86 protein-coding genes and 1 riboswitch (1 of these 87 only partly in view) are annotated in these 91,516 nt (G+C 73.8%); of the genes, 50 read left to right on the forward strand and 36 right to left on the reverse strand.

Annotated elements, in window-relative coordinates:
• Positions 1 to 134 carry the start of an ABC transporter permease gene (locus ACFVHI_RS05885; RefSeq protein ID WP_380336154.1) on the reverse strand. Its footprint begins 952 nt before the window's first position, so 134 of the gene's 1,086 nt are visible here — the first part of the coding sequence; the start codon lies at positions 132 to 134; its stop codon lies beyond the left edge, outside the window.
• Between the two features lie 7 nt (positions 135 to 141).
• A complete protein-coding gene (locus ACFVHI_RS05890) occupies positions 142 to 1,308 on the reverse strand; it encodes an ABC transporter substrate-binding protein (protein ID WP_063349561.1) in 1,167 nt (388 codons plus the stop codon).
• A gap of 369 nt (positions 1,309 to 1,677) precedes the next feature.
• Here ACFVHI_RS05890 and ACFVHI_RS05895 point away from each other — a divergent pair, with 369 nt between their 5' ends.
• A complete protein-coding gene (locus ACFVHI_RS05895; protein ID WP_063349562.1) occupies positions 1,678 to 2,457 on the forward strand; it encodes a GntR family transcriptional regulator in 780 nt (259 codons plus the stop codon).
• A gap of 48 nt (positions 2,458 to 2,505) precedes the next feature.
• On the opposite strand, the gene ACFVHI_RS05900 is transcribed toward ACFVHI_RS05895, so the two are convergent.
• Both ACFVHI_RS05900 and ACFVHI_RS05905 read right to left on the reverse strand, forming a co-directional pair.
• Positions 2,506 to 4,086 (reverse strand): phosphonate degradation HD-domain oxygenase, encoded by a 1,581-nt coding sequence (locus tag ACFVHI_RS05900; protein WP_380336158.1) that lies wholly within the window; start codon positions 4,084 to 4,086, stop codon positions 2,506 to 2,508.
• Positions 4,087 to 4,339: 253 nt separating this feature from the next.
• A complete protein-coding gene (locus tag ACFVHI_RS05905) occupies positions 4,340 to 5,425 on the reverse strand; it encodes a pyridoxal-phosphate-dependent aminotransferase family protein (protein WP_380336161.1) in 1,086 nt (361 codons plus the stop codon).
• 97 nt (positions 5,426 to 5,522) lie between these two features.
• Here ACFVHI_RS05905 and ACFVHI_RS05910 point away from each other — a divergent pair, with 97 nt between their 5' ends.
• The 7 genes from ACFVHI_RS05910 (at position 5,523) to ACFVHI_RS05940 (ending at position 12,670) form a co-directional block, all read left to right on the forward strand.
• Positions 5,523 to 6,614: an amidohydrolase family protein gene (locus ACFVHI_RS05910; RefSeq protein WP_063349565.1), complete on the forward strand. Its 1,092-nt coding sequence runs from the start codon at positions 5,523 to 5,525 to the stop codon at positions 6,612 to 6,614.
• A gap of 117 nt (positions 6,615 to 6,731) precedes the next feature.
• Complete coding sequence (locus ACFVHI_RS05915) at positions 6,732 to 7,409, forward strand: uracil-DNA glycosylase (protein ID WP_063349566.1); 678 nt, start codon at positions 6,732 to 6,734, stop codon at positions 7,407 to 7,409.
• A 184-nt stretch (positions 7,410 to 7,593) separates the two neighbouring features.
• On the forward strand, positions 7,594 to 8,703 hold the full coding sequence (locus ACFVHI_RS05920; RefSeq protein ID WP_380336165.1) for an SCO1860 family LAETG-anchored protein: 1,110 nt from the start codon (positions 7,594 to 7,596) through the stop codon (positions 8,701 to 8,703).
• Positions 8,704 to 8,964: 261 nt separating this feature from the next.
• Complete coding sequence (glnII, locus tag ACFVHI_RS05925; protein ID WP_063349568.1) at positions 8,965 to 9,987, forward strand: glutamine synthetase; 1,023 nt, start codon at positions 8,965 to 8,967, stop codon at positions 9,985 to 9,987.
• Between the two features lie 217 nt (positions 9,988 to 10,204).
• Entirely contained in the window at positions 10,205 to 11,302 is a 1,098-nt protein-coding gene (locus ACFVHI_RS05930; RefSeq protein ID WP_380336168.1) for an LLM class flavin-dependent oxidoreductase, read from the forward strand.
• Between the two features lie 49 nt (positions 11,303 to 11,351).
• Positions 11,352 to 11,882, forward strand: a complete 531-nt coding sequence (locus tag ACFVHI_RS05935; protein WP_380336171.1) for a hypothetical protein — start codon at positions 11,352 to 11,354, stop codon at positions 11,880 to 11,882.
• Positions 11,879 to 12,670, forward strand: a complete 792-nt coding sequence (locus ACFVHI_RS05940) for an MOSC domain-containing protein (RefSeq protein WP_063349571.1) — start codon at positions 11,879 to 11,881, stop codon at positions 12,668 to 12,670. Before ACFVHI_RS05935 ends, ACFVHI_RS05940 begins: the two co-directional genes overlap by 4 nt.
• On the opposite strand, the gene cobC is transcribed toward ACFVHI_RS05940, so the two are convergent.
• Together cobC and ACFVHI_RS05950 are read right to left on the reverse strand one after the other, a co-directional pair.
• Positions 12,657 to 13,733 (reverse strand): Rv2231c family pyridoxal phosphate-dependent protein CobC, encoded by a 1,077-nt coding sequence (cobC, locus tag ACFVHI_RS05945; protein WP_380336174.1) that lies wholly within the window; start codon positions 13,731 to 13,733, stop codon positions 12,657 to 12,659. The two genes, ACFVHI_RS05940 and cobC, sit on opposite strands and share 14 nt — an antisense overlap.
• Positions 13,730 to 15,118, reverse strand: a complete 1,389-nt coding sequence (locus ACFVHI_RS05950) for a cobalamin biosynthesis protein (protein WP_380336177.1) — start codon at positions 15,116 to 15,118, stop codon at positions 13,730 to 13,732. The genes cobC and ACFVHI_RS05950 overlap by 4 nt, the downstream gene beginning before the upstream one ends.
• Positions 15,119 to 15,379: 261 nt before the next feature.
• On the opposite strand from ACFVHI_RS05950, the gene ACFVHI_RS05955 reads away from it, so the two are divergent.
• From ACFVHI_RS05955 to ACFVHI_RS05970, 4 genes are all read left to right on the forward strand, one after another.
• Positions 15,380 to 16,315 carry an alkaline phosphatase family protein gene (locus tag ACFVHI_RS05955; RefSeq protein WP_063349574.1) on the forward strand — a complete coding sequence of 312 codons (936 nt, stop codon included), beginning with the start codon at positions 15,380 to 15,382 and terminating at the stop codon, positions 16,313 to 16,315.
• A gap of 5 nt (positions 16,316 to 16,320) precedes the next feature.
• Entirely contained in the window at positions 16,321 to 17,649 is a 1,329-nt protein-coding gene (locus ACFVHI_RS05960) for an MFS transporter (protein WP_380336180.1), read from the forward strand.
• A complete protein-coding gene (locus tag ACFVHI_RS05965) occupies positions 17,646 to 18,680 on the forward strand; it encodes a hypothetical protein (RefSeq protein WP_063349576.1) in 1,035 nt (344 codons plus the stop codon). Before ACFVHI_RS05960 ends, ACFVHI_RS05965 begins: the two co-directional genes overlap by 4 nt.
• Before the next feature lie 66 nt (positions 18,681 to 18,746).
• The gene (locus ACFVHI_RS05970; RefSeq protein ID WP_380336183.1) at positions 18,747 to 19,535 is read left to right on the forward strand and encodes a hypothetical protein; all 789 of its coding nucleotides are present in this window, start codon (positions 18,747 to 18,749) and stop codon (positions 19,533 to 19,535) included.
• A 22-nt stretch (positions 19,536 to 19,557) separates the two neighbouring features.
• Here ACFVHI_RS05970 and ACFVHI_RS05975 read toward each other — a convergent pair whose 3' ends face one another.
• The 4 genes from ACFVHI_RS05975 to ACFVHI_RS05990 all read right to left on the reverse strand — a co-directional run bounded on the left by ACFVHI_RS05975 (position 19,558) and on the right by ACFVHI_RS05990 (position 22,841).
• Positions 19,558 to 20,517, reverse strand: coding sequence for a hypothetical protein (locus tag ACFVHI_RS05975; RefSeq protein WP_380336186.1), 960 nt, complete (start codon positions 20,515 to 20,517; stop codon positions 19,558 to 19,560).
• A gap of 21 nt (positions 20,518 to 20,538) precedes the next feature.
• Positions 20,539 to 21,342 carry a serine hydrolase gene (locus tag ACFVHI_RS05980; protein WP_380336189.1) on the reverse strand — a complete coding sequence of 268 codons (804 nt, stop codon included), beginning with the start codon at positions 21,340 to 21,342 and terminating at the stop codon, positions 20,539 to 20,541.
• A 213-nt stretch (positions 21,343 to 21,555) separates the two neighbouring features.
• A complete protein-coding gene (locus ACFVHI_RS05985) occupies positions 21,556 to 21,852 on the reverse strand; it encodes a DUF1330 domain-containing protein (RefSeq protein WP_380336192.1) in 297 nt (98 codons plus the stop codon).
• 29 nt (positions 21,853 to 21,881) lie between these two features.
• Positions 21,882 to 22,841 (reverse strand): EamA family transporter, encoded by a 960-nt coding sequence (locus ACFVHI_RS05990; RefSeq protein ID WP_380336195.1) that lies wholly within the window; start codon positions 22,839 to 22,841, stop codon positions 21,882 to 21,884.
• Positions 22,842 to 22,988: 147 nt separating this feature from the next.
• Between ACFVHI_RS05990 and ACFVHI_RS05995 the strand changes: the two genes are divergently transcribed.
• From ACFVHI_RS05995 to ACFVHI_RS06010, 4 genes are all read left to right on the forward strand, one after another.
• The gene (locus ACFVHI_RS05995) at positions 22,989 to 23,501 is read left to right on the forward strand and encodes a MarR family winged helix-turn-helix transcriptional regulator (protein ID WP_380336198.1); all 513 of its coding nucleotides are present in this window, start codon (positions 22,989 to 22,991) and stop codon (positions 23,499 to 23,501) included.
• 208 nt (positions 23,502 to 23,709) lie between these two features.
• Positions 23,710 to 24,174 (forward strand): hypothetical protein, encoded by a 465-nt coding sequence (locus ACFVHI_RS06000; RefSeq protein ID WP_380336201.1) that lies wholly within the window; start codon positions 23,710 to 23,712, stop codon positions 24,172 to 24,174.
• A gap of 69 nt (positions 24,175 to 24,243) precedes the next feature.
• Positions 24,244 to 24,705: a hypothetical protein gene (locus tag ACFVHI_RS06005; protein ID WP_063349582.1), complete on the forward strand. Its 462-nt coding sequence runs from the start codon at positions 24,244 to 24,246 to the stop codon at positions 24,703 to 24,705.
• A 146-nt stretch (positions 24,706 to 24,851) separates the two neighbouring features.
• On the forward strand, positions 24,852 to 25,058 hold the full coding sequence (locus ACFVHI_RS06010; RefSeq protein ID WP_380336204.1) for a hypothetical protein: 207 nt from the start codon (positions 24,852 to 24,854) through the stop codon (positions 25,056 to 25,058).
• Positions 25,059 to 25,119: 61 nt separating this feature from the next.
• Here ACFVHI_RS06010 and ACFVHI_RS06015 read toward each other — a convergent pair whose 3' ends face one another.
• Genes ACFVHI_RS06015 through ACFVHI_RS06035 form a run of 5 tightly spaced genes read right to left on the reverse strand, consistent with a single transcriptional unit; the run spans position 25,120 to position 31,820 of the window.
• Positions 25,120 to 26,508 carry a cobyrinate a,c-diamide synthase gene (locus ACFVHI_RS06015; RefSeq protein ID WP_380336304.1) on the reverse strand — a complete coding sequence of 463 codons (1,389 nt, stop codon included), beginning with the start codon at positions 26,506 to 26,508 and terminating at the stop codon, positions 25,120 to 25,122.
• A gap of 25 nt (positions 26,509 to 26,533) precedes the next feature.
• Positions 26,534 to 27,139: a cob(I)yrinic acid a,c-diamide adenosyltransferase gene (gene cobO, locus ACFVHI_RS06020; protein ID WP_380336207.1), complete on the reverse strand. Its 606-nt coding sequence runs from the start codon at positions 27,137 to 27,139 to the stop codon at positions 26,534 to 26,536.
• 6 nt (positions 27,140 to 27,145) lie between these two features.
• Positions 27,146 to 29,320 carry a putative cobaltochelatase gene (locus ACFVHI_RS06025; RefSeq protein ID WP_380336210.1) on the reverse strand — a complete coding sequence of 725 codons (2,175 nt, stop codon included), beginning with the start codon at positions 29,318 to 29,320 and terminating at the stop codon, positions 27,146 to 27,148.
• A complete protein-coding gene (locus tag ACFVHI_RS06030; protein WP_380336213.1) occupies positions 29,317 to 30,855 on the reverse strand; it encodes a cobyric acid synthase in 1,539 nt (512 codons plus the stop codon). Before ACFVHI_RS06030 ends, ACFVHI_RS06025 begins: the two co-directional genes overlap by 4 nt.
• Complete coding sequence (locus ACFVHI_RS06035) at positions 30,852 to 31,820, reverse strand: cobalamin biosynthesis protein (protein ID WP_380336216.1); 969 nt, start codon at positions 31,818 to 31,820, stop codon at positions 30,852 to 30,854. Before ACFVHI_RS06035 ends, ACFVHI_RS06030 begins: the two co-directional genes overlap by 4 nt.
• Positions 31,821 to 31,927: 107 nt before the next feature.
• Positions 31,928 to 32,060, reverse strand: a riboswitch (cobalamin riboswitch).
• A 350-nt stretch (positions 32,061 to 32,410) separates the two neighbouring features.
• Here ACFVHI_RS06035 and ACFVHI_RS06040 point away from each other — a divergent pair.
• Entirely contained in the window at positions 32,411 to 33,523 is a 1,113-nt protein-coding gene (locus tag ACFVHI_RS06040) for an alpha/beta hydrolase family protein (RefSeq protein ID WP_380336219.1), read from the forward strand.
• A 346-nt stretch (positions 33,524 to 33,869) separates the two neighbouring features.
• Positions 33,870 to 35,303 (forward strand): hypothetical protein, encoded by a 1,434-nt coding sequence (locus tag ACFVHI_RS06045; RefSeq protein ID WP_244293475.1) that lies wholly within the window; start codon positions 33,870 to 33,872, stop codon positions 35,301 to 35,303.
• Positions 35,304 to 35,403: 100 nt separating this feature from the next.
• Here the strand turns inward: ACFVHI_RS06045 and ACFVHI_RS06050 are convergent, their stop codons facing one another.
• The 9 genes from ACFVHI_RS06050 to ACFVHI_RS06090 form a co-directional block, all read right to left on the reverse strand.
• The gene (locus tag ACFVHI_RS06050; RefSeq protein ID WP_030059975.1) at positions 35,404 to 36,282 is read right to left on the reverse strand and encodes a CDP-alcohol phosphatidyltransferase family protein; all 879 of its coding nucleotides are present in this window, start codon (positions 36,280 to 36,282) and stop codon (positions 35,404 to 35,406) included.
• A complete protein-coding gene (locus tag ACFVHI_RS06055) occupies positions 36,269 to 36,961 on the reverse strand; it encodes a phosphatidylserine decarboxylase (protein WP_063349590.1) in 693 nt (230 codons plus the stop codon). Before ACFVHI_RS06055 ends, ACFVHI_RS06050 begins: the two co-directional genes overlap by 14 nt.
• 535 nt (positions 36,962 to 37,496) lie before the next feature.
• Positions 37,497 to 38,699 carry an acyl-CoA dehydrogenase family protein gene (locus tag ACFVHI_RS06060; protein WP_063349591.1) on the reverse strand — a complete coding sequence of 401 codons (1,203 nt, stop codon included), beginning with the start codon at positions 38,697 to 38,699 and terminating at the stop codon, positions 37,497 to 37,499.
• 163 nt (positions 38,700 to 38,862) lie between these two features.
• Positions 38,863 to 39,366: a MaoC family dehydratase gene (locus ACFVHI_RS06065; RefSeq protein ID WP_063349592.1), complete on the reverse strand. Its 504-nt coding sequence runs from the start codon at positions 39,364 to 39,366 to the stop codon at positions 38,863 to 38,865.
• Between the two features lie 11 nt (positions 39,367 to 39,377).
• Positions 39,378 to 40,340: a CoA ester lyase gene (locus tag ACFVHI_RS06070; protein ID WP_063349593.1), complete on the reverse strand. Its 963-nt coding sequence runs from the start codon at positions 40,338 to 40,340 to the stop codon at positions 39,378 to 39,380.
• 27 nt (positions 40,341 to 40,367) lie between these two features.
• Entirely contained in the window at positions 40,368 to 42,395 is a 2,028-nt protein-coding gene (locus ACFVHI_RS06075) for a protein meaA (RefSeq protein ID WP_063349594.1), read from the reverse strand.
• A gap of 10 nt (positions 42,396 to 42,405) precedes the next feature.
• Positions 42,406 to 43,743: a crotonyl-CoA carboxylase/reductase gene (gene ccrA, locus ACFVHI_RS06080; protein WP_063349595.1), complete on the reverse strand. Its 1,338-nt coding sequence runs from the start codon at positions 43,741 to 43,743 to the stop codon at positions 42,406 to 42,408.
• Between the two features lie 367 nt (positions 43,744 to 44,110).
• A complete protein-coding gene (locus ACFVHI_RS06085; protein WP_063349596.1) occupies positions 44,111 to 45,031 on the reverse strand; it encodes a TetR family transcriptional regulator in 921 nt (306 codons plus the stop codon).
• 209 nt (positions 45,032 to 45,240) lie between these two features.
• Positions 45,241 to 47,016, reverse strand: a complete 1,776-nt coding sequence (locus ACFVHI_RS06090) for a 3-hydroxyacyl-CoA dehydrogenase family protein (RefSeq protein WP_063349597.1) — start codon at positions 47,014 to 47,016, stop codon at positions 45,241 to 45,243.
• Between the two features lie 530 nt (positions 47,017 to 47,546).
• Here ACFVHI_RS06090 and ACFVHI_RS06095 point away from each other — a divergent pair.
• From ACFVHI_RS06095 to ACFVHI_RS06105, 3 genes are all read left to right on the forward strand, one after another.
• Positions 47,547 to 49,001: a glutamine synthetase gene (locus ACFVHI_RS06095; RefSeq protein ID WP_380336228.1), complete on the forward strand. Its 1,455-nt coding sequence runs from the start codon at positions 47,547 to 47,549 to the stop codon at positions 48,999 to 49,001.
• A gap of 3 nt (positions 49,002 to 49,004) precedes the next feature.
• Complete coding sequence (locus ACFVHI_RS06100) at positions 49,005 to 50,141, forward strand: amidohydrolase family protein (RefSeq protein WP_380336231.1); 1,137 nt, start codon at positions 49,005 to 49,007, stop codon at positions 50,139 to 50,141.
• Positions 50,142 to 50,349: 208 nt separating this feature from the next.
• Positions 50,350 to 51,837, forward strand: a complete 1,488-nt coding sequence (locus ACFVHI_RS06105) for a S8 family serine peptidase (RefSeq protein WP_063349599.1) — start codon at positions 50,350 to 50,352, stop codon at positions 51,835 to 51,837.
• A gap of 130 nt (positions 51,838 to 51,967) precedes the next feature.
• Here ACFVHI_RS06105 and ACFVHI_RS06110 read toward each other — a convergent pair whose 3' ends face one another.
• Positions 51,968 to 52,861 carry a HipA family kinase gene (locus ACFVHI_RS06110; RefSeq protein WP_380336235.1) on the reverse strand — a complete coding sequence of 298 codons (894 nt, stop codon included), beginning with the start codon at positions 52,859 to 52,861 and terminating at the stop codon, positions 51,968 to 51,970.
• A 123-nt stretch (positions 52,862 to 52,984) separates the two neighbouring features.
• Between ACFVHI_RS06110 and ACFVHI_RS06115 the strand changes: the two genes are divergently transcribed.
• The 9 genes from ACFVHI_RS06115 (at position 52,985) to ACFVHI_RS06155 (ending at position 63,822) form a co-directional block, all read left to right on the forward strand.
• Positions 52,985 to 53,425: an SRPBCC family protein gene (locus ACFVHI_RS06115; RefSeq protein ID WP_063349600.1), complete on the forward strand. Its 441-nt coding sequence runs from the start codon at positions 52,985 to 52,987 to the stop codon at positions 53,423 to 53,425.
• 193 nt (positions 53,426 to 53,618) lie between these two features.
• Positions 53,619 to 54,773, forward strand: coding sequence for a glycosyltransferase (locus ACFVHI_RS06120; protein WP_063349601.1), 1,155 nt, complete (start codon positions 53,619 to 53,621; stop codon positions 54,771 to 54,773).
• A gap of 378 nt (positions 54,774 to 55,151) precedes the next feature.
• Complete coding sequence (locus tag ACFVHI_RS06125; protein WP_063349602.1) at positions 55,152 to 56,675, forward strand: sugar transferase; 1,524 nt, start codon at positions 55,152 to 55,154, stop codon at positions 56,673 to 56,675.
• Positions 56,676 to 56,680: 5 nt separating this feature from the next.
• On the forward strand, positions 56,681 to 57,994 hold the full coding sequence (locus ACFVHI_RS06130; protein ID WP_363369069.1) for an O-antigen ligase family protein: 1,314 nt from the start codon (positions 56,681 to 56,683) through the stop codon (positions 57,992 to 57,994).
• Entirely contained in the window at positions 57,991 to 59,730 is a 1,740-nt protein-coding gene (locus ACFVHI_RS06135) for a lipid II flippase MurJ (protein ID WP_063349604.1), read from the forward strand. The genes ACFVHI_RS06130 and ACFVHI_RS06135 overlap by 4 nt, the downstream gene beginning before the upstream one ends.
• Entirely contained in the window at positions 59,720 to 60,634 is a 915-nt protein-coding gene (locus ACFVHI_RS06140) for a polysaccharide deacetylase family protein (protein WP_380336242.1), read from the forward strand. The genes ACFVHI_RS06135 and ACFVHI_RS06140 overlap by 11 nt, the downstream gene beginning before the upstream one ends.
• The gene (locus tag ACFVHI_RS06145) at positions 60,631 to 61,746 is read left to right on the forward strand and encodes a glycosyltransferase (protein WP_063349605.1); all 1,116 of its coding nucleotides are present in this window, start codon (positions 60,631 to 60,633) and stop codon (positions 61,744 to 61,746) included. The genes ACFVHI_RS06140 and ACFVHI_RS06145 overlap by 4 nt, the downstream gene beginning before the upstream one ends.
• A 49-nt stretch (positions 61,747 to 61,795) precedes the next feature.
• Positions 61,796 to 62,665, forward strand: coding sequence for a Wzz/FepE/Etk N-terminal domain-containing protein (locus ACFVHI_RS06150; protein WP_380336246.1), 870 nt, complete (start codon positions 61,796 to 61,798; stop codon positions 62,663 to 62,665).
• On the forward strand, positions 62,662 to 63,822 hold the full coding sequence (locus tag ACFVHI_RS06155) for a GNAT family N-acetyltransferase (RefSeq protein WP_063349607.1): 1,161 nt from the start codon (positions 62,662 to 62,664) through the stop codon (positions 63,820 to 63,822). The genes ACFVHI_RS06150 and ACFVHI_RS06155 overlap by 4 nt, the downstream gene beginning before the upstream one ends.
• 28 nt (positions 63,823 to 63,850) lie before the next feature.
• Here the strand turns inward: ACFVHI_RS06155 and ACFVHI_RS06160 are convergent, their stop codons facing one another.
• Positions 63,851 to 65,131 carry a glycoside hydrolase family 26 protein gene (locus ACFVHI_RS06160; protein WP_380336249.1) on the reverse strand — a complete coding sequence of 427 codons (1,281 nt, stop codon included), beginning with the start codon at positions 65,129 to 65,131 and terminating at the stop codon, positions 63,851 to 63,853.
• 360 nt (positions 65,132 to 65,491) lie between these two features.
• On the opposite strand from ACFVHI_RS06160, the gene ACFVHI_RS06165 reads away from it, so the two are divergent.
• From ACFVHI_RS06165 to ACFVHI_RS06205, 9 genes are all read left to right on the forward strand, one after another.
• Positions 65,492 to 66,517: a hypothetical protein gene (locus ACFVHI_RS06165; protein WP_380336252.1), complete on the forward strand. Its 1,026-nt coding sequence runs from the start codon at positions 65,492 to 65,494 to the stop codon at positions 66,515 to 66,517.
• A gap of 206 nt (positions 66,518 to 66,723) precedes the next feature.
• Positions 66,724 to 68,322: a ribosomal protection-like ABC-F family protein gene (abc-f, locus tag ACFVHI_RS06170; RefSeq protein WP_063349609.1), complete on the forward strand. Its 1,599-nt coding sequence runs from the start codon at positions 66,724 to 66,726 to the stop codon at positions 68,320 to 68,322.
• A gap of 327 nt (positions 68,323 to 68,649) precedes the next feature.
• Positions 68,650 to 68,883 (forward strand): helix-turn-helix domain-containing protein, encoded by a 234-nt coding sequence (locus ACFVHI_RS06175; protein WP_030059940.1) that lies wholly within the window; start codon positions 68,650 to 68,652, stop codon positions 68,881 to 68,883.
• Between the two features lie 232 nt (positions 68,884 to 69,115).
• Positions 69,116 to 69,922: an enoyl-CoA hydratase/isomerase family protein gene (locus tag ACFVHI_RS06180; protein WP_063349610.1), complete on the forward strand. Its 807-nt coding sequence runs from the start codon at positions 69,116 to 69,118 to the stop codon at positions 69,920 to 69,922.
• 189 nt (positions 69,923 to 70,111) lie between these two features.
• The gene (locus ACFVHI_RS06185) at positions 70,112 to 70,654 is read left to right on the forward strand and encodes an Asp23/Gls24 family envelope stress response protein (RefSeq protein WP_244293477.1); all 543 of its coding nucleotides are present in this window, start codon (positions 70,112 to 70,114) and stop codon (positions 70,652 to 70,654) included.
• A 52-nt stretch (positions 70,655 to 70,706) separates the two neighbouring features.
• Positions 70,707 to 70,898, forward strand: coding sequence for a hypothetical protein (locus ACFVHI_RS06190; protein ID WP_063349611.1), 192 nt, complete (start codon positions 70,707 to 70,709; stop codon positions 70,896 to 70,898).
• Entirely contained in the window at positions 70,898 to 71,245 is a 348-nt protein-coding gene (locus ACFVHI_RS06195) for an Asp23/Gls24 family envelope stress response protein (RefSeq protein WP_363369085.1), read from the forward strand. The genes ACFVHI_RS06190 and ACFVHI_RS06195 overlap by 1 nt, the downstream gene beginning before the upstream one ends.
• Complete coding sequence (locus ACFVHI_RS06200; protein WP_380336258.1) at positions 71,242 to 71,850, forward strand: DUF6286 domain-containing protein; 609 nt, start codon at positions 71,242 to 71,244, stop codon at positions 71,848 to 71,850. Before ACFVHI_RS06195 ends, ACFVHI_RS06200 begins: the two co-directional genes overlap by 4 nt.
• Complete coding sequence (locus ACFVHI_RS06205; RefSeq protein ID WP_380336261.1) at positions 71,847 to 72,488, forward strand: alkaline shock response membrane anchor protein AmaP; 642 nt, start codon at positions 71,847 to 71,849, stop codon at positions 72,486 to 72,488. Before ACFVHI_RS06200 ends, ACFVHI_RS06205 begins: the two co-directional genes overlap by 4 nt.
• A gap of 42 nt (positions 72,489 to 72,530) precedes the next feature.
• Here the strand turns inward: ACFVHI_RS06205 and ACFVHI_RS06210 are convergent, their stop codons facing one another.
• The gene (locus ACFVHI_RS06210; RefSeq protein ID WP_063349615.1) at positions 72,531 to 73,301 is read right to left on the reverse strand and encodes an SDR family oxidoreductase; all 771 of its coding nucleotides are present in this window, start codon (positions 73,299 to 73,301) and stop codon (positions 72,531 to 72,533) included.
• A 146-nt stretch (positions 73,302 to 73,447) separates the two neighbouring features.
• Between ACFVHI_RS06210 and ACFVHI_RS06215 the strand changes: the two genes are divergently transcribed.
• Entirely contained in the window at positions 73,448 to 73,873 is a 426-nt protein-coding gene (locus ACFVHI_RS06215; protein ID WP_063349616.1) for a MerR family transcriptional regulator, read from the forward strand.
• Positions 73,874 to 73,876: 3 nt separating this feature from the next.
• On the forward strand, positions 73,877 to 74,209 hold the full coding sequence (trxA, locus tag ACFVHI_RS06220) for a thioredoxin (RefSeq protein ID WP_063349617.1): 333 nt from the start codon (positions 73,877 to 73,879) through the stop codon (positions 74,207 to 74,209).
• A gap of 47 nt (positions 74,210 to 74,256) precedes the next feature.
• On the opposite strand, the gene ACFVHI_RS06225 is transcribed toward trxA, so the two are convergent.
• Entirely contained in the window at positions 74,257 to 75,063 is an 807-nt protein-coding gene (locus tag ACFVHI_RS06225; RefSeq protein WP_063349618.1) for an SURF1 family protein, read from the reverse strand.
• Between the two features lie 31 nt (positions 75,064 to 75,094).
• Entirely contained in the window at positions 75,095 to 76,090 is a 996-nt protein-coding gene (locus ACFVHI_RS06230; protein ID WP_380336267.1) for a DEDDh family exonuclease, read from the reverse strand.
• Between the two features lie 158 nt (positions 76,091 to 76,248).
• Between ACFVHI_RS06230 and ACFVHI_RS06235 the strand changes: the two genes are divergently transcribed.
• From ACFVHI_RS06235 to moaA, 4 genes are all read left to right on the forward strand, one after another.
• Positions 76,249 to 77,292: a zinc-dependent alcohol dehydrogenase family protein gene (locus ACFVHI_RS06235; RefSeq protein WP_063349619.1), complete on the forward strand. Its 1,044-nt coding sequence runs from the start codon at positions 76,249 to 76,251 to the stop codon at positions 77,290 to 77,292.
• 261 nt (positions 77,293 to 77,553) lie between these two features.
• Complete coding sequence (locus tag ACFVHI_RS06240) at positions 77,554 to 77,910, forward strand: DUF485 domain-containing protein (protein WP_063349620.1); 357 nt, start codon at positions 77,554 to 77,556, stop codon at positions 77,908 to 77,910.
• Positions 77,907 to 79,517 (forward strand): cation acetate symporter, encoded by a 1,611-nt coding sequence (locus tag ACFVHI_RS06245; protein ID WP_380336270.1) that lies wholly within the window; start codon positions 77,907 to 77,909, stop codon positions 79,515 to 79,517. The genes ACFVHI_RS06240 and ACFVHI_RS06245 overlap by 4 nt, the downstream gene beginning before the upstream one ends.
• 92 nt (positions 79,518 to 79,609) lie before the next feature.
• Complete coding sequence (moaA, locus tag ACFVHI_RS06250) at positions 79,610 to 80,599, forward strand: GTP 3',8-cyclase MoaA (RefSeq protein WP_063349622.1); 990 nt, start codon at positions 79,610 to 79,612, stop codon at positions 80,597 to 80,599.
• Between the two features lie 42 nt (positions 80,600 to 80,641).
• On the opposite strand, the gene ACFVHI_RS06255 is transcribed toward moaA, so the two are convergent.
• From ACFVHI_RS06255 to ACFVHI_RS06280, 6 genes are all read right to left on the reverse strand, one after another.
• Positions 80,642 to 80,869 carry a hypothetical protein gene (locus ACFVHI_RS06255; protein ID WP_380336273.1) on the reverse strand — a complete coding sequence of 76 codons (228 nt, stop codon included), beginning with the start codon at positions 80,867 to 80,869 and terminating at the stop codon, positions 80,642 to 80,644.
• Between the two features lie 277 nt (positions 80,870 to 81,146).
• Positions 81,147 to 81,542, reverse strand: a complete 396-nt coding sequence (locus ACFVHI_RS06260; protein ID WP_063349624.1) for a DUF3099 domain-containing protein — start codon at positions 81,540 to 81,542, stop codon at positions 81,147 to 81,149.
• A gap of 177 nt (positions 81,543 to 81,719) precedes the next feature.
• Positions 81,720 to 82,268 (reverse strand): RNA 2'-phosphotransferase, encoded by a 549-nt coding sequence (locus ACFVHI_RS06265; RefSeq protein ID WP_063351459.1) that lies wholly within the window; start codon positions 82,266 to 82,268, stop codon positions 81,720 to 81,722.
• Between the two features lie 32 nt (positions 82,269 to 82,300).
• Positions 82,301 to 83,698: a metallopeptidase TldD-related protein gene (locus tag ACFVHI_RS06270; RefSeq protein ID WP_380336277.1), complete on the reverse strand. Its 1,398-nt coding sequence runs from the start codon at positions 83,696 to 83,698 to the stop codon at positions 82,301 to 82,303.
• The gene (locus ACFVHI_RS06275; protein WP_244293478.1) at positions 83,698 to 85,299 is read right to left on the reverse strand and encodes a TldD/PmbA family protein; all 1,602 of its coding nucleotides are present in this window, start codon (positions 85,297 to 85,299) and stop codon (positions 83,698 to 83,700) included. Before ACFVHI_RS06275 ends, ACFVHI_RS06270 begins: the two co-directional genes overlap by 1 nt.
• A 127-nt stretch (positions 85,300 to 85,426) precedes the next feature.
• Positions 85,427 to 86,572: an MBL fold metallo-hydrolase gene (locus ACFVHI_RS06280; protein ID WP_063349626.1), complete on the reverse strand. Its 1,146-nt coding sequence runs from the start codon at positions 86,570 to 86,572 to the stop codon at positions 85,427 to 85,429.
• A gap of 315 nt (positions 86,573 to 86,887) precedes the next feature.
• Between ACFVHI_RS06280 and fabG the strand changes: the two genes are divergently transcribed.
• Together fabG and fabI are read left to right on the forward strand one after the other, a co-directional pair.
• On the forward strand, positions 86,888 to 87,607 hold the full coding sequence (fabG, locus tag ACFVHI_RS06285) for a 3-oxoacyl-[acyl-carrier-protein] reductase (RefSeq protein WP_063349627.1): 720 nt from the start codon (positions 86,888 to 86,890) through the stop codon (positions 87,605 to 87,607).
• A gap of 2 nt (positions 87,608 to 87,609) precedes the next feature.
• Positions 87,610 to 88,377, forward strand: coding sequence for an enoyl-ACP reductase FabI (gene fabI / locus ACFVHI_RS06290; protein WP_063349628.1), 768 nt, complete (start codon positions 87,610 to 87,612; stop codon positions 88,375 to 88,377).
• A 77-nt stretch (positions 88,378 to 88,454) separates the two neighbouring features.
• Here fabI and ACFVHI_RS06295 read toward each other — a convergent pair whose 3' ends face one another.
• Complete coding sequence (locus ACFVHI_RS06295; RefSeq protein ID WP_063349629.1) at positions 88,455 to 89,129, reverse strand: FadR/GntR family transcriptional regulator; 675 nt, start codon at positions 89,127 to 89,129, stop codon at positions 88,455 to 88,457.
• A 135-nt stretch (positions 89,130 to 89,264) separates the two neighbouring features.
• Here ACFVHI_RS06295 and ACFVHI_RS06300 point away from each other — a divergent pair, with 135 nt between their 5' ends.
• From ACFVHI_RS06300 to ACFVHI_RS06310, 3 genes are all read left to right on the forward strand, one after another.
• Positions 89,265 to 90,551 (forward strand): MFS transporter, encoded by a 1,287-nt coding sequence (locus ACFVHI_RS06300; protein WP_079135934.1) that lies wholly within the window; start codon positions 89,265 to 89,267, stop codon positions 90,549 to 90,551.
• Between the two features lie 67 nt (positions 90,552 to 90,618).
• Entirely contained in the window at positions 90,619 to 90,741 is a 123-nt protein-coding gene (locus ACFVHI_RS06305) for an SGM_5486 family transporter-associated protein (protein ID WP_279634939.1), read from the forward strand.
• A gap of 161 nt (positions 90,742 to 90,902) precedes the next feature.
• Positions 90,903 to 91,430, forward strand: coding sequence for a histidine phosphatase family protein (locus ACFVHI_RS06310; RefSeq protein ID WP_063349631.1), 528 nt, complete (start codon positions 90,903 to 90,905; stop codon positions 91,428 to 91,430).
• Positions 91,431 to 91,516 lie beyond the last annotated feature (86 nt).

Here is a 91,516-nt window from a genome sequence, read left to right on the forward strand (position 1 = left end):
GTGTCGGTGGTGTCGGTGGCCTTGGCCGTTGTGGCGTCGGCGGTGGCGGGGGTGGTTGCTGCGGGGCCGGGGGCGCCCCCGCCGCTCTGGGCGGCGGAGGCGGGGGCCGGCACCGGGGTGGGAGCCGTGGTCATCGTCAGGTCAGCCCGCGATCGCCTTGGCCCAGTTCTCGGTCACGGTCTTCTTGGCCGTGTCCGTCTGCTCCTGGGTCGGGAAGGTGGTGAAGGGCTTCTCGACCGGCGGGAGCTTGGCGGCGCCCGCGGCGTCCAGGGTGCCGGCCGTCTTCATGGCGTCGAACAGGGCCGGGGTGGCGTAGCCGCCCAGGAAGCCGTTCTGGCCCTCGGCGCTGTACAGGTACTCCTCCCACAGGCGGGCGGCGGCCGGGTGCGGCGCGTCCTTGTTGATCGCCTGGTTGTAGTACTGCGCGTAGGAGCCGTCCGAGGGGATGGTCACCTGCCAGTCGATGCCCTTGCTCCTGAACTTGTCGGCGTAGCCGGCGTTCAGGTACGACCAGTCGATGCTGATCGGGGTCTCGCCCTTCTCGATGGTCGCCGGGGTGACCTCGACCGGGTTGAAGTTGCCGGCCTGCTTGACCTTGGCGAAGAAGTCGATGCCGGGCTGGATGTTGTCCAGCGAGCCGCCGTTGGCGAGCGCGGCCGCGTAGACGGCGCCGAACGCGGCACCGGCCTTGGTCGGGTTGCCGTTCAGGGCGACCATGCCCTTGTACTCGGGCTTCAGCAGGTCGGCGAAGGTCTTCGGGCAGGCGGACACCTTCTTGGCGTCGCACGCGATCGACATGTAGCCGCCGTAGTCGTTGTAGTGCAGGCCGTCGGCGTTCTTCATGGTGGCCGGGATCTTGTCGAAGTCGGTGACCTTGTACGGGGCCAGCAGGCCCTGCTTGGCGGCGCTGAGCGCGAAGGCCGAGCCGAGGTCGACGACGTCGGGGGCGCGGTCCTGGCCCTTGCGGGAGGTGATCGCGTTGATCTCGTCCTGGCTGGCGCCGTCGGGGTTCTCGTCCTCGATCTCGATGCCGTACTTCGCCTTGAAGTCGTCCATCAGCTTGCCGTAGTTCGCCCAGTCGCGCGGCAGCGTGATGGCGTGCAGCTTCCCCTCCTTCTTGGCGGCGGCGATCAGGCCGTCCATCCCGCCGAAGTCGGCGACCGAGGTGGCGGTCTTGGCGCTCTTGCCGCCCGCGGCGTCGCCGGACTTCGCGGTGGAGGAGCCGGCGGAGCCGCAGGCGGTGAGGGACAGCGCGGCGGCGGTCAGGACCGCTGCGAAGGCGGCGGAACGGGCGCGGTGCACGGACACGGGTCAGTCTCCTGATCGGGTGTACTGCAAGGGGGTGAGCTGCGGTGGGGTTGTCTGATCGGGGGATCGTGCGAGTGGCCGTTCGGAGCCGTTCTGAGGTGCCCGGTGCCGTTCGGAGCCGCCCGGAGCCGTTCGAGGCCGTCCGAGTTGACTAGCCAACTTCGCTGACGGACGTAAGTACGCCGGAGTCCGATGACGGGAAGGTGAACGGACGGCCCAGAACCGGGGTCGGCTGCGGGAACGGTCGAATCCGGCCATCGGAGCGTGATCCGTTCGGTGCGATGCTTCAAAGGCGCAGCGGGATAAGGTCGGGCTGTCCGTGCCGGTACGGCTGCGCAGGACACCGCCCCAGGAGGGACATTGACTGACGTGGCACTTGAGCCCGGGCGCCCCGCCGAGCGCGCTCCCGGCGCCCTGTACCGGAAGGTCGCCGCCGACCTGCGCGAGGCCATCACCACCGGCGCGTACGGCGAGGCCGGCCGGCTTCCCGCCGAGGGCGCGCTCGCCGAGCAGTACGGCGTCTCCCGCGGCACCGTCCGCCAGGCGCTCGCCGTCCTGCGCTCCGACGGGCTGGTCACCTCCCGCCGCGGCACCCGGCGCGTCGTGCTCGGGGGCGCCCGGGTGCAGAGCTTCTCCGAACTGCTCAGCTTCACGCACTGGGCGTACTCGATGGGCGAGGAGCCCGGCGGCATCCTGGACTCGCTGGTCCGCCGCCCCGCCGACACCGCCGAACGCGAGCAACTGCGCCTGGAGCCGGGCGCCGAGGTGTATGTGACCGTCCGGCTGCGCACCCTCTCCGGCACGCCCGTGATGGTCGAGCGGACGATCTACCCGCCGCGGGTCGGCGAGATCGTCGCCGAGCTGCCGGCGGACGTCGTCTCGCACACCGAAGTCCTGCGCGAGCACGGCATCCTGTTCACCGACGCCGACCACACCATCGACATCGTGGCCGCCAACGCCGAGGACGCCCGGCTCCTCGGCTGCCGCCGCGGCGGCCCGCTGCTGCGCGAACGGCGGCGCACGACGGACCCGACCGGCACTCCGGTGGAATGGTCCCAGGACCGCTACCTGCCCGGGACGGTGGCGTTCAGCATCCACAACTCGCTGGCCGCGTCGGCGCTTTCGCGGCACGCCCGGGAGGGTGACTGAGCCCGGGGCGGAGCCCGGTCCGCCTCCCGGGCGTGCCGGCCGGCGCCATCAGCGCATGAGCGCGGCGAGCAGCGGGCGGTAGTGCTCGAAGCCGGGTGTCGGCGCCCCGGCCGTCTTCGCCTGCTCGTCCCAGCGGCGGACGGCCACCGCGTCGGCGGCGCCCGGGAGTTCGGCGAACGCGGCGGCCTGCCGTTCGTCCATCGGGCCGCCCTGGACGGTGAGGGTGTACTCGGAGGCCTCGGACAGCCGCTGCCGGTAGTCCGGTTCCACTGCGCACAGGTAGCGCTTGGCGGCCACGTGCAGCCGGACCGGCTCGGTCACCTCCGGGCCGAACCACCGCGCCAGCCAGTCGGCGCCGGTGTCGCTGTGCCGGTTGTCCTGACCCTCCATCAAGTCGCGTCCGTGCAACGCGCCATGGAAGTGTCCGATGTCGTGCAGCAGCGCGGCGGCGACGAGGTGGTCCGGCGCCCCGGCCGCCTCGGCGGCAGCGGCGGCCTGGAGCATGTGCTCGGCCATGGTGACCTCCTCGCCCAGGTACTCCCCGGCGCCCTCGCCCGCGAACAGCCCGGCGATCGCGTCCAGCGCGGCGGCGCGCCGGTGCAGCACGGCGAGGGTGCTGCCCAGCGTGTCCAGGTCGGCGTAGCAGCCCTGGAGGTGGCGGTGGCCGTCCTGCTGGAAGGCCGTCCGGGCGTGCAGCAGCCGGGTGTTGTCGAAGACCAGGCAGTCGCCGCGGTCGAGGCGGAAGGCGAGCTGGAGCTCGGGGCGCAGGGTGATCGCGGCGAAGCGGCGGTACGCGGCGTAGAAGGCCGTCAGTTCGCCGGAGCTCCCGCGTAGGGTGCCGATCGAGCGGTTGTTGAACCGCACCTCGCGGATCCGGCCGAGGGCGTCCACCTCGATCAGCGGGCGGTCGGCGCGCAGTTCGGTGCGGCGGTCGCGGAAGACGAACGGGACGGGCGTGCGGGTGAGCGTCTCGAAGTCCGCCGGCGCCTCCTCCCGGAGGAGCGCCGCCGCCCGGAACCCGTCCACCAGGCCGGAGTCGCCGCCGGTCGCGGAGTTCTCCAGGCAGTGCAGGAGCTGGAGCGTCGGCACCGGGTCCCGGTACGGGTTGTCGGTGTGCGGTGCGATCGCGACGCTGGTGAACGCCAGGTTGTTCGGATCCGGCTCGACCCGGACGTCGAACAGCTCCCCGTAGTTGGTGACGCGGACGTAGCCGAAGCTCTCGGCCACCGCGAGGACCTGCCGCTCCACCGCCGGCACCCCGCGCAGCACCGCGAAGCCGCTGCGGCGCACGGCGGTGAGGACGGCGGCCTGCTCGGCGGGGTCGGCCAGGTATGCCTCCCACCGCGCCTCGGGGATCCCGTGTGCGAAGTCCGCCGCCACCCAGAGCCGCTTGTCCTCCTCCGTCCGCCCGTCGCCGTCCCGCTCGGCGCCGAGCCACTCCAGCGGGTACCGCGAGCGGTGCCCGTCCGACCAGAGCACCTCCAGGCCCCCGTCGGTCTCCGTGCTCGCGGCGACCGCCAGGTCCTGCGGCAGGTCGTCGATCTGGAACAGCTTCTGCCCGTTCCTGGGGTCCCGGCACTCGGCGCACGGGCAGTTGTCGCGCAGCCAGTACGGCGGCAGCTCGGTCACGGTGGTCTCCTCCTCGGCGGCGTCCCGGGTGAAGTTGTATAGCCAACTTCACCCCTGGCCGGAGCCTTCCTGCCCCCGGTGAGATCGGCGTGCCGCGCAGATGAACGCTGCGGGAACTGTGCCGGGAGCCGATGGCCGAAACCCGCCGCGCCGCGTGGGACCAGGTCCTGTCCGAGGGTGAGACGGAGCGGCCCCCGGGACCGGGTGTCCCGGGGGCCGCTCCGCGTGATCGGGCCTCGACGGCGCCGTGGTGTCAGCCCTGGACGGCTGCCGTCCAGGCCGCCTCCGCGGCGGCCAGGGCCGGGGCCGGGTCCGCGTCCGTCGCGGTGGCGAGGGCGGTGAGGCAGGCGTGGACGGTGGGCAGGGCGGCGGCGGGGCCGTAGTGGTTGACGCGGAGCATCGACGCGGCGAGGGGGCCGCCGCCGGGCTGGACGGGGAGGGCGGGGTCGAGGCGGGCGGCGAGCTCGGCCGCGTGCACGCCGGCCGGGGTGCGCAGGGTGGTGGCGACGGGGGCCGCGTGGGCGTCCTCGGTGACGAACGGGGCGAGGGTGCCGAGCGCGCGGGCGCCCGCGCGGGTGGCGGCGGAGGCGGCGCGGTGGCGGGCGATGACGGCGGGCAGGCCGTCGGCGGCGATCCGGTCGAGGCAGGCGCCGAGGGCCAGCATCTCCAACTGGGCGGGGGCGTGCGGGAGCACGGTGCGCCCGGCGTCCGTCCAGCGCTCCTTCCAGTCGAGCAGGGACAGGTAGGAGCGGCGCGGGGCGGCCGGGTTGGCGGCGATCCGCTCCCAGGCACGCTGGGAGACGGAGACGGCGGAGACCCCGGCGGGGCCGCCCATGGCCTTCTGGCCGCCGATGACGCACAGGTCGACGCCCCACTCGTCGGTGAGCAGCGGCTCGGCGGCGACGGAGGCGACCGCGTCGAGCATCAGCAGGGCGCCGTGCTCGCGGACGGCGGCGGCGATCCCGGCGACGGGGTTGGTGTTGCCGGTGGCGGCCTCGGCGTGGACGAGGGAGACGAAGTCGACGGCCGGGTGGGCGGCGAGGGCGTCGGCGACCTGCTGTGCGCTGACCGCGCTGTCGAAGGGGACGGCCAGGTCCACGACCTCGACCCCGCAGGAGCGCAGCCAGTTGCCGAAGGTCTGCCCGTACGGGCCGGTGACGATGTTGAGCGCGGTGGAGCCGGGGTGCGCGGCGCCGCGGATCGCGGCCTCCAGCGGCAGCAGCGCCTCACCCTGGGTGACGATGACGTCCGCGGTGGTGTGCAGCAGTGCGGCCACCTGGTCCTCGATCGCCGCGAACTCGGCGGCGCTGAGCGGGGGGAGGTCGAGGAAGGGGCTCACGGTGGCGGCCTTTCGGGCATGAGGTGATGGGTGTCGGCACGAGTCTGCCGCATTCTTGCTGCTTACAGGGAACACGCCCGTCGGTAGAGTGCGGGCCATGAGCGATGGCGCGGTGCTGCACGTCCGGGGTCGGGTGCTGGTCGGTCCGGAGGACGTCCGGGACGAACTCTGGGTCGTGGACGGCCGGGTGAGCTTCACCCGCCCGCCCGGCGCCGAGGACGTCCGGACGGTGACCGGCTGGGTGCTGCCCGGTCTGGTGGACGCGCACTGCCACGTCGGCCTGGACGCGCACGGCGCCGTCGACGCGGAGACCAGCGAGAAGCAGGCGCTCACCGACCGTGACGCCGGCACCCTGCTGATCCGCGACGCCGGCTCGGCCGCCGACACCCGGTGGATCGACGAGCGCGAGGACCTGCCCCGGATCATCCGCGCCGGGCGGCACATCGCCCGCACCCGCCGCTACATCCGCAACTACGCGCACGAGATCGAGCCCGGCGACCTCGCCGCGTACGTCCGTGCGGAGGCCCGGCGCGGCGACGGCTGGGTGAAGCTGGTCGGCGACTGGATCGACCGCGAGCGCGGCGACCTCGCCGCCTGCTGGCCCGGCGACGCACTGGCCGAGGCGATCGCGGCGGCGCACGAGGAAGGCGCGCGGGTCACCGCGCACTGCTTCGCCGCCGAGTCGCTGCCGGACCTGCTGGCGGCCGGCATCGACTGCATCGAGCACGCCACCGGGCTGACCGAGGAGCTGATCCCGGCCTTCGCCGAGCGCGGCGTGGCGATCGTCCCGACGCTGGTCAACATCGCCACCTTCCCGGGCCTGGCGGCCGGCGGCGAGGGCAGGTTCCCGGCCTGGGCGGCCCACATGCGGCGGCTGCACGAGCGCCGCTACGCCACCGTCGGCGCCGCGCACGACGCCGGCATCCCGGTGTTCGTCGGCACGGACGCGGGCGGCTCGCTGGCGCACGGGCTGGTCGCGGAGGAGGTGGCGGAGCTGGTGAAGGCGGGGCTGAGCCCGGCGCAGGCGCTGTCGGCGGCCAGTTGGGGTGCGCGGGAGTGGCTGGGGCGGCCGGGGCTGGAGGAGGGGGAGTCGGCCGACTTCGTGGTGTACGGGGAGGACCCGCGGGCGGACGTCCGGGTGCTCGCCGACCCGCGGCTGGTGGTGCTGCGCGGCCGGCCGGTGGGGTGAGCGGGTGGCCGGTGGCGGGCGACCCGTCGTGGGCGGCCGTGGGCCGGGCGGTCCCGGGTTCGTTTGCATGATCATCCGCTGAACGCGCTGTCGGCGTAGGCCGATAGGGTGGCCACCATGGCACCGCGTCCACTGAACGAGATCGTCGAGCCCGGTTGGGCCACCGCCCTGGAGCCCGTCGGCGGGCAGGTCGCCGCCATGGGCGACTTCCTACGCGCCGAACTGGCCGCCGGCCGCACCTACCTGCCGTCCGGGCCGAACGTGCTGCGGGCCTTCCAGCAGCCCTTCGCCGACGTGCGGGTGCTGATCGTCGGACAGGACCCGTACCCGACCCCGGGCCACGCCGTCGGGCTCAGCTTCTCGGTGGCGCCGGAGACCCGGCCGATCCCGGCCAGCCTGATCAACATCTTCCAGGAGTACGGCAGCGACCTCGGCCTGCCCCAGCCGTCCAACGGCGACCTCACCCCGTGGACGCAGCAGGGCGTCCTGCTGCTCAACCGCGCGCTGACCACCGCGCCGCGCAAGCCCGCCGCGCACCGGGGCAAGGGCTGGGAGGAGGTCACCGAGCAGGCGATCCGGGCGCTGGTGGCGCGCGGCGGCCCGCTGGTGGCGATCCTGTGGGGGCGCGACGCCCGCAACCTGCGGCCGCTGCTCGGGGAGATCCCGGCGATCGAGTCGGCGCACCCGAGCCCGTACTCGGCGAGCGGCGGCTTCTTCGGCTCGCGGCCGTTCAGCCGGGCGAACGAGCTGCTGGCGCGGCAGGGGGCGCAGCCGGTGGACTGGCGACTGCCGTAGCAGACCGGAGTCAGCGGCAGGCGTCAATCTCACTCCAACGAGTGAAATGACGTTCTGTGTGGCTCCTGTGACGGACTGTTCGAGAAGACTGGCGGCTCACCGTTCGGAACGCCGGCCCCTCCCCGCCTGTCGCGGGTGACGTCTGGGCGCGCTCCGGATCAACAGCACCTGTGGGGGTACCGCCATGTCTTCTCGTTCCACCAGCTCCGCCCGTTCCGCCGGTTCCACCCGTTCGGCTCGTTCCGTCCGCCGAGCCGCTTCCGCCGCCGCCGTGGTCGCGGCCTGCACGCTGCTCACCGTCCCGCCCGCGTACGCGGCCCCGGCCGCGCCGGCGGCCACCCCGGCGGGCACTGCGTCGTCCTCGCAGCCGTCCTCGCAGCCGTCCGCTGCCTCGCCCGGCAAGGCGCGCGCCGTCACCGCCGAACTCGCCCTGGACGTCAGTCTGTTGAACAAGACGGTCGATGTCCCGGTGGACCTCGCGCTCAACAAGGTGGAGACGCCGGCCCAGCGCGAGGGCTCGCTCCTCACCGCCAAGGTCGACGGCGTCGACCAGCAGGGCCCGGTCACCCTGGTCAAGGCCGACATCGGTACGGCCGTGACCCGCATCGACGCCAAGGGCACCGCCGCCTCCGTCAAGCTGGTCAACGCCGACGTGCACGCTCCCGGCCTGCCCGCCACCACGCTGATCGGCCTGGAGGCGATGAGCGCCGAGGCGACCTGCCCCGTCGACGGGCAGCCGACCGCCGACGTCGTCGCGCCCGCCAAGCTGACGGTGCTCGGCAAGCCCGTCACCATCGGCCTGTACGGGCCGACCAAGGTGGACGTGCCGCTGATCGGCAGCGTGTCGGTGGAGCTCTCCAAGAAGAGCACCACCTCGACCACCGCCGCCGCCTCGGCCCTGGAGGTCCAGGTGGAGGTGAACCCGCTGAACCTGAACGTCGCCAAGGTCACCGGCAAGATCACCGTGGCCTCGGTGAGCTGCGAGAAGCCCTCCGCGCCGGCTGCCGGCGCGACCCCGACCCAGGCCCCGACGTCGCCCGCGCCGACCGGCACCGCCGCCGCCACCACCGCCCAGCCGGTCGCGGACACCAGCACCACCGCCCGCGCCGTCGTCCCGCAGGCCGCCACCGAGAAGCCCGGGCCGTCGGAGAAGCCGGCCGCCGGCCTCGCCGCGACCGGCGGCAGCAGCGCCACCGGCCCGCTGGCCGCCGGGGCCGCCGCCCTCGTCGCCGGCGGGGCCTGCGCCCTGTGGGCCACCCGGCGCCGCCGGGCCGCGCACGCCCGCCGGAGCTGAGCCCCGGTCCCTCGCGGTGCGGGAGCGCCATCCCGGGTGCGACCCCGGAACCCTGGGTGCCATCCCGGAACCCCGGGTGCGACCCCGGCACCCCGGGTGCCGCTCCCGCCACTCCGGGCGCCGCCCTGGCACTCCCGCACCGTGACCGTGCCAATACGGAGGGTTGGTTCACATCCGCGTTACACAAGAGGAACAACCGGGAAACGGCGGCTTGCGACGCTACGCGGGCACCCACCACCCAGCAATGCGAGGTACACCGCCGTGGCAATCAAGGCCGAGTACATCTGGATCGACGGCACCAAGCCGACCGCGAAGCTCCGTTCCAAGACTCGGGTCCTGCCCAACGCGGACAAGATCCCGACCTGGGGTTTCGACGGCTCCTCGACCAACCAGGCGGAGGGCCACGCCTCGGACCGCGTGCTGGACCCGGTGAAGGTCGTGCCGGACCCGATCCGCGGCGGTGACAACATCCTGGTCCTGTGCGAGGTGCTGGAGACCGACGGCACCCCGCACGCGTCCAACACCCGCGCCCTGCTGCGCGAGGTCGACGAGAAGTACGCGGCCCAGGAGTCGATCTTCGGCATCGAGCAGGAGTACACCTTCTTCAAGGGCTCCCGCCCGCTCGGCTTCCCGGAGGGCGGCTTCCCGGCCCCGCAGGGCGGCTACTACTGCGGCATCGGCGCCGAGGAGGTCTTCGGTCGCGAGATCGTCGAGCTGCACCTGGACCGCTGCATCGACGCCGGCCTGGCGATCTGCGGCATCAACGCCGAGGTCATGCCCGGCCAGTGGGAGTTCCAGATCGGCCCGGTCTCCTCGCTGACCGTCTCGGACGACCTGTGGATCGCCCGCTACCTGCTGTACCGCACCGCCGAGGAGTTCGGCATCGACGCCACCCTGGACGCCAAGCCGGTCAGGGGCGACTGGAACGGCGCGGGCGCGCACACCAACTTCTCCACCAAGGCGATGCGCGAGGGCTACGACGCCATCATCACCGCCTGCGAGTCCCTCGGTGCCTCCCAGGACAAGGTGCTGGAGCACGTCAGCCAGTACGGCGACGACATCCAGTCCCGCCTGACCGGCAAGCACGAGACCGCCCCGTGGAACGTCTACAGCTACGGCGTCTCCAACCGCGGCGCCTCGGTCCGCATCCCGTGGCAGGTCGAGGTGGAGCAGAAGGGCTACATCGAGGACCGTCGCCCGAACGCCAACATCGACCCCTACGTCGTCACCCGCCTCATGATCAACACCTGCTGCGAGGCCCTGGAGAAGGCCGGCCAGGTCTGATCCGCCCCCGCTGCGCACCGGCCGCCGGTCCTCCCGTACAAGGGAGGGCCGGCGGCCGTCGTCGTCGGGCATAATCGCTCGCATGACCGCTTCCGCCCGCCGTGTCCTCGTGCGACGTCTGCACGTGGACCTGGTGCGGGTGTGCGCGGCTGCGTGTTGCCGGTGAGTGTCTCCGTCCTCATCCCGCAGGCAACCCGGCGTAGGAGTGTGTCCGTCCATGTCGCTCGTGTTCCACTGGTTCCTTCCCACCAACGGTGACAGCCGGCAGATCGTCGGGGGTGGGCACGGGTCCACACCGGGGGTGGCGGGGGCGGACCGGCCGCCGAGCCTGGGGTACCTGGGGCAGGTCGCCCGCAGCGCCGAGCAGTTGGGGTTCGAGGGGGTGCTGACACCGACCGGCGCGTGGTGCGAGGACGCCTGGCTGACGACGGCGATGCTGACGCAGGTGACGGAGCGGCTGAAGTACCTGGTGGCGTTCCGGCCCGGGCAGATCAGCCCGACGCTGGCCGCGCAGATGGCCGCGACGTACCAACGGCAGTCCGGCGGGCGGCTGTTGCTGAACGTGGTGACCGGCGGCGAGTCCGCCGAGCAGCGCGCCTACGGGGACTTCCTGGACAAGGACGCCCGGTACGCGCGGACCGGGGAGTTCCTGGACATCGTCCGGCGGCTGTGGGCGGGCGAGACGGTCGACCACCACGGGCCCCATTTGCGAGTCGAGCGGGCCCGGCTGAACCGGCTGCCGGAGCCGGTGCCGACGGTGTACTTCGGCGGCTCGTCCCCGGCGGCCGGCGAAGTCGCGGCGCAGTCCGCGGACGTCTACCTGACCTGGGGCGAACCGCCCGCCCAGGTGCGGGAGAAGGTCCGCTGGATCCGCGAACTCGCCGCCGCCCGCGGACGGGTGGTGCGGTTCGGGATCCGGCTGCACGTGATCACCCGGGACACCGCCGCGCAGGCCTGGGCGGAGACCGAGCGGCTGCTCGCCGGAATGGACCCGGGGCGCGTGCGCCAGACCCAGCGGGCGCTCGCCGAGAGCGAGTCGGAGGGCCAGCGGCGGATGCTCGCGCTGCACGGCGGCTCGGCCGAGCGGCTGGAGGTGTACCCGGGGCTGTGGGCCGGGATCGGCCTGCTGCGCGGCGGCGCCGGGACGGCCCTGGTGGGCAGCCACCGGGAGGTCGCGGACCTGATCACCGAGTACCACGAGCTGGGGATCGACGAGTTCGTGCTGTCGGGCATGCCGCACCTGGAGGAGGCGTACTGGTTCGGCGAGGGCGTGCTGCCGCTGCTGGCCGCCCGCAACCTGTGGCACCGGCCGTGAACCCGCAAACCGCTGGTCAATCCGCCGGGGCGGCCGGAGAATTCACGGCATGACGCTGCCCCTGCTCCTCCTCGACGTGGACGGACCGCTCAACCCCTACGCCGCGCCGAAGACCCGGCGGCCGGAGGGGTACGACACCCACCGCCTGCTCCCGACCTGGTGGGCGGACCGGCAGGCGCGCTACTCCGGCGCGCGGGCGAAGCCGCTGCGGGTGTGGCTGAACCCGGCGCACGGGCCGGAACTGCTCGGCCTGCCCTACGAACTGGTGTGGGCCACCGGCTGGATGGGCGAGGCGAACACCCACATCGGCCCGAACCTCGGCCTGCCCGAACTCCCCTACATCCAGTGGACGGACCTGTTCGGGGAGGACCCGGACGGCCTGCACTGGAAGACCCGGGACGTGGTCGCCTGGGCGGACGGCCGCCCGTTCGTCTGGGTGGACGACGAACTCGGCCCGCAGGACACCGCCTGGATAGCCGCCCACCACCCCGCCCCCGCGCTCACGTTCCACGTCAACCCCCGAATCGGCCTGCTGGCCGCCGACTTCGTGGCCCTGCGCGAATGGGCGGTCGCGGCATGAGGGTCGGGACGGTCGAACGGCTGCGGCGCTACCCGGTGAAGTCGCTGCTGGGGGAGGAGTTGGCGGCGGTCGGGGTGGACGGGCGCGGCCTGGAGCGGGACCGCGGCCGCGCCCTGCTCGACCTCGACACCGGGAAGGTCGCCAGCGCCAAGAACCCGCGGCTGTGGGCGGGCCTGCTCGGTTACACGGCGGCGACCGCGGCGGGCGGCGTGGTGATCACCGGCCCGGACGGGCGGTGCGTGGACGAGGAGGAGCTGTCGGCGGCGCTCGGCCGCAAGGTCGCCCTGATCGCCGAGCGCCCGCCCGGGGCGACGATCGAGCGGGCCGTGCCGGAGGAGGTGCTGGCGCACGGCATCGAGGCCGAAGTCGACGTCACCGTCAACGAGTTGGGCCGGGCCGCGCCGGACGGCGGCTTCTTCGACTTCGCCCCGCTGCACCTGGTCACCACCTCGACGCTGGCCGCGACCGGCGCCGAGGCGGAGCGCTACCGCCCAAACCTGGTGATCCGCACCGAGGGTGAAGGGTACGTCGAGAACGCGTGGGTGGGGCGGGAGTTGGCGATCGGGCCGGTGCTGCGGCTGCGCATCGTGGTGCCCACGCCGCGCTGCGCCGTCCCGACCCTGCGGCACGGCCCGCTGCCCCGGAGCACGTCCGCCCTGCGCGTCCCGGCCGAGCGGAACCGCCTGGTCCCGCTGGAGGGCATGCCCGCGCTGCCCTGTGCGGGGGTGTACGCGCAGGTGCTGGTGCCCGGCCGGGTCGCGGTGGGGGATGCGATCAGGCTGGGCTGAGGCGGGGCAGGGAGGGAGGCAGTGGGGTGAGAACGGCGGCGAGGGCGTCCAGGAAGCGGTCGGTGGTGGCCTCGTCCCGGACGGCGATCCGCAGCCACTCCTCGCCCAGCCCCGGGAAGGTGTCCCCGCGCCGGACGGCGAAGCCGCGCCCGCGAAGCCGCTCCCGGACGGCCGCCGCGTCCGGCAGCCGTACCAGGACGAAGGACGCGGCCGGCTCGCCGTACACCCGAAGAGTCGGGAAGGCGGCCAAGCCCTTCAGCAAGTACGTCCGCCACAAGGCCAGTTCGGCGGCGGCCTCCTCCGCCTCGGCCAGCGCGGCCGGGCCGCTGCACGCCTCGGCGGCGGCCAGCGCGGGGGTGGAGACCGGCCAGAGCGGCTGGGCGGCGCCGAGCGCGGCGATCAGCGGCGCGGGCCCGAGGACGTAGCCGATCCGCAGCCCGGCCAGGCCCCAGGTCTTGGTGAGGCTGCGCAGGACGACGACCTGGCCGGGCAGGTCCCGGGCCGGGGCGAGGGACTCGCGTTCGCCGGGCACGGTGTCCATGAACGCCTCGTCGACCACCAGGGTGCGTCCGGGGCGGGCGAGTGCGGCGACGGCGTCGGCGGGGTGCAGGACGGAGGTCGGGTTGGTGGGGTTGCCGAGGACGACCAGGTCGGCCTCCTCCGGGACGGCCCCCAGCCGGAACCCGTCCTCGGGGGACAGCAGTACCCGGTGCACCTGGTGCCCGGCGTCCCGCAGCGCCGCCTCGGGTTCGGTGAACTGCGGGTGCACCACGACGATATGACGTGCCGTCAGGACGCGGGCCAGCAGGACGAAGGCCTCCGCCGCCCCCGAGGTGAGCAGCACCTCGTCGGCGGGCCGCCGGTGCCGGGCGGCCACCGCCGCGCGGGCGGCGCCCTGGTCGGGGTAGGCGGAGAGGTCGCCGAGGGTGGCCGCGAGCCGGTCGCGCAGCCAGGCCGGGGGTGTGCCGGTGCGGACGTTGACGGCGAGGTCGACCAGGCCGGACCCGTCGGCGCGCACCTCGGCGTCGCCGTGGTGGCGCAGGTCGGGTTCGGGGGCGGTCACGCGGGGTCTCCTTGCGGGTGGGCGGGCACATCGGGGGCGAGCGGCTGGAGGGGCAGCCCCGGGACGCGGTGGACGTCGTACGCGCCCGGCGGCACGCGCAGCGCCGCGCCGTCGCCGAGGGCGACCAGCGCCACGGCGTGCCCGTGCGCGGCCAGGTCGACAGCCAGGTCAACAGCCATGTCGACAGCCAGGTCGACGGCCAGGTCGACGGCCGCGCCGGTGGCCGCTCCGGCGCCGTCGTCCGTCGCGATCCGCCTGGTCCCGGGCCGCAGCAGCTCGGCGACCGCCCCGACCGCGCCCGGCGCGCCCACGACCGCCGACGCGCGCCGCAGTTCCGCCAGCGCGCGCGGCACCAGCAGGTCGTGCGCGCCCGGTCCGAGTCCGACGACGGCGAGGCGTCCGCGGACCGCCGCCCGGGCGATCGCGACCGTCGCCGCGGCGGACTTCCGTTTGGTGGCGACGAGCTCGCCACCGGGGGCGCTCGCCAGGGCGGCCGCCTCGGCGACGCTCGCGGTGCCGACGGCGGCGCCGACCAGGTCCGACGGGTTCGGCACGGCCACCGCGGCCAGGTCCGCCGCCGGGTGCTCGTCCACCGGCACCCCGCCGAGGCAGAACGCGGCCCAGCGCACCTCCGGGTGGTCCGCCTTGCCGGCCACCGTCGCCAGCCGGGCGATCGAGGCGCGGGCCAGGCCGTGTTCGGCCAGGGTGTCCGTGATCAGCCGCATCAGCTCGGAGTCCGTGGCGCCGCCGCCCGCGCCGACCCCGACGACCAGGGTGCGCGGGTGTACGAGGAGCACGTCCTCGTCGGGGTGGGTGCGGTCGGTGACCCGCAGGACGGGGGCGTCGGCGGGCGCGTCGGCTCGGGCGGAGGGCGGCAGGGCGGGCAGCGGGTACGCCAGGTCGCTCTCCAGCCGGACCGGCCGGCCCTCGGCGAGCGCCCGCGAGGCCGCGGAGCCTCGCGGCCCGCGGGTGTACGTCGACGCGTGCCCGACCAGGTGCGCGAAGGGCCGGGCGGTGGCCGGGGGAGGGCTGCCGGTCAGGACGGCCCGGACGCCGAGCAGGGCGGCGAGTTCCTCGGCCAGTTCGTCGGCGCCGCTGTCGCGGCCGGTCAGCGGGACGGCGTAGCGCAGGTTCAGGTCCAGGCTGACCAGGCCGGGCCCGCCCGGGCGCAGGTGCGAGCCGTCGATCAGCAGTTGCGCGGTGGCCGCGACCGGCGCGAGGCAGACCACCAGGTCGTTGCGGCCGAGGGCGTAGTCCAGGGCCTCGGTCGGACCGAAGCAGGCACTGGCCACCGCGGTGTGGATGCGGGTGGTCTCCGGCCAGGCGGCGTGGATCTCGTCGGCCAGTAGGCGGCCCGTCCCGTTGAGGGCGACCAGTCCGATCACGTCCCGCTCCTTCACCCAAAGTCCCGCGAGCCCCGCGAGCCCGGTGATCCCCGCACACGAGCATCCGTGATCCCGCCACAAGGGCCCCCGTGATCCCACCACGCCCGGTCGGAACGGGTCAATCGGGGCGGCTGTGGCGTGGACCGCCAACGGGCGGCAGCTGTTCGCCTGTTCTTCACTTGTCTTGTGCGGTACACGACACGGCGCGATCCTACTGTTCTCGGCGCTCCAACCAGGCAGCCCCGACGCACGGAGGACCCGATGGCCTTCGCACGACTCCGCACCCCCGGAACCACGTCCCCCCGCCGCCCCTTCCGCCGCCCGCTCCGCCGGCCCCTCACCGCCCTCGCCGCCGGGCTCGGCCTCGTCGGCGGCTCGCTCGGCCTGTGGGCCGCCGGCGGCAGCGCGGCCGCCGACACCGCCGGCGGGCTGCCCTCGCCCGACCACGTGATCGTCGTGGTGATGGAGAACCACGCCTACTCGCAGGTCATCGGCAGCAGCTCCAGCGCGCCGTACATCAACAACACGCTGGTCGCCGGCGGCGCCACGCTCACCCAGTCCTTCGCGCTCACCCACCCCAGCCAGCCCAACTACTACATGCTGTTCTCCGGCAGCGCGCAGGGCGTCACCGACGACAGCTGCGTCGACGTCGGCGCCCTCCAGCAGCCCAACCTGGGCTCCGAACTGCTCGCCGCCGGCCAGACCTGGGCCAGCTACAACGAGGGCCTGCCCGCCCAGGGCGCCACCGACTGCCGCGTCGACAACTACGCGCAGAAGCACAACCCGTGGTTCGGCTTCGGCAACGTGCCCGCCTCCAGCGCCTACGGCATGGACGCCTTCCCGACCGACTACACCACCCTGCCCAAGGTCTCCTTCGTCATCCCGGACCTGTGCAACGACATGCACGACTGTTCCGTCGGCACCGGTGACACCTGGCTGCAGACCAACCTCGCCGCCTACGCCACCTGGGCCAAGAGCCACAACAGCCTGCTCGTGGTCACCTTCGACGAGGACAACCGCCTCGCCGGCAACCGCATCCCGACCGTCGTCTACGGCGCCCACGTCACCCCCGGCAGCAGCACCGGCACCACCTACAACCACTACAACGTGCTGCGCACCCTGGAGGACCTCGCCGGGCTCACCACCCACGCGGGCAACGCCGCCAACGCCACCGACATCACCGGCATCTGGAACTGACGCCCGTGTACGTCGCGGACTCCCGCAGCTCCAAGGCCCCCGCCGCCCCGGCCTCCGCAACGGAGCCGCCGGGGCGGCGCGGCGCCGCCCTGCGCGCCGTACCCGGGACGGTGCTCGCCCTCGGCGCCGTCAGCCTGGTCACCGACATCTCCTCCGAGATGGTCACCGCCGTCCTGCCGCTCTACCTGCTCACCGGCCTCGGCCTCTCCCCGCTCGGCTTCGGGCTGCTGGACGGCATCCAGAACGGGTTCAGCGCGCTCGTCCGCCTCGCTGGGGGCCACCTCGCCGACCGCCGCGGCCGCGACGGCGCCGCCCGCCACAAGGCCGTCGCGGCCGTCGGCTACGGCCTGTCCGCGCTCTGCAAACCGCTGCTGCTGCTCGTCCACACCGTGCCGCTGATCGGCGCCGTGATCGCCGTCGACCGCACCGGCAAGGGCCTGCGCACCGCACCCCGGGACGCGATGATCTCGCTCTCCACCGAACCCGCCCACCGCGGACGGGCGTTCGGCGTGCACCGGGCGATGGACACCGCCGGCGCCCTGCTCGGCCCGCTCACCGCCTTCCTCGTGCTGCGTCTGGCAGGCGGGCCGATGCTCGCCGACGGCGGCGAACGGCACGGCTACAACGCGGTGTTCACGGTCAGCGCGTGCGTCGCCGCCCTCGGCGTGCTGGTCCTGCTGCTGTTCGTGCCGAACCGGCCGTCGACCGACGATCCGTCAACTACCGCTCCATCGCTGCGCGACAGCCTCGCCCTGCTGCGGCTTCCCGGGCTGCGACGGCTCACGCTCTGCGCCGTCCTGCTCGGACTCACCACCGTCAGCGACTCCTTCCTCTACCTCCTCGTCCAGCGCCGGCTCGGCCTCTCCGTCGACCTGTTCCCGCTGCTGCCGCTCGGCACCGCCGCCGCCTTCCTGCTGCTCGCCGTCCCGCTCGGCGCCCTCGCCGACCGGATCGGCCGCCGCCGGCTCTTCCTCGGCGGGCACGTGCTGCTGCTGCTCGCGTACGGGCTGCTGCTCTCACCGGCCGGCGGCCCGGCGGTGGCCGTCTGCGTCCTCGTGCTGCACGGCGCCTTCTACGCGGCCACCGACGGCGTGCTCGCCGCCGCCGCGGCCGACGCCGTCCCGGCCGGGCAGCGCGGCGCCGGGCTCGCCCTGGTCGGCACCGGGCAGGCGCTCGCCCGGTTCGCCTGCTCGCTGCTGTTCGGCGCGCTGTGGAGCGCGGTCGGCGGCACCGGCGCGCTCGGCTGGTCGGCGGGGGCGCTCGCGCTCTGCGTGCTCGGCGCGGCCGCCGTCCTGCGTGAACCCGCCGCCACCACCGTCGAGGAGAGCCCGTGAACCGACTCCAGAACCGGACCAGGGTGATCATCCTCCTGGTCGCCGTCCTGCTGCTCGGCGCCGTCGGCACCGGGGCCGTCCTCCACGCCGCCGACCGCACCGCCCGGCGCGACCAGGCCCAGCCCGGCGGCCCCGCCGTCACCGAGGGCGCCGTCACCCTGCAAAAGCCCTCCGAGGGGCGGAAACTGGTCTTCCGCAACATGGCCTGGGGCCCGCACCGCGACGAACTCACCGCCGTCCCCGCCGACCGCCCGGACGGCCCGCGCACCGCCTCCGGCGTCCAGTGCCTGCGCTTCTACGCCGCCGCCGGCACCGGCATCTGCCTCCAGGCCCAGCACGGCGCCCTGGAGGACACCTACCGCGCCGTCGTCCTCGACGACCACCTGCGCGAACGGCGCTCCTACCCGGCGGCCGGCATCCCCACCCGCTCCCGGGTCTCCCCGTCCGGGCACCTCGCCGCCTGGACGGTCTTCGTCAGCGGCGACTCCTACGCGGGCACCGACTTCTCCACCCGCACCTCCATCGTCGACGTCCGCGACTGGAACCTCCGGGACAACCTGGAGACCTTCGACGTGATCAAGGACGGCCACCCCTACCAGGCCCACGACATCAACATCTGGGGCGTGACCTTCGCCGACGACAACACCTTCTACGCGACCCTCGCCACCGGCGGCCACACCCACCTCGTCCGCGGCGACCTCGCCGCCCACACCCTCACCACCCTGCACGAGAACGTCGAGTGCCCCTCGCTCTCCCCGGACGGCACCCGCATCGCCTACAAGAAGCGCGTCCCCGGCCTGTCCCCCGACGCCCCCTGGCGCCTGTACGTCCTCGACCTCGCCACCATGACCGAGACCGCCACCGCCGAACAGCGCAACATCGACGACCAGGCCGTCTGGTCGGACACCGGTACCCTCCTCTACGCTCTGCCCGGCGACTACGGCGCCGACCTGTGGACCGTCCCCGCCGACGGCGGCGGCGCCCCCCGGCGGGTCACCCAGGCCGCGGTCGCCCCCGCCTACCTGGGCTGAGGAACTCTCGGCTACGGTCCCTCGTCGAGCACAATGACGTCCTGATCGAACGGGGGAACGACAAACGTGGACGGCATCCCGCCCGAGCGCGCGGTCACCGACTCCTGGCCGGCCCTGCACGGCCGACCCGTCCTGCGGCGCACCGTCGCCGTCGGACTGGTCCTCTGCGTGTCCGTCGCGGCCGCCCTCGTGGTGCGCGGCGTCAACTCGCTCACCGCCGGCCGCGTCGGCCGCGAGACCGACCGCGACCGCGCCGAACTCCTCGCCGGCCTCCACCCCTCCCAGCACCCCGGCGTCGGCCGCTCCTACGTCCCCGTCGGCGCCATCTACACCCACACCCCCGACGGCGCCCCCATCGCGTACCTGCACTACCGCGTCGCGGGCAAGGACGTCGGCCTCGGCGACTTCCTGCGCGCCTACGACCTCCCGGCCCCTGGCCCCACCGCCCCCCTCCCCGCCGACCTCACCGCCGCCCTCGGCGGCGACGGCCCGGCCGAGGCCCCCGAACTCCCCCCGGACCCTGAGCCCACCCCGTCACCCACCCCCGACGCCACCACCGCAGACCCGGCGCCCCCGGCACCCGCAGCACCCCCCGGCCTCCAGGCCGCCGACCCCGAGGCCGAACCCGACCCCGACGCCGACCCCACCCCGGACCTCGACGACGACACCCCCGAGCCCACCCCCTCCGTCACCCTCCCCCCGACCCCAACCCCCACTCCGACGCCCACCCCCACCCCTTTCCTCACCCCCACCCCGCCCCCCACCCACCCCCAGACCACCCGCCGCATCTACGTCGCCACCATCCCCGGCGCCGCCCCGGGCGCCGCCGACATCTACATCCGCGCCACCGGCTGAGGGCGCGCCACGGCACCGCAGCTCAGGCCACGTCCCGGTCGATGGTGAACGCCATGACGCTCCCCGGCTGGAGCGGGAAGGGCAACTGGATCAGCCCCGCCGTGTTGTTGAACGGAGCGGGGAAGGTGGCCCGGACACTGGCGCCGTGGGCCGCCCCGAGCGCGCTGATCTCCGAGGCGTTCACGCTCAGGCGGGTAGGTTTGAGAGCAGGGTCGATGGTGAGCCGGTACTCGGCATCGGTGACGTGGCGGAACACCTGAGCCTGGATGCGGACCCGGCGATCGTTGCCCACGAACTTGCGTGCCGTGATGCTCAGCTCGACGAGATGGCCCACGGTGACCTGGGCGTCGCGGGGCACCGAGAAGTGGTCGATCCGGGCTCGCCCGCCGGCGACGGTCTCATGCGTCGAGGGTTTGCGTTCCAGGTCCCGGTTGTCTACCCGGACCGCTCCGATGGTGAAGACCTCGGGATCGTCCGGGTCCAGGTTGTCGTCGATCATCCACCGGAGCAGGCACTCCGGCCCGGTGAATCCGTCCAGGCCGGCATCGTCGTTGGAGGCGAGACAAGCGATGGTCACCGTTTTGGGGAGGACGTCGATCCGGTAGGAGATCCGGAAGCTCTGGTAGAGGTAGTCGGGGTGGGCGTCGCCTGCCGGCGCAGGTGAGAGCAGGCAGTCGTAGCGGTAGGCGGACAGCGCGCCGGAGAACAGCGGATCGCGTACCGGGCCGAGGACGTCCTGCATGCCGCGAAGGACGGCGCTGTCCACCTGCTCCGTGGTCTCCCGCACGGTGAGGGATCCGATGGCCAGGGTCACGGCTGCAGCCGAGACGAAGGCGCCGCCGATGAGGCTGAGAACGGTGGCGACGACCTGCTGGTGGGTCAGCAGCGCGGCCGCCACCACACACGCCAGTCCCGTGGTGAGGGCGAGGATGTTGACGAGCGCCAGGATCTTGCGCAGTTGTCGCTCTCGAGACACGGCCATGCGGCACCCCCGTGGGCGACGTCAGAGCGCCGCACCGTCTGCGATGATCCGGACGATCCGCTCGGAGACTTCCCCGATCTCCTGCGCCGTACGAACGTTATCGGACTGATTGTTCGTCAGGAACACCATGGCGATGGGGGTGGTTGGGTGGAGGACGATGCCCGCATCGTTGACGATGCCGCGCAGGCTGCCGGTCTTGTGCCGCACCGGGACATCGTCGTCCAGCCGGGACGGAATCCTGTCGTTCCTCAAGTAGTTGACCAGGTATCGGCGGATCGGCTCCAGATGCGGCGCCCGGTCGATGTGCTCGACCAACCGCAGCATGTCCTCGGCGGTGGTGGTGTTGGCGCGTCCGAGGGGGCCGAGTTCACGCTCGGAGAACCCTGCCGGGAAGAGGGTCGCGTGCAGCCCGAGTGTCTTGATCGTGGAGTCGATCCGGTCCTGCCCCAGCACCGCGCGAAGGTGCTCGGCGGCTGGATTGTCACTGGTCACCAGGGTGAAACCGCACAACTCCCGTACGGTGACGGTCGAATCAGGGTCGAGGGCCTGGAGCACGCTCGGGTACATGGTGCCGGGAAGGGATCCGATGCGGACCCGGGCGTCCAGGTCGACTTCACCGCGCTCGGCCCACTCGAAGAGCGCGACCCCCAGGATCATCTTCGCCAGGCTCGCGGCGGGTAGCACGAGGTCCGCATGGTGGGCGACGGTGAGCTGCGGGTTGCCGAGTGTCTTGACCAGGACGCTGCGTACGCCCGCGTCGGCACCCTGGGTGAACTCCTCGATCTGTGCGGCGATCGCAGTGCGCACGCCGTCGGAATCGACCATCAGGCCATCCCATTCCTCTCGCGCCAGTTGGTTCAGGCTAACCGTCGTCTACCCGCCTGGGGGCGTCACACGCCACGCGCGAAGGTCGAACCGGTCTGGCCGGCAGTGCAGTTGGTGGGAGTGCGCTGGCCGCTGACGAGCCGGAGCCCCGCCGGTGGGGCTCGGCGGGGCTGCGGTGTGTTGCTGTGTTGGTGGGTGGGGGCGGGGGTGGGGTCAGGCGGGTAGGCCGGGGACGGTGGTGATGGTGACGGGGTGGCCCATGGTGGTGATGCGCCAGGTGGCGAGGGCCTGGTAGGCGGGGGAGTGGTACCAGCCGTCGGCGTCGGCCGCGGTGGGGAATTCGAGGATGGCGGTCTTGGTGTAGGCGGTCTCGCCTTCCAGGCGGGCCGGGGTGTCGAAGGCGAGCAGGCGGCCCTGGTAGGGCTCCATGGTGGCGCCGACGTTGGCGAGGTAGTGGCCGAGGGCGGCGTCCGGGGTGTGGTCGGTGCGGGTGATGAGGACGTAGTGCATGGTGTGTTCCTTGTCCGGGCGGTCGGTGGTCAGCGGGTGGCCGGGGCGAGCGTGGGGGCGTTGGGGACGGTGGCGGTGGCGGTGGCGGTGGCGGTGGCGGTGGCGGGGTCGGGGTCGGGAGCGGGAGTGGGCTTTCGGGTGGGGGCCTGGCCGGCGAGCATGGCGCCGAGGGCGAGCAGCAGGCCGAGGAGTTGCCAGCGGGTGAGGGTCTGGCCGAGGACGACGAGGCCGCCCACGGTCGCGACGACCGGGTTGATCAGGCCGAGGAAGGAGGCCGGTCCGGCGCCGAGGCGGTCGATGCCGCGGAACCAGAGGACGTAGCCGAGCGCGGTGCTGAACAGCCCGAGGTAGGCGAACCCGGCGAGGTTGGCGCCGCTGAGTGCGGGCGGCGCGCCTTCGACGGCGGCCGCGAGCGGGACGAGGAACAGTGATCCGGCGAGCAGCTGCCAGGCCGTCAGGTCGAGCAGGGTGGCCCCTTCCGGGCGGCCCCAGCGGCGGGTGAGGACGGTGCCCGTGGCCATCAGTGCGATCGCGCCGACCATGGCGGCGATCCCGGTGCCGTCCAGTCGTGCGCCGCTCTTCAGTACCAGTAGGGCGACGCCGCCGACGCCGGCGAGCCCTGCGAGCAGTGCCCGCCGTCCGGGCCGTACGCCGAGGACGCCGATCGAGAGGCCGGTCACGAGCAGCGGCTGGATCGCGCCGATGGTGGCGGCGACGCCGCCGGGCAGGCGGTAGGCGCCGACGAAGGTGAGCGGGAAGAACAGCCCGATGTTGAGCATCCCGAGCACGGCTGCGCGCCCCCACCAGCGCCCCTTGGGCAGTTTGCGGCCGATGAGCAGGAGGAGCAGTCCGGCCGGGAGGGCCCGCAGGGCGGCGAGCAGCAGCGGACGGCCTTCGGGCAGGAGCTGTGTGGTGACCAGGTAGGTCGTGCCCCAGGCCGCCGGGGCGAGTGCCGCCGTGACGGCCACTCCTGCGCGTGTTCCACCCATGACATCCCCCTCAACGTTGATTATCTGAACGTTGAGATAATTAGTACGCCCCTGGGTGAGTGAACGTCAAGTATGTGAATGTTAAGATAGTTGCCTGCCAGTCCAGCCGTGAGCCGCGGCGAGCGGCAACCGAGGAGGCGTCAGGCCATGCAGCAGCGCGACACCGTCGACGAGATCGTCGAGCAGTGGACCAGGACCCGACCCGACCTGAACACCGAGGCCATCGGCCTGATCGGCCGGCTGCGACGCCTCAACGTCCGCGTCGACGGCGCCCTGCGCGAGTACTTCGGCTCCTGCGGCCTGGACTCCTCCGAGTTCGACGTCCTGGCCACCCTGCGCCGCTCCGGCGAACCCTACGAGCTCAACGCCCGCGCCCTCCTCAAGGCCGCCATGGTCACCTCCGGCGCCATCACCAACCGGGTTGACCGTCTCTCCGCCAAGGGCCTGGTCGAACGCAACCCCTGCCCCGACGACCGCCGCGCCGTGCTGGTCCGCCTCACCCCGGCTGGCAAGGACCTCATCGACGCGGCGCTGGCCGGCCACGTCCGCAACGAGGAGCACATCCTCGCGGGCCTCGACGCCGACGAGCGCGCCCAACTCGACACCCTGCTGCGCAAGCTCCTCATCGCGCACGGCGACACCGAGCCCCTGCTGGGCTGAGCGCGGCCCCGGCGTCTGTGCCTGAACCGCCGCGCGGCCCGGCGCTTCGGCGTACGTTGGGGGGCCGGGGCGGGCCCCGCGGTGACGGTCGGTTCGGGCGTGCGCGGGCGGCGGCAGCGGCAGGTGGCCGTAGTGGTCGGGCAGTTCGCGTGTCCACGGCCTCCCCGGTGGCGTTAACCCGGCGGGAACCGCACCGGAGGAGGAGCCCATGAAGGACAAGACCCCCAGGGACATCGCCGTCGACGACCAGCTGCGGGCGGCAGGGGCGGAGGGGGCCCAGTGGCTCAGTGCCGCCGGGTGGGGGCCGCCGGTGACGGTCCCGGTGCAGAAGGCCGCCAGGTGGCAGCAGGAGACCAGGGCCCGGATGCTGGCGGCGCAGGTGGACGAGTCCTGCACGTGGTGCGTCCATCTGCTCGACGGAGGCCCCCAGCCCGTGGTCGTCCACGCCGAGCACCCGACCCACCTGCTCTGCCGCGCCTGCTCCATCGCCGCCCGCCCCCGCCGCGCCTGCCTGGACTGTGGCGGACCGGCCGCCTCCGCCTCCCCGGCGGACGGCCGCGAGGACGTCTTCATGGGCCCGGTGGCGATCTACACCCGCCTCCGCTGCGCCACCTGCCACCGCGCCGACCGCCCCGACCCCCTGACCGGCACCTTCGGCAACGGCCCGTCCTGAGACGGGCGAGGCGCGGCCGGGCGGCCCGTGCGATTGACTTCGGAACGTATTCCGAACTAGCGTCGAGCCATGTCGACTCTCACCGTGTCGTTCTCCGATCTTTCGAAGAACTCCAAGCGCGTCGCGGACAGTGTGGAGCGAGTCCAGCGCGTGCACGTCACGCGCCGCGACGGGGAGGACCTGTACCTCACCACCGAGCGTCACGACCGTCAGCGCGAGCAGACCGCGGATGTCGCCGCTCGCCTGTTCGCCGCGTTGATCAGCAGCGATGAGGGCACGCAGGCGGTGCTCCTGGCCCTCCCCGCCGTCTTCCCCTGGGTCCGGCACCTGTCGGCCGCGGAGGTGCGCGAGTTCGTCGTCGACCTCGTGGACGCGACGCGCGATGCCGTGGACCTGGACGTGCACGCCAATCTGCACCGGGTGATAGTCGAGTGGCGCGCCACCGCGAGAGTGCTGGCGGACCCGGAGCTGGCGGCAGAGCTCGCCAGGCCCCTGCCCGGCGACGATCACGGCGAGGTGATCGAGCCGTGAGCCCGAAGCGCGGTGATGATGTGCCGCCCCCGCCCGTCGGGACGGAGTGGCGGCTGCGATTCGGTACGACGGAGGCTGCCAAGGGGTGGGGAGAGCTGTGTGCGGAGGCGGCCGGGAACGCCCGCCGCTGTTTCGAGGCGCTCCGGGTGAACCCCCTGTCCACGGGGGATCCGGATCGGCAGCACCGGCTGCGGGGCCGGCTGGCCGCCCGCGTGTTCGGGGGCGTCGAGCTGCCGCAGTGGGAGTACGAGGTGACCGCCGGCGGCCGGGTGCGGTACGTGGTGGACGAGGCGGCCCGCGTCGTCCACCTCGTCTATGCCTCGCCCAGGCACCCGAAGGACACCGAGGCGTAGCGGACAGGCGTCCGGCCCTCAGGCCCTGCCGACGCAGGGCCGGGTGGCCCGCCGAGGGGGGTTACGGTGACGCGGGCTTGCCGGGGGTTGTCTGGTGGGCGGCTGCGGCGGAGGCGAAGGAGGTGGCCAGGGACGGGGCTCCGGCCCAGTGCAGGTGCAGGTAGGAGGCGTGGACGTGGCTGCCCGCGAAGCCCTCGGTGCGGGGGCCGGTGGGCAGGCGCCAGCCCCAGGCGGGGTGTTCGCCCGCGCCCGGTTCGCAGACCGTGCGGTGGAACTCGTGGCCGCGTACCCGGGTGCCGGTCCGGGCGAGCGGGGAGTCGTGCAGGGCGACGGCCTCCCGGTAGCCGAGGGTGAGCCGTTCGGTCATCCGGGCGCCGGTGTCCAGTACGCCGCACATCGGCAGGCCGTCCAACTCGCGCCCCAGGTAGAGCAGTCCGGCGCATTCGGCGGCGATCGGGCCGCCGCCGGCGGCGAACGCCGCGATGGCCCCGCGCAGTGCCGTGTTGCCGCTCAGCTCCCGGACGTACAGCTCGGGGAAGCCGCCGCCGATCACCAGGCCGGCCGTGCCGTCGGGCAGTGCCGTGGCGTGCAGCGGGTCGAAGGGGACGACCTCGGCGCCTGCGGCGGTGAGGAGTTCGGCGTTCTCGGCGTACGAGAAGGAGAACGCGGCGCCGCCCGCGACCGCGATCCGCGGCGTGCCGGCCACCGGGTCGACCTCGGCCGACGGGCTCCACGGTTCGGCGGTCAACTCCGGTGCCGTCCGGGCGAGTTCGAGCAGGGCGTCCAAGTCGACCGAGGCGGCGACGAGTTCACCCATGTCGGCGACGGCACGCAGGGCCTCCGCCGAGCGCTCCACGGCCGGGATCAGCCCGAGGTGGCGCGACGGCGTGGCGACGGTCGTGGAGCGGCGCAGCGCGCCCAGCACGGGCACGCCCGAGCCCTCCTCCAGGGCCTCGCGCAGGAGTTGCTCGTGCCGGTCGGAGGCGACCCGGTTGAGGATCACCCCGGCGAGGCGCACCTCCGGGTCCCAGGAGGCGAAGCCGTGCACCAGCGCGGCCACCGACCGGGACTGCGAGGAGCCGTCCACCACCAGCACCACGGGCGCCCGCAGCAGCTTGGCGACGTGCGCGGTGGAGGCCAGCTCCCCCCGCCCGGAGGCCCCGTCGAACAGGCCCATGACCCCCTCGACCACCGCGACGTCCGCTCCCGCCGCGCCGTGCAGGAAGAGCGGGGCGATCCTCTCCGGGCCGCACAGAAAGGCGTCCAGGTTGCGGCCCGGGCGCCCGGCGGCGAGCGCGTGGTAGCCCGGGTCGATGTAGTCGGGGCCGACCTTGTGCGGGGACACCGCCAGCCCGCGCGCGGCGAGCGCCGCGATCAGGCCGGTGGCGACGGTGGTCTTGCCGGCGCCCGAGGAGGGTGCGGCGATGACGAGGCGGGGGATGGCGGCCAACGGCCTGCCGGCAGTGCTCAACGGTCTACCACTCGATACCGCGCTGGCCCTTGCGGCCGGCGTCCATGGGGTGCTTGACCTTGGTCATCTCGGTGACCAGGTCGGCGAATTCGGTCAGCGGTTCGGGTGCGTACCGGCCGGTGATGACGACGTGCTGGCTGCCCGGGCGGTCCTTGAGCACCGACACGACCTCCTCCGGGTCGACCCAGCCCCAGTGCATGGGGTAGGTGAACTCGTCCAGCACGTAGAAGCGGTAGGTCTCGGCCGCCAGGTCGCGCTTGACCTGCTCCCAGCCCTCCTTGGCGGCCGCCTCGCTGTCCATCTCCATCTCGCTGGAGCGCTGGATCCACGACCAGCCGGAGCCCATCTTGTGCCAGTCGACCGTGCCGCCCTCGCCGGAGGCGCCGAGCACGCGCAGCGCGTTCTCCTCGCCGACCTTCCACTTGGCGGACTTCACGAACTGGAACACCCCGACGGGCCAGCCCTGGTTCCAGGCCCGCAGCGCCATGCCGAACGCGGCCGTTGACTTGCCCTTGCCGGGGCCGGTGTGCACGGCGGTGATCGGCTGCGTGCGGCGCTGACGGGTCGTCAGGCCGTCGGCGGGGACGCTCTCGGGGACACCCTTGGGCATGTCGGCTCAGGCCGCCTTTCGCATGGTGGTGGCACGGTTCTCACGACGGTTCTCATGGCGGCTGTCGCGCCGGCCGTCGTGGCGGTTCTCGCGGACGAGCGAGGCGACGCCCTCGGGGCGCAGCTCGTCCAGGCTGACGGCGGTGCCGCCGAGCAGTCCGGCCAGGGTGCGGGCGAGGCCGAGCCGGACGGGGCCGGACTCGCAGTCCAGCACCACGCTGGCGGTGCCCTGCGCGGCGAACAGTCCAGCCGCGCGCTGCGACCGGGCGAGCGCGTCCCGCCCGCCGGTGGCCCGGCCGTCGGTCACCACGACCAGCAGCGGGCGGCGGCTCGGGTCGCGCAGCCGCTCCACCCGCAGGACCTCGTGCGCGCGCAGCAGGCCGGCGGCCAGCGGGGTGCGGCCGCCGGTGGGCAGCGACTCCAGCCGGGCCGCGCCGACCTCCACGGACGAGGTCGGCGGCAGCGCCAGTTCGGCGTCCGCGCCCCGGAAGGTGATCATGCCGATCTTGTCGCGCCGCTGGTAGGCGTCCATCAGCAGGGACAGCACGGCGCCCTTGACGGCGGTCATCCGCTGCCGGGCGGCCATCGAGCCGGAGGCGTCGACGACGAACAGCACCAGGTTGGACTCCCGCCCCTGGCGGACCTGTTCGCGGAAGTCGTCCTTGCGCAGCACCAGCGCCCGGCCGGCCCGCCCGCGCGCCGCCTGGTGCGGCGCGGCGGCCTGCAAGGTGGCGGTCAGGTGCAGGCGGCTGAGCGTGCCCTGGGGGCGCCGGGCGCGCACGGTGTGCCCGCCGGTGGTCTCGGCGGGGGAGCGGCGGCCCTGGGCGCCGTGGCCGGTGCCCTGCACGGTGAACAGCTTGGTCCGGTACGGGTCGCCAGCCGCGACCGGCGCCGACTCCCGGGCGGGGGCGGGGTGTTGGGCCGGTACGGGCTGCTGGAGCGGCTCGTCCGGCTCGGCGGCCGATGCCTGCGGGCCGGAGGTGGGCTCGGGGGCTCCGCCGCCGTCCGGGCCGCCGCCGGGGCCGCCGTCCGGGCCGGGACCGTCGTCCTCGGGGCCGTCGCCCTCGCCGTCCCCGTCGCCCTCGGTCTCTCCTGAGCCTCCGAGCTCCCCGGACCCCTCGGGCTCCGAGGGCTCGGAGGGCTCCGATGGCTGCGCGGGCTCCTCCGGCTGCGCGTGCTCCTCCAGCGTCCGGTCGAGCTGCTCCTCGTCCAGCCCCGGCGCGTCGAAGGGGTTGCGGCGGCGCCGGTGCGGCAGCGCCAGCTGGGCGGCCTTGCGGACGTCCTCCTCCAGCACCTCGGTCCGCCCGTCCCAGGCGGCGAGCGCGACGGCGGTGCGGGCCATCACGATGTCGGCGCGCAGCCCGTCCACCTCGAACGCTGCGCACACGGCGGTGATCTGACGTAGCGCCATATCCGTCAGCTCCACCTTGGGCAGCAACTCCCGGGCGGCGGTGATGCGTTCGGCGAGCGCCTGCTCGTCCGCGGCGAACCGCGCGGCGAAGCCGGCCGGGTCGGCGTCGTAGCCGAGCCGGCGGCGGACCACCTCGGCGCGCTCGGCCGGGTCCCGGGTGGCGGCGATCTCGACGGTCAGGCCGAACCGGTCGAGCAGCTGCGGCCGCAGCTCGCCCTCCTCGGGGTTCATCGTGCCGACCAGCAGGAAGCGGGCGGCGTGCCGCACCGACACGCCCTCGCGCTCGACGTACGAGCGGCCCATCGCGGCGGCGTCCAGCAGCAGGTCCACGACGTGGTCCTGGAGCAGGTTCACCTCGTCGATGTAGAGCACGCCGCGGTGCGCCTTGGCGAGCAGCCCCGGCTCGTACGCCTTGACGCCCTCGGCGAGCGCCCGTTCCAGGTCGAGCGAGCCGACGATCCGGTCCTCGGCCACGCCGACCGGCAACTCGACCAGCTGGGCGGGGCGTTCGGATGCGGAGGGGCGGTCGTGCGGCCCGTCCGGGCACTGCGGGTCCGGCGCGGACGGGTCGCAGGCGAACCGGCAGCCGTCGACGGCCGCGAGGGTCGGCAGCAGGCCGGCCAGCGCGCGCACCATGGTCGACTTCGCGGTGCCCTTCTCGCCGCGCACCAGCACGCCGCCCACGGCTGGCGAGACCGCGTTGAGCAGCAGGCCGAGCCGCAGGTCGGGCATGCCGACGATCGCGGTGAACGGATAGCGGACGTCACTCATGCATACTCCCCAGGTGCCCCGGGCGCCAGGAACGGCAGCGATCCGGCCGCCGGCACCCCGCCCTCGATCAGCTTCCACAGCGCGTCGGTGTCCGCGTGCTCCTCGATCAGGTCGCCCAGCCGGTCCAGCCGGGCCTCGCGCGCCTCGGCGAACGAGGTGTCCGGCGCCGGCACGAACGCCCGGCCCGCCAACGCGGCGACCTCGCGCAGGAGTTCACGACGGAAGCCGTCGTTCTCCAGCGCGCCGTGCCAGGTCGTGCCCCACACCGGGCCGACCCGGCAGCCGTCCAGGCCGTGCCCGTCGTCATCGGAGAAGAACGGCTCGCCCCCCTCCACGGCCACCACCCCGTGGTGGATCTCGTACCCCTCGACCCGCTGCCCGTACGCCGTGCCGACCGGGCGCGCCAGCACCTTCTCGGCGCCGAACCGCACGTGCGTCGGCAGCAGGCCCAGGCCCTCGACCGAGCCGGCCCCGGACTCCACCTCGTCCTCGATCCCGCGCGCCAGCATCTGGTAGCCGCCGCACACCCCGAGGACCGGCAGCCCGGCCGCCGTCCGCGCCTTCAGCGCCGGCTCCAGGCCGCGTTCGCGCAGCCAGGCCAGGTCGGCCACGGTGGCCCGGGTGCCGGGCAGCACCACCAGGTCGGCGTCGGCCAGTTCCTCCGGCCGGGTCACCCAGCGCACCAGCACGCCGGGCTCCTGCGCCAGGGCGTCCAGGTCGGTGAAGTTCGACAGCCGGGGGAAGCGCACCACGGCCACCCGCAGTACGTCCGCCCCGAGCGGGCCGCGGCCGTCGACCCGGTCCACCACCGTGGACAGGTCCAGCGAGTCCTCGGCGTCCAGCCACAGGCCCGGCAGCATCGGCAGGGTGCCGAGCACCGGACGGCCGGTCAGCCCGTGCAGCATGTCCAGGCCGGGCGCCAGCAGCCGCGCGTCGCCGCGGAACTTGTTGACGAACCAGCCCGCCACGTGCCGCTGGTCCTGCGCCGACAGCAGCGCCAGCGTCCCGTACATCGCCGCGAAGACGCCGCCGCGGTCGATGTCCCCGACCACCACCACCGGCAGCCCGGCGGCCGTCGCCAGGCCCATGTTGGCGATGTCCCGGTCCCGCAGGTTGATCTCGGCGGGCGAACCGGCGCCCTCGCAGACCACCACCTCGTAGCGGCGGCGCAGATCCGCCAGGCACTCCAACGACCGTTCCAGCAGGACGGGCTTGCGCTCGCGGTAGTCCAGCGCGCCCACCTCGGCGACCGGCCGGCCCAGCAGCACCACCTGGCTGCGGCCGTCCGCGCCCGGTTTCAGCAGCACCGGGTTCATCGCCGCCTCCGGCTCCACCCGGGCCGCCTGCGCCTGCATCGCCTGCGCCCGGCCGATCTCGGCGCCGTCGGCGGTGACGAAGGAGTTCAGCGACATGTTCTGCGCCTTGAACGGCGCGACCCGCACCCCCTGCCGGGCCAGCCAGCGGCAGATGCCCGCGGTCACCACACTCTTGCCCGCGTCCGAGGTCGTCCCGGCGACCAGCAGTGCGTTGCTCATGCCCTTCCCCTCCACCGTGTCGTCAGCAAGCGCAGCGCGACGTGCCCCGCGACCGTCGTACCCAGGGCCAGCGCGCCCACCCGCCGGGAGAGCACGCAGGCCCGCTCGATGTCGTCCACCGTCACCGGGCGCAACTCCGCGCCCAGCACCGGCCGGTGCTCCACCCGCTCCCCGTACTGGAGGGTCCCGCCCAGCCGGACGCCCACCGCGCCCGCGAAGGCCGCCTCCGCCTGGCCCGCGTTCGGGCTCGGGTGCGCCGAACCGTCCCGCCGCCAGACCCGCCAGGCCGTTTTCGGCTGCGGCGCGGCGGCCACCGTGAGCAGCGCCGTCAGCCGGGCGCCCGGCCAGCCCGCCACGTCGTCGAGCCGGGCCGAGGCCCAGCCGAACCGGGCGTACCGCGGCGAGCGGTGGCCGACCATCGCGTCCAGCGTGTTCACCGCGCGGAACGCCAGCAGCCCCGGCGTGCCCGCCAGCGTGCCCCAGACCAGCGCGTTCACCACGGCGTCCGCCGTGTTCTCGGCCACCGACTCGACCACCGCGCGGGCGATCTGCGGCCCGTCCAGCGCGCTCGGATCCCGCCCGCACAGGTGCGGCAGCCGTTCCCGCGCGGCCGTCAGGTCGCCCGTGGCCAGCGACCGGCCGATGGTGCGCGCCTCCCGGGTCAGCGAGGTGCCGCCCAGCACCGTCCAGGTCGCGGCGGCCGCCAGCGCGGCCCGGCCCAGCGGACGCCGGCCCACCGTACGGTCCAGGGCCACCGCGCCGGCCGCGACCGCGCCCACGCACATCGCCGTGTACCCGGCGCCGGCCACCCGGTCGTCCTGCCACACCCGCCGCTCCAGCCGGGTCGCCGCGCCGCCGAAGACGGCCACCGGGTGGCCGCGCCGGGGGTCGGCGAAGCGGGCGTCCGCGGCGAAGCCCGCGGCGGCGCCGAGCGCGAACGCGGCGGCGCGGGTCAGCGGGCGCACGGCGGGTTCGGCGGAAGGCCGCGTCGGGTCCGGCGGGTCGGGGCAGCCTGCATCGCGTGCGTGTCCTCACTCAGGGTCCGCGCCCTGGATCGACGTACCGGGGGCGAGAGTCTCCTGGCTTCCGGGTCGGACGCACCCCCGGGCCTTCCAGCGGCTTCTGACGGTCCGCCGTGGCAATGTTCCGAGCGTGCTCCCCGGTGACAGTGGCGGGACCGCGCCGGACTCGCACCGGCTTCCTCTGCATGCCTCCGTTTGGCCCCAGGATCCCATCACGCGGCCGAACCGGGAGTCAACCGAGGTCACGGAGGGGTTGGTCACACCTCGGAGCCCTGTCGCCGGTGCCGTTCTCGCCCGCCCGAGGCCCGCCCCGCCCGACGCCCCGCCCGCCCGAGGCCCGCCCCGCCCGACGCCCCGCCCGCCTGACGCCCGCCCTGCCCGACGCCCCGCCGTACCCCGGACGGCCCAGCCCGGTGGCCGCCCGCGCGGCCCCCCGGTGAACTGGTGCCCGAACACCGTCCGAGCAGCGCCCGGACACCGCCCGGACACCGTCCGGTCCAAGACCAGCCAAGACCAGCAGAGCGGGGAGCGATATGCGTTGGGGAACCGCGGCCGTCGTGGCGGCCGCCGTCGTCGGCGCCGGGGCCGCCGTCCTGGTGATCGGCCGTCGGGCCTCCGAACGGCTGGTCCACCCGGCGAGCGCCGTCCGGGAGTCGGGCCCCGTCCTGGTGCGGAGCCTCGCCGCGGGCCGGATCACCTTCAACCGCCGCCCCGAGAGCCTGCGCCCCGGCCGATGGGCCGTGGAGTGGGACGACCACGGCCACGCCGTCGTCGAGGACGTCCTGCACAGCGACGAGAACGGTGTCACCCGCCGCCTCGTCCGCGCCGACCGGGGCACCCTCACTCCCGGCACCGAGGTCCGCTTCACCCCCCGCGTCCACCTCGGCGACCCCACGGAGGCGCTCGGCCTCCCCTTCACCGACATCGCCGCCGACGGCGAACTCGGCGCGCTCCCCGCCTGGCGCCTCGACGGCAAACGCGGCACCTGGGTGATCCTCGTCCACGGCCCCGGCGCCGACCGGCAGCAGACCCTCCCGGTCCTCCCCGTCCTCGACCGCCTCGCCCTGCCCGCCCTCGCCGTCACCTACCGGGGCGACCAGGGCGCCCCCGCCTCGCCGGACGGGCTCGGCCACTTCGGCGAGACCGAGTGGCGCGACGTCGAGTCGGCGGTCCGGCTCGCCCTCGACAGCGGCGCCGGCCGGGTCATCCTGTACGGCTGGTCCCTCGGCGCCACTATGGCCCTCCAGACGGCCTCCCGCTCCGCCTGGGCCCATGCCATCAGCGGCCTCGTCCTGGACTCGCCGGTCCTCGACCTGCCCGCCACCGCCCGCCGCGGCGCCGCCCGGGCCGGCTACACCGGCGCCGCCGCCGAGCTCGGCGCCCTCGCCGCCGAGGGCCGCACCGGCGTCGACCTCGCCGACTTCAGCCGCATCGCCGAGGGCGCCGACCTGCGTGTCCCCACCCTCCTCCTGCACAGCCCCGACGATCAGGTCGCCCCGTTCCGCGCCGCCGAGCGCCTCGCTGCCGCCCGCCCCGGCGTGGTCAGCCTCCGGCCTTTCCCGGGCGCCGACCACGCCACCCTCTGGAACTCGGCCCCCACCCACTACACCGAACTCCTCCGCCGCTGGCTCACCCCCCTTCTCTGAACCCAGCCCCCCCCGCACGAGAAGTCACACCGACAGGGCCTCTGTACGAAACCCGGACCTCACCCGTCAGCCACGGAGTGTGACCGGTCGGGCGGGTAGCGCGACCGCCGCCGCAAGGGTTGAGCCGGGATGGCATGCCCCCGCCACCTGTTTCCGGCCAGGCGGTTTGCCTCTGTTGCCCGATTGTTGCCCGATCTTGGGGAGGCGCCGTCGACGGCCGCCCGTCCGTACAGCCAACCGGATGTGACAGAAGGCCGGTACAAGGGGAAGACTGCTCGACGTGACGTCTCGGAATCCGCGCGACCGTGATGCCCCGCTCCCTCCGACGATCGGTACTGGTGCGACGGTGACCCGTCTCCCCGGTACGGCCCACCGGCCCGCCGCCGGCAAGCCGGGCGGGGCCGGGGTACCCCGCCGACGAGGGCCCGCTGCGGCGCCCGGTCGGGGGAGGGTTCCCGTACCGGAGGGCTTCCCCGCGCCGGCCGAGCTGGCGCCGCTGGCCCGCCGGATGCTGGTGGACGCCGTCCGGATCGCCCGCTGGGCGGGGGACCTGGAAGAGGTCGACAAGCGGGGCGAGCTGCTGCCCGACGACGCCCGTGCGGCGGGTCGGGCGCTGGCCATGACGGTCGGCGCCGCCGCCAAGGCGTGGGGGCAGGCACTGCTGGTCGGCCTGGTGGAGGCCAGGGACGGCGGTGCGGTCCCGGGCTGGCGCCTGCACGCCTGGGAGCACGACGACGAGGCGGTGGTCCGCGGCTGGTCGGCGCTGTTCGACGCCTGGACGCTGCTGGCCCCGGTGCCGCCGGCCGCCCTGCGGGGCGTGTTCGCGGTGCTGGCCGGCCAGGCGGTGGACCAGGCGCCTCAGTTGCTGTCGTTCCTGCACCTGGTGGCCGGTCCGGTGTCGGACGGCGAACTGCTGGAGCTGCTGCGCCGGGGTCTGGACGAGCGCCGGGTGGGTGGCACGGACGGTTCGGGCCTGTCGCCCGTGCCGCACGCCGCCTCGGCGGTGTCGGCGGTCCGCGGCACGTGCCGGGAGCCGCAGATCGACACCCCGCCGTCGCCGGCGGACGTGGCCGCGGTCCTGGACTGGATGCTGGACGGCCTGGCGGCCGTCGGGGCCGTGGTCCGCAGGGACGAGGCCGCCGAGCTGTCGCCGCTGGGCCACTGGGCGGTGCGGGCGAAGCTGGAGGAGATCTGCACGGTCGCGCAGACCGCGGCCGGGCACATCGAGCAGAGCGCCTTCGAGCTGCTGAACGCCTGCGCGGACTATTCGCCGGGCCCGGCGCGGGCCGAGTTCCGCGCCTGGGTGGCGGCCCGTCCGGCCGATCGGGCGGTGGCGGAGCTGCTGGACGCGGCGCAGGGGGACGACGCGCTGGTGCGCGGGCTGGCCTTCGAGGCGCTGCGGGTGGCCGGCGGCCCGGCGGAGCAGGCGGTGCGGGGGTCGGTGGACGAGCCGGTGCTGCGCCCGTACGCGCTGCTGTGGCTGGCGGAGCGCTCGGACGAGGGGGTTTCGCCGGCGGACGTGCTGGGGGCGGAGGACGCGGCCTGGCTGTGGGTGGACACGGCGGCGGCGGTGCTGGACCACGGCGAGACGGAGCTGCTGGTGGGCCACGTCGAGGGCGCCGCGGCGGGCGATCCGGTGCGGCTGTTCGCCCGGGCCCGGCAGTCGGGGCACCCGCGGGCGGCCTCGGTGCTGTCGGCGGTCTCGAGCGTGCATCCGGATCCGGGCGTGGCGCGGGCGGCCCGCCGCTCGGCGTTCAGCGTGCACACCGGCGGTGCCTAGCGGCGCCCGTCGACGCCTAGCAGCGCCCGCCGAAGAGCGGGCACGACGAAGAGGGGCCCGGATCCGACTGGATCCGGGCCCCTCTCGCGTACGGGAACGACTAGCCGAGGCGGGACTCCGCCCGCCTGGCGCGGACGTCGCCGACCTTCTGTCCGACCTTGCGCCGGATGACCAGCAGTGGGGCCATCGCGGCGAGCGTGATCTGGGCGAAGGCGCCGACGTGCATCAGGGCGTCGCCACCGGGCAGGCCGGTCGCCCAGGCCGCGAGGCAGCCGATGGAGACGACGATCCAGCACAGCGTGGCGGTGGCCAGCAGCCCCTGGGGCTTGGGGTACTCGATCCGGCTGACCATGAGGTACGCGGCGCCGAAGATGGCGAGCAGACCGGGCAGGAACGGCGGGTCGAGCAGCACGATGGCGATCACCGTCATCGCGCCCATCGGGCAGGGCATGCCCTGGAACACCCCGGGTCGCATCTTGACGGCGGAGAAGCGGGCGAGCCGCAGGACGACCGCGAGCAGGACGGTGATCGCGATGAGCGCCGAGAGCTTGCTGTTGGAGCCCTGCGAGACCATGCCCCAGACGGCGACGAAGTAGGCCGGCGCGATGCCGAAGCTGATCAGGTCGGCCAGGTTGTCCAGTTCCGCTCCGAGGGCGGAGGAGCGGAGCTTGCGCGCCACCAGCCCGTCGAAGAGGTCGCACATGGAGCCGATGAGCAGCAGCGTGACCGCGGTGGCGGCGCTGTGCCGGTCGGGTGCGGCGTCCGGGTTGGTGATGTGCGGGACGAGGACCCCGGTGGTGATCGAGTAGATCGCCAGGAAGCCGCAGACGGCGTTCCCCAGGGTCAGGAAGTCGGCGGTGGACAGGTGCTGGGGAGAGCGTGGGGCGCGCAGCTCGCGGTCGCGCGCCCAGCGGCGACGGCGCAGGGCCGTCTCCTCGTCGTCCAGGCCGACGATTGTCTCAGGATCAGTCACGGTCAAGGCGCGTCACCCCGGCTGTGGTCTTCTGGCCGACCTCGACGCCGACCTCGACGCCGGCCGGCAGGTAGGTGTCGACCCGGGAGCCGAACCGGATCAGACCGATCCGGTCGCCCTGCTCGACCTTGGTACCGGCGGCGATGTACGGCACGATGCGACGGGCCACGGCCCCCGCGATCTGCACCATCTCGATGTCGCCGAGCTCGGTGTCGAAGTGCCAGACGACCCGCTCGTTCTGGTCGCTGTCCTTGTTGAACGCGGGGACGAAGCCGCCCGCGACGTGCTCGACCGACGTCACCGTGCCGGGCAGGGGCGCGCGGTTGACGTGGACGTTGAGCGGGCTCATGAAGATCGCGACCCGGGTGCGGCCGTCCGGCCAGGCGTCGATGCTCTGCACCACGCCGTCGGCGGGGGAGATCACTCTGCCCGCGCCGATCTCACGCTCGGGGTCGCGGAAGAACCACAGCATGCCCGCGCTGAGCGCACAGGCGGGTACCGCTGCCAGGGCCCACTTGCCGCTGCGCCGGGTGAGGGCGGTGGTCACGGCGGCCGTGGCGAGGGTGGGGACGAACCAGGGGGTGGCTCCGCGCGCGATGGTCACGCGGGGTCGCCGACCGGCCGTCGTGGCTGCGAGGGCATCGCGGTCCGTGACGGAGGTGTGAGGGGACGGGCTGATGGGCATCGAAGACCTTTGTCGCGGGGGATCATGGCCGCTGGACGGGGGCCACCGCGGGATCGGGTAATAGAGGGACGGCTTGCTGTCCCGGTGGATGCTATCGGGAGCACACGGTGGGTGGGCAACCCGCCTGCTCGTTCACGTGTCCGGTGGAAGCGCGTGTGCGCGTCCCACCTCTACGACCGTAGCTCGCCCCGGTCCGGTTCCCAAGGGACCGGACGGGGCTGGTGACACTTGTCTCAACAGGCCCGTCGGCGGAACCCGGTGGGCGGAACGGGCCGTTCGCGGTCCGCCGGGGGCGCGGGACACGGCCTGTCGAGGGTGTGCGGAAGCGGCCGCGGGGCGTGTCGTTGCAGCTGTACGCCCTGCGGCCGCTCCCGGAGGGCCGTGCCGGACCCAGGCGGACCAGGCCGGGGTCGTGATGGGCACGGCGGGTGGCCGGGACGGGCCCGCACGCCCGTCGACCGGCGGTTCGGAAGGGGTCGTCCAGCCGGCCCGGAGCGCCCCGGGGGCCGCTCGTCGAGCCGGGGTGGCCCGGTGCTCACTCCGCGATCCGGTACTCCTCCAGGAGCCGGCGTCCGACGATCATCTTCTGGATCTCCGCAGTTCCTTCACCGATGAGCAGCATCGGGGCCTCGCGGTAGAGCCGTTCGATCTCGTACTCCTTGGAGAAGCCGTAGCCGCCGTGGATGCGGAAGGCGTCCTCGACGACCTCCTTGCAGTACTCGGAGGCGAGGTACTTGGCCATGCCGGCTTCGAGGTCGTTGCGCTCGCCGCCGTCCTTCTTGCGGGCGGCCATGACCATCATCTGGTGGGCGGCCTCGACCTTGGTGGCCATCTCGGCGAGCTTGAACTGGATGGCCTGGTGCTCGGCGATCTTCTTGCCGAAGGTGGAGCGCTGCTGGGCGTAGGAGATGCCGAGTTCGAAGGCGCGGCGGGCGACGCCGCAGCCGCGGGCGGCGACGTTGACGCGGCCGACCTCGACGCCGTCCATCATCTGGTAGAAGCCGCGCCCGGGGACGCCGCCGAGGATGCGGTCGGCCGGGATCCGGACGTCCTGGAGGACCAGTTCGGTGGTGTCGACGCCCTTGTAGCCCATCTTCTCGATCTTCCCGGGCACGGTGAGGCCGGGGACGGTCGGGTTCGGGCCGAATCCGGGGGTCTTCTCGATCAGGAAGGTGGTCATGTTCTTGTACGGGGTGCTGCCGCCCTCGTCGGTCTTGCACAGGACCGCGACGAGGGTGGAGGTGCCGCCGTTGGTGAGCCACATCTTCTGGCCGTTGAGGACGTAGAACTCCCCGTCCTTGACGCCCTTGGTGGAGATGGCCGAAACGTCGGAGCCGAGGCCGGGCTCGGACATCGAGAACGCGCCGCGGATTTCCCCGGCGGCCATCTTCGGCAGGAAGTGGTCCTTCTGTTCCTGGGTACCGTGGGCGTTGATCATGTGCGCCACGATGAAGTGGGTGTTGACGATGCCGGACACGCTCATCCAGCCGCGGGCGATCTCCTCGACCACCAGGGCGTAGGTGAGCAGCGACTCGCCGAGGCCGCCGTACTCCTCGGGGATGGTGAGGCCGAAGAGGCCGAGCTGCTTCATCCCCTCGACGATGGCGGTCGGGTACTCGTCCTTGTGTTCCAGCTCGGTCGCGACCGGAATGATCTCCTTGTCGACGAAATCCCGCACGGTGGCGAGGATGTCCCGCTGGATCTCGGTGAGGCCGTCGGTCTGTGCCAGGCGTCCCATCGTGCGGCTCCGAAAGGTTTGAGGGGGCGGGGGGGGGGGGATTGCCGGGGGCCCTGCCGGCGTGGCTGCGGCAGCAGGGCCCCCGTTCCGGGTGGGGGTCGGCCGATGACGGCGGCCGGCCCCTCCGGGGTCTGGGGAGATCCGGGGTCCCAGGAAAGGGGTCCTAGGAAAGGGGAGTCGGGCGGCCGGGCTGCTCGCCGCCGCGCTCCTTGATGTACGTCTCGGTCGGCACCATCACCTTGCGGCGGAAGATGCAGACGACCGTGCCGTCCTGCTTGTACCCCTTGGTCTCGACGTACACGATGCCGCGGTCGTCCTTGGACTTGGACGGCCACTTGTCGAGGACGGTGGTCTCGCCGTAGAGGGTGTCGCCGTGGAAGGTCGGCGCGACGTGCCGCAGCGACTCGATCTCCAGGTTGGCGATGGCCTTGCCGGAGACATCCGGGACGGACATTCCCAGCAGCAGCGAGTAGATGTAGTTGCCCACCACCACGTTCCTGCCGAAGTCCGTCGTCCGCTCGGCGTAGTTGGTGTCCAGGTGGAGCGGGTGGTGGTTCATGGTGAGCAGGCAGAAGAGGTGGTCGTCGTACTCGGTGACGGTCTTGCCGGGCCAGTGCTTGTAGACCGCGCCGACCTCGAACTCCTCGTAGGTGCGTCCGAACTGCATCGCGGCGGGCCTCAGCTTTCCGGGATCTCGAACTTGGTGGTGCGCTCCAGGCCGGCGGCCCGGCCCTTGCCGGCGATGACCAGGGCCATCTTGCGGCTGGCCTCGTCGATCATCTCGTCGCCGAGCATCGCGGAGCCCTTGGCGCCGCCCGCCTCGGAGGTGCACCAGTCGTAGGCGTCGAGGATCAGCTCGGCGTGGTCGTAGTCCTCCTGGGAGGGCGAGAAGATCTCGTTCGCGGCGCCGACCTGGTCGGGGTGGAGCACCCACTTGCCGTCGAAGCCGAGGGCGGCGGCGCGCCGGGCGACCTCGCGGTAGCCCTCCTGGTTGCGGATCTGCAGGTACGGGCCGTCGATGGCCTGGAGGTCGTTGGCGCGGGCGGCCATCAGGATGCGCATCAGGATGTAGTGGTAGGCGTCGGCCGGGTAGCCGGCCGGCTGCTCGCCGACCACCAGGGACTTCATGTTGATGGAGGCCATGAAGTCGGCGGGGCCGAAGATGATGGTCTCCAGCCGGGGCGAGGCCTCGGCGATGGCGTCGACGTTGACCAGGCCCTTGGCGTTCTCGATCTGCGCCTCGATGCCGATCCGGCCGACCTCGAAGCCCATGGTCTTCTCGATCTGGGTGAGCAGCAGGTCGAGCGCCTTGACCTGCTCGGCGTCCTGGACCTTGGGCAGCATGATGCAGTCGAGGTTGGGGCCGGCGCCCTCGACGACGGTGATCACGTCGCGGTAGGTCCAGTGGGTGGTCCAGTCGTTGACCCGGACGACGCGGGTCTTGCCGCCCCAGTCGCCGTTGTTGAGCGCGTCGACGATGTGGTGGCGGGCGCCCTCCTTGGCCAGGGGGGCGCAGGCGTCCTCCAGGTCGAGGAAGACCTGGTCGGCGGGGAGGCCCTGGGCCTTCTCCAGGAAGCGCGGGTTGCTGCCGGGCACGGCGAGGCAGGAGCGGCGCGGGCGCAGACGGTTGACGGTAGCCATGAGGGTGGGTCGGTTCCTTCCCAGTGGTCAGCTGGTGGGCGCGGGTGCGGGCGTCCAGGGCTGGAGCTTGTTGGCGAGCCGGATCTCGTCCACGATCCGGCCGATGATGGTGGTGATGCCGAAGTCCTTCGGGGTGAACACGGCGGCGACGCCGGCGGCCTTGAGGGCCTCGCCGTCCGCTGCCGGGATGATGCCACCCACGATCACCGGGACATCCTGCACCCCGGCCCGGCGTAGCCGGCGCAGGACGTCGGGCACCAGCTCGCAGTGGGCGCCGGAGAGGATCGACAGGCCCACGCAGTGCACGTCCTCCGCGACGGCGGCGGAGACGATCTGCTCGGGGGTCAGCCGGATGCCCTGGTAGACCACCTCGAACCCGGCGTCGCGGGCCCGGACGGCGATCTGCTCGGCGCCGTTGGAGTGTCCGTCCAGGCCGGGCTTGCCGACCAGCAGGCGCAGTTTGCCGGAGCCCAGTTCCTCGGCGGTGGCGGCGACGGCGGCGCGCACCGCGGCCAGTTCCCCGCCGGGTTCGGCGGCCACCGCGACCGGGGCGCCGCCGACGCCGGTGGGCGCGCGGTACTCGCCGAAGACCTCGCGCAGGGCGAAGGCCCACTCGCCGGTGGTGACGCCGGCCCGGGCGCAGGCGAGCGTGGCCGGCACCAGGTTGGCGTCGGTGGCCGCGGTGGCCTTGAGCTCGGCCAGCGCGGTCTGGACGGCGGCCTCGTCGCGCTGTCCGCGCCAGGCCTCCAGGGCGGCGAGCACGGACTGCTCGGAGGCCGGGTCGACGACCATGATGGCGGTGTCGAGGTCGGCCGTGAGCGGGCTCTCCTCGGTGGTGTCGAAGCAGTTGACGCCGACGATCTTGTCCTCGCCGGACTCGATCCGGGCCCGCCGGGCGGCGTGCGAGGAGACCAGGTTGGACTTCAGGTAGCCGGACTCCACGGCGGGAATGACCCCGCCCATCGCCAGCACCTTGGCGATCTCCGCCTCGGCGCCGGCCAGCAGGTCGGCGGTCTTGGCCTCGATCACCTCGGAGCCGTTGAAGAGGTCGCCGTACTCCAGCAGGTCCGACTCGTAGGCCAGCACCTGCTGGATCCGCAGCGACCACTGCTGGTCCCAGGGCCGGGGCAGGCCCAGCGCCTCGTTCCAGGCGGGCAGTTGGACGGCGCGGGCGCGGGCGTCCTTGGAGAGGGTGACGGCCAGCATCTCCAGGACGATCCGCTGGACGTTGTTCTCCGGCTGGGCCTCGGTCAGGCCGAGCGAGTTGACCTGGACGCCGTAGCGGAAGCGGCGCTGCTTCGGGTCCTGGACGCCGTAGCGCTCCAGCGTGACCTTCTCCCACAGCTGGGCGAAGGCGCGCATCTTGCACATCTCCTCGACGAAGCGCACGCCGGCGTTGACGAAGAAGGAGATCCGGGCGACCACCTCGCCCATCCGCTCGGCCGGCACCTGGCCGGAGTCGCGGACGGCGTCGAGCACCGAGATGGCGGTGCACATCGCGTAGGCGATCTCCTGGACGGGCGTGGCCCCGGCCTCCTGCAGGTGGTAGCTGCAGATGTTGATCGGGTTCCACTTGGGGATGCGGCCGACGGTGTAGGCGATCATGTCGGTGATCAGGCGCACCGAGGGGCCGGGCGGGAAGACGTGCGTCCCGCGCGACAGGTACTCCTTGACGATGTCGTTCTGGGTGGTGCCGGTGAGCTTGGCGATGTCGGCGCCCTGCTCCTCGGCGACCACCTGGTAGAGCGCCAGCAGCCACATCGCGGTGGCGTTGATCGTCATGGAGGTGTTGGTCTGTTCGAGCGGGATGCCGTCGAACAGGGTGCGCATGTCGCCGACGTGGCCGACCGGGACGCCGACCCGGCCCACCTCGCCGCGGGCGAGGAGGTGGTCGGAGTCGTAGCCGGTCTGGGTCGGCAGGTCGAAGGCGACGGACAGGCCCGTCTGGCCCTTCGCCAGGTTCCGCCGGTAGAGCGCGTTGGAGTCGCTCGCGGTGGAGTGCCCGGCGTAGGTGCGCATCAGCCAGGGGCGGTCGCGCTCGTGCTGATCGGTCATCGGATCTGCCTCAGACGTTCCGGAAGCGGTTGATCGCCGGCAGGTGCAGCTCGCGCAGCGCGTGGTCGCGCACGCCCAGGCCCTCCTCCGGCGCCAGGCAGAGCACGCCGACCTTGCCCTGGTGCTTGTTGTGGTGCACGTCGAGGGCGGCCTGGCCGGTCTCCTCCAGGGAGTAGACCTTGGACAGGGTCGGGTGGATCTTGCCCTTGGCGATCAGGCGGTTGGCCTCGAAGGCCTCGCGGTAGTTGGCGAAGTGCGAGCCGACGATGCGCTTGAGCGACATCCACAGGTAGCGGTTGTCGTACTGGTGCATGAAGCCGGAGGTGGAGGCACAGGTGACGATGGTGCCGCCCTTGCGGGTGACGTACACCGAGGCGCCGAAGGTCTCCCGGCCCGGGTGCTCGAAGACGATGTCGACGTCCTCGCCGCCGGTGAACTCGCGGATCTTCGCGCCCAGGCGCTTCCACTCGCGCGGGTCCTGGGTGTGCTCGTCCTTCCAGAACTTGTAGCCCTCGGCGGAGCGGTCGATGATCGCCTCGGCGCCCATGGCGCGGCAGATCCCGGCCTTCTGGTCGTTGGAGACCACGCAGATCGGGGTGGCGCCGCCGGCCAGCGCGTACTGGGTGGCGTACGAGCCGAGGCCGCCGCTGGCGCCCCAGATCAGCACGTTGTCGCCCTGCTTCATGCCGGCGCCGTTGCGCGAGACCAGCTGGCGGTACGCGGTGGAGTTGACCAGGCCGGGGGAGGCGGCCTCCTCCCAGGTGAGGTGCTTGGGCTTGGGCAGCAGCTGGTTGGTCTTCACCAGGGCGATCTGGGCCAGCCCGCCGAAGTTGGTCTCGAAGCCCCAGATGCGCTGCTCCGGGTCCATCATCGTGTCGTTGTGGCCGTCCGGGGACTCCAGCTCGACGGAGAGGCAGTGCGCGACGACCTCGTCGCCGGGCTTCCAGGCGTTGACGCCGGCGCCGGTGCGCAGCACCACGCCCGCGAGGTCGGAGCCGAGGACGTGGTACGGCAGGTCGTGGCGCTTGGTGAGCGGCGACAGCCGGCCGTAGCGCTCCAGGAAGGAGAAGGTGGAGACCGGCTCGAAGATCGAGCTCCAGACGGTGTTGTAGTTCACCGCGCTGGCCATGACGGCGACCAGGGCCTCGCCGGGGCCCAGCTCGGGCAGGGCGACCTCGTCGAGGTGAAGGGACTTGCGGGGGTCCTTGTCGCGGCTGTCGAGGCCCGCGAACAGCTGCTCCTCGTCCTTGTGGAGCGTCACCGCTCGGTAGGACTCGGGAAGCTTGACGGCGGCGAAGTCCTCCGACGTGGCGTCGTTGCTGAGGATCGCGTCGAGGATTTCCTGCATGGCTGCCTCCGAAGGCGTACCTGTGTGAGGGCACAGGGCGTCTGGGGTAGCCGGGAGCGGACACCGGCTTCGCTGAGGTGGGTGGTGGGTGGTCGGGCTGGGCGCCCGGGGTGGACCGGGTCGAACGCGCACTGCTCCCGGGGTGTGGGAACGCCGGACGACGGCGCGCCGAGGTGGGGAGCCGCGGCGCCGCGACTGGTGAGTAACAAGGTAGTGGCACCCTGTGCCACTCGTAAAGACACCGGGTGTCACGAATTCCGGCGCCCTGGAGCGGCCCTCGAACGCGCTGCGGCGGACGCCGAAAGGGCCCGCGCCGACTGCTCGACGCGGGCCCTCGATATCGCTCTGACCTGGCTAGATGGTGACCTCAGGACTCCCTGGCGCCACTCAGCGCGGCCCGGATGCTGTCCACCACCACGTCCAGCGGAGCGTCCGTCCGGGCGACTGTGATGAGCACCTCACCTCCAGGGCTGGCACTCAGTGCGCTCTCGGCCAGCACGTCACCGGGAGCCCCATTGGCACCCGGTGCCACCAGGGAGCCGCGGCGTCTGGCACCCGGCGTGCTGGCGGCCCAGAAGGTCCGCCGGATCACCTCGAAGGAGTGGTCCAGCTGCGCCTCCACGTCCCCGCGCCCGCCGGCCCGCAGCCAGCGCCGCAGCACGTGGTTGTGCGCCGCGACGACCGCCGCCGCCGACACCTCGGCCAGCATCGAGTCGTCCTCGCCGCCGCGCTGCCAGCCCGACGGGATGGACTCGCCGGTGTCGAAGCGGCCCAGCAGGTACCGGGTGAACAGCCGCTCGTACCGGGCCACCACGGCGATCTCCCGCTCGCGCAGCGCCGGGACCTGACGGATCAGCTGGTACCGCGCGACCGACACCCCCGGCGTCGAGGCGTACATCCGCAGCACCTCCTTGATGCCGCGGCAGACCACGTCCAGCGGGTGCTCCTCCGGCTCGGCGCTGGCCAGCAGGTCGGCCACCCGGACGAGGGTGTCGTCGTGGTCCGGGAAGATCGCCTCCTCCTTCGACCGGAAGTACCGGAAGAAGGTCCGCCGGGCCACCCCGGCGGCGGCCGCGATCTGGTCGACCGTGGTCTCCTCGTAGCCCTGCGAGGAGAACAGCTCCATCGCGGCGGTGGCCAGGTCCTGACGCATCTGCTGGCGCTGCGCCGCCGCCCGGCGGCTGCCCGGCCCCCCTTCCGGCCCGGTGCCCCCGGTCGAGGGGGTCGTCCGGTCGGCGCCGCGCGGTCCGGCGGAGTGCTGCGGGGTGGCTGACTGAACCCGATCCATGTCCGGAACGCTACACGGCCCCGGCGGTTCGGCCGCGGCCCTTCCCCGACGGACCGGTGCGACCGGGCCGGTGACGGCCGGTCTGGGCCAGCGCGCGGACACCGTCCCCGGGCTCCAGCCCGGTCTGACCGGGCCCGACCCGGCCGCGGACGGCCCGGCCCCGGGCGGCGCCGCCTCGCGCGCGGCGGCGCCCCCGGCAGCTGGCGTGGTCACCGGCGCGCGTGGTCGCGGAAGCCGCGGCCGGTCTTGCGGCCCAGGCAGCCGGCGGCGACCAGGTGCTCCAGCAGCGGTGCGGCCGCCAGGCCCGGCTCGCGGAACTCCTGGTGCAGCACCTGCTCGATGGTCAGCGAGACGTCCAGGCCGACCACGTCCAACAGCTCGAACGGGCCCATCGGGTAGCCGCAGCCCAGCTTCATCGCGGTGTCGATGTCGTCCACCGTCGCGTAGTGCTCCTGGAGCATCCGCACCGCGTCGTTCAGGTAGGGAAAGAGCAGCGCGTTGACGATGAAGCCGGCCCGGTCGCCGCACTCCACCGGGTGCTTGCGGACCGCGGCGGTCAGCTCCAGCACGGTCGCGGTGACGTCCGGAGCGGTCAGCACGGTGGAGACCACCTCGACCAGCTTCATGGCCGGCGCCGGGTTGAAGAAGTGCATGCCGATCACGTCCTGCGGCCGCGAGGTGGCGGTCGCGCAGCTGATCACCGGCAGCGAGGAGGTGGTGGTGGCGAGCACCGCGCCCGGCCTGACGATCTTGTCCAGGGCGGCGAACAGCTCGCGCTTGACCGTCAGGTCCTCGGCCACCGCCTCGATCACCAGGTCCACGTCGGCCAGTTCGGCGTACTGGCCGACCGGGGTGACCAGCGCCAGCGCGGCGTCCCGCGCCTGCGCGCTCAGCCGGCCCCGGTCGACCGCGCGCGCCAGCGACTTCGCCAGCTGCGCCTTGGCCCGGTCGGCCTTCTCCTGGCTGCGGGCGGCCAGCAGCACCGGGCGGCCGGCCTTGGCGAAGACCTCGGCGATGCCGGTCGCCATGGTGCCCGAGCCGCAGACGCCGACCGTGCGGACCTCCCGGCCCGCCACCGCGGCCCGCGCCGGGCCGGTCGCCGCGTCCACGGCCCTGGACGAGCCGGGCGCCTCGTAGGTGTAGAAGCCGCGGCCGGACTTGCGGCCCAGCAGCCCGGCCGCGACCAGCTGGCCGAGGATCGGGGCGGGCGCGTGCAGGCGGTCCCGGGACTGCTCGTACATCGCCTCCAGGACGGTCCGCGCGGTGTCCACGCCGATCAGGTCGAGCAACGCCAGCGGGCCCATCGGCAGCCCGCAGCCGAGCCGCATCGCGGCGTCGATGTCCTCCCGGGAGGCGTACTTGGACTCGTACATCGCGGCGGCCTGGTTCAGGTACGCGAACAGCAGGCCGTTGACCACGAAGCCGGCCCGGTCGCCGGCCGCCACCGGCTCCTTGCCGAGGTCCCGGGCGAACGCGGCGGCGTCCTCGGCGACCTGCGGGGAGGTCAGCACCGTGCGGACCACCTCGACCAGCTTCATGCTGTGCACCGGGTTGAAGAAGTGCAGGCCCAGCACCCGCTCCGGGCGGGCGGTCGCGGCGGCGATCCGGGTCACCGAGAGCGCGGTGGTGCCGGTGGCCAGCACCGTCCCCGCCGGGCAGATCCGGTCCAGCTCGGCGAACAGCTCCCGCTTCAGCTCCAGCTGCTCGGGCACCTCCTCGATCACCAGCTCGGCCCCGGCGGCGGCCGACAGCTCGTGGCCGACCGAGATCAGCGCCAGCAGCGCGGTGCGCTCCCCGGCGGTGATCCGCTCCCGGTCGACCGCGTGCGCGGTCGCCTCCTCGATCCGGGCCAGTGCCCGGGCGGCAGAGTCCTCGGTGGCCTCGATGCCGATCACCCGGCGGCCGCTCCTGGCGACGGCCACCGCGACACCGGCACCCATCGTGCCGAGGCCGACGACGGCGACCGTGGAAAAGGGACGCTCCATCTGTCCTGACTCCTAGTCCTGAAGGGCCCGCGCACGCCCCGGCGGGCAGGCCGCCGCGCCCGCGCGTGCGGCGGGGGCGGCCGCCGCCGGGGGAGGGTCCGCGCGCGGGGCTGGGGAGATGACGGGTTCCGGCACACGGCCCCGGCGGCCGGTCCGCTCCGGCCGAACTGAGGGGTGTGCCGTGGTGCTCAGGCGCTCAAGGGTGAAAGGAAGCGGCTCTGATACGAGGAAGGAGACCCGGCCCGCCGCGGTTCGCGGCGCCGGCCGGTGAATGACGCACCGCGCGCCCGCCGTGGACACGGCGACCGCAGGCCCCCGCCGGTGCGGCTCCCGTAGCCCGGCGGTGGTGCGTCCGGCCACTGTAGCGAAGCTACCCGCGAGTAGGAAGGGGTGCGGGCGTCACAAAAGGCATCCGGACGGCGCGGCGGGGTCCGGTGGCGGCCCGAACGGGTGAACGGGCGGACGGACGTCCACCGGGACCACCCGATAGGGGAGTTACCCGGCCGCGGCGGGCGGGGCAGCATGGGGGCATGACCCTCGGAACCGCCGCCGGCCCCGCCGCGTCCGCCTCCGGCTCCACCGGCCCGGCCGGAGGCCTCGGCGGGCACCTCGCCGCCGTCACGCTGCCCCCGCGCGCCGCGCGCGTCGAACAGGCCGAGGCCGCCGTCGACCGGCTGCGCACCGCCGCCGTCGACGCGGTGGCCGTCACCTGGGTGGACAACGCGGGCATCACCCGGGTCAAGGCCGTCCCGCTGGGCGCCCTGGTGCACGCCGCGCAGTGGGGCGTCGGTACCGCACCCTGCTTCGACGTCTTCCTCGCCGACGACGGCATCACCACCAGCCCGAGCACCGGCGGCCCCACCGGGGACCTGCGGCTCTACCCCGACCTCGACCGGGTCGTCCCGCTGGCCGCCCAGCCCGGCTGGGCCTGGGCCCCGGGGGACCGGCACACCCAGGCCGGCACCCCGCACCCCGGCTGCCAGCGGCTGTTCGCCCGCCGGATGGAGGCCGCGGCCGCCGAGCGCGGGCTGACCCTGCGGGCCGGCATCGAGGTCGAGTGGGTGGTCGCCCTCGCCGGCGGCCCGCAGGACGAGCCGCAGTACCCGACGCACGGCCCCGCGTACGGGATGCACCGGCTCACCGACCTCACCGACTACCTGCGGGACGTCCTGCGCGCCCTCGGCGAGCAGGGGCTGACCGTCCTGCAGATCCACCCCGAGTACGCCCCGGGCCAGTTCGAGGTCTCGGTGGCCCCCGAGGGTCCGGTCGGCGCCGCCGACACCTCCGTCCTGGTCCGGCACACCGTGCGGGCCGTCTCCGCCCGGCACGGCCTGCGGGTCTCCTTCGCCCCCGTGGTCGAGCCCGGCGCGGTCGGCAACGGCGGGCACCTGCACCTGAGCCTCTGGCGGGACGGCCGCAACCTCGGCCACGGCGGCCCCGGCCCGCACGGCCTGGCCGCCGAGGCCGAGGGCTTCCTCGCCGGGGTGCTCGGCGCGCTGCCCGAACTCCTGGTGCTGGGCTGCTCCAGCCCCGCCGGCTACCTGCGGCTGGTGCCCTCGCACTGGGCCGGCGCCTACCAGTGCTGGGGCCTGGAGAACCGCGAGGCCGCGCTGCGCCTGGTGACGGGCTCCACGGGGGAGCGGGCCGACGCCGCCAACGCCGAGGTCAAGTGCTTCGACGCCAGCGCCAATCCGTACCTGGCGGTCGGCGCGGTGCTCGCCGCCGGTCTCGCCGGCCTCGACCAACACCGGGAGCTGCCAACGGAGTTCACCGGCGACCCGGCCGCCGCCGAGCCCGGCGCGGTGCCCCGGCTGCCGACCGGCCCGGCGCAGGCGCTGGCCGCGTACGAGCGCTCGGCGGTGCTGCGCGAGGCGCTCGGCGGGCCGCTGTACGAGGCGGTGCTGGCGGTGCGCCGGGCGGAGGGCGAGCAGTACGCCGCCGCCACCCCCGAGCAGTTGGTCGCCGCCACCCGCTGGCGGTACTGACCGGTGCACGCCGGGGCCCCGGCGGTGCCCGCGCTGGTCGACCACCACTGCCACAGCGTGGTGGCGGCCGACCTCGCCGACGACGCCCTGGCCGGGTTGCTCACCGAGTCCGACCGGCCGCCCGCGCCCGGCTGTTCGCCCTTCGACAGCGCGCTCGGCCTGGCCGTGCGGCGCTGGTGCCCGCCCGTCCTCGGCCTGCCCGCGCACGCCCCGGCCGCCGACTACCTGGCCCGGCGGCGGGAGCTGGGCGGCGCCGAGGCCACCCGCCGGCTGCTGGCCGCGGCCGGGCTGGACACCTGTCTGGTGGACACCGGGCTGACCGCCGCCGCGGGCCTTCCGCTGCTGCCGCTCGGCGAACTGGCCGCGGCCGCCGGGGCGGTGGTGCACGAGGTGGTCCGGCTGGAGTCGGTGGCCGAAACGGTGGCGGGCCAGGCCGAGTCCTGGCCGCAGGCCGTCGGGGAGGCGCTGGCGGCGGCCGCCGCGGATGCGGTCGCGGTCAAGTCGGTGCTCGCCTACCGGCACGGCCTGGCCGCCCCCGCCGAACGGCCCGCGCGGGCGGCCGTGGTGGCCGCGGCCGGCACCTGGCTGCGCGGCGGGCGGGGCCGGCTGGCCGATCCGGTGCTGCTGCACCACCTGCTCTGGACGGCCGTGGACGTCTGTGCCGGGCTGGGCCTGCCGCTCCAACTCCACACCGGCTTCGGCGATCCCGACCTCACCCTGCACCGGGCCGATCCGTCGCTGCTGACCGGTTTCGTGCGCGCCGCCGAGCCGAGCGGCGTCCCGCTGGTGCTGCTGCACTGCTACCCGTACCACCGCCAGGCCGGGTGGCTGGCCCAGGCCTTCCCGACGGTGTACACCGACCTCGGGCTGACCGCCTCCTACACCGGCCCGCGGGTGGCGGCGGTGCTGGGCGAGATGCTGGAACTGGCGCCGTTCGGCAAGCTGTTGTTCTCCACCGACGCGTACGGGCTGCCCGAGTTGTACCTGGTGGGCGCCGCCCAGTTCCGGTACGGACTGGGGGCGGTGCTGGCCGACTGGCAGGCGGGTGGCGCCTGTTCGGCGGCGGACGCGCAGCGGCTGGCCCGGTTGGTCGCCGCCGACAACGCCCGGACGCTGTACTCACTGCCCGGCGCACCGTAGCACGTCGACGGACCATCACTTTTTAACACTCTTCAATTCTGTTGACATGTTGGGCCTCCGGACTCCTCGGTTCCGATGTTGGCCAACATGTGACGATTAGATGACTACCTCTTGCGCTTATCAGCGAATATTCATTAGCGTCCCGATCATTCCAGGCGCACCTGCCACACCGCAGCTGCCGCATGACGACTCGGGAGGGCCAACCCCTATGAGAGTTCCTCGGATCAGCCGGACCCGGTTCGCGGCGGTGGGCCTCGTGCTCGCCACCGCCGGCGCCCTCGCGCTCCCGGCCGGCACCGCCGTCGCGGCCCCCTCGGCGGGCTCGACGACCGGTCCGCTGCTCAGTTACGTCGTCAACACCAAGGCCAACCACGGCCAGGTGCAGAAGGTCGAGAAGGCGATCACCGCCCTCGGCGGCTCGGTGGTGTACTCGTACGAGCAGATCGGCGTCGTCATCGCCCGCTCGGACGACACCGCGTTCGCGCAGAAGCTGCGCCAGGCCAAGGGCGTCGACTCCGTCGGTGCCAGCCGCACCAAGGGCATCACCGCCGCCGACCAGGCCAAGGCCGACGTCGCCGCCGAGCCCTCCGCCGCGCCCGCCGCCGGTCAGGAGCCGTACGAGGCCAACCAGTGGGACATGCGCCAGATCGGTGTCGACAAGGCGCACAAGCTCTCGCTCGGCAGCCGCAACGTCACCGTCGGCGTGCTGGACTCCGGCATCGACGCGACGCACGAGGACCTGGCCGCCAACGTGGACGCCTCGCAGTCGGTCTCCTGCATCGACGGCGGCAAGCCGAACACCGACTGGAAGTCCTGGCAGCCCACCACCAGCGACCACGGCACCCACGTGGCCGGCACGATCGGCGCCGCCAAGAACGGCAAGGGCGTCGTCGGCATCGCCCCGAACGTGAAGCTGGCCGCGGTCAAGGTCGTCGACGACGGCGGGTTCATCTACCCCGAGTACGCGATCTGCGGCTTCGTGTGGGCCGGTGAGCACCAGTTCAAGGTGACCAACAACAGCTACTACGTCGACCCGTGGATGTTCAACTGCCCGAACGACAAGGACCAGGCCGCGATCAGCGCCGCCGTCCGCAAGGCGGTCTCGTTCTCGCAGCGCAAGGGCGTCCTCAACGTCGCCGCGGCGGGCAACGAGAACATCGACCTGGCGCACAAGACCGTTGACGTCTCCAGCCCGGACGACACCACCAAGGTGACCCGCCCGGTCACCAACGACTGCCTGTCGCTGCCGACCGAGCTGCCCGGTGTCATCGCCGTCTCCTCGGTGGGCGTCAAGGGCGACAAGGCGTACTACTCCAGCTACGGCAAGGGCGTCGTGACCGTCGCCGCGCCGGGTGGCGACCGCCGCTACCAGCTCCCGGACACCCCGGACAAGGACGGTCGGATCCTCTCCACCATCCCGGGCAACAAGTACGGCTACATGCAGGGCACCTCGATGGCCACCCCGCACGTCGTCGGCGTGGTCGCGCTGCTCGCCAGCACCTTCCCGTGGGCCAACCCGGACGAGCTGACCGAGCTGCTCACCAACCAGGCGGAGTCGCACCCCTGCCCGACCGGCGAGTACAACCCGGGCGGCACCGGCGCGTACAAGGCCACCTGCGAGGGCGGCGCGGACGACAACGGCTTCTACGGCGCGGGCATCATCAACGCCGAGAAGGCGGTCCAGTGGTGGCGCTGACGCGCTGACCACGGCGACACCTGAACACTGAGTCGGGGAGCGGGCCCATCCGGGTCCGCTCCCCGGTCGTTTCCGGGCCACCCTGCCCGGCCCGCGCCCGGCCGACTTCCACGGGCGGGCCCCGGCCCACTCACTCGACGTGCTGGTCCCAGCCCGTCTCCACCGACGGCTTGCCGTGCAGGTCCGGGACTTCCTGGAGCCAGGCGGGCCGGCCGGCCCGCGTCCGGGCCTCCCGGCGGCGTTCGGCCTCGCGCAGCTGCTCGGGGGTGGCGAAGCCCTCCGGGAGCCACTGCGCGGAGAGCACCACCCGGGCGGCCAGGTGGGTCACGTAGGCGTGCCGGACGGCGGCCACCGAGTCGAAGCCGGGCTCGTCGGCCAGCCACTCGTCCGGGACGAGCGCCAGCACCTCCTCCAGCAGGCCGACGGTGACCAGCGGGCCGAGCTCCTCGTCGGCCAGCCGGACGTCCGGGGCCGCGCCGCCCAGCGCGTGCGCGCTGAGGTCGTAGCGCTTGCCGACCGACGCCTCGGCGGTGGCCCAGCGGTGGTGGAAGATCAGCGCGGCGCCGTTGTCGATCAGCCAGAGCCGTCCGTGCCAGACCACCAGGTTGGGGTTGTGGACGGTGCGGTCGACGTTGCCGGTGAGGGCGTCCAGCCAGACCACCCGCCCGGCCTCGGCGGAGTCCACCGGGATCATGCCCGGCCGGTAGTCCCGCGCGCCGGGCAGCAGGTCCATCCCGAGGTTGAGGCCGCCGCTGGCCTTGAGCATGTCCTGGATCTCGGTGTCGGGCTCGTCCGCGGCGACGGCCGGATCGAAGTCCACCAGCCGCAGCTCGGGGACGCGCAGGCCGAGCCGCCGGGCCAGCTCGCCGACGATCACCTCCGCGACCAGCGCCTTGCGGCCCTGCGCGGCGCCGGTGAACTTGACCACGTAGGTTCCCAGGTCGTCGGTCTCCACCACGCCGGGGACGGAGCCGCCGGACCGCAGCGGGTCGACGTAGCGCACTGCTGTCACCAGATCGAGCACACCGGCCACCCTATCCCGCCGCTCCGCCACCTCTGCGGGCCGTCCGGTAGGCCTGCGCCCCCGGCGCTGTGATTGGCTTGCCGGTGAGAATCGGAAGACCAAACGGACGAGGAGAGCAAGGCCATGGGACAGGTGCAGGCCACCACCGAGCGGGACTACGACGCCGCCCCCGAGCGGGTGTACGAGGCGCTGGCCGACTACCAGGTGACCCGCCCGAAGCTGCTGCCCCCGCAGTACAGCGAGTACGAGGTCCGGGTCGGCGGCACCGGCGCCGGCACCCAGGTGCACTGGAAGCTGCAGGCCACCGAGAAGCGCGTGCGGGACTGCCTGTTCACCGTCTCGGCGCCCTCGCCCGACCAGCTGGTGGAGAAGGACGCCAACTCCAGCATGGTGATCACCTGGACCGTCTCGGCGGCCGGCGAAGGCCGGTCGAAGGTCACCGTTTCGGCCACCTGGCAGGGCGCGAGCGGCATCGGCGGCTTCTTCGAGCGCACCTTCGCCCCGAAGGGCCTGAACCGGATCCACGACCAGGTGCTGGCCAACCTGGCCGCCGAGGTCCGCTGAGTCCGCGGAGTTCACCGAGTTTACTGGGTTCACCGGGTTCACCGGGTTCACCTTTCCGCGGAAATTCGCCCGGGAATTCGAGCGGCCCGTCCACCCGTACGAGCGGAAAGCCGTACGGGTGGACGGCCCGCCACCTGCGGGTGACGAGGGCCGCCCGGCGCGGGGGAGCCACCCTAGGCTCGCCGCCGTGCATATGACGATCCTTCACATTTCACAGCCCGTGGACGGCGGAGTCGCCCGCGTCGTCGCCGATCTGGTCCGGGGGCAGCGCGAGGCCGGTCACCGGGTGCTGGTCGCCTGCCCGGGCGGCGGGCGGCTGGCCGAGGAGGCCGCCGCCGTGGGTGCGCTGGTCCATGACTGGCCCGCCGGGCGCTCGCCGGGCCCGGGCACCGCCGCCGAGGCGTGGCGGCTGCGCCGGATCGTCCGGGCTGCCGCGCCCGACGTGGTCCACCTGCACAGTGCCAAGGCCGGGCTGGCCGGCCGGCTGGCGGTACGCGGCGCGGTGCCGACCGTCTTCCAGCCGCACGCCTGGTCCTTCGCCGCCGTCGAGGGCCCGCTGGCCACCGCCACCCTGCACTGGGAGCGCTTCGCCAGCCGCTGGGCGCACCGCCTGCTCTGTGTCAGCGTCCAGGAGCGGGCCGACGGCGTCGCCGCCGGGGTGAGCGCGGACTGGGCGGTGGTGCCCAACGGCGTGGACGTCCGCCACTACGCACCCGCCGACCGCCGGGCGGCCCGGATCGCGCTGGGCCTGGACCTGGACGCCCCGCTCGCGGTCTGCGTCGGCCGGCTGTGCCGGCAGAAGGGTCAGGACGTGCTGCTGGCGGCCTGGCCGGAGGTGCTGCGGGCGGTGCCGCAGGCCCGGCTGGCGCTGGTGGGCGGCGGCCCCGAGGAGAACCGGCTGGCGGATCTGGTCCGGGAGTCGGCCGAGCCGTCCCGGGTCCGGCTGGTCGGGGACGTGCCGGATCCGAGGCCGTGGCTGGCGGCGGCCGACCTGGTGGTGCTGCCCTCGCGCTGGGAGGGCATGGCGCTGGCCCCGCTGGAGGCGATGGCGGTGGCCCGTCCGGTGCTGCTGACCGACGTGCCGGGCGCCCGGGAGTGCCTGCCCCAGGCCGAGCGGGAGCGGGCGGTGGTGCCGCCCGAGGACGTGACCGCGCTCGCCACCCGAATGGCGGAAGCGCTGTCCGATTCGATCGAGTGTGAGCGGCGCGGGGCGCGGCTGCGCGATCACGTGGTCGCCCGGCATGACGTCCGCACGGTGGTCGAACAGGTGGACGCGCTGTACCGCCATCTGCTGGGTGCCGGTCCGGCGGCCGGGCGGCGCCGGGCCCGTGTCCCAGAGCGGATCTGATCGTTTCACATGCCGTGAATGCCCGCCGATCCGGCGCCGTCGTATTCGCACCCTCAACCGGATAGGGACGAGGCGTCAAATCCGAAATACCTATTAATGGGCGGCTGGAATGAAACGGCAAGTCAACTTCCAGCCTGCGCAGCCCGGTTATGTATTGTCGGATTTCGCCTGCTTCGTTTCGATTTCACGCCGGGAATTCGCGACTGAGCCCTTCATGGCCGCGCCCCGCGCGGCCGGGCCCGGTGCGAGAGGACCGAAAGCCGCCAGCGGTAGCAGGTGCTGTCAGGACCGCGCCCACCGGGCCGGGACGGCCGCTCCGCGCCATCCGGTGCCGGGGCGCCGTCACCCCGGGCACACAGCAGGGGAGTTCGTGCGCTGATGACCATTGACCACGACAGCGTGCCGCGAGCGGGTCGGTCCCTGTCCGGCCCGCGGCGGCCCGGTACCGGGCTGCTCGACCGTCCGGCCGGATCCGCCCGGACCCGGACGGTGCCGCCGCCCCGCCGGCCCCGCGGGGCGGTCCGTTCCCGGCTCGCCCTGCCGCTCGCGCTGGTCCAGGTCGACGCGATCGCGCTGTGCACCGCCACCGGCCTCGCCAACCGGGCCGTCGACCCCGCCGTCCCGCTCGCGCCGCTGCTCGGTGCCGCCGCCGTCCTGCCCCTGCTGCTCGTGCTCAACCTGGTCGGCGGCCTCTACCGCACCCGGCTCACCCTCTCCGTCCTGGACGAACTGCCCGCGCTGGCCGTCCGGGCCGTCGTCGCCACCGCCTTCGCCGTCACCCTGGCCGGCTGTCTGGACGGCCGCTGGCCCGACTGCGGCCCGGCCACCCCGGCCCGGCTCACCGTCCTGCTCGGCGTCCAGCTGCTGATCGCCGCCGTCGGCCGCGCCGTGCTCTACCACCTGGTCCGGCGGATCCGCCGCAGCCGCCCCAACCCCGTCCTGGTGCTCGGCGCCGGCCGGCTCGGCCGCCGGGTCGCCGCCGCCCTCAGCGAGCGCGGCGAGTACGGGATGCGCCCGGTCGGCTTCCTCGACGCCGACCCGCCGCTGCTCGCCGGCGACACCGACCTGCCCGTCCTCGGCGGCCGCGAGGTGCTGGAGCGCGAGGTCCGCCGGCACCGGATCCACCACGTGGTCGCCACCGCCGGCGCCGCCGACGAGGCCGAGACCGCCGCCGCCCTGCGCGACGCCGCCCGGCTCGGCTGCCAGGTCTGGCTGGTGCCCGCGCTGCGCGAGCACGGCTCGCTGCCCGCCGGCCCGCTGGCCGGAGCCGACCACCTGTGGGGCTTCCCCTGCCTGCGGGTCGGCGGCCCGGCGATGCGCCGCCCCGGCTGGGCCGCCAAGCGCGCCCTGGACGTCACCGCCGCCGGGCTCGGCCTGCTGCTGCTCGCCCCCGTCCTGGTGCTCTGCGCGCTGGCCGTCCGCTTCGACACCGGCCCCGGCGTGCTCTTCCGCCAGCAGCGCACCGGGCTGGACGGCAAGGTCTTCACCGTCCTCAAGTTCCGAACCCTGCGCCCGAGCAACGAACACGAGTCGGCGACCCGCTGGAACATCTCCCAGGACCACCGGATGGGCGCCGTCGGCCGACTGCTGCGCCGCAGCTCACTGGACGAGCTGCCGCAGCTGTGGAACGTGCTGTGCGGCGACATGAGCCTGGTCGGCCCGCGCCCGGAACGCCCCTACTTCGTCATGCGGTTCGGCCAGGCCTACCCCGAGTACGCCGACCGCCACCGCGTCCCGGTCGGCCTGACCGGCCTCGCCCAGGTCAACGGCCTGCGCGGGGACACCTCGATCGAGGACCGGGCCCGGTTCGACAACCGCTACATCGAGAGCTGGAGCCTCTGGCAGGACGTCAAGATCCTGTGCCGCACCGCGGTCCTGATGCTCCACCCGGACGGGAGCTGAACCGCGTGGCCCTGACCCTTCCCGCCGTCCCCCGGCTCGCGTTACGCAAGGCGCTGCCCGCGCTCGCGGACCGGCCCAGCCTGCTCGCCGCGGCGACCGTCCTGCTGGTCTGCGTGCCCACCGGCGAGAAGGACGTCGCCGCCGCCGTCCACGTCACCGCCGCCGACGTGGCCTCGCTGGCCCTGGTCGCGCTCACCGCGCTCAACCTGCTGCGCGGGCGGCTGCCCGCCGTCAGCCGCGCCACCTGCGTGCTGTTCGGCGGCATCGTGGTCGCCGCCGCCGTCGCCACCGTCGGCTCGATCGACCCGGCCACCAGCCTCACCGGCTTCGTCCGGCTCACCCAGGTGTTCGTCCTGGTGCCGGCCGGGGTGCTCTGCTCGCTGCGCGACCGCGTCGACCAGCGGCTGGTCCTCGGCTCCTTCGTGCTCGCCGCGCTGATCCAGGGCGTGGTCGGCGCGCACCAGTACCTCACCCGGACCGGCGCCTCCTACACCGGCCAGCCGATCCGGGCCGTCGGCACCTTCGGCGCCCTCGACATCATGGCGATGTCCACGGTCGTCAGCTACGGGCTGCTCGCCGCCCTGGCCCTGGCGCTCGCCGAGCGCCGCCCCGGCGGCGACGTCCGGCTGCGCCGCGCCATGTTCGCGGCCGCCGCCTTCCTGGCCTTCCCGCTCGCCGTCTCGTTCAGCCGCGGCAGCTGGATCGCCACCGCCGCCGCGGCCACCGTGCTGCTGCTGCGCGCCGACGCCCGGCTCGCCGTCCGCGGCGCCGTCCTCGGCCTGGCCGGCGCGGTCGTCCTGGTCGGCGGCCTCGGCCTCGGCGCCTCCGGCGTCACCGCGCGGCTCGGCTCGATCGGCTCCGTCTCCGCGGCCCCCGACCAGTCCGTCTCCGACCGCTACGACCTGTGGTCCACCGCCGGGCGGATCTGGCAGGACCACCCCGTCCACGGCGCCGGCCCCAAGGCCTTCCAGCAACTGCGCGACAGCCACGCCCCGCTGCGGCTCTCCTCCGGCAGCGACGCCGCCGACTCCACCATCGGCTTCCAGCGCGAACCGCTGCTCTCCCCGCACAACATGTACTTCCTGGTGCTCAGCGAGCAGGGGCTGATCGGCATCGTCGCCTACGCCGCGCTCTTCCTCGGCCTGCTGCTCGGCTGCCTGCGCCACTCCCGCGGCCCGGCCCTCGCCGCCCTGGCCCTGCTCACCTGGGTGCTGGTCGACTACCTGTACGCGGACATCGGCGGCACCACCACCGTGCTGACCTCCGTCGTCCTCGGCCTCGCGGCCCGGGCCTGCGTCGCGGAGGCCGACCCGCGATGACCACCGACCAGCCGGCCCTCGCCTCCGCCGTGCCCGCCCCGCGCGGCGTCCGCGCCGGCGGCCGGCCGCCCGGGCCCGATCCGGCCCCCCGGCGCGGCTTCCTCGCCAAGGCCTTCGGCATCACCGCCGTCCTCAGCGCCGCCGGCTCCGGCCTCGGCCTGCTGCGCGACCTCCTGCTGGCCCGCTACTTCGGCGCCAACCAGGGCACCGACGCCTTCCTGGTCGCCTGGACCGTCCCGGAGACGGCCGCGCCGCTGCTGATCGAGGACGCCATGTCCTTCCTCATGGTGCCCGCCTTCGCGCTCGCCCTGGTGCTGCGCGAGGAGGACCCGGACGCCCCCGACCCGGTCCGCCAACTGGTCCGCGCCACCCTGCCCTGGCTGCTGCTCGCGCTCAGCGGGCTCGCGCTGGCCACCGCCCTCGGCGCCCCGCAACTGGTCGAACTGCTCGCCCCCGGCCTGGCCAACCCCGGCCTCGCCGTCACCTGCACCCGGATCACCGCGATCACCGTGCTGCCGTTCGGCGTGGCCGGCTACCTCGCCGCCGCGCTGCGCGCCCACCACTGCTTCACCGCGCCGGCCGGCATCTACGTCGCCTACAACGTCGGCATCCTCGCCGTGCTGCTCGGCTGCCAGTCCTTCCTGGGCGTGCGCTCCGCCGCCCTCGGCGTCGCGCTCGGCAGCCTGCTGATGGCCGGCCTGCTGGTCGCCCCGTTCCTGCGCCGGCTGCGCCAGGGTGCGGGCCCGGGATCGCACCCGGGCGCGGGCCGCTCCCGCCGCTCCCGCAAGGCGCTGGTGCTGATGCCGTTCGCCCTGCTGCCGGTGGCCGCGTTCACCCTGACCCGGCAGTCGCAGGTCTTCGTCGAGCGCTACCTCGGCTCGGCGCTGCCGCCCGGCACCATCTCGCACCTCAACTACGCCGCCAAGGTCTCCCAACTGGCCATGACGGCAGGCATCCTGATCTGCACCGTCACCTTCCCGCTGGTCGCCCGGGCGCTGGCGGCCGGGGACCTCACCGCCGCCCGGGACCGGGTCGAGAAGGACCTCGGCCAGGCCGCGGCGGTCGTCCTGGTCGGCACCGCCTTCCTGATGGCCTGCGCCCCCTCGGTGGTCTCGCTGCTCTTCCAGCGCGGCGCCTTCGGCCCGCGGGACACCGCCGCCACCGCCGCCGTCATCCGGGTCTACAGCTTCGGCCTGCCCGCCCAGGCGCTGATCGGCGTGATGATCCGCCCGTACTTCTCGCTGCGCCCGGTGGTCCGCCGGGCCGACGATCCGGGCACCGAGGACGGCGGCCGCCGGCTGCTGGACTGGTTCCCGGTCGCCGCGATGCTGCTCGGCCTCGGCGTCACCGTCGTGGTCAGCCTGCTCGCCACCCCCCGCTTCGGCGCCCTCGGGCTCGCCGCCGGGAACGCGGCCGGCATCACCGCCGCCGCCGCGCTGCTGCTGCACGGCCTGGTGCTGCGCGGCATCCCGCTGCGGCTGCGCCGGGTGCTCGGCGGCCACGCCCGGCTGCTGGCCGCCGCCGGTGGCGCCACCGCCCTCGGCGCCGCCGTCGCCGGGCTGGCCACCGGCCCCCTGCTCTCGACCCTCCTCGGGGGCCTCACCGTGGCGTTGGCCTTCGCCGTCCTCGGCACCGGCCTCGGCGCGCGTGAGGTGCGCGGTCCGGTCCTCGCCGTGGCCCGGGCCCTGAACCCGCCAACCGTCGCCGATGAAGGGAAGCTTCCCCATGGACAATGAACGGGGAACCGTCCGTTCGACCCAGGCGGGCGTCCGCCGCCAGGCCGTACCGGCCGCAGCCGCACCACGCGGCGACCTCCCGTACACCGACCCCGCCGGACCGAAGGCGCGGCTGTCCAGGAGCCGCCGCCCGCTCGGCGAACCGTCCGGCCCCGGTTCCTCCTCGCCGTGGATCCTGATGTACCACTCGGTGGCGGTCGAGAAGGAGGACCCGTACCAGCTGACCGTCAGCCCCGAGCGGTTCGCCGAGCAGGTCGCCTGGCTGCACCGGCGCGGGCGGCGCGGCGTCTCCGTGCGCGAGCTGATGCGGGCCCGGGCCGCCGGCCGGGACGGCAAACTGGTCGGGCTGAGCTTCGACGACGGCTACGCGGACTTCGCGCGCCACGCCGTGCCGATCCTCCAGGCGTACGGCTTCACCGCCACCGCGTACGTGGTCGCCGACCTGCTCGGCCGGGACAACGGCTGGGACGCCGAGGGGCCGCGCAAGCAGCTGCTCACCGTCCAGGAGGTCACCGAACTCGCCGCCGCCGGTTGGGAGATCGGCTCGCACGGCCTCGGCCACCAGGCGCTGCCCGGCCTGCCGGCCGACGTCCTGGCGGTGCAGACCCGGGAGAGCCGGCGCCTCCTGGAGGACGTGGTCGGCGGCCCGGTCACCGGCTTCTGCTACCCGTACGGCGCCGTCGACCTGCCCGCCACCCAGGCCGTCCGCGACGCCGGCTACGACTACGCCTGCGCCATCGCGCACTCCCCGCTCACCGGCCGCTTCGCGCTGCCCCGCTGCTACGTCGGCGACCGCGACGGCGCCTGGCGGCTGCGCGCCAAACGCGGCCGGCAGCGGCTGCGCGACACCGTCACCGAGCTGCGCCGAAGCCCCCTGGTCGCCCGGCGGGGGGCCCGGCCGTGAGGGTTCTGCACATCGTCACCGGCCTCGCCTCGGGCGGCGCCGAGCGCCAACTCCAGTTGCTGCTGCGGCACTTGCCCGCACACCAGCAGTGCGAGGTGGTCGCACTGACCAACCCCGGCACGGTCGCCGCCGCGCTGCGCGGCGACGGGGTGACCGTCCACCACCTCGGCATGCGCGGCAACCGCGACCTGGGCGCGCTGCCCCGGCTGGTCCGGCTGGTCCGCTCCGGCCGCTACGACCTGGTGCACACCCACCTGTACCGGGCGCAGCTGTACGGCCGGCTGGCGGCCCGGCTCGCCGGGGTCCGCGCGGTGGTCTCCACCGAGCACTCGCTGCACGCCGGGGTGATCGAGGGCCGCCCGGTCACCCGCGGCGTCAAGGGCCTCTACCTGGCGGCCGAACGGCTCGGCAGCACCACCGTCGCGGTCTCCCGGCAGGTCGCCCAGACGCTGCACTCCTGGGGCGTCCCACCGGCCCGGGTCGAGCTGATCCCCAACGGCATCGACACCGCCCGCTACCGCCGCCCGGCCGCCGACCGGGCCGCGACCCGCCGCCGGCTGCGGGCCGAACTCGGCCTGCCGGAGGGGAGCTGGGTGGTCGGCGGAGTCGGCCGACTGGTCCCCGGCAAGCGCTTCGAGGTGCTGCTGGAGGCCCTCGCCGCACTCGACCCGGCCGCCCGGCTGGTGCTGGTCGGCGCGGGCCCGGAGCGCGCCGCGCTGGAGCACCGGGCCGCCGAACTCGGTGTCCGGGAACGGCTGGTGCTCACCGGCGAGCGCGACGACGTGCCCGACCTGCTGACCGCCCTGGACGTGCTGGCCGCCCCCTCCACCGCGGAGACCTTCGGCCTCGGCATCCTGGAGGGCCTCGCGGCCGGCCTGCCGGTGCGGCACAGCGCCTGCCCGGCGCTCGACGAACTGCCGCCCAGCGCCGCCCCGCAGGCCCGCCGGATCCCCTCCGAGGGCGCCGCGTACGCCGCCGCGCTGCGCGACCTGCGGCACCTGAACGACCACAACGCCGACCCGCTGCCGCACCCCCCGGCGGTCGGCCACTACGACATCGCCCGGGTCGCCGCCGACCTGGGCGCCCTCTACGACCGGCTGGCCCGCGCTTGACCGCCCGCCGCCACCGGAACCGCCGTCACATACCCAAGGAGTCACACCCATGACCACACCGCGCCGAAGGGCCCGCCACCTGGTCCGCCGCTGGTGGCCGGTGGCGCTCGCGGTGCCGCTGGGCGCCGCGGCCGGCGCCGGGTACGCCGTCGTCTCGCACCCCTCGTACGCCGCCAGCGCCTACGTCCTCGTGGTGCCGCAGAATCCGGGGGAGGCCGCCACCGCGACCAACTTCGCGCAGGCGTACGGGCGGTTGGCGGGCCAGCCGCAGGTGCTCGCGGTGGCGGCCGTCGAGACCGGCCACACCCGTGCCCAGCTGGAGTCCCTGGTGCACGGGACCACCTCCCCGGACGCCCCGATGATCGAGATCACCGGCACCGGGACGCGCCCCCAGGAGGCGGCCCAGACCGCCGACGCGGTGGCCCGCTCGCTGGTCTCCTTCGCCAACACGAGCAGCAAGGACACCAGCGTCCGGCTGGTGACGCTGGCGCCGGCCGCCGAGCCGGACAAGCCGACCACCCCGTCCGCCGCGCTGGACGTCGCGGTCGGCGGCGCGGCCGGGCTGCTGGTGGGGGCCCTGGTGATGATGACCCGCCGCCGGGGCGAGGCCGCCCCGCCGGAGGCCGCAGAGCCCGCCGAGCCCGCCGAACCCGTCGAGGCCGCCGAGGCCCCGGTGGAGCCGACGGTGCCGGCCACCCCCCGCCCGCGCGGCGAGGAGCCGCCCGCCGCCGACCGGGCCGGGCAGGCCGACGAGGCCGGCAGGACCGGCCAGGCGGAGGAGACGGAGAAGATGGAGAAGGCCGAGGAGGCGGAGAAGGTCGAGGAGGCGGAAGGGCAGCCCGGGAAGGCCGCCGCCGCGAAGAAGAGCGCCGAGGAGCCCCCGGCCAAGGAGAAGGCCGCGGCCGGGAGCGGGCGATGAGCACTGAGACCCGGCACACCGGCCTCCCGGCCCAGCCGGCGGCGCCGGGCTGGACCACCGAGCTGCGCCGCGAGGACGACGCCCTGGACACCCTCGCCGAGGAGTGGGACGACCTGGCCGCCCGCTGCCGGACCGCCACCTTCTTCCAGGCCGCCGACTGGCAGCGCTCCTGGTGGCGCCACTACGGCAGTCCGGGCGACCTGCTGGTGGTGCTCGTCCGCCGGGACGGCCTGCTGGTCGGCGCGGGTGCCTTCAGACGCCGCGGCGGCCCGCTCGGCGGGCTGACCGCCCTGGGCGCCGGGCTGGTCGACTACTCGGACGTGCTGCTCGACGACGACTGCGCCGACCGGGCCGCCGCCGAGTTCGCCGCCGCCCTCCCGCTCACCCGCCCGTGGCACTCCCTGGAGCTGCGCGAGGTGCACCCCGAGGCGGCGGTGCAGCGGGTGTACGAGCACTGGCACGGCCGGCGCCGCCGCTACCAGGACTCGCTCTGCCAGTACCTGCCGGCCGTCCCGATGGACCGGCTGCTCAAGCGGGTGCCCGGCAAGACCGCGCAACGCAGCCGGGTGAAGCTGCGCAAGATCGCCGAGGCCGGGGTGCAGGTCAGCTCGACGCCGGCGGCCGAGGTGCCGGCGGCGCTGGAGGGCCTGCTGCGGCTGCATTTCCTGCAGTGGCAGCAGCGCGGCGTCACCCCGGAGCACCGCACCGAGCGCTTCGCCCGCCACCTGACCGAGTCCACCGTCGGCCTGGTCGCCACCGGCAGGGCGACCGTCCACCAGTTCCGGCTGAACGGCGAACTGGTCGCGGTGAACCTGCTGCTGCTCTGCCCTTCCTTCGGAGGCCTGTACATGTACGGCGCGCACCCGGTGCTGCGCGAGCGGCTGGACATCGCGGGGCTGCTGTTCAGCGCCGCCCTGGACGAGACGGTCGGCGCGGGCGTCCCGCTGCTCGGCCTGCTGCGCGGCCAGGAGCCGTACAAGCAGCGCTGGCGGCCGGACCAGCTGTCCAACCAGCGCCTGCTGTTCGGTCCGCCCGGTCCGGCGCCGGCGGCCATCGCCCGGTCCGGCGCGGTGCGCGTCCGCCAGCAGGCGGCGCACGTGCTGCGGACCCGCTTCCCGCGGCTCAAGGAGGCCCTGCTGGCCCGCCGCCGCGGCTGACCGCGCCCGCCCCCGCCCCCGCCCGGGCTCAGCGCCGGGCGGGTGTCCGGGCCGCTGACGGGCTCGCGAAGGGGCTCGCGAAGGGGCTCGGGGAGGGGCTTGGGGAGGGGCTCGCCGACGCGGTGGCCGAGGGGCCCGGCGACGGGCTCGCGGACGGGCCGGGCACTACGTTCGGGGCCCCGGGCCCGGTCGGCGGCGCGGGCGGGCGCGGCGCCACCGGCGGGACGATCGGCTGGACGGGGGCCTGGGGCGCCGGCGGCACCACCGTCGGCGCCCCCTTCGACCCGGACATCAGCTGCTTGAACCGGGCGGCGGAGCGCGGGTTGCGGTCGCACTCGAAGAAGCCGTGCGGGCAGTAGTCGGTGACGGTCTGGTAGGCGGTGTCGTGGGTGCGCATCCACTCGACCATCCGCTGCACGAACTCCGGGTTGTCGCCGTTGCGGAACAGCCCCCACTCCGGGTAGGAGACCGGCTTGCCGCGCTTGGCGGCGAACTCCACCTGGTCCTGCAGCCCGTACGGCTCGCGCACGTAGTCGTCGAAGGTGCCCCCGGCGGGCTGGTCGTAGTTGTCCATGCCGATGATGTCGACCACGTCGTCGCCGGGGTAGCACTTGGTCCACGGGATGGCGTCCAGGCCCCGGTTCGGGGTGAAGTCGAAGCGGAACCGCTGCCCCGGCACCGAGCGCATCACACCGACGATCCGTCGCCAGTAGGCCTTCCACGAGGACGGGTCGGGCTTGCAGCGGTGCGTGTAGGTGACGCCGTTCATCTCCCAGCCGAGGGTGAGCACGGTGTCCGCGCCGCCGAGGGCGACCAGCCGGTGGGCGAGCCGCAGGAAGTGCCGGTCGAAGTCCCCGCGCGCGCCCTGGGCGAGCAGCTTGGCGACCTCGCCGTCCGGCACGTTCGCCTCGTTGGGCACCAGCATCGGCACGCCGAGGACGAGCGTCCGGGACGGGTCGGCCAGCCGCCACTGCGACCACATGCCGAGCACCATCAGCTCGCCCTCGACGTCGGCCCAGCCGTTGCCCGCCAGGTAGGTGTGGCCGACTTGCAGGTTTGCGTCGCCCAGCCACCGCGCGTACCGGCCGATCTGCGGGATGTAGTCGTCCCAGGAGCCGACGAAGGCACCGAACGGCGGCTCGTGCTTGGGCCGCTGGACGGGCGGGCGGGGGGCGGCGCCGCGCGGCTCGAAGGCGTCCGAGGAGAGGGAGTGCCGTTCGGTCTGGCTGAGCGGCGACCCGGCCGGGACACTGGCCGTGGCCATCAGCAGCAGGGCGGCGGCGGCCAGCGTCAGGCGGCCGATTCGCATGGTCTCTCCTCCGGGCGTCGCGGGGCGGGAGCGCGCTGGACGGACCGTGGCGCTCCGCTCGCCGACAGTAGGCCCGGCGGGCGTCGGAAAAGCCGAATGTCACCCTAAAGTGGGCGGTATTCGAACGCCGTCTGCCGCAACGCCCGGCCGGGTCTCGCCGCGTGTATCAGCTCTGTAACGGTCCGGCCGGGCCCCGGCGCCCGGCCCCGGAGCGGGCGGCGGCCCGGCCTCGGCACCGACGGTGCAGGTGGGCGGGCGGGTGCGCGGGGAGGGCGCGCGCGGCCGGACGCGCGGTCCGAGGGGTGGGGCGGGGGCAATTCCAGGCTGACTCGCGTGCCCGGTGAAAGGTACGCTCCGGCCGTGTCCTGGAAGCCGCTGCGTGTACTGACCCCCCGCTCGATCCTGCCTGCCCTGGCGGTGATGCTGGTCCTTGCGGCCGGTGCGGCGGCGCACGCCAACAAGCCGGTGCCGTTCGGCGACCGGGTGGCGGGGCCGGGCGAGGCGGAGGCCACGCCGGTCAGCACACAGTCGCTGAGCACGGCCGACCTGGACCTGAAGGTCGGCCCCGGACTGGAGGCCTTCCACCGGCAGAGCGGCGAGCAGGCCTGGTCCTACCGCCGCGAGGGCGCCACCGCGCTGTACCTGTCGATGGCGGGGGACAACGCCATCGTGGTCTGGGACGACGGCCTGGTCACCTCGGTGCGCCCGGGCGACCACGAGGTGCGCTGGCACCGGGCGGTGCCCGGCCTGGCGGACTGGCTGCGCGGCGACGGCGAGCCCGGCGCCGACAAGCGCACCGACGCGCAGCGCAAGGAGCTGGCCCAGGAGCGGGCCGCGGCGGCTCTGCACACCGTCCCGCAGGGAGCCTCCGCCTGGGTGGCCGTGGTGACCCCGAACCTGACCATGGGCCTGCGCGACGCCGACGGCGACCTGCGCTACAACTCCAAGCCGCCCGGCGGCTGCGTCTACGACCCGCTGCGCACGGTCGGCACCGAGTACGCCGTGCTCGTCCCTCGCAGCTGCACCAACAGTGCCGGGCAGGCCGTCTCCGGCGGCATCAACGGGTACCGGCTGGACAGCACCGGCTGGCAGCTGAACACCGGCCCGAGCGCCTCGATCAAGGGGCTGGACGGCAGCCGGGTGCTGATCACCGACGGCCCGATCGTTCCGGCCCGGGTGTTCGACACCAAGGCGGCCGCCCCCGAGGCGGCCTGCGGCAGCCCGTCCGCGCCGTTCGCGGCGGTCCGTCCGCAGGGCGGCTGCACCGACCCGGCGGCGAGTCAGGTCCAGGACGCCCCGGTGGGTCAGGACGCCCCGGCGGGCGACCAGCCGCCCGCGCAGCCCGAGGCGCAGCAGTCCCAGCAGTCCCAGCAGTCCCAGCAGTAACGCCGGACCGCCGGTACCCCCGGGCGGTAGCCCCGGGGGTTCTCGCGCGGCCCGGTAGACTTGCCGTCATGGCTGACTTCTCCGGGCAATAGCGGGCGCGCGGCACCGCCCCGTGCGCTGTGCCGACCACCGACGACGCCCCTTCCCGATGCCCGGCCCCGGGCCCCGTCCGGCCGCCCGCCCACGTCCCAGGAGTAGTTTCCGCCATGATTTCCGCCAACGCCCTTGAGCTGCGCGCCGGTGCCCGGATCCTGATCGAGTCCGCGAACTTCAAGGTCGCCGCCGGCGACCGGATCGGCCTGGTCGGGCGCAACGGCGCCGGCAAGACCACACTGACCAAGGTGCTGGCCGGCGAGGGCATGCCGGCCTCGGGCACGGTGACCCGCTCCGGCGAGGTCGGCTACCTCCCGCAGGACCCGCGCACCGGCGACCTGGACGTCCTCGCCAAGGACCGCATCCTCTCCGCCCGCGGCCTCGACACCGTGCTCAGGAAGATGCGCGAGAACGAGGACCGGATGGCCAACGGCCAGGGCGCCACCCGGGACAACGCGATGAAGAAGTACGCGCGCCTGGAGACCGAGTTCCTCACCAAGGGCGGGTACGCCGCCGAGGCCGAGGCCGCCACCATCGCGGCCGCCCTGGGCCTGCCGGACCGCATCCTGAACCAGGAGCTGCACACCCTCTCCGGTGGTCAGCGCCGCCGCGTCGAGCTGGCCCGGATCCTGTTCTCGGACTCCGACGTGCTGCTGCTCGACGAGCCCACCAACCACCTCGACGCCGACTCGATCGTCTGGCTGCGGGACTTCCTGAAGACCTACAAGGGTGGCTTCATCGTCATCTCGCACGACGTCGACCTGGTCGAGACGGTCGTCAACAAGGTCTTCTACCTGGACGCCAACCGCTCCGCCATCGACGTCTACAACATGGGCTGGAAGCAGTACCAGCAGCAGCGCGAGGACGACGAGAAGCGCCGCAAGCGCGAGCGGGCCAACGCCGAGAAGAAGGCCGCGACCCTCAACTCCCAGGCCGACAAGATGCGGGCCAAGGCGACCAAGACGGTCGCCGCGCAGAACATGGCCCGCCGCGCCGAGAAGCTGCTCTCCGGCCTGGAGCAGGTGCGCCAGAACGACAAGGTCGCCAAGCTGCGCTTCCCGGACCCGGCGCCCTGCGGCAAGACCCCGCTGACGGCCAGCGGCCTCTCCAAGTCCTACGGTTCGCTGGAGATCTTCACCGACGTCGGCCTGGCCATCGACCGCGGTTCGCGGGTCGTCATCCTCGGCTTCAACGGCGCGGGCAAGACCACCCTGCTGCGGATGCTCGCCGGGGTGGAGCAGCCGGACACCGGCGAGGTGATCCCGGGCCACGGCCTGAAGATCGGCTACTACGCCCAGGAGCACGAGACCCTGGACCCGGACCGCACGGTGCTGGAGAACATGCGTTCCTCCGCGCCGGACACCGACCTGGTGCAGATCCGCAAGATCCTCGGTTCCTTCCTGTTCTCCGGCGACGACGTCGACAAGCCGGCCGGGGTGCTCTCCGGCGGTGAGAAGACCCGGCTCGCGCTGGCCTCGCTGGTGGTCTCCAGCGCCAACGTGCTGCTGCTCGACGAGCCCACCAACAACCTCGACCCGGCCAGCCGTGAGGAGATCCTCGGTGCGCTGCGCGAGTTCAGCGGCGCGGTCGTGCTGGTCACCCACGACGAGGGCGCCGTCGAGGCGCTCCAGCCGGAGCGGATCATCCTGCTGCCGGACGGGGTCGAGGACCTCTGGAGCCCGGCGTACGCCGATCTGGTCTCGCTGGCCTGACCGGGTGTAGACGCGATCTCCGCTTTTAGGACCAGAAAAACTAGTACTTACGGCGTGTCCGGGAATGAAGAAAGCCTGGATTCCGTTTAAGGACTTCCTGTCGGCCCGCCACTCGATCGTGGTCGGGCCGACACTGCTGATCAGCCCTTTCTCGGCGGACGGCGGAATCCGCCTGGGGGCGCGCACTCTACGTGAGCGCCCTGATGCGCTCGGATCACCACCGCAGGACCACGCATTCCCGACATCGACCTTGCCGAATGGGTGGCCAGGACGCGGTGGATGGGTGATCATGGGAATCTGACCGAGCAACGCTACGAGGAGGCACGGGTGGCCGAGACTCTGAAAAAGGGCAGCCGGGTAACCGGTGCCGCGCGTGAGAAGCTCGCGGCCGATCTCAAGAAGAAGTACGACTCCGGGGCGAGCATTCGCGCTCTCGCGGAGGAGACCGGTCGTTCGTACGGCTTTGTGCACCGGATGCTGAGCGAGTCCGGAGTCATTCTCCGGGGCCGCGGTGGTGCCACGCGTGGCAAGAACAAGGCGACCGCCGGGGCCGGTTCCTGACGGTCCGTCAGCTCATGGCTGAATGGCGCGGCGGCAGGGCGCCGACCGGGGAGACGAGAACCGATCGTCCGCCCTCGGGTCGAGTGGACCGGCCGCCGATCGTCATGTCCGGGGTGTCGTCCGCCCCCGGGCGCCCCCCTTCCGTCGATCTTTCCGGGCCGGCGCCCTGCCGCCGCGCGCCCAGGTTTGTTACTCTCCGGTAGCCAAGCCCCTCGCCACCGGAGGTCCCCGCATGACCGCCCCCGCCACCGACCCGCAGGCCCCGAGCTGGGAGCAGGACGGCGTCCGCCTGGAGATCGACGGTGAGCTCGCCGTCGTCACCCTGTGTCAGCCCAAGCGGCGCAACGCCCAGTCGCCCGCCCTGTGGCGCGCCCTCGCCGCCGCCGGCCGCGACCTGCCCGGCGGCGTCCGGGTGGTCCTGCTGCGCGCGGAGGGCGTCTCCTTCTCGGCGGGCCTGGACCGGGCCATGTTCACCCCCGAGGGCATCCCCGGCGAGCCCACCTTCCTCCAGCTCGCCGGCGCCCCCGACCAGGAGCTCGACGACACCATCGCCTCCTACCAGCAGGCCTTCACCTGGTGGCGCCGCCCCGACCTGGTCTCCATCGCCGCCGTCCAGGGCCATGCCGTCGGCGCCGGCTTCCAGCTCGCCCTCGGCTGCGACCTGCGCGTCGTCGCCGACGACGTCCAGTTCGCCATGAAGGAGACCTCGCTCGGCCTCGTCCCCGACCTGGCCGGCACCAAGCCGCTCACCGAACTCGTCGGCTACGCCCGGGCGCTGGAGATCTGCGCCACCGGCCGCTGGGTCGGCGCCGAGGAGGCCGCCGCCATCGGGCTGGCCAACCTGGCCGTCCCCGGTGCGGAACTGGACGCCGCCGCCCGCGACCTCGCCGCCGCCCTGCTGGCCGCGCCGCGCAACGCCGTCATCGAGACCAAGGCCCTGCTCCAGGGCGCCGCCGGCCGCTCCTTCGACGAGCAGCGCTCGGCCGAACGGGCGGCGCAGGCCCGCCGCCTGCGGGACCTCGCCGGGATCGGCGACTAGGACCTGTCCGGCTGCGTCGTGTGAACGGGCCCGGCCCGGGGTGTGCTCCCCGGGCCGGGCCCTCGACGTTCCCGGAAGCGTCCCGTGGCGTCCCGGTGGCCCTCCCCGGCGGGCGCGGAACGTGGCGAAATGCCAGAGTTATGGGGATTTGCGATATAGCTGGAGCCGTACGACGGGAGATGCGCCCCCATGCCTGACACTCCGACCCCCGCCACCATGCACAAGAACCCCGGCCACGTCGCGGCCGCCGGCTCCGCCGTCCACGCGCCGTCCTCGCCGTCCGCCGCCTCCGCCGCGACCGACGCCGGCAAGCCGACCGGCGAGCGCGGCCGCACGGCGCTGGCCGTCGGCGTGGTCGAGAAGATCGCCGGGATGGCCGCCCGCGAGGTCAACGGCATCCACGCCCTCGGCTCCGGCCTCGCCCGCACCTTCGGCGCGATGCGCGACCGGGTGCCGGGCGGCAAGTCCGGCGTCGGGCGCGGCATCAAGGCCGAGGTCGGCGAGAAGCAGACCGCCATCGACATCGCCCTGGTCGTCGAGTACGGCGTGGTCATCCCCGAACTCGCCCGGCAGGTACGGGAGAACATCATCGACGCGGTCGAGCGGATGACCGGCCTGGAAGTCGTCGAGGTCAACATCGCGGTCAACGACGTCCACCTCCCCGACGAGCCCGACGTCGAGGAGGAGGAAGAGGAGACGGTCGTCGCGGGGCAGCGGCCCAAGCTCAAGTAGCGAGCCCACGAAGCGCCCGGCGGCGGGCGGCAGCGAGGACGAGGAGTAGCGGATGAACCTGGCCATCGTCGGCCTGGTGGTGGGCATGGCCCTCGGCTTCGCCGGGTACTTCGGCGGCTTCGCGGCGTTCCTGCTGGTCGCCGCGCTCGGGCTGGTCGGCTTCGTGGCCGGCCGCCTGCTGGAGGGCGACATCGAGCTGGGCGACCTCGGCGACCTGCTCCGCGGCCGCGACCGGCGCCGTTGATGGCGGCTCCCACCACCAGTGCCCGCCGCGAACCCGCCGCCCGGGGCCGACTCCGGATCGCCGACCGCGTCTACGCCCGCATCGCGGCCCGGGCCGCCCGCGAGGCCCTCGCCGACGCGTGGACCGGCCGCACCGCCAAGGGCGCACCGCCCGCCGTCTCGGTGGCCACGCCCGGCAGCACCGTGACCGTCCGGGTCGCCGTCGCACTGCCCTTCCCCGCCGACCTCGCGGCGCTCGCCCGGGCCGTCCGCGAACGCGTCGCCGCGCAGGTCGCCGGGTTCACCGGGACCAGGGTGTCCGAGGTGGTCGTCGTCGTGGAGCGGCTGGTGACCGGGGGAGTGTCATGAGTGCGGGGGGCGAACCGGTGCCCGGCGAGGAGGCGACGGCGGCCGGGGACGGGCCCCCGCCGGAGAAGGTACGGCGGCCGCGGGCGCCGCGAGCCGTCGTCGCGGCGCTCGTCGCCACCGTGCTGCTGGTGCTCGCGGGCGCGCTGCTGTACGACGTGATCGCCGTCCGCGCCGGGTACCCGACCCGCCGGTGGCGCGCCCGGATCGCCGACGAACTGGCCACCCGTCACCTCGACTACCTGTGGGCGCTGGTGGGTGCCGGCGCCGCCGTCCTCCTCGGCGGGGTGCTGCTCTGGCTGGCCCTCGCCCCCGGTCTCGGCCGCTGGCTCCCGCTGCGCCGGCACGGCGACACCGGCGCCGTCATCGACCGGGCCGGCATCGGGCACCTGCTCGCCGACCGCGCCGCCGGACTCCAGGGCATCGACCAGCTGCGGATCCGGATCAGCCGCCGGCGCGTCCGGGTCACCCTCATCGGGGCGGCGGACCCGGTGTTGGTCCAGCGCCAACTGCGCGATGAGCTGGCACGGGTGACGCTGGCCCGGCCGCTGCGCCTGGACGTGCGGGCGGCGCCCGGGGCGGGGCCCGGGGTGGGGGCGGCGGGATGAGGCGGACGGCCGTCAACCGGGTGCTGCTGGGGGTGGTCGGGGCGGTGCTGCTGGCCGCCGGCGTGCTGGTGCTGGCCGGCGGGCTCGACCTGTACCGGCGGCTCGGCGCCGACCCGCCGGGCTGGTGGCCGCTCACCTCCCCGGACCAGCCGGTGCTCAGTGCCCGCTCGCGCACCCGCTGGGCGGATTCGGCCTGGTGGTGGCCCACCGTCATCGGCGGGCTGGCCGTGGTGGTCGCGGGCACCGCCTGGTGGCTGGTGGCGCAGCTGCGGCGCAGCGGCCCGGCCGGCCTCGTCGTGCCGACGCCCGGCGCCACCGGACTCCGGCTGCGGGTCCGCACCCGGGCGCTGGAAGAGGCACTGGAGACCGGGACGGCCACGCTCCCCGAAGTCGAGCGCGCGGGCGTACGCCTGGTGCGCGCACCCGGGCACCCGCGGCTGCGGGGCGTCGTCCGGCTCACCCCCGGCGGCGATCCGGCGGCCCTGGTGGAGCACTTCGACACCGGCCCGCGAACCGACGCCCGGACCAGCCTGGGCCTCCCGGAACTCCCCGCCGACCTGCGGATCCGGATCCTCCAGGCCGCCCGGCCCGAGTCGCGACGGCGCCGCGGGCGGCGCAGACCCCCGCGGGTGGAGTGAACCAGGGGCGGGCGGAGCCGGGCGCCCGCCCCTGTGTGCGTCCTAGAGAGGGCGCAGGGCGCCGCCGTCGACGGGGATCATCACACCGGTCAGGTAGGAGGCGGCGGGGGAGAGCAGGAAGGCCGCGACCTTGCCGAACTCCTCCGGGGTGCCGTAGCGGCCGAGCGGGATGGTCGCGGCGGCCTGGGCGCGGGCGGCGTCCGGGTCGCCGCCCAGGGAGTCCAGCTCGCGCACCCGGTCGGTGTCGATCCGGGCCGGGAGCAGCCCCACCACCCGGATGCCGCGCGGGCCGAGCTCGTCGGCGAGGGACTTGGCGGCCATCGCCAGCCCCGGGCGCAGGCCGTTGGAGATGCCCAGGCCGGGGATCGGCTGGCGCACCGAGCCGGAGAGCACGAAGCCGATCACGCCGCCCTCGCCGAGGGCTGCGGCGGCGGCGCGGGCGAGCCGCAGCGCGCCGAGGAAGACCGACTCGAACGCGTCGCGCCAGGCCTCCTCGGGGGCGGTGGCCACCGGGCCGGCCTGGGGGCCGCCGACGCTGATCAGCACGCCGTCGAGCCGGCCGAAGTGCCCGGTCGCCTCGGCGATCAGCCGTTCGGCGGTCGCCGGGTCGGCGTTGTCGGCGGCCAGGCCGTGAGCCGTCCCGGCGCCGCCGATGGCGTCCAGCTCGGCGACGGCGGCGGCCACGGACTCCTTGCCGCGTCCGCTGACCAGCACCCGTGCTCCGTCGGCGGCCAGCTCCCGGGCGGCGGCGAAGCCGAGGCCCCGGGTGGCGCCGGTGGCCACGTACACCTTGTCCTTCAGTCCAAGATCCATGGGGCCCATCCTGCCGGGTGGCGGGCGCGAGGGGGAGGGCCGGGGGCTGGGGGGCGGTCGGAGCCGGGCTGGCGTTGACGTCCGGGTCAAGGTCTACCGTCGGTCCCGGCGGCGTGCGGAGGCGGGCCGGGAGAGCGGGTGCGGGGATGCGGATCGGGGAGCTGGCGGAGCGGGCGGGGACGACCACCCGAGCGCTGCGGTACTACGAGCAGCTCGGCCTGCTGCCGGCCCGCCGGGCGGGCAACGGCTACCGGGCGTACGACGAGGAGGACCTGCGGCTGCTGCGGCAGATCCGGACGCTGCAGGACTTCGGGTTCGGCCTGGAGGAGACCCGCCCGTTCGTGGAGTGCCTCCAGGCGGGCCACCCCGAGGGCGACTCCTGCCCGGCCTCGCTGGAGGTGTACCGGCGCAAGCTCGCCGAACTGGACGAGTGCATCGCCCGGCTGCAGGATGTCCGGGCCCAGGTGGCCGGGCAGTTCGACCGGGCGGTACGGGCCCGGGACGGGCTGGCGGCCGAGCCCTCCGGACAGCCGCCGCGCTGTGAACTGGCGAACGAATGGGCGAAGGAGTAGACGATGGTGCAGATCCCAGGGGTGCCCGCGGTGACGGACGACACGTTCGCCGCGGAGGTGCTGGCGGCCGAAGGGCCGGTGCTGGTGGACTTCACGGCGGACTGGTGCCCGCCGTGCCGGATGATGGCGCCGGTGCTGGCGGACGTCGCCCGTGAGGAGGCGCACCGGCTGCGGGTGGTCAGCGTGGACGTGGACCGCAATCCGCGCACCCAGGCGGCGTACGGGGTGCTGTCGATGCCGACGCTGATGGTGTTCCGCGGCGGCGAGCCGGTGCGTTCGGTGGTCGGCGCCCGGGCCAAGGCGCGGCTGCTGCGCGAGCTGGAGGACGTGCTGTAGGCGGTTCTCCGGGGCGTTCCCCCGGGTAGGGGCCTCGGGCCGGGGCCTCAGGCCGCCGGTACGGCCTCGACCGGCACCTCGGCCTCGGCGGCCTGCTTGGCCCGGTCCTTGGCCTCGCGGCGGGCCAGCACCCCGACCCCGACCGGGATCATCGCGGTGAACAGCCACCACTGGATCGCGTACGCCATGTGCGGGCCGATGTCGGAGTGGTTGGGCTCGGGGATCAGCTCGGGCTGGTCGGCGGGGGCCGGGGTGGTGGCGGTGAGCTCCAGGTAGCCGCCGAGCACGGTGGTGACGCCGGTCTCCTTGGCCTGCTGCTCGGTGTTGATCAGGTTGAACTGCCGGTCGGGCAGGCCGGCGCGGTCCTTGATGCCGCTGCTGCCCGTGGTCTCGTCGGCGCGCATCCGACCGGTGAGGGAGACCTCGCCGGTCGGGGCGGCCGGGACGGTGGGGTAGGCGGTGGCGCCGCCGTCGCCGGCCACCCAGCCGCGGTTGACCAGGATGCTGCCCCTGCCGTCGGAGAGCTTGAGCGGGGTGATGACGAAGTAGCCGATCGTGTCCCCGCTGGAGTCGGTCCGCTTGCGGACGACGAACTCGTGCGCCGTGTCGTACTGCCCGGTGGCCGTCACCGGGTGCCAGATGAGGTCCTTGGGCACCGCGAAGCCGGGGGCCGACGACACCGTGTCGAACGGCACGGGGGCGACGGTGAGGGCCTTGCCGATCAGGTCGTTCCGGGCCACCCGCGACTCGTGGCGGTGCAGCTGCCAGAAGCCCAGCTCGATCGTCGCGGGGATCAGCAGCAGCGCGATCAGCATGGTGATCAGCCACTGGCGGGTCAGCAGAAAACGGTACACATGGGCACGGTACGCCGACTTCACATCCGGCTCACGCACCGGGGTGCGGGGCGACCTCGCGGAGCAGTTGGAGGAAGGCGTCCTCGCCGACCACCGGCGTGCCGACCTCGCGGGCCCGGCGGGCCTTGCCGCTCCAGCTGCCCGGCTCGTTGGTGACCAGCAGGCTGGTGAGCCGGCTCACCGAGGTGGCGATGTGCAGGCCGGCCTCGGCGGCGCGGTCCTCCAGCAGCTCCCGGTCGGTGGCGGTGTCGCCGGTGAAGGCCACCCGCATGCCCTGCACCAGCGGCTTGCCGTCCTCCCAGCGTCCCGGGTTGGGGTACGGGCAGGGCGGGCGCTTCTTGGCCTGGCGGTAGGCGGCGCCGGTCCAGGAGGCGCGGCCGGGGGTGGCGGGTTCGTCCTCGCCGAGGTCGGTGACGGCCACGCAGGCCTGCACCGGCAGCGGGACGCCGCCCTGGCGGGCCAGGTGCAGGCTGGGGCGGAATGCCTCGGCGAGCACCCGGGCGTCGTCCAGGGCGTTGTGGGCGTGCTGCTGGCGGACGCCGAAGTGGGCGGCGAGCGAGGACAGCTTACCGTTGGGCAGCGGCAGCCGCAGGTCGCGGGAGAGCACCATGGTGCAGATCCGCTGCTCGACCGGGGCGCGCAGGCCGGCCCGGGCGAACTCGCGCGAGATCATGTTCCAGTCGAAGAGCGCGTTGTGGGCGACCAGGACCCGGCCGTTCAGCCGGTCGGCGAATTCGTCGGCGATCTGCGGGAAGGTCGGGGCGCCGGAGAGCAGCTCCGACGTGAGGCCGTGGATCCAGACCGGGCCCGGGTCCCGCTGGGGGTTGACCAGGGTGTACCAGTGGTCGGTGACCTCGCCGTCCGGGTCCAGCTGGTAGACGCCCGCCGAGATGACGCGGTCCGAGCGGCCGAGGCCGGTGGTCTCGACGTCGACCACCGCGAAGCCCTCGGCGGGGGCGGCGGTGCGCTGGGCGGGGACCTGGACGGTCCGCGGCGCGCCGTACGTCTCGGGCTGGATCGGGTGCATGGTCCAACAGGATAAGCGCCGTCGGGCCCGCGTCCGGTCGAAATGTTCCGGCCGAGCGACCGGAATAGAGTATTCCGCATAGGCGTCGCCTAGCCGGTCGACGCCGTCAACCGGCTGCCGACACCCCCCGACGGCCGACTCCGTAAGGACGAACTCCCATGCGCGCCACCGTGATCCATGGCCCCAATGACATCCGGATCGAAGAGGTCCCGGACCCGGTGATCCAGCACCCGACGGACGTCGTGGTGCGGGTGGTGAACGCCTGCATCTGCGGCAGCGACCTGTGGGCGTACCGCGGGGTGGCCCAGCGGGTGGCCGGGCAGCGGATCGGGCACGAGTTCCTGGGCGTGGTCGAGGAGGCGGGCGCCGAGGTGCGCGGCTTCGCGCCGGGCGACCTGGTGGTGGCGCCGTTCGTCTGGTCGGACGGCAGCTGCGACTTCTGCCGGGAGGGCCTGCAGACCTCCTGCCCGCACGGCGGGTTCTGGGGCGAGGTCGGCTCCGACGGCGGCCAGGGCGAGGCGGTGCGGGTGCCGTTCGCGGACGGCACGCTGGTGAAGCTGCCGAAGGAGGCCGCGGGCGACGAGAAGCTGCTGCCGGGACTGCTGGCGCTGTCCGACGTGATGGCCACCGGGCACCACGCCGCCGTGTCGGCCCGGGTGCGCCCGGGCGTGACGGTCGCCGTGGTCGGCGACGGCGCGGTGGGCCTGTGCGGCGTGCTGGCGGCGCACCGGCTGGGCGCGGACCGCATCATCGCGCTGGGCCGGCACACCGCCCGCACCGACCTGGCCCGGCGCTTCGGCGCGACCGACGTGGTGGCCGAGCGCGGCGAGGCCGCGATCGAGGCGGTGAAGGAGCTGACCGGCGGCCAGGGTGCGCACGCGGTCCTGGAGGCGGTCGGGACCGAGGAGTCGATGCGTACGGCCGTCTCGATCGCCCGGGACGGCGGCGCGGTGGGCTACGTCGGCGTTCCGCACGGCGGCAGTGCGGGCGTCGACATCGGTCAGATGTTCGGCCGAAACGTTTCGCTCAACGGCGGCGTCGCCCCGGCCCGCGCCTACATCCCCGACCTGCTGCCGGACGTCCTCTCCGGGGCCATCGAGCCGGGTCTGGTGTTCGACCGGACGGTGGGCCTGGACGGTGTCCCGGACGGGTACCGGGCGATGGACGACCGCTCGGCGCTGAAGGTCCGGATCACTTTCTGACGATGCGTCAGAAGGGGCGGCACTGCTGGACGGTGCCGCCCCTTCGGCATGTGGCGGCGGTGTTGTGAAGTGGCGCGAGTGGTGGTTTTCGGCCAATTGGATAGTGCGAGAGGGTGAACGACTGGCTGATCGCGGTCAACCCCTTTCGGGGCGGGCGCGACGCTCCTAGCATTGCGCGGCGCGCACACGGATTGTGACGCCCCTCACGTCCGATCGTTCCCCGTGTGCGACCGCTACGCCGAAGGAGTGAGGAGAGACAGAGTGGATTCGCCGCCGATCACCACTACCCCTACGGAAGTCCAACTCATCGATGAGAGCGAGGAGTTCCGTACCCTGAGGCGCTCGTTCCGGAGCTTCGCCTTCCCGGTCACCATCGGCTTCGTGCTCTGGTACCTGCTCTACGTGCTGCTCTCCTGCTACGCGCCCGGCCTGATGGGCGCCAAGGTCGTCGGGCACATCAACGTGGCCCTGGTGCTGGGGCTGCTGCAGTTCGTCACCACCTTCGCCATCGCCGCCTGGTACGCCCGCTACGCCGACCGGCGGATCGACCCGACCGCCGCCGCGATCCGCGAGGCCCACGGCGCCGTCGTCCACGCTCCCCGGGAGTCCGCCGAATGACCCTGCTCGCCAGCTCCGCCACGGAGCACCGCGGCATCACGATGACCCTCTTCGGGTTGTTCGTGCTGGCCACCCTCGCGATCACCGTCTGGGCCGGGCGGCAGACCAAGGACGCGGCCGACTTCTACGCCGGCGGCCGCGGCTTCACCGGATTCCAGAACGGCCTGGCCATCTCCGGCGACTACATGTCCGCCGCGTCCTTCCTCGGCATCGCCGGCGCCATCGCGCTCTCCGGCTACGACGGCTTCCTCTACTCGATCGGCTTCCTGGTCGCCTGGCTGGTCGCGCTGCTGCTGATCGCCGAACCGCTGCGCAACTCCGGCCGCTTCACCATGGCGGACGTCCTCGCGTTCCGGATGCGCCAGCGCCCGGTGCGCACCGCGGCGGGCGTCTCCACCATCGTGGTGTCGATCTTCTACCTGCTCGCCCAGATGGTCGGCGCCGGGACGCTGGTCGCCCTGCTGCTGGGGGTCAACGGGGACGCCGCCAAGCGCTGGACCATCGTCGCGGTCGGCGCGCTGATGGTCGTCTACGTGGTGATAGGGGGCATGAAGGGCACCACCTGGGTGCAGATCGTCAAGGCCGTGCTGCTGATCGCCGGCACCGCGCTGATGACCGTCCTGGTGCTCGCCAAGTACCACTTCAACCCCTCGGAACTGCTCGGCGCCGCCGCCAGCGCGAGCGGCAAGGGCGCGGCCTTCCTCGAACCGGGGCTGAAGTACGGGGCCAGCGACACCAGCAAACTCGACTTCATCAGCCTCGGGATCGCGCTGGTGCTCGGCACCGCAGGCCTGCCGCACATCCTGGTCCGCTTCTACACCGTGCCCACCGCCAAGGCGGCCCGGAAGTCGGTGCTCTGGGCGATCGGCATCATCGGCGTCTTCTACCTGATGACCCTGGCGCTCGGCTTCGGCGCGGCGGCGCTGGTCGGCCCCAAGGCGATCAAGGCGGCCAACGCCTCCGGCAACACGGCGGCCCCGCAGCTGGCCGAGGTGCTCGGCGGAGGCTCCGGCACCACCGGCGGCGCGATCCTGCTCGCGGTGATCTCCGCCGTCGCCTTCGCCACCATCCTGGCCGTGGTCGCCGGACTCACCCTGGCGTCCTCCGCCTCCTTCGCGCACGACCTGTACGCCAACGTGATCCGGCGCGGCAAGGCCACCGAGAAGCAGGAGGTGCTCTCGGCGAAGTGGGCCGCCGTCGCGATCGGCGCGGTGGCCATCGTGCTCAGCCTCTTCGCGGGCAAGCTCAACACCGCCGCCCTGGTCGCCCTGGCCTTCGCGGTGGCCGCCTCGGCGAACCTGCCCACCCTGCTCTACTCGCTGTTCTGGAAGCGCTTCACCACCTCCGGCGCGGTCAGCTCGGTCTACGCCGGCCTGATCAGCTCGGTGGTGCTGGTGGCCTTCTCCCCGGTGGTCTCCGGCGCGAAGACCTCGCTGTTCCCGGACACCGACTTCCACTGGTTCCCGCTGGAGAACCCGGGCCTGGTCTCCATCCCGATCGGCTTCCTGGCCGGGTGGATCGCCACCCTGCTGTCCAAGGACCGACCCGACCCGGCGAAGTACGCTGAACTGGAGGTTCGGGCGCTGACCGGGCTGGGCGCCCACTGACCGGGCGCCCACCGACCGACCGGCGATGACTATGCTGGCCCGGCCCGCCGTGACGGTGGCCGGGCCGGCCGCATTCTCGGGAAGGGACGCACGTGCTGCTCGACACCTTCGGACGCCAGGCCGTCGACCTGCGGGTATCCCTCACCGACCGGTGCAACCTCCGCTGCACCTACTGCATGCCGGAAGAGGGCCTGCGCTGGCTGGCCAAGCCCGAGCTGCTGACCGACGAGGAGATCGTCCGGCTGGTCACCCTCGCGGTGCGCGACCTGGGCGTCCGGGAGGTCCGCTTCACCGGCGGCGAGCCGCTGCTGCGCCCCGGCCTGGTCGCCATCGTCGCCGCCTGCTCGGAGCTGGAGCCGCGCCCCGAGCTGTCCCTCACCACCAACGGCATCGGGCTGGCCCGTACCGCGACGGCGCTGCGCGAGGCCGGGCTCGACCGGGTCAACGTCTCGCTGGACACCCTCGACCCCGAGGTGTTCCACACCCTCACCCGCCGCCACCGCCACCAGGACGTGCTGGCCGGGCTGGCCGCCGCCGAGGCCGCCGGGCTGACGCCGGTCAAGCTGAACGCGGTGCTGATGCGCGGGGTCAACGACCACGAGGCGCCCGACCTGCTGGCCTGGTGCCTGGAGCACGGCTACGAGCTGCGCTTCATCGAGCAGATGCCGCTGGACGCCCAGCACGGCTGGGACCGCTCCGCGATGGTCACCGCCGAGGAGATCCTCGACCTGCTCGGTGCGCGGTTCACGCTCACCCCGGAGCCGTCCGCCCGCCGGGGCGCTGCGCCCGCCGAACGCTGGCTGGTGGACGGCGGCCCGGCCCAGGTGGGCGTGATCGCCTCCGTCACCCGCCCGTTCTGCCGGGCCTGCGACCGGACCAGGCTGACCGCCGACGGGCAGGTGCGCAACTGCCTGTTCGCGACCGGGGAGACGGACCTGCGCACCGCCCTGCGCTCGGGCGCGGACGACGCCGAGCTGGGCGCGCTGTGGCGGGCGGCGATGTGGGGCAAGAAGGCCGGGGCCGGGATCGACGACCCGGAGTTCCACCAGCCCGAGCGGCCGATGTCGGCGATCGGCGGCTAGCGGGCCTCGGGCGGCGTGGGAGGCCAGGAGCGCCCCGGGCGGTCAGGGCGTTTCGGACGGGTCCGGGGTCCAGTCGGCGAAGGCGACGACCTCCTTGAGGAAGCCGCGCACGCCGAGGAACTGGGACAGGTGCTCACGGTGCTCGTCGCAGGCGAGCCAGGTCTTGCGGCGGTCCGGGGTGTGCAGCTTGGGGTTGTTCCACACCAGCACCCAACGGGCGTCCGCCCGGCAGCCCTTGGCGGAGCAGATCGGCGTCTGCGAGGTGTCCATCGGGTCGTCCTCAGCGCTAGGCGGGTGGTCTGCACCGCCAGTGTTTCACGCGCTCCGCGCGGCCCGGAGGGAGCCCGCCCGGATCCGGGCATGGCGACGCCGGGCAGCCACGGGGGGAGCCGCCCGGCGTCGGTCCGTCGCTCCGACGGGGGATGCGGAGCGCGTACGCAGTATGTCACGCCAGGGGCCTCGGATGGGGAGGTCTTGCATGATTAATCTGAGCTTCTTCTGAGCTTTCTTCGAGCCTGATTCTCTCGAAACGTCGCGAAACGGACGGTCAGTTCGGGCCCTGTGAAGGATCGGTGGCAGCGGACTTTGCCCCATCTGTACCGGGGGCCCCAGCTGCCCCACCCCTCCCACCCGTCCCACCGGGGCCGAGCATCAGCGGGGTGTCCAGCGGGATGTCGAAGGTGCTCGGCAGTCCCGGCGCCCGCTCCCGGCCCGCGTTGGCGATCAGGACGGCGAAGTACGGCAGCAGCACGGCGCCGGCCAGCGCCGCGAACGCCAGCCACCGCTGGACGTCCCACAGCACCACGGCGAGCAGCACGCAGACCGTCCGGAGCAGCATCGAGACCACGTAGCGGCGCTGCCGCCCGCGGACGTCCTCGGTGAGGCTGCTCCGCGCTCCCGTGATCCGGTGGACCTGCTGTCCACCGTCGGCGCTCTTGCCCATGTCCTACCGCCCTCGTCCACGCTCCCGCGCGACTCGCCGCGCGGCCTCCTCACGGTACGCCTGGGCAGCGGGGACGACGAGACCGGGTGGGGCGGACCCACCCGGTCGGGTGTGCGAAGGGACTGTCCGGCCGATCGGGACGGCCGATCGGGACGGCAACAGGGATAGTGAGGGGCCTCACGACCGCCGGGAGAGGAACTGCGGCGGGACGGCGTCGGTGAGCCAGACGCCGTTGTCGCTGATCCGGAACTCGTGGCCGGCCGCCGCCATCGCGGCCGCGTTCACGGTGAGCACCACCGGGCGGCCGTGCCGGGCGCCGACCCGGACCGCGGTCTCGGTGTCCGCGGACAGGTGGACGTCCTGCCGGGCCATCGGGCGCAGGCCCTCCCGGAAGATCGACGCCAGGTGGCGGTCGGCGGTGCCGTGGTAGAGCACCGGGGGCGGCACGGTGGCGGCCAGGCCGAGGTCGACCGCCACCGTGTGGCCCTGGTTGGCGCGGATCGAGAGACCGTCCGCGGAGTAGCCGAAGCGGCGCTTGTTGTTGGTCGCCACCACGTGGTCCAGATCGGCCCTGGTCAGCCGGTTGCCCTTCGCCGCGAGGGCGGTGAGGAGCACGTCGATCCGGATCCAGCCGGACTCGTCCAGCGTGACGCCCACCCGCTCCGGTTCGTGCCGCAGGATGCGCGACAGCATCTTGCTCGTCTTGACCAGCCGCTTCTCGTCCATCATGTCTCTCGTATCCCCCCGTTGGTCAGTGGCTATGAGGCCTGGCTGACCGAACTCATGTTGAAGTCCGCGACACGCACGGGTGGCATCGCGGTGCGGGTGAAGTAGTCGCTCCACTCGCGGGGCAGGCAGCGCTCGGTGCGGCCCGCCTCGGTGATCCGGTCCAGCAGGTCCACCGGGGACTCGTTGAACCGGAAGTTGTTGACCGCGCCGACGACTTCGCCGTTCTCGACCAGGTAGACGCCGTCCCGGGTCAGACCGGTGAGCAGCAGCGTCGCCGGGTCCACCTCGCGGATGTACCAGAGGCAGGTGAGCAGCAGGCCGCGCTCGGTGCGGGCGATCATCTCGTCCAGGGTCGGCGCGCTGTCCTGGTCGGCCGTCTCCAGCACCAGGTTGTCGCCGAACGGGCGCAGCGGCAGGCCGGTGAGGCCGGCGGAGTGGCGGCTGGTGACCAGGTCGGTCAGCATGCCCTCGCGGATCCACTCGGTGGCGTCGATCGGCAGGCCGTTGTCGAAGACCGAGATGTCCCCGCCGGTCGAGTGCGCGAGGACGAACGGCTCCGACTCCAGGCCGGGTTCGGCCGGGTCCGTGCGCAGCGTGAGCGGCAGCCCGGCGAGCTTGTCGCCGATCCGGGTGCCGCCGCCGGGCTTGGAGAAGACGGTGCGGCCCTCGTGGGCGTCGCGGCCGACGGCGGACCAGGCGAGGCAGAGCATCAGGTCGGCGACGGCCGAGGGCGGCAGCAGCGTCTCGTACCGGCCGGCCGGCAGGTCCACCTTGCGGGCGCCCCAGCCGAGGCGCTTGGTCAGCTCGGTGTGCAGGGCGGTGACGTCCACGTCGGAGAAGTCCCGGGTGGCGGCGCCGGCCCACGCGGAGCCGGACAGGTCGGCGGTCTTGGCGTTGATCTCGACCATGCCGGTCGGCTGGTCGTGGCGCAGCCGCAGGCCGGTGGAGGTGCCCAGGTAGCTGCTGACCACCTCGTGCCGGGCGAAGCCGTACAGCAGTTCGCCCTGCGCGGCGGCCCGGGCGAAGGCCTCGCCGAGGGCCGGGCCGAAGGCGTCGAACACCGCGATCGAGGTCTCGGCGGGCGGCCGGGTGAAGTCCGGGGAGGACGGCCGGTCGGCCACCAGCGGCTGGGCGTCCTCGGCCGGGCCGGCCGCGCGGGCGGCCTCCTCGGCGGCGCGGACCAGGCCCTCCAGCTCGTCCGGGGTGACGGCCTCGCGGGAGACCACGCCGGAGGCGGTGCCCTCGGCCCCGGCCACGGTGGCGATCACGGTGAGGCGGCGGCCGCGGGTGACGCCGTTGGTGGTCAGCGAGTTGCCGGCCCAGCGCAGGTTGGCGGTGGACTCCTCGTCGGCGATCACCACGCAGCCGTCGGCGCGGGCGAGGCCGAGTGCCAGCTCGACCAGTTCGTGGGGCTGCATCGCGGTCATCAGTGACCCGCCTCCTGCTGGGTGTTGAGCACGTTGACGTTGCGGAACAGCGCCGACGGGCAGCCGTGGCTGACCGCCGCGATCTGGCCGGGCTGCGCCTTGCCGCAGTTGAAGGCGCCGCCGAGGACGTAGGTCTGCGGGCCGCCGACCGCCGTCATCGAGCCCCAGAAGTCGGTGGTGGTCGCCTGGTAGGCGAAGTCCTTGACCTGGCCGGCGAGTTCGCCGTTCTTGATGGCGTAGGCGCGCTGGCCGGTGAACTGGAAGTTGTAGCGCTGCATGTCGATCGACCAGGAGCGGTCGCCGACGATGTACAGGCCGTTCTCCACCCCGGCGAACAGGCCCTCGGTGTCCGGGCCGTCGGCGGCGGGCTGGAGCGAGACGTTGGCCATCCGCTGCACCGGCACGTGGGCCGGGGAGTCCGCGAAGGCGCAGCCGTTGGAGCGCTCGAAGCCCTTCAGCTTGGCCATGCCGCGGTCGAGTTGGTACCCGACCAGGGTGCCGTCCTTGACCAGGTCCCAGGACTGGGTGGCGACGCCCTCGTCGTCGTAGCCGATCGTGGACAGGCCGTGCTCGGCGGTGCGGTCGCCGGTGACGTGCATCAGCTCGGAGCCGTACCTGAGCGAGCCGAGCCGGTCGAAGGTGGCGAAGGAGGTGCCGGCGTAGGCGGCCTCGTAGCCGAGGGCGCGGTCCAGCTCGGTGGCGTGGCCGATCGACTCGTGGATGGTCAGCCAGAGGTTGGACGGGTCGATGACCAGGTCGTAGCGGCCGGCCCGGACGCTCGGCGCCTTCATCTTCTCGGCGAGCAGGGTGGGCAGTTCGGCGAGTTCGGCGTCCCAGTCCCAGCCCGTTGCGGTCAGGCCCCGGCCGTCGGGGGACGGCCCCCGGACCCCCGTGAGGTACTCGAAGCCGCGCCCGACCGGCGGGGCCAGCGTGCGCATCGAGTCGAAGGCCCCGGTGCGCTCGTCCACCGAGGTGGCCTCCAGCGTGGGGTGCAGCCGGATCCGCTGCTGGGTGGTGACGGTGCCCGCGGTGTCCGCGTAGAACTTGTTCTCCTGGACGGTCAGCAGGCTCGCCTGGACGTGCGAGACGCCCTCGGCGGCCAGCAGCCGCGAACTCCACTCGGCGAGCAGTGCGGTCTTCTCCGCGTCCGGCACCTCGAAGGGGTTCACCTCGTAGGAGGAGACCCAGGTGGCGTCCCGGTACACCGGCTCGTCGGCCAGCTCGACCCGTTCGGCGGAGCCGGCGGCCCGGCTGATCCCGCCGGACAGGCGGGCCACCGCGACGGCCTGCTCGGCGACCCGCGCCGCCGCGTCGGCGGTGAGGTCCACCCCGGCGGCGAAGCCCCAGGCGCCGTCCAGCAGCACCCGGACGGCGAAGCCGAGTTGCACGCTGTCGGAGGTGCCGGCCGGGCGGGCGTCGCGCAGCCGCCAGGAGGCGCTGCGGACCCGCTCCAGGCGGAAGTCGGCGTGGGCGGCGCCGAGTTCGCGGGCCCGGGTGAGGGCGGCGTCGGCGAGGGTGCGCAGCGGGAAGGCGAGGAACAGCGGGTCGACGGCGCGCCCGTGCGGGGCGCCGACGCTGTCGGCCGGAGGGATCGGAGGCAATCGTGCTCCCTGGTCGCGGAGGGTGGCGGTGCGGCGCCACACAGGGGCGCCCGCACCGCATCATGGCCGGTCCAGGGGGTTTCGGCCAGCGCATTTCGGCCGGTGCGCCGCCGTGGTGGCCGGTCGGTCAGCCGACGATCTCCCACCAGCCGTCCAGCTCCGGCGGGTTGTCCACGTCGACCCGCTCGCCGGGGCGTGGCACGGCCAGCGGGACGGCCTGCGCCTTGGCCTCGGCCAGCAGCCGCTCGATCGGCTCGGCCCACGGGTGCAGGCCCAGGTTGAAGGTGCACCAGTGCACCGGCACCAGCAGGCCCGCCTGGAGGTCGCGGTGGGCGCGCACGGCGTCCTCGGGGGTCATGTGGATGTCGGCCCAGGCGGCGTCGTAGGCGCCGATCTGCACCAGCGCGGCGTCGAAGGGGCCGTGCCGGTCGCCGATCCGGGCGTAGCCCTCGAAGTAGCCGGAGTCGCCGGTGTAGAAGACCTTGCGGTCGGGGCCGGCGATCACCCAGGAGCCCCACAGGGTGGTGTTGCGGGTCAGGCCGCGGCCGGAGAAGTGGTGCGCCGAGGTGAGGGTGAGCACCAGGTCGCCGAGGGTGCAGGTCTCGTCCCAGTCCAGCTCGATGATGCGGTGCTCCGGGACGCCCCAGCGGCGCAGGTGGCCGCCGATGCCCAGCGGCACCGCGAACGGCGCGGACTGGCTGCGCACCAGGCGCTTGACCGTCGCCATGTCCAGGTGGTCGTAGTGGTCGTGCGAGATCAGTACGGCGTCGACCTGCGGCAGCTCCTCCAGTTCCACCGGCACGGGGTGCAGCCGCTTGGGGCCGACGTGCGCGGCGGGGGAGCAGCGCTCGCTCCAGATCGGGTCGAGCAGCACCCGGGAGCCCTCGATCTCCACCAGCGCGGAGGCGTGCCCGTACCAGGTGATCGCCACGCCCTCGGCTGCCGGGCCGGGGCCGCCGGCGGGGCGGACGGTCGGCACGGGGTGGGCGGGGACGCGGCCCTCGCGCTCGAACAGCATCCGGCGGATGGTGCCGCGGTCGATGTCCGGGGCGGTGGTGGCCCGGGCCAGGGTGGAGGGGGCGTTGTGGAAGACGCCGTCGCGGTACTGCGGCGAGTCGCGCACCCGCTCCTCGTGCTCGCCGTCCGGCCGCCGGCCGAACGCCGCCGGCAGGTCGCGCAGCGACCAGGCGGCCGCTCCCAGGCCGGCCGCGAGGGCGGTCAGGGCCAGCAGCCGTCCGTTCCGGTGGGTGCTCCTGGGCCGTGCCTTGGTCATGCGCCCTGCCTTCGTTCCTCGCGGGACCCTTCGGGGGATCGGTACGGCCGGTCCCGGGTCGGCCCACACCACGGGGGCAACGGGTGCGCGGGGCCGTGTTGTTCCCGTACGGCGGCGCCGGCTGGGCTCCGGCCGTGGTTCGGTCAGGGCGGCTGAGCAGGTGCGGGGCGCTGCGGGTACGGATTGTCGGATTGCGACAGTTCCTCCGGTGCGGCGCTGTGGGAGCCCGATGCGCCGACACCGCCGACCGCCCGATAGCGTCACACTGCGTACGCGTTCCGACGTACGTCCGCACACACGGAGAGAGGTGGATCGTTGAGCCGCTCGGTTCTCGTCACCGGAGGAAACCGGGGCATCGGCCTCGCGATCGCCCAGGCCTTCGCCGAGGCGGGTGACAAGGTCGCCATCACCAGCCGCTCGGGCGAGGTGCCGGAGGCCCTGCAGAAGTACGACGTCCTCGCGGTGCGCTGCGACATCACGGACGCCGCGCAGGTCGACGCCGCCTTCACCGAGATCGAGGAGAAGCACGGCGCGGTCCAGGTGCTGGTCGCCAACGCGGGCATCACCAACGACACCCTGCTGCTGCGCATGTCCGAGGAGGACTTCACCTCCGTCCTGGACACCAACCTGACCGGGGCCTTCCGGGTGGTCAAGCGCGCCTCGAAGCTGATGATGCGCGCCCGCAAGGGCCGCGTCGTGCTGATCTCGTCCGTGGTGGGCCTGTCCGGCTCGCCGGGCCAGTCGAACTACGCCGCGTCCAAGGCGGGCCTGGTCGGCTTCGCCCGGTCGCTGGCGCGCGAGCTGGGCCCGCGCAACATCACCGTCAACGTGGTCGCCCCCGGCTTCGTCGACACCGACATGACCGCTGTGCTCAGCGACGAGCGCCGCGCGGACATCGTCTCGGGCGTGCCGCTGGGCCGCTACGCGTCGCCCGCCGAGGTCGCGTCCACCGTGCGGTTCCTCGGTTCGGACGAGGCCGCGTACATCACCGGAGCCGTCATTCCCGTGGACGGCGGATTGGGCATGGGTCACTGAGCATGACTGGAATCCTTGAGGGCAAGCGCATCCTGATCACGGGTGTGCTGATGGAGTCCTCCATCGCCTTCCACGCCGCCAAGCTCGCCCAGGAGCAGGGTGCGGAGATCATCCTCACCGCGTTCCCGCGTCCGAGCCTGACCGAGCGGATCGCCAAGAAGCTGCCGAAGCCGGTCACCGTGCTGCCGCTGGACGTCTCCAGCGAGGAGGAGCTGGCGGGCATCGCCGACACGGTCCGCGAGCACCTGCCGACCCTGGACGGCATCGTCCACTCGATCGGCTTCGCCCCGCAGGACGCCCTGGGCGGCAACTTCCTGGACACCCCGTGGGAGTCCGTGGCCACCGCGATGAACGTCTCGGCCTTCTCGCTGAAGTCGCTGACCATGGCGCTGCTGCCGCTGATGCAGGACGGCGGCTCGGTCGTCGGCCTCACCTTCGACGCGCAGTTCGCCTGGCCGCAGTACGACTGGATGGGCCCGGCCAAGGCCGCCCTGGAGTCGACCAACCGCTACCTGGCGCGCTACCTGGGCGAGCGGGACATCCGCTGCAACCTGATCTCGGCCGGCCCGCTCGGCTCGATGGCCGCCAAGTCCATCCCGGGCTTCGGCGACCTCGCGGACACCTGGAACCACCGCTCCCCGCTGAAGTGGGACCTGACCGACCCGGAGCCGGCCGGCCGCGGCATCGTCGCGCTGCTCTCGGACTGGTTCCCGAAGACCACCGGCGAGATCATCCACGTCGACGGCGGTCTGCACGCCATCGGCGCCTGACCGCTTCGCCGCACACCGCTGCCCGGCACCCTCGTGGGGGTGCCGGGCAGCGGCGTTCCAGGACGTGCCAGGACGCCTCAGACGTCGGCGGGGGTGCACGCGCCGATGGCGCGGCCGGCCTCGACGGAGGCGCGCTGGGCGTCGCCGGCCCGGATGGCGTCGAGGATGGTGGCGTGGCCGATGTAGCGCTCGGCGATCAGCTCGGGGCCGACGTCGTGCCGCAGGTGGGCGCGGGTGACCTCGCCGAGGTCGGCGTAGACGGCGGCCAGCACGTCGTTGTGGGCGGCGGCGACGACGGCCTGGTGGAACGCGGCGTCGGCCTGGATGAAGTCCTCGGCGTCGCCGGAGTGCCAGGCGCTCTCGCGGCGGCCCAGTGCGGCGTCCAGCAGGCCGAGGTCGCGGTCGGTGCGGCGGGCCGCGGCGAGGCCGGCCGCGGAGGTCTCCAGGGCGGCCCGCAGCTCGGCGACCTGCGCCTGGTCGGCGTCGGCGAAGCGGCGGTGCATGACCCCGGCCAGCTCGCTGGTGGCGAGCACGTAGGTGCCGGAGCCCTGGCGGATGTCGAGCAGCCCGTTGTGGGCGAGGGCGCGGACGGCCTCGCGGACGGTGTTGCGGGCGACGCCGAGCTGTTCGACGAGTGCGGCCTCGGTGGGGATGCGTGAGCCGACGGGCCACTCTCCGGAGGTGATCTGGGCGCGCAGCTGCGCGATCACCTGGTCGGACAGCGGGGTGCGCCTCGGCGAGGACAGCGCCACGGGTACTCCTTGCGGCTACGGTTCGATGGACGGGGCCGGCGGGTGGGAGGGCCGGCGTCCGGTGGGGGTGCGGGTCGGCACATCATGCCAATTCGAAGGTGCGCCAATTCATCCCATCATTCTATGATGGTGCCCATGCCTCCCGCAGCAGACACCACCGCCTCCCCACGAACCGAGGCCCGGCCGCAGACCGAGCGGCCCTCCACGCCCTCCTCCGGCAAGCACCTGGTCTGGCTGTTCGCCATCGCGATCGCCGCCGCCGCCTTCAACCTGCGCCCCGTGGTCACCAGCCTCGGACCGCTGCTCGACCAGGTCCGCGCCGACCTCGGGATGAACCCGACGCTCGCCGGGCTGCTCACCGCCGTCCCGTCGCTCTGCTTCGGCCTGTTCGGCTTCGCCGCGCCCTCGATGGCCCGGCGGATCGGCCCGATCGCCGTGATCACCGCCGGCATGGGCGCGATCACCCTGGGCGTGCTGTCCCGCTCCTTCGCCGGCGGCACCGCGGTGTTCCTGCTGCTGACCGCGCTCGCGCTGGCCGGCGTGGCGGTCTCCAACGTGCTGATCCCGGTGGTGATCAAGCGCTACTTCCCGGACAAGGTCGGTCCGATGATCGGCCTGTACTCGATGGCGCTGTCGGCCGGCACCGCGCTGGCCGCCGCCGTCACCGTGCCGATGACCAGCGCGCTCGGCGGCGACTGGCGCTACGGCCTGGGCGTCTGGGCCGGTCTCGCCGCGCTGGCCCTGCTGCTCTGGCTCCCGGTGCTGCTGACCAAGCGCGAGCGCGGCGAGCGCGCGGGCGGGGCGGCCGCCGCCAGGCTGCCGATCACCCGCAGCCGGACGGCCTGGGCGATGGCCTGCTTCTTCGGCCTCCAGGCCACCGGCGCCTACGTGGTGATGGGCTGGATGCCGAAGATCTTCCAGGACGCCGGAGTCGACAAGGGCACCTCCGGGGTGCTGCTCGCGGTGACCATGGTGATCGGCGTGCCGGTCTCCTTCGTGCTGCCCAACCTGGCCGCCCGCCGCGGCGACCAGCGGCTGTTCGTCGTCGTGCTGGCCGCCTGCGGCATCGCCGGGTACGCCGGGCTGGCGCTGGCCCCGGCCGGCGCGTCGTGGCTCTGGGCGGTCCTGGTGGGCCTGTCCAACTGCGCCTTCCCGCTGGTGCTGACGATGATCGGGCTGCGCGCCCGCACCGCCGGCGGGGTCGCCCAGCTCTCCGCCTTCGCCCAGGGCGTCGGCTACCTGATCTCCATCCCCGGCCCGATCCTGATCGGCCGGATCTACCAGATGACCGGTGAGTGGTACGGCCCGCTGGGCTTCCTGGCACTGCTGCTGGTGCCGCAGATGCTGTTCGGCCTGCGGGCCGCGATGGCCCGGCACATCGAGGACGAGGCGGTCCACCCCGTGGCGCAGGTCAAGGCCTGACCAAGGGCCGGCCAACCCCGAGGGGTCGGTGACCGACGGGCGTGTTCGGGGTGGAAGAATCCCGGACATGCCCGTTCTCGATCCCAACCCGACCGACGGCCGCAAGCAGCTCGGCCAGATCGCCCTGGCGATCGCCGGCATCGTGGTGCTGGTGGCGATCATCGCCTCCGTCGCCGCCGCCATAGGCTGATCCGGTCCATCCCCCCCCGCGCACAACCGCCGCTCATCGGCCACCCCCCGTTTATCGGAAGGGCCGGACGAACGGCGGATGATGACACCCGCCACCCCTGCGAGTGGCGGCATCCGGGAGCATCGCGCCCCGGAGCGGCTTTTCTGCCAAGCTTGCTGGGTATGAGCGCCGACACGTCCCGCAGGATCATCGTTCTCCGCCATGCCAAGGCCGACTGGCCCAACGGCGTGGACGACCACGAGCGGCCGCTGGCCGACCGGGGCCGTCACCAGGCCCCGGACGCCGGCCGCTGGCTGGTCGACTCCGGCATCAACCCCGAGTACGTGCTCTGCTCCACCGCGCTGCGCACCCGCGAGACGTGGAAGCTGGCGGCGCACGAGCTGCCGAAGCGGGCCCGCAAGACCGTGTACGAGGACCGGATCTACGAGGCCAGCCCCGGCGAGATCATCGCCGTCCTCCAGGAGACCCCGGAGGAGTACGCGGACGTGGTGCTGGTCGGGCACAACCCCGGCGTGCTGGGCCTGACCCAGGTGCTGGCCGGGGACGCGGGCGACCGGGACGCGCTGGAGCGGCTGCGGCTCGGCGGCTTCCCGACGGCGGCGATCGCGGTGCTCAGCTTCAGCGGCTCGTGGAAGGGCGTCGAGCCGGGCGCGGCCGCGCTGGTCTCGTACTACACGCCGCAGGACTGACCCGGTACGGAGCTCCGGGTTCCGTACGGGCTCCGTTGCTCCGGGCTTCGGGCTTCGATGACGACGAGGGGCGCGCGGACCAGGTC

The organism is Kitasatospora sp. NPDC127121 (genome assembly GCF_042677305.1).
In the GTDB taxonomy this organism is placed as follows: Bacteria; Actinomycetota; Actinomycetes; order Streptomycetales; family Streptomycetaceae; genus Kitasatospora.

Bases quoted from the DNA above. Each gene is read 5' to 3' on its own strand.
- ACFVHI_RS05910 (WP_063349565.1), top strand. From the start codon at position 5,523: ATGAGCGATGGCGCGGTGCTGCACGTCCGGGGTCGGGTGCTGGTCGGT.
- ACFVHI_RS05915 (WP_063349566.1), top strand. From the start codon at position 6,732: ATGGCACCGCGTCCACTGAACGAGATCGTCGAGCCCGGTTGGGCCACC.
- ACFVHI_RS05920 (WP_380336165.1), top strand. From the start codon at position 7,594: ATGTCTTCTCGTTCCACCAGCTCCGCCCGTTCCGCCGGTTCCACCCGT.
- ACFVHI_RS05930 (WP_380336168.1), top strand. From the start codon at position 10,205: ATGTCGCTCGTGTTCCACTGGTTCCTTCCCACCAACGGTGACAGCCGG.
- ACFVHI_RS05935 (WP_380336171.1), top strand. From the start codon at position 11,352: ATGACGCTGCCCCTGCTCCTCCTCGACGTGGACGGACCGCTCAACCCC.
- ACFVHI_RS05940 (WP_063349571.1), top strand. From the start codon at position 11,879: ATGAGGGTCGGGACGGTCGAACGGCTGCGGCGCTACCCGGTGAAGTCG.
- ACFVHI_RS05955 (WP_063349574.1), top strand. From the start codon at position 15,380: ATGGCCTTCGCACGACTCCGCACCCCCGGAACCACGTCCCCCCGCCGC.
- ACFVHI_RS05975 (WP_380336186.1), bottom strand. From the start codon at position 20,517: ATGGCCGTGTCTCGAGAGCGACAACTGCGCAAGATCCTGGCGCTCGTC.
- ACFVHI_RS05980 (WP_380336189.1), bottom strand. From the start codon at position 21,342: ATGGTCGATTCCGACGGCGTGCGCACTGCGATCGCCGCACAGATCGAG.
- ACFVHI_RS05985 (WP_380336192.1), bottom strand. From the start codon at position 21,852: ATGCACTACGTCCTCATCACCCGCACCGACCACACCCCGGACGCCGCC.
- ACFVHI_RS05990 (WP_380336195.1), bottom strand. From the start codon at position 22,841: ATGGGTGGAACACGCGCAGGAGTGGCCGTCACGGCGGCACTCGCCCCG.
- ACFVHI_RS05995 (WP_380336198.1), top strand. From the start codon at position 22,989: ATGCAGCAGCGCGACACCGTCGACGAGATCGTCGAGCAGTGGACCAGG.
- ACFVHI_RS06000 (WP_380336201.1), top strand. From the start codon at position 23,710: ATGAAGGACAAGACCCCCAGGGACATCGCCGTCGACGACCAGCTGCGG.
- ACFVHI_RS06005 (WP_063349582.1), top strand. From the start codon at position 24,244: ATGTCGACTCTCACCGTGTCGTTCTCCGATCTTTCGAAGAACTCCAAG.
- cobO (WP_380336207.1), bottom strand. From the start codon at position 27,139: ATGCCCAAGGGTGTCCCCGAGAGCGTCCCCGCCGACGGCCTGACGACC.
- ACFVHI_RS06025 (WP_380336210.1), bottom strand. From the start codon at position 29,320: ATGAGTGACGTCCGCTATCCGTTCACCGCGATCGTCGGCATGCCCGAC.
- ACFVHI_RS06030 (WP_380336213.1), bottom strand. From the start codon at position 30,855: ATGAGCAACGCACTGCTGGTCGCCGGGACGACCTCGGACGCGGGCAAG.
- ACFVHI_RS06040 (WP_380336219.1), top strand. From the start codon at position 32,411: ATGCGTTGGGGAACCGCGGCCGTCGTGGCGGCCGCCGTCGTCGGCGCC.
- ACFVHI_RS06055 (WP_063349590.1), bottom strand. From the start codon at position 36,961: ATGCCCATCAGCCCGTCCCCTCACACCTCCGTCACGGACCGCGATGCC.
- ACFVHI_RS06060 (WP_063349591.1), bottom strand. From the start codon at position 38,699: ATGGGACGCCTGGCACAGACCGACGGCCTCACCGAGATCCAGCGGGAC.
- ACFVHI_RS06065 (WP_063349592.1), bottom strand. From the start codon at position 39,366: ATGCAGTTCGGACGCACCTACGAGGAGTTCGAGGTCGGCGCGGTCTAC.
- ACFVHI_RS06070 (WP_063349593.1), bottom strand. From the start codon at position 40,340: ATGGCTACCGTCAACCGTCTGCGCCCGCGCCGCTCCTGCCTCGCCGTG.
- ACFVHI_RS06075 (WP_063349594.1), bottom strand. From the start codon at position 42,395: ATGACCGATCAGCACGAGCGCGACCGCCCCTGGCTGATGCGCACCTAC.
- ccrA (WP_063349595.1), bottom strand. From the start codon at position 43,743: ATGCAGGAAATCCTCGACGCGATCCTCAGCAACGACGCCACGTCGGAG.
- ACFVHI_RS06085 (WP_063349596.1), bottom strand. From the start codon at position 45,031: ATGGATCGGGTTCAGTCAGCCACCCCGCAGCACTCCGCCGGACCGCGC.
- ACFVHI_RS06090 (WP_063349597.1), bottom strand. From the start codon at position 47,016: ATGGAGCGTCCCTTTTCCACGGTCGCCGTCGTCGGCCTCGGCACGATG.
- ACFVHI_RS06095 (WP_380336228.1), top strand. From the start codon at position 47,547: ATGACCCTCGGAACCGCCGCCGGCCCCGCCGCGTCCGCCTCCGGCTCC.
- ACFVHI_RS06105 (WP_063349599.1), top strand. From the start codon at position 50,350: ATGAGAGTTCCTCGGATCAGCCGGACCCGGTTCGCGGCGGTGGGCCTC.
- ACFVHI_RS06115 (WP_063349600.1), top strand. From the start codon at position 52,985: ATGGGACAGGTGCAGGCCACCACCGAGCGGGACTACGACGCCGCCCCC.
- ACFVHI_RS06120 (WP_063349601.1), top strand. From the start codon at position 53,619: ATGACGATCCTTCACATTTCACAGCCCGTGGACGGCGGAGTCGCCCGC.
- ACFVHI_RS06125 (WP_063349602.1), top strand. From the start codon at position 55,152: ATGACCATTGACCACGACAGCGTGCCGCGAGCGGGTCGGTCCCTGTCC.
- ACFVHI_RS06135 (WP_063349604.1), top strand. From the start codon at position 57,991: ATGACCACCGACCAGCCGGCCCTCGCCTCCGCCGTGCCCGCCCCGCGC.
- ACFVHI_RS06140 (WP_380336242.1), top strand. From the start codon at position 59,720: ATGGACAATGAACGGGGAACCGTCCGTTCGACCCAGGCGGGCGTCCGC.
- ACFVHI_RS06150 (WP_380336246.1), top strand. From the start codon at position 61,796: ATGACCACACCGCGCCGAAGGGCCCGCCACCTGGTCCGCCGCTGGTGG.
- ACFVHI_RS06155 (WP_063349607.1), top strand. From the start codon at position 62,662: ATGAGCACTGAGACCCGGCACACCGGCCTCCCGGCCCAGCCGGCGGCG.
- ACFVHI_RS06160 (WP_380336249.1), bottom strand. From the start codon at position 65,131: ATGCGAATCGGCCGCCTGACGCTGGCCGCCGCCGCCCTGCTGCTGATG.
- abc-f (WP_063349609.1), top strand. From the start codon at position 66,724: ATGATTTCCGCCAACGCCCTTGAGCTGCGCGCCGGTGCCCGGATCCTG.
- ACFVHI_RS06180 (WP_063349610.1), top strand. From the start codon at position 69,116: ATGACCGCCCCCGCCACCGACCCGCAGGCCCCGAGCTGGGAGCAGGAC.
- ACFVHI_RS06185 (WP_244293477.1), top strand. From the start codon at position 70,112: ATGCCTGACACTCCGACCCCCGCCACCATGCACAAGAACCCCGGCCAC.
- ACFVHI_RS06190 (WP_063349611.1), top strand. From the start codon at position 70,707: ATGAACCTGGCCATCGTCGGCCTGGTGGTGGGCATGGCCCTCGGCTTC.
- ACFVHI_RS06195 (WP_363369085.1), top strand. From the start codon at position 70,898: ATGGCGGCTCCCACCACCAGTGCCCGCCGCGAACCCGCCGCCCGGGGC.
- ACFVHI_RS06200 (WP_380336258.1), top strand. From the start codon at position 71,242: ATGAGTGCGGGGGGCGAACCGGTGCCCGGCGAGGAGGCGACGGCGGCC.
- ACFVHI_RS06205 (WP_380336261.1), top strand. From the start codon at position 71,847: ATGAGGCGGACGGCCGTCAACCGGGTGCTGCTGGGGGTGGTCGGGGCG.
- ACFVHI_RS06210 (WP_063349615.1), bottom strand. From the start codon at position 73,301: ATGGATCTTGGACTGAAGGACAAGGTGTACGTGGCCACCGGCGCCACC.
- ACFVHI_RS06215 (WP_063349616.1), top strand. From the start codon at position 73,448: ATGCGGATCGGGGAGCTGGCGGAGCGGGCGGGGACGACCACCCGAGCG.
- trxA (WP_063349617.1), top strand. From the start codon at position 73,877: ATGGTGCAGATCCCAGGGGTGCCCGCGGTGACGGACGACACGTTCGCC.
- ACFVHI_RS06230 (WP_380336267.1), bottom strand. From the start codon at position 76,090: ATGCACCCGATCCAGCCCGAGACGTACGGCGCGCCGCGGACCGTCCAG.
- ACFVHI_RS06235 (WP_063349619.1), top strand. From the start codon at position 76,249: ATGCGCGCCACCGTGATCCATGGCCCCAATGACATCCGGATCGAAGAG.
- ACFVHI_RS06245 (WP_380336270.1), top strand. From the start codon at position 77,907: ATGACCCTGCTCGCCAGCTCCGCCACGGAGCACCGCGGCATCACGATG.
- ACFVHI_RS06255 (WP_380336273.1), bottom strand. From the start codon at position 80,869: ATGGACACCTCGCAGACGCCGATCTGCTCCGCCAAGGGCTGCCGGGCG.
- ACFVHI_RS06260 (WP_063349624.1), bottom strand. From the start codon at position 81,542: ATGGGCAAGAGCGCCGACGGTGGACAGCAGGTCCACCGGATCACGGGA.
- ACFVHI_RS06265 (WP_063351459.1), bottom strand. From the start codon at position 82,268: ATGGACGAGAAGCGGCTGGTCAAGACGAGCAAGATGCTGTCGCGCATC.
- ACFVHI_RS06270 (WP_380336277.1), bottom strand. From the start codon at position 83,698: ATGACCGCGATGCAGCCCCACGAACTGGTCGAGCTGGCACTCGGCCTC.
- ACFVHI_RS06280 (WP_063349626.1), bottom strand. From the start codon at position 86,572: ATGACCAAGGCACGGCCCAGGAGCACCCACCGGAACGGACGGCTGCTG.
- fabI (WP_063349628.1), top strand. From the start codon at position 87,610: ATGACTGGAATCCTTGAGGGCAAGCGCATCCTGATCACGGGTGTGCTG.
- ACFVHI_RS06300 (WP_079135934.1), top strand. From the start codon at position 89,265: ATGCCTCCCGCAGCAGACACCACCGCCTCCCCACGAACCGAGGCCCGG.
- ACFVHI_RS06305 (WP_279634939.1), top strand. From the start codon at position 90,619: ATGCCCGTTCTCGATCCCAACCCGACCGACGGCCGCAAGCAGCTCGGC.
- ACFVHI_RS06310 (WP_063349631.1), top strand. From the start codon at position 90,903: ATGAGCGCCGACACGTCCCGCAGGATCATCGTTCTCCGCCATGCCAAG.